The sequence below is a fragment of the Pseudomonas sp. FW305-70 genome, assembly GCF_058783925.1.
The window spans coordinates 1-91,690 of sequence record NZ_JBYSYZ010000020.1; the positions used below are offsets into that span (position 1 = coordinate 1).

Below are 91,690 nucleotides of genomic sequence, written 5' to 3' on the forward strand. Positions count from 1 at the left end.
GTCATGGTGGTGACGGCGGAGGCGGCCACGGTGGCGGCGGTGGTGGTAACAGTGGTGGTCACGGTGGCGGCAGTGGCTCCGGAGGCGGTGGTCACGGTGGTAATGGCGGAGGCGGTAACGCTGGCGGTGGCCATGGCGATGGTGGCGGTGACGGTGGCGCAGGACATGGCGGCATGGGCCGCGGCGATGCTGACCATGGTGGTGTTGCCGGAAACGCAGGCCAAGGCAATGCCCGTGGCGATAAGGCCGATAAAGCCGATAAGGCTGATAGGGCTGATAGGGCTGATAAGGCCGACAGAGCCGATAGAGCCGATAAGGCTAATAGGGCTGACAACAATGCCGCAGATGCAGCCAGGGACGCTGCCAAAAATGACGCAGATGCAGCCAGAGACGCTGCCAGAGCTGATGCAGACGCAGCCCGGGATGCTGCGAAAGCGGATGCAGATGCAACCCGAGATGCCGCCAGAGCTGCGGCGGATGCTGCCCGTGACGCTGCAAAAGCTGCAGGTGTAGCGGGTGCAGATGCAACCAGAGATGCTGCGAGGGCCGCCGCAGATGCCGCCAGGGACGCTGCCAAGGCAGACGCGGATGCTACCAGAGATGCAGCCCGGGCTGCTGCAGATGCTGCCAGGAACGACGCCAAGGCTGATGCGAACGCGGCCAGAGAGGCGGCCAAGGCCCAGAAGAGGGACGCCAGAGAGGATGTGGCGGATGCCCCTGACGCTCCAGACGCCCCGGATGCTCCGGATGCCCCAGACGCGCCGGATGTCGACGTGGTTGAGGTACAGAACTAGGCCTGCACGCTACACATGGCAGGCATACCCGTAGAAAACGTCCCGGGAATTTGAAGGACGTATCGAAAAAAAAGTCGCAAACCCTGCAGGGTTTGCGACTTTTTTTGGTTGTTCACGTAATGGCGGGGAACACCGATACCTGTAGGAGCGAGCTTGCTCGCGATGGAGGTCAACGATGATGCGGGGAGCCTGACACCCCGCGGTGCTCTCAGGTTTTTCGTCGGAACGCCGCCCGGAGCAAGCTCGCTCCTACAGATATTTCGTTATTTGTGTGCCCCGGGACTCCGTGAAGTCCCTTTTTTGCCATCGTGTTGCGCGGTCGCGCTACACCGATCAGCCGTTGCTGCGATTGGTCGCCTTGGCCTTGCTTTGAGCGACAGCGGCTTCAGCCTTCTGCTTCTGCGCAACCTGGAAGGCTTCCATCGAGACCTTGCGGGCCGACTCCATGCGATTGAATGTCTTGTCACCACCACCGGTGGCCATCGCCAGAGAAGAAGCGGTAAGCGCGGCGATGACGAAGAGAGCTTTCATGGATTTCATTTGGATATCCTCAAGTGAGAAAAGTGAGATGGGTAAATAGTTAAAAACGGAATTCATTGGCAAAGGCTGAACGGGCTTGTTCAACCTGACTTCACCAGCCAGCCAGAGCAGCGTTTCCGGTTCCCCAGGTGCGTTGCTCCATACGGCCTTCAGCGTTTTTGTTTTTCGCCCAGACGGTGAGCAGCACCATCATTCCAAAGCCACCGACGATAAGAACCGGATAGGCCGCCAGCAACTCGACCAGCGAGTATTTCCAGGCCAGCGGACGACCGACACCGAGCATGGCGGCATAAAACCAGGACACACCAGAGAGCGCGCCGGAGAACAGCGCCAGCATGCGCAGGTTGAAGGAGAGTTTGAGTATCGAACCGGCTTTCTTCAGTGCCGGCAATACAGCGCTATGCAACAGGAAACCGTTAAAGGTCAACAGCACAACGATGCCGATTTTGGCTTGCAACTTTGGATTGAGGAAATATTCCATCCCCTTGCCGGCATAATCTATTCCGACAATAGCAATGCCCGTAATCCAAAGCGCTACAAGTGCAAGCGATACGGTTTTTTGAAGGCTTTCCAGATGCGCGTCATCATGGTGACCCGACACATCCCCCTTCAGGAGTTGCTTGACCATGGCAATGTCACTGGTCAACACAAGCCCGATTGCCACGCAGCAGGCGATAAGATGGAAATATACAACGCCCAAGCGAATATATTCCGCGGCTGGCGAAGTCAGTATACCAAGTTCCATGATTACCTCTTTGTACTCTTAGTGGATCAACATGACTTCAGCACGGCTAGTTGAATTTATCCGTTGCTGACTGCAGTCAGGATCCAGCAATTTCTATTGTTTAATCTTGCGGCGTTGTGCTGCGAAGAAAAAAGCGAGTTTAGCGAATGAACTTTTTTATCATTCGGTTAGTTCCATTTTCAGGTAACAAAAAACCTCATTCGCACTGGGCGTCTATATGAGGTTTAACTTCCGCTTCTTGAGTCAGCTGAGCATCGGAGCCCGTGTGACCTGTTGCGTATTCTGAACGAAAAAAGCCGTCTCCGTTCATTTTTTGATCAATTTTGCTGACCAACGGCAGTGCCGAAACTGGTCGCATATTGCTATCACAGGAGGGCGCAGCCAGCACCATGACTGGCTTTCAGCGAGTCGGGGGGCGGATAAAAGCCCCGTCGATTTTTTCGTCTTTTTTTGCATATTCCAGGGTAAAAATCGGGGGGTATAAGCCAATCAGCCATCAAAAAAGCCCTGGTCGGGGTAAAAAACCAGTGCAATGCACTGCCATTTTTTTTTCGAAAAAAGCACATTCCGGACAGTTGATTGCGTCGGCATTAACAGGGCGGTCAGCACCGACTGGGAAGTAGTGCTGACCGGCCGGTGTTTATCTCACCGAACCAGTTCGACCTCGCTCGGGCGCCACGCTTTCGTGAAGAACGACTCAAGGGGGCTGTAGAGGCGCAGGAGCATGAACCAGCCCTTGTCCGGCATGGTTTGTATCCAGTTGCCGGCTTTGGCGTCCGCGGGTCTGGAAGGGCCGAAGTAGATGGTCATGGAACCATCCGCGTTTTCGACGGCCGCCGGTGAAGGGTAGGTTTGACTGCCGGCACGGGGGTAGCGCTGTGGTGTCTGGAGCATGGAGCGCGTCTGGTTGTCGTAGACGGTGAAGGACCAGAATTTCGCCGCAGGGATCTTGGGTGGCAGGGTCACCTTATAGGTCTTTGCGCCATCGAAGGGGTTCTTGTCGGCGTCAGTGAAACCCATGAGGTACTGCGAGCCCACGTTGGGCACGCGCATGATCATGCCCGGCGAATCCATGGTGTAGCCGTAGTAGAACGCCGTGCGCGAATCAAGCGTGCGCGCGCCAGTCGGTGGCAATGGCTTGAACAGGCCTTCCTTGGTGATCAACGGCGGCGGTGTTTCAAAATTGAAACCGCCTTGCCACAGCATGTTGGCCCACATCGAGTTCGGGTAATAGGACCAGCCGGGATACTCGGCGGCCCGCCAGTTCAGCGCTCGTCCAGCGGCGTTGCCCACGGCGGCCGCGTCGCTGAGGATCTTCTTCATCCGCTCGTCCGGAGCAAAGGGCTTGCCCTTCACGATACCAATGGCCGCCAATTGCCCCATGAGTTCCGGGCTGAACGAGGTGGCAGGTTCCAGCTGTACAAGCTTGTCGAGCATCTCGAAGTAGGAAAAATCGTTGGGCGGGATGGTGTTGAAGGATTTGCCACTGCCCTCGATGAACTTCGTTGGCGGGATCGGGGGAATGGGCTCCAAGCGGATGTTGCCTTCGAGTGCCGTGGCAATGCTGGTGCCGTGGCCACCCGGTGTGTAGGGGTAGATCTTCAGTTTGTCCTTGATCAGGTCAACGGCAGGTTTCGGGTCGTTGTTCTCCATAAAGGCGCGAACGGCGTAGAGCACATGGTTGGTCTTGGAGCGACCGACAAAGTAGCCGCCATCAGGAACAGGACCCTCGTAGTCGGGTGGCAGAACCAGGTATTTACCCCCTTCACCCCGATCGGGTCCGGGCGCGCCGATGTCGATGATCCAGCCAAACCACATGTCATTCAGCGTGCCGAGGGCCTTGGGTGGCACTTCAATCACCAACGGTCCTTTCGTCAGGTCGAGCGTTGCCACCGAGTAGATCGTATCGGCGTTGGCCGTGAGAAAGAGCGAGTTGGAGTCCATCAGCTCGGAGAAAATGACCACCGAGTTGTCTTCAGCGCCAATGCTGTGGAAGCCCTCGCGAATCGCATAGGCCGAGGCACCCGAAAAACTGTTCACGAAGGCATCGACACCCCGAGTGAACGCCAGTGTGTCATAGACATTCCGGGCGGTTTCGGCGCTTGGCGCGCCATCCTTGAATTCCAGCACGCCGATTCGGGTCTCGACACGGTCCGGCGTCTTGACGGCGGGTGGAGTGTCGGTGGCCGCCTGCGCCGAGGTCAGCACCGGCAACATCAGGGTAAAAAAGGACGTGAGTACGGCGATGGGTTTGAGAAGGTGCGCCATGGGTGTCTCCCGGGGGGAAGTTTGAAGTATTGATGACTCAAACTGAGGAAGGGCATGGCGCAAGGATTTTCGAAAGCCAGGCCAACCACAGCCTGGTTCCAGATCATCGAAGGTGTGCTGAAACTGATACGCCCGGATGACCATTGACGGAAATTGCGCACAGGTGACGGAGCAGCACGGAATGCTCGATCAGTTCTTCCAGCCGACCCAAGCATAGGTGCACATTTGCCATCGCTCCAGCCAGCGGCAACTGTTGGCCGTTTTCTGTCGGTCGACATCGGCAGCGATGGGTTGATCAGGGCTGATCGCGATAAGGACTGTTTGGAGGCTCTGCAGGCATTGCGCCTGGCACCGAGCGAACAAGGCGGACGCTCACGGGGGCCGCGATCTGACCGCAGGCAACGGCCGTACTATAATTAATGTCTGTCAATGTTTGTGTGGCGAGCGCGCCAAAACGAATCAGGTATCCATAGCGTTCACCTGACAGGCAAAGGGCAGCACAGCAAAAGGGATGGACAATACGTCTGATTACTCGAGAGAGGGTTCAGCCATGAAAATTCACTCCTTCCAGCATTACTCTCATGGTCTGGAAATGGCCGTTCACGATGCATGGATTACTGCCAAGGTGAAGTCGGCCCTGGCATTTTCCGATCCGACCCTTAGCCTGCATATCAATGTCAAAACCCATGCGGGCATAGTGGGGTTAAGTGGCCGCGTCAACACTCATAGACAGTGTGAACAGGCCATTGATCTGGCCCGTTCGGTTCATGGTGTCGCCGAAGTCGATGCCAGCGACTTGCAGACCCATGTGTTCACGCCAGGGAGTTTTCCAGAAGCGCCCAACGCCGAAGAGAACACTGAGCGCCGGCCACAATCGTCAACAAAGATGGACGACAAATGACAATGGCAACTTTGTAGGCGCCGCGCTCCCAGTCGGGAACCGGGAGCGCAGGGAAGCTGAATACCTGTGCGCCCCAGAGTGAAACGCCCATGGTTTCGTGGACATTCGCGACTGGCTGCTCAGGCTGTTTTCCGCCTGTCATCCAAGGGTCTGCATCAGGCTGCGTAATTGGAGAATTGCCTGCGCAATCGGGGAGGTTGGCAGGCGGCGCAATCGCTAGTTTAGGGCCCATCCAACCACAAGACCTCGCTATAGGAAGGCTTATGCATTACGGGCTTGCCATCTCGCACTGTTCGCCCTGCGCTTTTGAGTTGACTAAGGGAAACCTTTAGCCGGGTTGAAGTTTTCCCCCCAACGGATGCTGTTCATCTCGATATCGGCGCGGCGCCTACTGACTTACCTTGGGTAGGCAAGAGGCGTGTCGTCTTGGCTGGCTGTTGCATTGAGCCCGCCTGGCGTTTTACCCCATAACAACAATAGGCCTGACCATGCTCGAACCCATCGTTCTTTATATCCCTGATGCAATTCGCCTTCCTGCGCAAGAAGGCTCGGTGTTCGGCTGCCGGCATTTTTAACTTTTAGTTCGAATCTGCTCCTATAAATACAGTGCCCAGCACATACAGATGTGGAGAAGTTAGATGCTTCAGGTAAAACAATCTTGCCGTGGGCTTGGTGTTGCCGGCGTGTTGGGAATGATCTGTTCGCCATTGGCAGCCTATGCCGATGTTGTCGATGATAGTCACTTGAAAGTGGATACGCGTAACTTCTATTTGCACCGTAATTACACCAATAACAATGCGCCGGTTTCTGAAGTGCATAGTTGGTCTCAGGGTTTCGATGCACAGTTTACGTCCGGTTACACCGACACGGCTCTGGCGATCGGCCTTGATGTGGATGCGCAATACGCCGTGCGCCTGGATTCATCGGGCAACGACGGTTCGCTGCCTTTCAGCGTCAGTGACCAGCAGACGGCGGATGACTACAGTCGCGCCGGTGCAACCTTCAAGATGCGCTACAGCAAGACCGAGTTGAAGGTCGGTGACCTTCGCCCTCAATTGCCGGTGGCGTACGATGACACCAGTCGGCAACTGGATACGATCTATCAAGGGGCGGTGGTCGAGTCCAGGGAAGTCGATGGATTGACGATGACCGGTGGCCGGTTCTGGTCTGCCGTGACGCGGGAATCTTCCAACCACGAGAAGCTGTACAAGTTTGGCTCCACCGATAATCTCGACAGTGACGGCCTGGACTTTGGCGGCGCCACTTACGACATTACCAAGAACCTGCAAGCCAGTTATTTCTATGGCGTGTTGCACGATATTTATCAGCAGCACTATTTCGGCCTGATGCATATGGCTGACTTGGGTAATGGCTACAAACTCAAGACCGACTTGCGCTACTTCAATAACAATGAAGATGGTAGTGCCTTGAACGGTGAGATCGACAACCGTTCCTACGGTGGCTTGTTCACCTTGCTCAAAGGCGCCCACATGTTTGGCCTCAGTTACCAGCGCATGCTCGGTGACAGCGTGTTCCCGACGATGAACGGGTTTATCCCGCAACCTTATCTGGTGCACTGGTCGTCCCTGGGGTTTGTCCGCCCGGATGAAAAGTCCTGGGGCGCGCGCTACAGCTATGACTTTGCCGGGATGGGCATGCCGGGGCTGAAGCTCTACACCCGCTACATCAAGGGAACCCACTGGGACCGTGGCGCCAACCTGAGCGACAACCAGGAAAGCGAACGCTTCCTGGGGCTCAGCTACGTGGTGCAGAGCGGGGCGCTGCAAGGCCTGGGGCTGGACCTGCGCAACATCGACGTGAAACAGAAGTACGGCTACGACTACAACGAATTCCGTTTCGCCACGACCTACACCTGGAAGTTCTGGTAAGCCCGGTCCATCCGGGGTTTGACCCCATAACAATAAGAGGCCTGACCATGTTCGAACCCTTTGTCCTTTACATCTGCCCCGCAACTTCCCAGTCGGTGCGCTGTGCACCGTCATCCGGCGCGCTGCGCCCATGAGCGGATTCCAAGAGGAGCAAACACTAATGAATATCCAGGTCGATAACGCGGTCCTGCAACAGCAGAAGAAGAAAACCTACATTTACGAGTGGTACGTGGTCGGCCTGTGCATGATCGCCTACATCTTTTCATTTGTGGATCGGCAGATCCTGGCGCTGATGATCGAACCGATCAAAGCCGATCTGCAGATCAGCGACACTCAGTTCAGCTTGCTGCACGGGCTGGCCTTTTCGTTGTTCTACGCGTTCATGGGCATGCCCATCGCCTACCTGGCGGATCGCTTCTCCCGGCCGAAGATCATCGCCGTCGGCGTGGTGTTCTGGAGCCTGGCGACGGCTGCCTGCGGCATGAGCAAGAACTTCCTGCACATGTTCCTCGCCCGCATTGGCGTCGGTGTCGGCGAAGCGGCCCTGTCGCCCTCGGCCTACTCGATGTTCAGCGACATGTTCCCCAAGGAAAAACTTGGCCGCGCCGTGGGCATCTACTCGATCGGCTCGTTCGTCGGTGGTGGCCTGGCCTTCCTGGTGGGTGGCTATGTGATCGCGATGCTCAAGGACATGAACACCATCGAAGTCGCCGTTCTCGGTGCGATGAAGGCCTGGCAACTGGCGTTCTTCATTGTCGGCCTGCCCGGTATCGTGGTCGGCCTGTTGATCTGGCTTACCGTGCGCGACCCGGCGCGCAAGGGGTTGCAGGTCGATGCACAGGGTCAGGCCAAGAAGGTTGCGATGAGCGATGGCTTGCGTTTCCTCGGTCGCCACCGCGCCACCTTCACCTGCCATTACCTGGGCTTTTCGTTCTACGCCATGGCCCTGTTCTGCATGATGAGCTGGAGCCCGGCGCTGTACATCCGCAAGTTCGGCCTGTCGCCAATGGAGGCCGGCTACATGCTCGGCACCGTGCTGTTGGTGGCCAATACCGCAGGCGTGCTGTTCGGCGGATGGCTCACCGACTACCTGGCCAGGAAAGGTCATCAGGACGCCGCCATGCGCACCGGCGTCATCGGTGCCCTCGGCATGGCGGTGCCGGCCGTGCTGTTCCCGCAAGTCGATCAACTGTGGCTGTCGGTGACGCTGTTGGTGCCGGCGATGTTCTTCGCTTCGTTCCCGATGCCGGCGTCCACGGCGGCGATGCAGATCCTCGCGCCGAACCAGGTGCGCGCACAGGTCTCGGCGGTGTTCCTGTTGATCAGCAATCTGCTGGGCCTGGGCCTGGGCACCACGCTGGTGGCGCTGTTGACCGACCGCTACTTCGGATCGCCCGCGGCGGTGGGTTCGTCGATGTCGCTGGTGATCGCCGGTGCATCGGCGTTGACGGTGCTACTGCTCTGGCGTGGCTGCCGTCGTTTTCGGGAAAGCTATGCCCGGGAGTATCCGACCCGGGCCTGATTGGTCATAGTCCACGATCGGCGCCTCGGCCTCGCTCCCTTTGAAGGGCGCGGGGCCGAGGTGCTCCAGGACAGGAGAACCCGTGATGTTGAATGATGTACACCTGCTGGAACGGCACAGCCTGCTCAGCTCGGCCGATTACCGCGAGATCAAGGACAAGGTCAGCCAATACCTGTGCCCCCACAGCTTCAACGTGCTGCGTGACGAGCCCATCCACACTCGGCTCAACGGGGTGTTTTTCGGCGATTCGGCGCTGCTCGACCTGCGCTATGGCGCGCCGGTGGAGATCACCATCGGCGACATTGCCGATCAGTACCTGTTCCGCATTACCTTGCAGGGGCACTGCGAAGTGGCCCACGGGCGGCGCAGCGCGGCGATGCAGTCGGGCTACCTGAGCGTTTCCTCGCCGTTCGCGCAAAGCCGCATCGTCACCGATGGCGAGTGCCGCAACCTGATCCTGCGCGTCGACCGTGATGCCCTGGAGACACAATTGCAACGCCTGCTCGGCCGCAGCCTGCGGCAGTCGGTGATCTTTGATGTCAGCGTCGACCACCTGGGCGCGGGCGTCGTCAGCCTCTATCACACCCTGGACTACATCTGCCGGCTGTACGGCAGCGGCGTGGACGGTTCGCGTCTCGCCAGCGGCTTGTCCGAATACCTGATGCAACTGCTGCTCACACAGCTGCCGCACAACTACTCGGCGGATCTGTTGATCGACTCGCGCGCGCCGCTGCCGCACCACGTGAAAAAGGCCCGTGACTACATCGAAGAACACCTCGACGAACCGATCAGCCTGACGACCTTGAGCGAACTGTGTGGCGTCTCGGTGCGCACCCTGCAAAACGGTTTCAACCAGTTCCTTCAGCAGGCGCCGGTCGAATACATCCGTGACCGTCGCCTGGCGGTGATCCACGAATCGCTCAAACAGGGCAGGGCCGGTGAAACCGTCACCGATATCCTGTTGCGTCACGGCATCAACAGCTTCGGGCATTTCTCCAGCGCCTATCGGCAACGCTACGGCTGTCTGCCGTCGGACACCCTGCGGCGGCAGAAGCATTGAGACTCCTGCGCAATCCGTCATTCGGCTGCGCAATCGGAAGAGTCTGCGGCGGTGCGGCTCGATAGGATCGAGTCACTGACAAAAAGGAGTATCTGCATGAATATTACTGTGCTGGGTGGTGGTCACGGCTGTTACGCCGCTGCTGTCGAAATGGCTGAAAAGGGGCACCCGACCCGCCTGTGGCGTCGAGACTCCACCGCGCTCAAGGAGCTGCTGGCCATCGGCAGCCTGACCATCAAGGACTACAAGGGCACTCGCCAGTTGTCCGTCGGCCAGCAGGGCGACAAGCTGTCGTTCACCGACGACCTGGCCGAAGCCCTGGGCGACGCGCAACTGGTGATCATCCCGCTGCCGTCGACCTCCCACGAAGACCTGGCCAGACATGTTGCGCCGCACCTGCACGACGGTCAGGTGGTGTTCCTGCCACCGGGCACCTTCGGCAGTTTCGTGTTCGCCAAGGCCATGGCCGATTCGGGCAACCGGAGCAAGGTCGCCTTCGCTGAAACCGGTACGTTGCCGTATCTGGTACGCAAGCATGGCGCCAGCGACCTGGTGATCAGCGGTTACGCCACCCGCCTGCCAACCGGCGTATTCCCCAGCAACCTGTCCGAGCATGCTTTCGCGGTACTGCGCGAGGCCTACCCGAGCGTCGAGCCGATTGAAGACGCCCTGAGTGGTGCGCTGATGAACGCTGGCCCCATCATCCATCCGCCGCTGATCATGATGAACGCCGGTCCCCTGGAGCATTTCGAGGCCTGGGACATTCATAATGAAGGTACCCAACCGTCGATCCGCCGCGTGACCAACCAGCTCGATGCCGAGCGCATGGCCGTGCGCGAAGCACTGACCTACGGCGCTCCGCACTTCCCCCTGGCCGACCACTACAACACCACCGAAGGCGATGAGTGGATGTACGGTCGCGGTGCCCACGGCAAGCTGACCGACAGCGGCGACTGGCGCGAAGACATCGACCTGCAGAAGCACCGCTACATGCTCGAAGACACACGCCTGGGCCTGTCCTTCCTGGTGTCCGTCGGCCGCTGGGCCGGTGTGCCGACTCCGGTCGCGCAGGGTCTGCTGAGCATTGCCTCGGTTGTTGCTGCACGGGATCTCTACGCCGAAGGCCGCACCCTGGAAAACCTCGGTCTGGCCAAACTGAGTCGGGCGCAGATGACCGAACTGCTGACCAAGGGCTACAACTGATGAACGCCGCGCTGCCCCACGTCAGCGTGGTCGGCGCCGGCCGGATGGGCGAGGGCATTGCCCTGGCGTTTATCCATGCGGGCTTGCCGGTCACCCTCATCGATATAAAGGATCGCGCGGAGGATGAGCGACATGGCTACTTCGAGCGTGTGCGCAACAACATCCGCAGCGAATTGCAGATGCTGGTACGCCTTGGTGTGCTCGAGGGGGATCAGGCGGACATCGCGATAGCCCGGCTGACGGTGCAATCAAAATCCCGGGCCGCGGCGACACTGCCTCAGTGCGACCTGGTGTTCGAAGCGGTGCCGGAGGTCATCGCGGTCAAGCAGGAGACCTTCGCCTGGGTCAGCGAGCATGTCCCGGCGTCGACCATCATCGCCTCGACGACGTCGACGTTTCTCGTCACCGAGTTGAGCGAAATGGTCAGCACGCCTGCGCGCTTCGTGAACGCGCACTGGCTCAATCCCGCGTACCTGATGCCGCTGGTGGAAGTCAGCCGCAGCGAAGCGACCTGCCCTCAGGTCGTCGAACGGCTGCTGCAACTGCTCAAGCGGATCGGCAAGGTGCCCGTGGTGTGCAATCCGGTGGCTGGCTACATCGTGCCGCGCATTCAGGCATTGGTAATGAACGAAGCCGCACGGATGGTGGAGGAGGGCGTGGCCAGCGCAGAAGATATCGACACCGCCGTGCGCGTCGGTTTCGGGCTGCGCTTCTCGGTGCTGGGCCTGCTTGAATTCATCGACTGGGGCGGCGGCGACATTTTGTACTACGCCTCGCGCTACCTGAGTGGAGCGCTGTCACCGCGCTTCGAATCGCCACAGGTGATCGCCGACAACATGCAAAGCGGCCGCAATGGCTTGCGAGATGGCCAGGGTTTCTACGACTACCGTGACATGGACGTGGAAGCCTACAAGCAGCAGCGTCTTGGCGATTTTGTCCGCAAGCTGCAATTGTCGGGGTTGACGCCAGCGTTCGATGGCGCCTTGAAGCAGACCTGAGCCTCAGGGCCCGGATGCCGGGCCCTGACTACATGGGGTTGCAGCGGGGGCCTACGCCATATCGTAGAAGTGGCGAACAGCTCGCCGCTCGCCGCCGCTTCCTGTAGCAGGCGGACTCGAACGCGAACCGATTCCTCGGGATCGTGTTCGGAGCCGTTGTGCCAGTCGGGATGGGCTTCTGGCCGTTATCTGCTTGATGCAAAAGCCAGTTATCCCTGGCAACGCAGCCGGCCCGCGCGGCTATCGGTCCAGCAGAGGTGCCAGCAATGCACACATACCGCGCCAGTGCGAACCCTCCCAGTAAACCCGTTTGCAGGCGTCGCAGCGCAGGAAGTGCGAGTAGAGGGCGCCAACGCGTGGCGGCACCTGCGGCCGAGCCAGTTCCGGGCTGATCTCGTGCAGCGGCAGGTTGCAATGAAGGCACAAGCTGAATGGCCGTGCGCTACGCGCCAGGTCGAGGCGCTCGTACAGTTCGCGCAGCTGCAGCGACGGTTTCAGGGCATGCACATAACAGCCATGGCTGATGATCCGTCGCTTGAGCAGTTCGCGGTCGCGGGTGAGCACGATGCGTCCTTGCTGCGCAGCGATCTCGGCGATCTGGCCATCCTCGAAGCCATTGTCATAGAGGGTGTCGAAGCCGCTCATGCGCAGCAGACTGGCCAGCCCGCCAAGGTGCGCATCAGCGACGAAGCGCAGCACCCGTAAAGGTTGCGCACGAACCTTGAGCAGCGGGCTGATGTCCAGCGCCTCGAACTTTGGATACACCGCCAGCCGGTCACTGTCGAGGATCACCCGCTCGAAGCCCACCGACTCGCCGTTGAGCAGCACCAGCTCGACCTCGGTGTGCGGTACCCCGAGCGCCTCGATCATGTGCTTGACCGTCGCCCCTCGCGCGCATTCGCAAGTGAAGGATTGCCGCCGCCGTTCGGCCGGCAGGAAATCGTTGAGCTCCTCGTAGAAGCGAAAGGTTGCACTGGTCATGCTGAACAGTATGGCAGGGCTGCAGGATGAGCGAGTCCGGTCCGGAGATTTTCTCCGGCGGGTCCCAAACTACGATCGTCATCATGTTGAAATGGATGATGCCATGGAGCTTCGATGCAGGATGTACTGCTTGAAATTGATATCCACGTCAGTCGATGGGCAGCGATATGCTCAATTTCGTTCCTTTGTCCGGTGCGCTGTCGATCGTGAACTCCCCACCCAGCATGCTGATGCGTTCCTTCATGCCCACCAGCCCGAACGAGTTCAGTTTTTTGCGATCCGTCATGCCTACGCCGTTGTCCTTGATCTGCAGGTAAAGCCGGCGACCCTCCCTGGAGAGTTCGATGTGCACCTTTGTCGCTTGCGCGTGTCGGGCAATGTTCGACAGTGATTCCTGCACGATGCGGAACAGCGTCGTGGCGGATTTTTCATTCAGGTCGCAACGGAAGTTTTCGTCTTTGGCCGACATCGTGCAATCGATCGCGCTGCGCTGCCGGAACTCTTCAAGTTGCCACTCGATCGCGGCCTGCAATCCCAGGTCGAGTACGGGGGGCCGAAGATCATTGATGATACTGCGCACACTGCGGATGGCTGTATCGAGGTGATTCAGCGCATCGCTGGCCTTTTCGTTGAGCCTGGGGTGCATGGTACGGGTGCGCGCCTGCAGCATGGAGACATCGATTCGCAACGCCAGCAGACTTTGTCCCAGCTCGTCGTGGATGTCGCGAGCGATGCGCTTTCGCTCTTCTTCCTTGAGGTGCTCCTGATAGGAGGCCAGTTCACGCAGCTGCCGTTTCGATTGCTGCAATTCTTCGGCCTGCATCGTCAGTTTGCGCTGCAAGTAGAACAGGTCGACAAACACCTGGACCTTGGCGCGAAGCACTTCGGCCACAATCGGCGAGAAGATGTAATCCACGGCGCCGGACGTGTAACCGCGGAAACGCTCGGAATCGGTGTCGGCCTCCGCGGTGACGAAGATAATGGGTGTATGGGCCGACTTCGGGCGGCCGTGAATAAGTGCAGCGGTTTCAAAACCGTCCATCGCCGGCATTTTCACGTCGAGCAGTATGACGGCGAAGTCGCGCTGCAATAGCAGGCGCAGCGCCTCGCGTCCGGAAGTCGCCGTGGCGACATCGAGGCCCATGTCGGTAATCACTGCGGCGAGCGCGGTGAGCTTGGCGGGGTTGTCATCCACTAGCAACACCGATGCTGGCACGCCATCAGGCGGGGCAGGGTGCCGCACCTGGGCGCTCTCTTTGAATACCGGAGGTTGCTTCATCGATAGAGCCATCTGCGCATCAGTGACAGCAGCTGGTCGGTATCCACCGGCTTGCTGACGTAGTCCGAGGCGCCTGCCTCGATGCACTTTTCACGGTCACCCATCATCGCCTTGGCCGTCAGCGCAATCATGGGCAGGGCTTCAAATCGTTTGAAGGTACGGATCTGGCGCATGGTTTCAAAGCCATCCATCTCGGGCATCATGATGTCCATCAGCACGATGTCGGTATCGGGCTGCTGCTGCAGCAGTTCTATGGCGGTCCGGCCGTTTTCCGCCGTGGCCACCCGCATGTTGTTGCTCTCGAGCACGCTGGTCAGGGCAAAGATATTGCGCACGTCGTCGTCGACCACCAGGGCCTTTTTGCCCTCGAGGCTGTCCGACCCCTCATAGAGTTTTTCCAGCATCCTGCGCTGGGTCTGCGACAGCCTGTCGACGACCCGGTGTAGAAACAGTGCGGTTTCGTCGAGTATGCGCTCGGGAGACTGAACGGCCTTGATCACGCCCTTGCCCAGCAGTGTCCGGAAACGCTCGTGTTGCGGCTTGGTCAGTGTCTCTGCACCGTAGACGACGATCGGCAGTTCACGCCTGGCCTGGTCTTCCTGCAACGCCTCGAGCAGCTCGATGCCGGATGCGTCGGGCAGTTCGAGATGGATTGCCATGCAGTCGTAGCGTTTCTTTGCCAGTTTCTTCAAGGCTTCAGCGCCGCTGGCGGTCGTTTCGATCTTCAGGTCGGTGTTGCCGAGCAGATCGAGGAGGCGGGCGCGGTTCGCTTCGTCAGCGTCGATCAGCAGCAGGTTCCTGGTGTTGCGCCCTGCGAATGCGACGATGCCCACCAGCGCATGTTGAATCTCGTCGGCTGTGACTGGCTTGAGCAGATAGTCGTATGCGCCATAGCGCAGCCCGCGTGTGCGGTCGTCAGTGTTCGAGATGATCTGGACCGGAATGTGACGCGTGGCGAAATTTCCCTTCAACTGCTCGAGCAGCAACCAGCCATCGATGTCCGTCAGGCCCGGGTCCAGTGTGATTGCGGCGGGATTGAAGCGCTCGACCAGCTCCGGCGCATCCGCGCCACGGGTCGTGACGATCGCCCTGAATCCCTTCTGATGCGCGGCCTCGAGCAGGATGCCGGCGAATCGGGCGTCGCCCTCGAGCATCAGCAGCACCTGGTCGCCGGGTTGGACCGACTCGCGGTCGTCGAGTATCTGTGCAGAAGGGCCGGACATAAGGTCGCGCCTGACCTGGCCAGGTACTGCCTCTGTTGCGGGTTCGTCCAGCGTCTGACGCTGGGCATCCTGTGTTCGCAAGGGCACGTACAGCGCAAAAGTACTGCCCTTGCCGATCTCACCGGGGATCAGCCGCAGCTCACCGCCCAGCCGGTGTGCGAGCTCGCGGCTGATCGACAGGCCGAGGCCGGTGCCGCCGTATTTTCGTGAGGTTCCGGTATCGGCTTGCTGGAACGCCTCGAAGATCAGCTTCTGCTTGCCGGCCGATACGCCGATGCCGGTGTCGGTGACCACGAAGGCGACCACCGCATCGGCGCGATTCAGTTCGCTGTGATCCACACTCCACCCGGACACAACGGGCTCGATGCTGATCTTGACGCTGCCTTGTTCAGTGAACTTGAAGGCGTTGGACAGCAGGTTCTTGACCACCTGCAGCAGGCGCTTTTCGTCGGTCCACAAGACGGGGGGCAGGGTAGGTGCCAGTTCAATCGTGAAGGTCAGGCCGCGGCTTTCGGCGACCGGCCTGAAGGTGCGTTCGATCTGGTCGTGCAGATCGGCGAACCGCGCTTCATTGAGATCCAGTGTGACCGTACCCGACTCGATCTTGGACAGGTAGAGAATCTCGTCGATCAGCTCCAGCAGGTCTTTGCCCGCGCTGCGGATGGTCTTGGCATATTCGACCTGCCTGGGGGTGAGATTGTGTTCCGCGTTGTCGCTGAGCTGGCGGGCCAGGATCAGCAAGCTGTTCAAGGGCGTTCTGAGTTCATGGGACATGCTGGAGAGGAATTCGGACTTGTACTTCGAGGTCAGCGTCAGCTGCTCCGCCTTCTCCTCCAGCGACAGTTTGGTGATTTCGACTTCACGGTTCTTGCGCTCGACTTCGGCTTTCTGCTCCGCCAGCAGGCCGGCCTTGTCCTCCAGTTCCTCGTTGGTCTGTCTCAGTTCCTCCTGTTGCCTTTGCAGTTCGTGCGCCAGCGATTGCGACTGCTTGAGCAGTTCTTCGGTCCGCATATTGGCTTCGATCGTGTTGAGCACGATACCGATCGATTCGGCGAGCTGATCAAGGAAGGTCTGATGAATGATGCTGTAGCGCGTGAACGAAGCCATTTCGACGACGGCCTTGACCTTGTTCTCGAACAGGATCGGCAACACGATGATATTCAGCGGGGCGGCAGCACCCAGACCGGATGAAATCGCGACGTAATCGGCCGGTACATCGGTCAGCAGGATGCGCCGCTTCTCGTAGGCGCATTGCCCGACCAGGCCCTCGCCGAGCCGCCACTCATCGTTCACATTGATGTTGCCCTTGTACGCATAAGCGGACAGCAGCTTGAGTTTCGCCGGATCCGGCGGGTTCTCGTCCATCATGTAGAACACACCGTGCTGGGCGTTGATCAGCGGCGCCAGTTCAGACAGCACCATCTTGGAGACTGCCGCCAGATCGCGCTGGCCCTGCAGCAGGCGGTTGAATTTCGCCAGATTGCTCTTGAGCCAGTCCTGCTCCGCGTTTTGCCGCGTGGTTTCGCGCAGGTTGCGGATCATCTCGTTGACGTTGTCCTTGAGTTCCGCCACTTCACCCTTGGCTTCCACCTCCACGTAACGGGTCAGATCGCCCTTGGTCACGGCCGTCGCCACATCGGCAATTGCACGCACCTGGTTGGTCAGGTTGGCGGCCAGACCGTTGACGTTGTCCGTCAGGTCGCGCCAGGTGCCGGCAGCACCCGGCACGTTGGCCTGGCCCCCCAGCTTGCCCTCGACGCCCACTTCACGCGCCACCGAGGTCACCTGGTCGGAGAACAGCGCCAGCGTATCGGTCATACCGTTGATGGTGTCGGCCAGTTCGGCGATCTCGCCCTTGGCTTCCAGTGTCAGCTTCTTCTTCATGTCGCCGTTGGCGACGGCGGTCACCACTTTTGCGATGCCTCGCACCTGGCTGGTCAGGTTGGCTGCCATGAAGTTCACGTTTTCGGTCAGATCCCTCCAGGTGCCGGATACACCTTGCACCTGTGCCTGCCCCCCGAGCTTGCCTTCGGTGCCGACTTCGCGCGCCACCCGTGTCACTTCGGCGGCAAAGCTGTTGAGCTGGTCCACCATGGTGTTGATGGTGTTCTTCAGCTCCATGATTTCGCCCTTGGCTTCCACGGTGATCTTGCGCCCCAGGTTGCCTTTGGCCACTGCTGTCGTCACGTCGGCGATGTTGCGCACCTGATTGGTCAGGTTGGCCGCCATGCTGTTGACCGAGTCGGTCAAGTCTTTCCAGGTCCCACCGACGCCCGTCACCTTGGCCTGGCCGCCGAGTTTGCCGTCAGTCCCCACCTCGCGAGCCATGCGCGTCACTTCGTCGGCAAAGGTCGAGAGCTGGTCCACCATGGTGTTGATGGTTTCCTTGAGCTGGAGAATTTCACCTTTGGCTTCGGCGGTGATCTTGCGCGACAGGTCGCCGTTGGCCACCGCCGTCGTCACGTCGGCAATGTTGCGCACCTGGGTGGTCAGGTTGGCCGCCATGCCGTTGACCGAATTGGTCAAGTCCTTCCAGGTACCGGACACGCCGGTGACTTCGGCCTGTCCGCCCAGTTTGCCTTCGGTACCGACCTCCAGCGCGACGCGGGTCACCTCCGAGGCGAAGCTGGAGAGCTGGTCGACCATGGTGTTGATGGTGTTTTTCAGTTCGAGAATCTCACCCTTGGCTTCAACGGTGATTTTCTTGCCGAGGTCGCCACGCGCCACCGCCGTCGTCACCTGGGCGAGGTTGCGCACCTGGGTGGTCAGGTTGGCCGCCATGCCGTTGACCGATTCGGTCAGGTCGCGCCAGGTGCCCGAGACGCCGCGCACTTCCGCCTGGCCGCCCAACTTGCCTTCGGTACCGACTTCCAGCGCCACGCGGGTCACCTCCGCCGCGAAACTCGAGAGCTGGCCGACCATGGTGTTGATGGTGTTTTTCAGTTCGAGAATCTCACCCCGGGCTTCGACGGTAATCGTCTTGCCCAGATCGCCTTTGGCCACTGCCGTGGTCACGTAAGCGATATTGCGCATCTGGGTGGTCAGGTTGGCGGCCATGTCGTTGACGGAGTCGGTCAGGTCTTTCCAGGTGCCGGATACCCCTTTGACATTGGCCTGCCCGCCGAGAATCCCCTCAGTGCCGACTTCCCGCGCCACGCGGGTGACCTCGGAAGCGAAGGAGCCCAGGCGCGTCACCATGGTGTTGACGATCTCGGCGGATTTGAGGAACTGGCCCCGCAGTTTCAGACCGTCAAGTACCGGCGGTACCTGCTGGCTCAGATTACCCTCGGCCACCGAACCGACCACGCGAATGATCTCGTTCATCGGGCTGATGAGGTCGCTGGTGAGCGCATTGCTGGAGTTGACGATCTTTTGCCACGAGCCTTTCATCATCGGCAATTGGATTCGCTCGTCGACCTTGCCCTGCTTGCCGATCAGTTGCGCCACGCGTTCGAATTCGGTGGTGGTCTCGGCCGCCATGTCGATGATCTCGTTGAGCGTGTCGGCGATCTTGCCCGGCATGCCGGTCCAGTCTTCCGGCATACGCGTGGTGAAGTCACCTTTGCGCAACGATTTCAGCGCTGCCAGCAATGTCTTCATGTCCAATACTTCGATCGGTGTCGTCACTGTGGCCATGTCTGTGTCCAGTCAAAATGGATGCCGCGGGCAAGGCATTACCCCTTGCCGCAGGAGCCGGCTTCGCAGTGTTTACCCTGTCGAACACTGAGCGCTGGCTTACGAAATACTAGCAAGGTTGGCGCAATGCCCCGGATCCCGGGGGGAATTGTCATCTTGCAGTGCAATCCCGACCTGCTAACGTAGAACCCGGCAGCCGATGCAATGGCTTGCTGGCCACTGGCCACTGGCCGCAGGGTGGGTGTGGGAATGCATGAGCACGCGCATCTGTGTCGGCGGGGCTCGCGGGTTCAACATCATCTGTACATCGAGACACGAAACGGCCAGGGCCTTGCGGGTGCGAATGGAAAAGACAGATGACTGACCACAAAATCAGAGTCTTGCTGGTGGATGATCACAGCATTGTGCGTAGCGGTGTGCGACGCATGCTGGAGACGGCCGGCGAGATCGACGTCACGGGTGAAGCCGAGACGGCACAAGATGCCATGGCCCTGGTTCGCGAGCAGGATTTCGACGTGGCGCTGGTCGATATTCAGCTACCCGACAAGAACGGCCTCGAACTCCTCAAGCTCATGCGTGCGCACAAGCCCAGGCTCGCCGTTCTGATGTTGAGCATGCATTCGGTCGAGGCCTATGCGTTACGCGCAATCAAGCACGGCGCAGCGGGATACCTCACCAAGGATATTTGCGCAGCCACCCTGGTGGCGGCCGTTCGCAAGGTGGCCTCGGGCGGCAAGCACGTCAGTCCCGAGCTGGCGGAAAAACTGGTCAACGCGATCGGCAGAGGCGACGAGGCACCCCACGAAGCGCTCTCCGACCGGGAGCTTGAAGTACTGAAGCTCCTCGCAGCAGGCGAAAGAATTGTCCGTATCGCCCAGATTCTGCACTTGAGCCCGAGCACCGTCACGACGTACCGGGCACGCATCCTGGAAAAAACCGGGATGGACAGCAACGCGAAACTGGCCCGCTATGCACTCGAAAACGGCTTGTTAACCTAGAGTGGCTGCTTGTAGTGGAACCACTACAAGCTTTTGGCTGATATCTCCACAAAGAACTCCTGCTAACGTCGATAGCGGGGGCCGTCCCAATCAAGCATATTTACCCCTCGGAATATATTGGTCTGCTCAATGGAGTTGTCTTCGTCAACGAGTCAGAAAAGACTCCGGAATGGATATTCACAAGTTGAGCACTGAGTGCACGCTGCATTTATGTTGAATCAACGTTCAAACTGGAGGGCGTCATGATGATAGGTTATGGGTTATGCGCATTACTGTGGGGTGTGGTGCTGCTGGAGGAAATCCAACTCATGCCCCGTCAGGAATGGAAAGAAGAGGGTCTGAAAAAGGTTCTATTGCTGCGCCGGACCAGAACACAGACTGGCTACTTTATTGCGTTGATCGCGGGCGCCCTGTGCCTTTACAGCGAAATCCTGGTGGCACCGGTCGATCAGAGTATTTTCAATCCGGAGCTGATACTTGCCGTATGTGGTGTTCTTTGGGGGGCTTATCTTTCCGTAGTCTGCATGAAGGGGAAACGATAGAGGCCGCTGGATCTCGTTTAAACCAGCGTTAGCAGCACCGTTTCGGAACTGCTAACAGCGAGTTTTATTGGCTGAAGCCGAACTTCCTTGTTCAGCCTGGCTTCACCATCCAGCGAGGGCGGCGTTTCCTGGAGTCCTGAAACCTTGCTCCCTACGCGCTTCGGTGTCTCTGTCTTTTGCCCAGGCAGTGAGCAGGACCATCATCCCGAAACCGCCGACGATGAGAACCGGATAGGCTGCCAGCAACTCGACCAGCGAGTATTTCCAGGCCAGCGGACGACCGACACCGAGCATGGCGGCATAGAACCAGGACACGGCGGAGAGAGCGCCGGAGAACAGCGCCAGCATGCGCAGGCTGAAGGAGAGCTTGAGTAACGAACCGGCTTTTTTCAGCGCCGGCAATACAGCGCTATGCAACAGGAAGCCGTTAAAGGTCAGCAGCACGACGATGCCAATTTTGGCTTGCAGTTTTGGATTGAGGAAATACTCCATCCCTTTACCGGCATAATCGATCCCGACAATACCAATGCCAGTAATCCAAAGCGCTACAAGTGCAAGCGATACGGTTTTTTGAAGGCTTTCCATGTGCGCGTCATCTTGGTGACCTGACGCATCCCCCTTCAGGAGTTGCTTGACCATTGCGATGTCACTGGTCAAGACCAGCCCGATTGCCACGCAACAGGCGATAAGATGAAAATAGACAACGCCCAAACGCACATATTCCACGGTGGACGAAGAAAACATACTAAGTTCCATGGTGACCTCTTTTATTCAATAGTGAATCAACTTGGCTCTTGGCACGGCTTGATTACCGTTGCTGACTGCCATTCAGATCCAGCCATTGTTATCAATTAATCCTGGGGCAACACGCCACCAAGATAATAGTGAGTTTCGCGAATGAACTTTCAGTCATTCGAATATGTCCATTTTCAGGTAACACAAAACCTCAATCGCACTGAGTGCACAGGAGGTTCAACTTCCGCTTCTTGTTAGGGGGCGGCTAGGCCCGGAACCCGATCGAGGAGTTGATCAGGCAATGCTGGTAGGGTCGGCAGGGCTTCCACCCCATTCGAGGAAACGGATCTTGTGAATCTCGCCCTCGCTGTCTTCGTAGACCAGGGTCACCGGTACGACGCCGGTCTTGTCGGATGTATCGGTGCGCTGCAATACCCGTTTCACATCGATGTCCATACCGTAGTGGTATTCGACGGCTGAGACATGTGCACCGGGGTCTTGCAGATTGTTCTGGTCAAAGACACTGGGTGCGAGACTGGAAATCACGGCACTGACTATCGTGGCCATGCTCATAAGGCTGTACCTCCACTGAAGTTCACTTGACAAGGACTTAATGTGACACGTCATGAAAGTGAAGTTCACTTCACCGCGACGAACGCGCCCGTCAGAAAAGCCTGTAGTGGCTGCAAACTCCCTGCAATTCCCCGCGCTTGACGCCTCTCGACCATTCGTCCTAAAACCCCTGAATTTGTTGGTTAAAGTCCGTTTTTCAGGGAGGTCATAACATGTCATGACGGATTTTTATGCAGGGTGAATCAGTGCCTTCAAGCCAGTCGACCGAGTCCTTCGTGACAGGCAGCAATCGGCTATGGATTCGACCGGCGCTCACCACACTCGAGCCCGGCGGTTGATGGGGCGTCCGTCTGGCGCGCGGGCTGCAGCCATTAATTCCATTGGTTATGGAGGTGAGCAGCATTCGTTCTATTGAGCGCGGCATTGGTGGCTAATCTACGGAAGTTGAGGGGACAACCTTCAGGGCGGTGCAGCCATATGGACGAAAATCCGATCGAAACCGATTACCTGGTCATCGGTGCTGGCGCGACGGCCATGGCCTTCGTCGATACGCTACTCAAGGAAACGAATGCACGCATCGTGATGGTGGACCGACACGAACGAGCTGGCGGGCACTGGAATGATGCCTACCCCTTTGTACGGTTGCACCAGCCCTCGGCCTTCTATGGCGTCAACTCAAGGGAACTGGGTAGCGGAACGAAAGATACGACGGCACTGAACGAGGGCTTGTATGAGCTGGCCTCCGGCGCGGAGGTGGTGAGCTACTTCGATCAGGTGATGAATCAGCAGTTTCTGCCATCCGGTCGAGTCCGTTACTTCCCCATGTGCAACTACACCGGCGACCGCATTGACGACCACCGGTTTACCTCGCTCGTCAGCGGTGCAGACCATCAGGTGCGGGTGCACAAAAAGGTGGTGGACGCCACCCATGCCCAGACAGCAGTGCCCTCGACCCACCCGCCCAGGTACAGGGTGGAACCCGGCGTGCAATGCGTGCCACTGAACGACTTGCCGAAAATCCGCCACCCATACACCAGCTACGTCGTGGTGGGGGCAGGCAAGACCGGGATCGACGCTTGCCTGTGGTTGCTGCAAAACGCTGTTGCGCCCGAAAAAATCTGCTGGATCATGCCGAACGATCCGTGGTTGATCGACCGGGCCAACTTGCAACCCGGCCTCGACGGCTTCGAACGAACAATCGGCGGTCTCACGGCACAGTTCGAGGCTATCGCAGCCGCGGGCTCGATCCCGGACCTGTTCTTAAGGCTTGAGGCGACAGGTCAGCTCCTGCGCCTGGACAAGTCCGTCGAACCCACTGCTTACCGCTGCGCCACCGTCACACAGGCGGAACTGCGTGAGCTTCGACGCATCGACAACGTCGTGCGCCAGGGGAGGGTGCGCGTTATCGAGTCAACGCGCATCGTGCTCGAGCAGGACAGCATCGCCACAAGCCCACATGCTCTGCACATTGATTGCAGCGCCAGTGCCATCCCGAGACTGCCTGAAATGAAGGTGTTCGACGGCGGCAAGATCAACCTGTTGATGGTCAGCAGCTGCCAACCCGTGTTCAGCGCGGCCTTGATCGCCTATGTGGAAAGCCACCTGGTCGATCAAGCGCAAATGAACGCGCTGTGCAGGATGGTCCCGCCGCCTCACGTCCCCACGGACTGGATCAGAATCTGGGCGGTCTACCTGGGTAACCAGCTACGCTGGGGAGAGCATGAAGGTTTGGCCCGCTGGATCAAGCAGTCGCGTTTGTTCTTCATGACGGCGGTGGTCAGGGGCCTTACGGAAACCGACACCGAGAAACTCGCACAGCTGCATCGGCTCTCGGTCAGCCGACAGCAGGCTCTGGCGAGCTTGCCACGGTTGCTGGGGGCCATCGCTTGAATCGCAGGAAGCGCACATGAACGAGCCACACCTGGAACTGCTCGACATCAATGGCATCCGCATGCAGATCGCCACGCAAGGTAGCGGCCCGCTGGTCTTGCTCTGCCATGGTTTTCCGGAGCTGTGGTACTCGTGGCGCAACCAGCTCGCTGCGCTGGCGGCCGCCGGCTACAGGGCGGTAGCACCTGACATGCGCGGCTATGGCGGCACAGATGCGCCGGCCGAACCCGACGCCTACACCACGCTCCACCTGGTAGGCGACATGGTCGAGTTGGTCAACGCACTCGGCGAACAGCAAGCCGTGATCGTCGGCCATGACTGGGGCGCGCAGGTGGCCTGGAGCGCAGCAATGATGCGACCCGATCTGTTCCGCGCCGTGGTCGGCATGAGCGTTCCGTTCTCGTCGCCGGCGCGCGTGGAGCTCCTCAGCGCGCTGGCCTCGCGGGGTATCAACGACTTCTACATCCAGTATTTCCAGACGCCGGGTGTGGCCGAGGCCGAGCTGGAAAGGAACGTCGAGTCGTCGATCCGGCGCATCTACTTCAGTGGCTCGGGTGACGGGCCCGAGGGGCCGGTGTTCGGCCGGCTGCAGCCGGGCCAGGGCTTCCTGGGCGCGATGATCGAGCCCGAAACCCTGCCAGCCTGGCTAAGCCTGGAGGACATTGCCTATTACACCCGCGAATTCACCCGCAGCGGATTTCACGGCGGCTTGAACTGGTACCGCAACATGACGCGCTCATGGGCACTGCTGGCACCCTGGCGCGGTTGCAAAATCCAGCAGCCGTCGATGTTCATAGCCGGCAGCCGCGACGCCGTGCTGAAGTTTCCGAGCTCCCCGCGGCAGATCGAAGCCTTCGCGCAGACACTGCCGCAACTGCGCGGGTGTCATATCCTCGAAGGTGCCGGCCACTGGATACAGCAAGAGCGCGCGACAGAGGTCAATGAGCTGCTACTGGGCTTCCTGAAAAAACTATGAATGGATCAAGACCGGAGGGACCCATGATCAATTTCATCGCCACCGACGAGCCACCTGAAGCCGTTCGCTACATGGTCAGGGTTTACGCCTGCTTGCTGCTCGCAGGGTTTGCGCTTGTTCCGGCCTATCTGATTGGCTACCTGTACTTTTTTCAGGACCCCACGCTTTTATTCGAGAATCACCTGTTCCATATCATTGCGATCACGGCAGCCACCTTGGCAGGCCTGTTTGTTACTTACGTCACGTGGCGCTGTTATCAGTCATCGGGAGAGCCGCTGCTACGATGGATGACGCTTGGATTTCTCGGCTTTGTAGTGATCTACGCGTTGCATGGTGCGTTCACCGGGCTTGCGCACCACAATATCTGGCTCTTCCTGCTTTATGGACCGGCCTCTCGACTGGTCATGTCGGTTCTGCTGTTAGTCGCAATGCTCTCGTACCAGCGCCCACCAGATGCCGCGGACCAACGAATGACGGCCCGCCCTTGGTTGACCTGGATAGGACTGTTCCTGCTGGTTGACGTGGCAGTGGCGTACGTCGCGAATTCGCCGATCGCCGGCAATCTCGCGGTGCGCCTCTCGATGGAGGGGGGCGCCCTCGTTCTTTCCACATTGACCGTGACAATTCTCCTGCTGCGCCGTATCCGTTCGCCGCTGATGACCATTTTCATCATCTCGGTCACCGCATTCGCGCTGTCCTCCCTTGCCTTCATCCTTGCACGTCCGTGGAACCACATGTGGTGGCTCGCTCACGCGATCTTCGCCGGTGGATTCTTCATGTTGAGCTATGGGGTCGTGCAAGCGTTCCTCACCACGCGGTCGTTTTCCAGGATTTACAGCCAGGAGGAGTTGATGGTGCGTCTCGCCGAAGCGATGGCGTATGCCGAGAACGCCCTGCAGGAACTCCAGCGCACCAATCAGGAACTCGGGCATCTTGCGGCGACCGATCCACTGACAGGCGCTGATAACCGGCGTCGGTTCATGGAGCGGGTCGAGGGCGAAATCGGCCGGACCAAACGCGGTGATGCGCCGTTCTCCGTGTTGGCACTGGATCTGGATAATTTCAAGTCCATCAACGATCGCTTCGGGCATCAGGTTGGCGATGACATCCTGAAGAGTTTCGTGGAGAAATGCCTCGATTCGATCCGGCCGTATGACGGCGTAGCCCGAGTGGGCGGAGAGGAATTCATGATACTGCTACCTCAGACTTCACTTGAAGGCGCGCACGAAATCGCCGAGCGGCTGCGAAGCACCGTGGCCAATAGTTCTTTTCATGGCCTGCAGCGGTCAACCGTGGTCACGGTGAGCATCGGCGTATCGCAATCCGGTCGCGATGGCGACACCATCGAAGCCATTCTGCGTACAGCCGATCAACGCCTGTATCACGCTAAACACCAAGGCCGTAACCGTGTGGTCACTGCCTTCAAGACCAGCCTCCAACCTCTGCCCTGACCGTCGTCTTGAAGTCGCCGAAAGCGTTTGCGCCACAGTATTGACTGTCATTCGCAGGGTTCAGCCTGTTTCACCGGCATTATCCGATGACGTTTCGCCGCCCATACGACCCCGCCCACCAGCAACAGGATCGAGACCACTTCCATCAAGCCAGGCATTCGCTGGCTGAACAGAAAACCGTACACGCAGGCAAACAGCGTTTCGAACACGATCATCTGGCCGCTCAACGACGCGGGCATTCGACGCGAGCAAGCATTCCAGAGCCCATTGGCCAGCCATGAACCACAGAGCGCCAGGAACAGGCAAACCCACAGGAAAGTCGTCCAGCGGCTGCTTTCAACCTCGGAGGGCACCAGGTTCGGGAACAGCATCAAGGCCGCGATGCCGAACACGATCGCCACGATGCCCGTCACGATGCCTGTCAGCGTCGACCATTCGCTGCTGTTGAAATGGCTTTGCTTGAGATACCGGGCGTTGTGGGTGGCGTACCACGACCAGCAGGCCACGGCACTGAACCCGCAGGCCAGGCCCAGCAACCGGGAAGGCAGCGAGGTGCTCTGCGCCGGCGCGCCCGTATGTTCCAGACTGACCGATACGATGCCCAGGAATACCAGCAGCAAGGGGAGCTTGAGTCTGGTCAGGGGCAGGGACCCTGCATCGCTACGCCCCAGAAAGGTGATGGCGAGCGGCATCATGCCGTTGATAAGGGCCGCCGCGGTCACCCCGCTCAGCTGTACGGAAGCACCCAGGAGCGCGTAGTTCAGGATATTGCCGGTCAGTGACAGGCGCAGCAGCATCCAGGCATCGCCGCGGGTCAAACGTGACAGCAGGCGAGACGCGATGGGCAAGGCCACGAGGAGCGAGATCATCCCGTACAGGGCAAACCGTACGCTGCTGATCAGCACGGCATTGAATTCCGGCAGCAACGAAGGGCCGATAATCACGCCACCCCAGATGGCACCCGCCAATATCGCAAATACAACTCCACTGTTCATCATTTTGGCTCTGGCAGGCTGTTTAGCCGCATTCTAGCCATGGCAGATAAGCGCCACCTGCGATATAAAGTTGGTCACCCATTCCGCAGGGGAATGTCTCGTAGCAATCGCCAGTCCCGGAGAACCGTCATTAACCGTTATCTGCGTACCTTGCCCCCATTGGAGACCCTGATCACGTTCGAGGCCGTGGGACGACACGCCAGCTTCACGGGCGCCGCCGGCGAACTGTTTCTGACCCAGAGCGCCGTGAGCAAACAGATGCGCCAGCTTGAGGACTGCATGGGCGTCCCGCTCTTCGAGCGCAAGCCACGAGGGGTCAAGTTGACCAGCGCAGGGGATGAACTGCTGATGACGGTCAACGTGCTCCTGACCACGATGTACCAAAGCGTCACGCGCATTCGCAACGTTCATCAGTCCAACGCCGTCTCGGTGCTGGCGACCCATGCCCTGGCCCAGTTCTGGCTGTTCCCGAAGCTGATCGAATTCAACAAGGCGTACCCCGACATCGCCGTGCACGTTCACGCGATGAATGAGTTCGATGAGGCCAGCCTCAATGATTTCGACGTAGGCGTACTCTATGGTTGCGGCCAATGGCCCTCGCTGGACAGCGATTTCCTGCTGCCGGAAATCGTCTATGCCGTGGCTCATCCTTCACTGGATGTTTCGGGGGTTGAGACACTGGAGCAATTGGCGCAAGCCAACCTGGTGCAAATCGACACCTGCGCCTGGCAGTGTCTGGACTGGCATCAATGGTTCGGCCACTTTGGTATCGACTTCGTCGCGCGGGAGAAGGCCCCGGTCTTCAACCAGCTGACGTTGGCGTATCGGGCCGTTCAACAAGGCATGGGCATCGGCCTGGCCTGGTCGTTCATGGCGGATGAGGCGCTGGCCAAGGGAGAGTTGCAGCGGGTGACGCCTTTTGAATGCGTGACGGGCAATGGCGAGTTCCTGGTATCGCTCAAGCATCGCAAGCGTTCTGCCTCTGCCGAGATATTTCGCCAGTGGCTCCTGGGGTCGATGGGCGACTGATGAGCAAGGCGACTAGCGTCGGTGCCGTCATTTCCCGTTCTTGTCTCAAATTCATCATTGTTCTTTCGTAACCCGTGCTTTGCTCTTCGTCAAAGTCAGGCTCAACAGTACCGTGATCAAGATGATGCCGCCGACTGTGCTCAGCGACCATTGGATCGGCATGTGCCACCACGGCGTGACCAGCATCTTGCCGCCGATGAACACCAGTACGATGGCCAGACCATATTTGAGCAAGTGAAAGCGGTCAGCCATGTCGGCCAGTAGAAAATACAGTGCGCGCATGCCCATGATGGCGAAAATGTTGGAAGTGAACACGATGAAGGGGTCGGTGGTGACGGCGAAGATAGCCGGGATGCTGTCGACTGCGAATACCAGGTCGCTGGCCTCGATCAGTACCAGCACCAGGAACATCGGCGTCGCCCAGCGCAGGCCTTTCTGGCGCACGAAGAAGTGCTCGCCGTGAAAACCGTCGGTGATGCGAAGATGACTACGCAGCCAGCACAGCAAAGGGTTTTTTTCGAGGTCTGGCTGCTGGTTGGCGAAGATCAGCATCTTGATGCCGGTGATGACGAGGAAAGCGCCAAAGACATAGAGCAGCCAGGCAAACTCCTGCACCAGCCAGACACCGGCGAAAATCATAACGGCACGCATGAAGATGGCGCCGAGCACACCATAGAGCAGGACGCGGCGCTGCAACTCTGGCGGCACGGCGAAATAGCCGAAGATCATCACGAAAACGAACATGTTGTCGATCGACAGCGACTGCTCGATCAGGTAACCCGTCAGGAATTCGAGCGTTGTACGCTGGGCCACTTCGGCGCCGAACATGCTGCGCAGATACCACCAGAGCAGGACGGAGAAGACCAACGCCAAACTGGTCCAGGCGATGACCCAGGCCAGCGCCTCGCGTACCGAAACACGATGCGCCTTGCGACCGCCGAAGACGAAAAGATCCAGCGCCAGCATGGCGAGGACGAACCCGATGAAGGCGGCCCACATCCAGGATTGGCCGACGCTAATGGCGGTCATTTAAGTATCCAGGGTTGGTCGATACCCATGTGGCGCCGCACGGTCACCCGCCCCAGTGCGGGCGGCGCCGTGACTTGAGTTGTAGGCCAGGCGCTTGCTGAGGTAACCGTAAAAAGCCTCGGTTAGCTCGAAACCGCGGCGTTGAATGGCCATCTGCATGACTGTCTCCGCATGGCGCAGCAATGGGCTGCAAGAGGTCATGCTAACGGGCATGTTGCATCAATAAAAATCGTTTATTCGTTTTGAAATGTTCGTTTTTTACGAAGCATTTGATTCAGATGCTCAACTACCGGCCATTGCATTAGTGCTGCTCCGTGGCCAACGGGTGCTATTGCGGTTTTGATCCAAACTGCTGACTTTAGCTGCCTTGGGGCAGAAGAGGCTGAGCATCCCCGAACCCAATGATAGAATCTCGTTTTGAAAAAGGAGTTTCATCTGTGGAGGCTGGAAAAAAGAGCTGTCCCTATTGCGCGGAAGTCATCATGGCTGAAGCCATTTTATGTAAACACTGCCAATCTGACCTCAGGCAAAAAATACGAATCTCGCCCGGGTGGCCAATACCGTCAGAAAAGAAAATTGGCCGGGTCGGCAAGATCGTCGTCGGCATCACTATCGCAATCACCTTGTACCTGGCCGTCGGCTTTTATGTCAGCAACACATCGCAAGACAAGGAAAGCATGCAGGCCCGTGATGCCGCCGAACGATGCCGCGAGGAAGTAGACAACTACTCCGGCCCGGCAGTCGGGAAAAGCATAATCGCAGAGGTTTGTCGAAAGCTGGAGGACGATTTCCGCGAGAGATTGAGCCACACGCCATAAAAAAGCCGATTACGAAGCCCGCTATTGAGCGTAATGCTGTTCACTTACGGCCGACACTGAACCCGTGGCGAGGGAGCTTGCTCCCGCTTGAGTGCGTAGCACTCACAAAAAATGGCATTGTTGTCACATTTTTGGGGCCGCTACGCAGCCCAGCGGGAGCAAGCTCCCTCGCCACAAAAGTAGGTGTGCCTGAAGTACCGCGCTTAAGTGAACAGCGTTACGCTTTTGAGCGGGCTTTTTTACCTTTGGCATCTGGCCGTCTGATTCAGACCAAGCCGACAAACGACAGGATAAACAGGATGATCACGACGGCGCCAACGAGGTAGACGATATTGTTCATGACTTCACCGCTTCATTTGGGTTGAGGGAAGAAACAGGGGGTGTCTAAACAGCTGACACCCCCGTTTGCGTTTCCGTTCCGTTACCCTTGCAGCAGGAGCGATCCAGAGGTTATCGGCTTGCCGGCGCGCGACCGTGCAAAAGGTGCTGATGCTCGACGGATCTGGTCGCGACCGGGCGCCGAGCTAAAGCCTGAAAAGCACGAGCTCAATCGTCTGGCGGTATGGCTTAGTTTTTCTTCTTGAGTAATTTGTTCATGTAGTACTTGAGACTGAAACGATCTTTGGGTCTTGGCTTGTAGTGGGTTTTGTTTCTTTGCGCGGGATCGATCGCCAAGGTGCCTGCGGTGTAGTAATAAAGCGCTATAGACCGGCGAGTGATGTGTTCTGGGGTCGTTAAAGGCTCCGGGTGCCCATGATTGCTGTCTTTGTCTGTATTGAAAATGACGCAGCGATTGTAAATGGGCAAAACCTTTTTAAGACAGGTTTTCATCTTGACATCCCAAAGTTCCAGGTTGCCTCCATACTCGTCTTTCCAGTCTTCGTTCAGATAAATAATGATATTCAGTCTGCGCTCGACGTTAAGCTTCTTGTTGAGCCTGAAGTCCGAGTGCACCCCCAGGAAACCCCCGCTTTTCGTTTCATGCAAGCCGCCACCGGTGAAGTAGGGGTCAGGTATCAAGCCTTCGATGCCTGTTAACTTTTCAAGAAACTGCAACATGGGTGCCGAGTTGAAAGCATTGAAAACGGTCTTTAAAAACGGAGAGCATTCGTTGGGACTGATTTGACGTTTTCGTTGCCCTTTATAGCCGCGCTCGTAGAGCATTTCGTTGTTGGTTGGCTCGACCGGGAAGTTCGAGCAAATACTTGCAATCAGGTCTTCGTCCAGGAAGTTGTCGATGACGATGTGCGGAAATGGCGTAGCCTGAACATATTGGCTGGTCAATGACTCACCAAAGGCGCTGGCGTCGTTCTGGTCGAAATCAAGCTCCGGTGAGAGGGTGATGGGTAGTGCCTGAGTGATGACTGCCATTATTGCTCCGATAACTTGATATAACGACCTGTGGGTGACGGGCTCATACGTGTCGGCGTAGCTTAAGCCTTGCCGTCACCCTTGTTCAGGCGCTTAAGTATATTATTGTACATTTTGGTTCGTCTATGAGTCTTTCCATAGCCGCCAGTCGCTGCAACAGTACCCGCCTGGATATGATCAAGATAGCTGAAGATTTTACGTGGCGATAAAGTCTCAACGACGTAACCAAGCTGGGTCATCTGGTCTTGAAGGGTATATCCAGGAACGCGATCATCCATCGAAAAGTGCATGCCGTGCTGTTTGACGAGCTTGCAGTTCCACAATGTAAAGAAGCTCTTCAAGTAAATTTCTTTGTATGGTTTTGGTTCTCTTGAACGTAAGCCCATGGAGATTTTAAGGCGTCTGTAGTGGTGTTTGAATAGTCGTGAACTGTAGCGCCAAACCGTTCTCGCGGTGCCGCGATTTAATTGTTCTACACACCCGACGGCGACGACTTTTTTATTGTTGGCGCACTTGTTTAATATCATCGGGAAAACGTTTTTATCGAAAACAAAAGTATCGGTATGCATCAGAAGTAAATAATCGGTGTCGACTCGCTCCAAAACCATGTCGAGTGCCTTGCCGTGCGCGATATGGCCTGCTTCTGGTTCCGAAATAGATCGTTCGATTAAATTGATCCAGTCAAGTGTTCGCAAGTATTGAGTGCTTTCATCGGCCGAGTAATTGTCAACCACCCAGACCGGGACGTTCTTGTCACCCACGTGCTGGTGCAATAACTCTAAGCATATCTTGGTGATTTCCGGTGTTTTGTAATTCACGATGACGATGCTGAAGTTATTGGGGAAATCAGCCGGAGGGCTAGTACTGTTCATTGTTCGGGTGCTCAATGATATTGTATTTATAGGTGGGGGCGATTGAGTCCGTATCCGGTTTCGCGTATTTGCCCGCGCAATGTTTTTCGTCTGTAAAGCTCAATTTTCAAGTCGCTTTGTCATGCACTAAATTTAGATGGCTTACTCGCGCCTGATGGAGAGCAGTGGGTTTGGGCCTCATCGTATAAGGATCCACTCTATAGGTAAATATCCGCGAAATGGTTCGTTACATCGGGCGGTGGGTCAGATGAGCCCACCGGGTGTGTGTGGGGCTGGATTCAATCTCAAGGTAAATCGGAGCCGCGGTCCGGACAAGAAACCGCGGCGACCGATCAATCAGGCGGCGGGCAACACGCCTCTCTGTTTGGCGACATGGGTCGCCAGTGCGTCCATCAAGTCCGGGGACAGGCAGTCGTAGGGTTCCAGGCCGATCGAGCGCAAGCGCTCGCGGATCGCCTTCATTTGCCCTGGCGGTGTGCCGGTTTCGATGATGGAGGATACGAACGCCGCGAATCCCGGCGCCGCCCATCCGCTCTGTGGCGAAAGCTCGGTGTGGACGAAGTCCAGGCCATAAAATGCATGGTCCTTGTTCTCGATGCGCCCGAAGAGATGGGCGTGACACTGCTTGCAGGCGTGGCGCTGGATGGTGGCGGCTTCGTCGACAATCGCCAGTTTTTCGCCGTGGGCAATGACGCTGACCTTATCTCGAGGCACCACGGCGATGACGGCGAATATCGCGTTTTGTGGTTTCCAGCATTTGCTGCAGCCGCATGCGTGGTTATGCAGGGTTTGTGCGTCGATCCTGACCTCGACCTTGTCGGTCGCACACAGGCATTGCAGGGTGCCGCCTGTGAAATTCGCGGCGGCGGGTTGGATGCCATTGTCCAGTGCAGGGTGAAGTTGCAAGGTGCTCATGCTGGCGTCTCCGTTTCAGGGGGCAGACAAAGGTGCCTGGGGCCGTGCCCCAGACCGTTGGATCAGCGGATTTTGAAAAGGACACAGTGCATCAACGAGAGACCTCCTTCGGTGCGACCGGTGGGTTACCCAGATCAAGAATAGTCTGCGATGACGCCTTGAGCGCGGCCCGGGTGACCTCACCGCAGCCGCAAGGTTTCAAACAGCGCGCGGTCTTCTTTTTTGGCCGAGCGCGCATGGCGCCGAATGACCTGCAACAGGCACTCGGTGAAGCAGACTGCCGGGTTGCTCAGTGCACCATTGCGGCGTGTCACGATGCTCAGCTGCCGGGGCTCGAACTGCTCGGCCAACCCCAGGGATACCAGACGCCCCAGAAATGGCGGGGCTGTGCTCACGATCGAAGGCCCCCAAGTGCACATGTCGGCCCGTTCGACCATCATCTGCAAAATGGCCAGTGAATGAGCGCGCACGATTCGATTTTCGTCAATCTGCGCGCCGTGTTTCCAGAACAGTTCCTGCATCAGCCCATCGTGCCCGTCGGGCGCGTAGTTCAGCGTCCAGTTTTCTTCCAGTAGCTCGTGGATCGATCGCGCATGCTGTCGGGCGTGACCCTCGCGGACCAGCACCGAGGTCTGGTAATCGAGCAAGGTTTCGCTGGCGAATTCCTGGGTCGATTGGGTGGGATGGAGTTGGCCAATCGCGAAGTCCATGCTGCCGTCGCGCAACAGCGGTTGGGCAACGGCCATCAGACTCTCGAACAGTTCCAGCCTGATTTGTGGCATACGCTCGCGAAAAACCGACACGACTTCGGGCAGGAAGGTCAGGGCGACCCATGGGGTGATCCCGACACAGAGCCGGCCCTGGGCCTTCCCGCGCATGTGATCAAGCTCGGTCTGTGCGTGCTCCAGTTGCTTGATCACCAGCCGGGCATGAGTCAGCAGCACTTTGCCGTATTCGGTGAAGTTCAGACCGCTGGAGGTTCGGGTAAACAGCGGTAGCTGCTGGCTGGTTTCCAGTTCGCGCAGCGCTTTGGTCACCGCAGCCTGGGAAATCTCCAGCGAACGAGCGGCCGCGCGGATGCTGCCGGTTTCAGCGCTGGCAATCAGCGCCTGTAATTGATGCAGTTTCATCTGCTAACCCTGGTGACAACTCATGGTTGTCATCATAACCAAACTGCGCCTCCCCAGCCCAGCGCCAGTTCCCTAAGATCGAGCCCAACAGCGCTTTCGCTGCCGCACAGCCCTCGAAGGAGAACACTCATGAATGCCGGTTTGGTTCTGCCTGGTATTGCCGCGATGCAAGATGAAATGATCGCGATACGTCACAGCATTCACGCGCACCCTGAGCTGGGTTTTGAAGAATTCGCCACCAGTGAGCGGGTTGCCGCGTGTCTGACTCAGTGGGGCTTTGAGGTCAGCACCGGGGTGGGCAAGACCGGGGTCGTTGCCACCCTGAAAAATGGCGAGGGTCGGTCCATTGGCTTGCGCGCCGACATGGATGCGTTGCCGATCCAGGAAACCTCCGGTTTGCCTTATGCCAGCCGGATAGACGGTGTCATGCATGCCTGCGGTCACGACGGACATACCGCCATCCTGCTGGCGGCGGGTCAGTATCTGGCCCGGACACGGACATTCAATGGCACCGTGCACCTGATTTTCCAACCGGCGGAAGAGGGGCTGGGTGGTGCCAGGAAAATGCTGGAGGACGGATTGCTCGAACGGTTTCCGTGTGATGCGATCTTCGCCATGCATAACGTGCCGGGTTACCCCGTCGGGCATTTGGGTTTTTACAGCGGACCGTTCATGGCGTCTGCCGACACGGTGAACATCAAGATCATCGGCAACGGCGGCCATGGCGCGGTGCCGCACAAAGCCGTCGACCCGGTGGTGGTCGGTGCCTCGATCGTGATGGCCCTGCAAAGCATCGTCTCGCGCAACGTCAACCCGCAGGAGATGGCGATTATCACCGTGGGCTCCCTGCAAGCCGGGAGCGCCTCGAATGTCATCCCGTCCAGCGCCGACTTGAGCCTGAGCGTACGCGCCCTGACCCCCGAGGTTCGGCGGTTGCTGGAGGTCAGGATCACCGAACTGGTCAAGGGCCAGGCCGAGAGTTTCGGCGCGCGGGTCCACATCGATTACCAGCACTGTCATCCGGTGTTGATCAACGATCCCGAACAGACGGCATTTGCCCATGAGGTCGCCCGCGAGTGGCTGGGAGATGAACACCTGATCGATGACTTGCGGCCATTCACGGCCAGCGAGGACTTTGCCTTTGTCCTGGAAAAGTGCCCCGGCAGCTATCTGGTAATCGGTAATGGCGAGGGCGAAGGCGGGTGCCTGCTGCACAACCCCGGCTATGACTTCAATGACGGCTGCCTGCCGGTAGGCGCGAGCTATTGGGTCAAGTTGGTCGAACGTTTTCTGAGTTGAGACGGCGCAGTTCCACCCGTTGTGCCGGTAAAAAATCTACGGTCTGAGAGGAATAAAAATGAACAAGATGATTGCAGCCGTTTCCCTGGTGTTCCTGACGGCCTCGAGCCTGGCGGGGGCGGCCGACTGGTCCGGCAAAGTGTTGAAGCTGGGGGTGGACCCGACGTATCCACCGCTGGAGTACAAGAACCAGGATGGCACGCTGACCGGCTTCGGGGTCGACATCGCCGAAGCGTTGTGCGCCGAACTGAAAGCCCGCTGCGTCTGGGTGGAAAGCAGTTGGGACGGGATGATCCCGGCACTGCTGGCGCGCAAGTTCGATGCGGTGGCGTCTTCGATGACCATCACCCCCAAACGCCTTGAGCAGATTGCGTTTACCGACAAGGTGTCCAATGCACCGGCACGCCTGGTGGCCAAGCGTGGATCGGGATTGCAGCCGACCCTCGAATCGCTCAAGGGCAAGCGCATTGGTGTGGAGCAGGGCTCGACCCAGGAGTCCTATGCCAAAGCGGTTTGGGGTTCCAAGGGCGTGGACGTTCTTTCCTATCAGAATCAGGACCAGGTGTACGCCGACCTGGTAGTGGGGCGACTTGATGCCTCGTTGCAGGGTGCCATTCAAGCCAGTTACGGCTTCCTGAAAACGGCGGCGGGTCAGGACTATGAATTTGCCGGTGCCACTCTGGAGGCCCCGGGCTTCTTCGGCGTCGGCGATGGCCTTGGTTTGCGCAAGGGCGATGTCGCGTTGCGCGAAGACTTGAATAAAGCCCTGGCAACCATTCTCGCCAACGGTACTTACGCGCGGATCAACGACAAGTACTTCGATTTCGACGTCTACGGCGCCCGGTAACGGCGCTAGGTAAACCGTCGTCGTGACCTTGAACAGGGCGCTCGTTCGAGCGCTCTATTGCCCCCTTCACCTCACCCTAACAAGAACAAGGAGAGTGAGATGCTTCTGGAAGGTTTTGGCCCGCAGATCCTGCTGGGCACCCTGGCTACCGTCAAACTGGCGCTTTGTTCATTGCTGATCGCCGTCCTGGCCGGGCTGATCGGCGCCAGTTCCAAGTTGTCGTCCAATCGATTGTTGCGCGCACTGGCCGCAGGGTATACGACGGTGATCCGCAGCATGCCGGACCTGGTGATCATGTTGCTGCTGTTCTTCAGCCTGCAGATGTTGCTCAACCGGATAACCGACTGGCTGGGCATCACTCAGATAGACATCGACCCCTTTCTGGCCGGTGTCATGACGCTGGCGTTCATTTACGGGGCCTACTTTACCGAGACGTTTCGCGGCGCCTTCCAGGCCGTCCCAGCGGGGCAGATCGAAGCGGCGAGGGCTTACGGCATGACCCGTGGGCAAACCTTTCGCAAGGTCCTCTTTCCACATATGCTGCGCCACGCCTTGCCGGGCATCGGCAACAACTGGCAGGTGCTGATCAAGTCGACGGCCCTGGTGTCGATCATCGGCCTGACCGATGTGGTCAAGGCCACGCAGGATGCGGGCAAGGGCTCGATGCAGTTCTTTTACTTCACCCTGGTCGGCGGCTTGATTTACCTCGCCATTACCACGGTCTCCAATGGCGTGTTGCTGTGGCTTGAGCGCCGCTACTCGGTCGGCGTCAGGAAGGCTGCGCTATGACCGCCATTCTCGAAAATTACTGGCAGGCGTACCTGTGGAGTGACGGGCCGCACTTTTCCGGGCTGGTGGTGACCTTGTGGCTGCTGATTCTGGCGGTGGCGATGGGCTTTTTGCTGGCGGTACCGTTGTCGATGGCCCGCGTCAGCCGCAACCCGCTGCTGCGCCTGCCGGTCTGGTGCTACACCTACGTGTTTCGTGGCACGCCGTTGTACATCCAGCTGCTGTTCTTCTACACCGGGGTGTACAGCTTGCATGTGGTGCGGTCCCAGGACTTTCTCAACGCGTTTTTCCGTGACGGCTTCAACTGCACGGTGTTGGCGTTCGGGCTCAATACCTGTGCCTACATGACCGAGATTTTTGCCGGCGCCATCAGGGCGACCGCCCACGGTGAAGTCGAGGCCGCCAGTGCCTACGGAATGAGCCGGTTCACGCTTTATCGGCGGATCATCCTGCCGTCGGCGTTGCGCCGCGCGCTGCCGTTTTTCAGCAATGAAGTGATCCTGATGCTGCATTCCACTTCCGTGGCCTTTACCGCCACCGTGCCCGATTTGCTGAAGATCGCCCGGGATGTCAACTCGGCGACCTATGCATCCTTCACGGCCTTTGGCATTGCCGGGGTGTTGTACGCCGCCTGTGCTTTTTTCCTGATCTGGCTGTTTCGACGCGGCGAACTGCATTGGCTGGCCTACCTCAAACCGCGCACGCACTGACCCCTATCGGACTTGCTCGAATGTATAAATTGATCGTTGAAGATATCCATAAAAACTATGGCAACCATGAAGTGTTGAAAGGGGTTTCGCTCAAGGCCAGGGCGGGTGATGTGATCAGCATCATCGGCTCCTCCGGGTCCGGGAAAAGTACCTTCCTGCGTTGTATCAACTATCTTGAACAACCGTCGGCCGGGCGCATTGTCGTCAACGACGAAGAGTTGCTCACCCGCAGAAACCCGAGGGGTGAGCTGTGTGTGGTTGACCCCGGGCAGCTGCGGAGCCTGCGCAGCCGGTTGTCGATGGTGTTCCAGCACTTCAATTTGTGGAGCCACATGACCGTGCTGGAAAACATCATCGAGTGCCCGATGAGCGTGCTCGGTATCAGCCGGGCGCAGGCACTGGAGCGGGCGCGTCATTACCTTGCCAAGGTCGGGCTGCCACAAAAAGTCGAGGCCCAGTACCCGGTGCATTTGTCCGGCGGCCAGCAACAACGGGTGGCCATTGCCCGTGCGCTGGCCATGGAACCCGAGGTGATGCTGTTCGACGAACCGACCTCGGCCCTTGACCCTGAACTGGTGGGTGAGGTGCTCAAGGTCATGCAGCAACTGGCCGAAGAGGGCAGGACGATGGTGGTCGTCACTCACGAAATGGCGTTTGCCAGACAAGTGTCGAACCACGTCATGTTTCTGCATCAGGGGCGGGTGGAGGAGTCGGGAGCGCCAGGCACACTGCTGGAACAGCCGCAAAGCGAGCGGTTGCAGCAGTTCCTGGCCGGGAGTCTCAAGTAGCTGCCCGTTAATCTGCGAGAGAAAGGCACCGGCGTTCAATGGCGGGTGCCCAGGGGAGACAGACTTCACAAGGGGGATTTCTGACTGCAGTGCCGAGAGAGTATTTCGACTTTCCAGGCGTGATGGATAATTTCGAGTACTAACGTCAGCACAGCAACCGACCGGCTGCTTTTGGCCGATTTCAGCCTGTCACCAAGATACATCCATCAATCCAAAGCTGCCCTTCGCGAAAGGCAGCTAGCGGCCGATTCTGTTGAAAAAGTCGGTCTACCCAAACTGCCTGATCATTTACTCGTGAAAACGCCTTTTTCGCACGCTGCTACGTGAAATCCGAGTCCGGAAGCCTCTGCCAAAAGTAAAGATTTCAATCTCGGACGCGTACTTTTCGGATGCGCAAACCATGGTCGACTTTTTCAACACAATCGGCCGATTACTGCCGGTTAGGACGGGCAGCTATCGGCCAATGGAGGCGTCGGGCTAGCCTATTCGAAGCTACCAGTACGCTCGCGCTCTTCTTCGTCCTCACGAAGCTCTTCCGCTGCGATTCTTCGTTCGAGGCTCGCTCTAGCTGTCGCCAATACTGGCTTCAGCTCTTCCGCGTTGCCGAGATTCAGTGCGTCGAGAAGCGGAATCCGTTTCTTCAGGATTTCGGCCAAAGACCCGGACCAGCCTGAAGGCGTAAATCGCATTAAATAGCACTCGATTACAGTCTTTTTATCAGGAGCATTAGCGAGCACAGCGAGCGCGGCTTCCGAAATAACCAACTCAGAATCGTCCACAGAGTCGATATTGGCATGCTCTTCACTCGCTCGACTTCGAGTATCGAATAGCTTACAGCTCCGTGCCGCGAACACGTAACGATCAGACGGCGAGGTATTACACCAATCGATCAATACATCCACTGGGACTACGCTGAGTGCTGTCTCTTTCCGATCACTGTAAGGGCGCCCAATCACCGGCGACATCTGATGGTAGTGAGCTTCTTCACCGGGAACATAGATCGCGTCGAGCGCTCGTCGCGGCATGTGCCTGAGAAACGGCGAGATGGCGTCTTTGATGGCATCCCTATCGGAATAACTACATTCCTTCGTGCGCGCAAAGGCAACCAGACCGTTCAATACCTCCAGCGCTGCTTCGGAAGAAGCTAATCGCTTCAGCGAAAACTCCAATATGCTCTCAAGGCGGTAACCGCTATTGGTACGATCCCCAAGAACCTCTCCCCATTCGGCTGAGCCCAGAAGACTTAGGCAGGTTGCCGCCAAGGACTCCTTATACGCATCATTGTGATCTGCCGCGCAGTGGACGACCATGGAAAGGACGTCGAGAAACACGACACCACCATCAGGCAGCATTGCTATCGCAGAAAGCAACTCGCCAATCTCTGCAACAGAGAATGAGTCGGTTTGTCTGCCCATCCCGAGATAGGAGTATTGCCAGGCAGGAGTATTTCCAGCCTTGATTGATTGGAGGATTCGAGCGAAAGCCGTTTGGTTCATCGGTATGCTGCAATGCAGGTCCATGATCCACTTGACCCAAATTGCATCACTCACCGCGCTGTCGAGGAACTCCTCGGCAGAAGCGGGAGATGCGTGATGCCAGCCGTTGAGCAAGCCACGAAGGAACAAGACACCGACTGTTCCGGGCTTAGCAGTGGCGATATGTTCCTTTGCCGCATCCAGAATCCCGCTCGGGTCCGCAATCTGCTTTCCAACCCCAACCCCCAAATGAAATGCACTGGCTCCTGACTTGGTTGAGATCAATTGCGGGAGTAGCTCCAAGAGAAGGCCTTCAATGGTCACAGCAGCCTCCCCAAGCTCCTCCATAGCCAGGTTTGATCTGCGGATGCGCTCACTAGTCGTTTCAGCGCGCTGATCTGCATCATCGTCATCAAGATCTAGGTCGAATTGATTCGATTCTAGAAGTCGAGCTCGAATCATGTCGGGTATAGCCTTCGGCTTGAGAAGATTCTCCAGTTCGCGCAGCTCGTTCTGAATTGACTCATCGCATTTGCCCAAGTCAAAGCGAAGGATGCTTTTGACTCCAAACCAACCTTGAGGCCAGCTCACGACTGAAGCCAGTTCTGTTACGGCTGCACACACTTCTGGCCTCAGATTCGTGCCAACCCAAAGTCCTCTTAAGCGGCGACCCAAAATAGATCTGCAACTTTCAGCAAGGTCGGACTTCTGCTTACCAATGTCGAGTGCCATGCGGATGAATGGCATAAACCACGCCTCAACGTCTGAGGGGGATACCGGAGCCCATCCCTCGCTCCGCTTTCGAGCTCCGAAATCGAATCTGCTCACTGAGGTAAAATGGCCTGCCTCAAGCGCCGCATCGAGCGCCAACAGCCCCAACTGCTCTCGCTTGGCATCGCCGGATTCAAGCAATTTTCTGACGAACGCTGCTCTTTGATTGGGGGGGGCATTCGTACCGGATAGCACGCAGAAAAACAGAGACTTCAGAATTTCCACAATAGATTCTTGTCCCCTATTTCCCTGGGGATTTTCCGAGGCGAACCGGACAAGAATATCGGCGGCGATATCGAAATCTTCTTCTTCGAACGCGATGGCTTTCAACGTATGCGCGTATTGAGCACGCTTGCTGTTTTCGTCCGAAAGGAAGCTAGGGATATTGGCAGCCCGTCCAATCGCCGCTAGGGCGACCTTCGGAGATACAGGTGCAATGTTGTGAAAGATCTCATGGCCAATGTCATTGAGAGCCGTTAGGTCGCCAAAACGCCCGGATGGCGAGAGCCAATCCCGTATGAGCTCGGCGGCTTTTGCGCTTTCATGTAGGTAACCAAGTCGCCGCGAGAACGACCGGACAACACGGTCGGTAGCGGTATCGACAAAGATATTCACGATTTGCGATTTGGGTATCACTTCGAGTGCCTGGGCTGCGAGTCGATTGGCAATCGCGTGTGGCAAAACAGCACGCCATTTACTACGCGCCTGTACGAGACCTCTTCGCTGTAGATCAACCACTTTCCTCTGTAGGGTGATCAATGAAACGTCAGCAACAGCGGCAATTTTGTTGAGTTCTGACCCAGGGCCATCATCCTCGCCGTCGAACGAGTAGAGGATACTGGCCGCTTCCGCGCATTTGAGGAGATCTTCATTCTCGACGTTCCTCTGATGAAACAGGCGCTTGAACAGCTCGGAGTCTCGCAACCGCGCAAGTTCACCAGTCGTCGTTACCGTCGCTGCCAATGCAAACGCGACGCGAGCGTTACCGTCTGAGAATGCCGTGATGGTATCAACATCACTGATTGATAGGACCGAATAGCGCCGCTGAAGAAGCTGCCTGATTACGTCATCGGAGGAGCCTTCGAGACGGTAGCACCTCGTGGCGTCTGGTAAGTCGTCTCGAACGTCGTACTCAACAGTAACCAGGCCAATCTTGTTACCAGACGTCTTAAGCAGTTCGGTGAGCTTCTGATGAGTGTCAGCTCCGCAATTGTCCACGACGAGAACACACTGACTTCCGTCTTCAATCAGCGCTTCGAGCATCGCTGAGGGTTGAGGTGAAGGTCCATCTGAAAGGTCCGTGTACAGCACGTCATCAGCACTCAGCGCAGCCTGAATCGCCTGTACACGCGGATCGAAGAGCGCCTGTACTAATCTCGTTTTGCCGACGCCAGATAAGCCGACAATACGTACGCTTGCACCCTTCGACAGGTCGATACGCAGGCGATCAATGGTGGCCGAGACACTAATACCCTTCTCTGCGTCAGGCGTGAACACTTTGACTCGATCATCGAGCAGATATTCTGAGTCGACGGTCGTCTCCTGGTAGGCCCAACCCGAGTATGGGCGCCAACCCACAAGTGGCTTGCCTAGCTGGTGTTTGACCCAAGCTACGATCGCTGGGTGTTGCTCGACCCAGTCTGCAATCTTTCTTGCGTCATAGAAGGCAATATGCGGCGAGGAGCCGAGGCCGTTGACCGACAAGCAGTCTCTCATCGCATTAAGTCGTAAATCGAGAGCGGACTCGGAGGTGTCGTCTCGAGTCGCGGCAATGACGTAACTTCCTTTGGTCGTAGCGAGGTCGCGTATTGCTTGTCTGAGCACTCCCTTAGGCGCCATTTCCCCAGGTATCTTGCTGGGGGGGAACACTTCGGCCTTTACCTGAAAGGCTGTGTTGTCATTGGGCAGATAGCCAGATATCCCCAGTGGCGGATTTATCTCTACCCTGACGTCCACCCCTCCATCTTTTGCTCTTTGATCGCCACCCCAGGTGACGGCCGACTCGGGGCGCCCGTGCTTGCGAATCTCAGCCCGACACAATCTTGCGATCAGTGCACGCGCTTGCTCATCGTTCAGGGCTTTTATGTCCGCGGTATCTACGTGAAATAGTGTGTGCATTTTGGGGGCGTCAGGCTGACTGTAGCCTTAGCTTATAGCCTGAAGGCGCTTTTGACGCAGCAATGACTGGCGAGACGAAATAGTCGAGGGTTGGTTCCATTCGGCTAGCATGGCTGCAAACCAAACCGGGAAATCCAGAATCCTTCGGGCATTCACCTCTGGCCGGTAGGACCCTCCTCGTGGTGAGGCTTGGAGTCTTCGGTGCCACTGCTTGGCAGCCTCGATGACTGCTATTGGCCGTTTTCTGCCCGTCGCAAGAGGCAGAAAACGACTGTGGATTCAACCCATGGCTGTCAATGACGGCACAGGTCTTCAAGGCAAATCCACAACGCAATCACTTCTTCGCGGGTTTACCGCTGGCCGGAATGTGCAGGTACGACATCACGCTTTCAGTCAGCTCAGTTGCCAGTTTGACCGCTTCCTTATTGCGCGCCATCACGCCGGCGACCAGGCCTTCGATCAGGGCCAGCACGGCGATGTTGGAGCTGGTCAGCACCGGGTGGTCGCAAGGGGCAAACAGCGTGTGCTCGGCAATGCCGGTGAGCGGCGAGGCCGGTGAATCGGTGATGGCCAGCACCGATGCGCCGCGTTCATTGGCGAAGCGTGCCAGTTGCAGGGTGTCGAGGGAGTAGCGGGGCAGGGAGATCGCCAGCAACACGTCCTGATCGGTGATCGCGGCCAGGCGGTACGCGGCGTTTTCGTTGCCACCCTCCATGCTGATGGCCGTGGCGTCGGCACAGAAGGGCATCAGGGTCGACGCGGCGAGGCCGGCGAAGTAAACACTGTTGCCGAACCCCAGGATGTAGATTTTGCGTGCCGTGGTCAGGCGAGTGACGAAGGCTTCAAAGGTGTCGGCGTGGTTGTTGGTCACCGCCGTGGCCAGGTTGCTGCTGGCGCTCTGCAGTTGCTCAAGCAGGCCAAACGCGCCGCCCGGGCGATGGGCCAGTTCGTTGCGCAGTTTGTCCACCGGCGAGACCATCTGCTGCAAGGTGGCGACCAGCTCGGCCTTCATGCCGCTGTAGCCACCGAGGTCCAGCGCTTTGGCCAGGCGGTTGACGGCGGCGGGTGAGGTCAGTGTTTCGTGAGCCATCTCCTCGATGGTCAGCGTCGCGGCCTTGAGCGGGTGACGCAGGATGAAGTCCGCCACCTTGCGCAGTGACGGTGGCAGTTCGGAAACGATTTCCGTCAGTTTGCGCATGACCGGCGCGGCATAGACGGTGGTGTCTTTCGATGGGGTTGGCATATCCGGCTCAACGTTTCCTGAAGGTGAGAGAAGGGCTGTGCCTGATGCCCTGACAAGGTTGGCCGGAGTGTATCCCAAGCCTGCCTGGTCAGGGCAGCGCCGAGCAGTGGACGGGTGGCGGTCTTACTTCAGGCTCCCGGCCAGAAACTGCCGCAGGCGTTCGGACTGCGGGTTGACCAGCACCTCACGCGGGTCGCCGCGCTCTTCGACAACGCCCTTGTGCAGGAACACCAGTTGGTTGGACACCTCGCGGGCAAAGCCCATTTCGTGAGTCACCACCACCATGGTGCGGCCTTCCTGTGCCAGGTCCTGCATGACTTTGAGCACTTCGCCGACCAGTTCGGGGTCGAGGGCCGACGTCGGTTCATCGAACAGCATCACCTGCGGTTCCATCGCCAGTGCGCGGGCAATCGCCACGCGCTGCTGCTCGCCGCCGGACATGTGCGCCGGCCAGGCGTGCATGCGGTGCGCCACACCGACTTTGTTCAGGTAGTGCTCGGCCTTTTCCCGTGCCTCTTTCTTGCCTTGGCCCAGCACATGCACCGGGGCTTCCATGACGTTTTCCAGAGCGCTCATGTGCGACCAGAGGTTGAAGTGTTGAAACACCATCGACAGTTGCGAACGCATGCGCTGCAACTGCCTGGGTTCGGCCGCTTTCAGCCCGCCAAGTTTGTTGGTCACCAGCTTGAGCGGTTCGCCATTGAGCACGATATCCCCCGCATTGGGTTGCTCCAGCAGGTTGATGCAGCGCAGGAAGGTACTCTTGCCGGAGCCGCTGGAGCCGATGATGCTGATCACGTCACCGGCCTGCGCCTGCAGGGACACGCCCTTGAGCACCTGGTGGGCGCCGTAGCTTTTGTGCAGGTCCTGAACTTCAAGTTTGTACATGGTTTGAACTCTCTGGAATCAGTCGCTGAGCAAGCGACCCTGGCGAATGGGGGTGACGCCTGCCACTTTGGCCAGCCACAATCCAGGCTGGGCAAATCGCAGGCGTTCGCGGGCATAGAGAATGCCGTCGGTGCTGGCGCTTACCACGCTATGGCGGTCGGTCAGCGGGTCGATGACCTCGAACAGCGGATCGCCGACCTTGACCTGCGCGCCCAGCGGTTGCAGAAAGCTCACCACACCGGGATGGGGTGCGCAGGCGTACTGGGCGCCGGCGAATGGCATGGCCTGGCAACGGCTCGGCGGTGCCACTGGCCAGTCACCACTGATCAGGCCCTGTTCGGCGAGATAGCCAAGAATGGCCTGGGCGCTGTCGACGCATTGCTCGCGCCCGGTGTCAGCCATGCCGCGCAATTCGATGGTGGTGGCCGCGCACGCCAGGGGAATATTGGCTTCGGGAAACCGCTCGGCCAGGCGCAGCCAGGCAATGGCGCAGGCTTCGTCGAAGGCGCTGCCGCCGGCATCTTCGGCCAGCAACGTGACCTCCGCACCGAGGCGTGCGGCCAGGGACTGCAAGCGTGGCCAGTGTTGCGGCATCGCATACAGCAACATGATCGATTCGAAGTCACAGTGCAGGTCCAGCACCACATCGGCGTCACAGGCATGCTGAAGCAACAGGCGGCGCAGGCCGTCGAGTTCCGAGGCCGGTGCCGGCAGGGCTGCGAGGGCATCGCCCATGGCGCGGCGGATCAGGGCGATGTTGGCGTCGGCATCGTCTGCCAATTTGCCTTCCAGCAGCGGTGCGACGGCATCGACCAACTCCGGGAAGTCGCGATTGAAGTTTTTGCCGCTGGAGAACTCGAAGCGCCCCTGATGGGTGGCCTGGAACATCTGGGCGATACCGATCGGGTTGGCCATGGGCACCAACTCGATCACTCCGGTCAGGCGGCCTTGGGTTTCCAGTTCCAGCAGACGGCGCTTGAGTTCGACGGCGACGCGCATCCCCGGCAATTCGTCGGCATGCAATGACGCCTGGATGTAGGCCTTGCGTGCTCCACTGCCAAAGCGGAACAGCGACAGTGTGCGTTCGGTGCCCGAGGCACTCCACGGCAACAGGTATTGAATGTGCTCCATGTCAGCTCCTTAGTGCTTGCGCGGTGCCTGGTACGCCAGCCAGCGGCGCTCGGCCAGCTTGAACAGACGCACCAGAATGAAGGTCAGGGCGAGGTAGATGAGGCCAGCGGTGATAAACGCCTCGAACGGCAGGTAGAACCGTGAGCTGACAGTCCGCGCGGCCCCGGTGATGTCGACGAGGGTGACGATGGAGGCCAGGCTGGTGGTTTGCAGCATCATCAGCACTTCGTTGCTGTACTGCGGCAATGCCCGGCGCAAGGCCGACGGCATGAGAATGCGCCGGTACAGGGTCAGGCGGGACATGCCCATGGCCCTGGCGGCTTCGATCTCGCCGTGGTTGGTGGACTTCAGGCTGCCGGCCAGCAGCTCTGCGCTGTAGGCGCTGGTGTTGATCGCGAAGGCCAGGCAGGCGCAAAAGGTGGCGCTGGAGAGGTAAGGCCAGAGCACGCTTTGGCGTACCGCTTCGAACTGCGCCAGGCCGTAATAGATCAGGAACAATTGCACCAGCATCGGCGTGCCGCGAATCACGTAGGTATAGAGCCAGGCCGGGAAGTTGATCAGCGGCGATCGCGACACCCGCATCAGCGCCAGCGGAATCGCCAATACCAGGCCCAGGGCCAGGGAAATGAGCAGGACTTTGAGGGTCAACAAGGCGCCATTGAAGTACAGCGGCAGGTTTTCCCAGATCAGGTTGTAGTCGAGAATCATGGGTGGCTCCCCTCACAATTCGGCGGCTTTGATGCCGACCGAATAGTGTTTTTCCAGATAGCGCAGCACCAGCAAGGACAGGCTGGTGAGCATCAGGTACAGCGCCGCCACCGCGAGGAAGAACGTGAAGGGCTCGTGTGTGGCATCCGCTGCGTTCTTGGCTTTGAACATCATGTCCTGCAAGCCGATCACCGAGATCAGCGCGGTGGATTTGGTCAGTACCAACCAGTTGTTGGTGAACCCGGGAATGGCGAAACGAATCATCTGCGGTACCAGGATTCGCCAGAACACCTGCGCACCGCCCATGCCATAGGCCACGCCGGCCTCGGCCTGGCCTTTGGGGATCGCCATGAAGGCGCCGCGAAAGGTTTCCGAGAGGTAGGCGCCAAAAATGAAGCCCATGGTGCAGACGCCGGCGATGTAGGGGTTGATGTCGATATAGCGGGTGTAACCGAGCGCCAGGGCGAGGCGGTTCACCAGGTCCTGGCCGCCGTAGAAGATCAGCAGGATCAGCACCAGGTCTGGAATGCCGCGAATCAGGGTGGTGTAGCTTTCCCCGAGCAGGGCCAGCCATTTGAGCGGCGAGAGGCGAAAGGCCGCACCGATCAGGCCCAGGGCAATCGCCAGGGACATGGAGGTCAAGGCCAGGTTGATGGTCAGCCAGGCGCCATCGAGAATGCTCGATCCGTAGCCGTGGAGCATGATGAAGTTCCTCAAGCGAGCGCCGCGAAGCGCGCAGGACAAACCCCGGCAGACGCCTGCAGGGGGCAGCGCCGGGGTCAGGTTTCAGGTTTCAGATTTCAGGGCGCCGGCTTACTCGCCGTAGATATCGAACGCGAAGTACCTGGCCATCACTTGCTGGTACTTGCCATTGGCGCGAATGGCATCGATCGCGGCACTCAGGCGCGCAACGTTGGCACTGTCGCCTTTGCGCACGGCGATCCCGGCGCCCCGGCCAAAATATTTCGGGTCGTTGATGTCGGGCCCGGTCAATGCGAAACCCTGGCCCGCCGGTGTCTTGATGAAGCTCTCGTCGGTGTTGACGATGTCGGCGAGGGTGGCGTCCAGACGACCCGAGGCGAGGTCAAGGAAGGCTTCATTCTGCGAGGAGTAGCGCACCACGACGACGCCGGCTTTTTCCAGTTGCTCGGTGGCAAAACGATCGTAGGTCGAGGAGCGTTGCACGCCGACTTTCTTGCCCTTGAGGTCCACCAAAGGGTCATTGATCACGTTGCCGGCCTTCATCGCGAACTTGCCCGGTGTGTGGTAGTACTTTTTGCTGAAATCCACGGACTTCATGCGGTCTTCGGTGATGGACATGGACGACAGCACGGCATCGATCTTGCGCACTTTGAGCGACGGGATCATGCCGTCGAACTCCTGAATGACCCATTCGCACTTGACCTTCATTTCTTCGCACAAGGCGTTGCCGATGTCGTAGTCGAACCCGCTGACGTTGCCCTCCGGTGTCTTGAAGGAGAAGGGCGGGTAGGCGGCTTCGATACCGATACGCAGGCTGTCTTCGTCGGCATGTGCCAGAAAGCTGAAAGCGCATAGCGCCAGAGCACCTAGAAGTTCTGTCTTGTTCATATTGTTGACTCCCTGGAGGGCATTGGGGGAACGGGTGCCCGCCATCCGGGTTGGCGCGGTGGATCAGTCCTGTGATCGGCGAGGCTATAAATGACACAATAAAAATCCATATGCAAGATAACTGAAAAAAAACATATCAGCCCCGGGCGTGACAACGTGCACCAGTGGCCGGTCGGTCCCAGGCACTGGTGAGCGTTTCTGCGGGGTTTCGCAATGATTTTTCCGGGGGGCGAAAGAGCGTTTTTTTGGCGGCGCTCGTTCGGTTCACAGGCTGATCGGCAGGGGTGCCGTCGCTGCAAAGTCATCGGGCTGATGGCCAAGGCTTCGCTTGGCCATTGCATGCTTCATAAGCGCTGGAGCGTTGGTTTTTCCGGGCGTGTAAGGTCTGCGGCATCAGTTGCACGCAATGCCCCCTGCAGCGTGCTCATCACCATCTCATGCAGCAGCTTGCGGCGTGCTCCAATGCCGGCCTGGGGCTTCCCGACCCAGGCCGGCAGTTGATTGAGCAGGGAAACGATGCCGTTCATGGTCGCGCGCAGGGTGGCGCCAGCCGGTTGACCGGTGAGTTGCTCTATGGCCTCCACCAGGTGCTCCTCGTAGCGTCCGCGCAGGGTCAGGATCGAGGCCTGCTGTTCGCCGCTCAAACAATGGAAGTCGTACTCAGCCAGGCGGAAATGCGCGGCCATGCGCTCGTGGAGCCGCAGGTGCGCCTCAAGCAGGCCGTGCAGTCGCGCAGTGGGGGCGGATTTGCGCCGGGTCACCAGGCGGGCGCCATCAAGCAACGCTTCGTAGAGCTCCTCGATCAGTTCAAACAGCAGTGCCTCTTTGTTATCGATGTGGTTGTAGAGGGAGCCGGCCGTGATCCCCAGGCAAGTGGCCAGGTCGCGCATGCTGACCCGGCTGAAACCGTGCCTGGCGAACAGCTCGACCGCCTTGTGCCGCGTTTCCAGGTAGCGCGTGTTGCGCTCTTCGTCGACAGGTATGGCAAAAAGGGATCTGGAAGTCTGCATGTTGCTCATCCACCTCATACGCGAAACTGCCCCAACAGCCGATTGAGCTGACCCGCCAGTTGGCCCAGTTCCTGGCTCGCCGCGTTGGAACGGTCTGCTGCCTGGGCATTTTCGTGGGCCAGAGAGGCTGCTCGGGTCACATTCTGGTTGATGTCTTCGACCACGTGTGACTGCTCCAGCGTGGCGCTGGCGATCGAGGCGTTCAGTTCAGTGACATTGCGCAGCGCGCCGAGTACCTGGTGCAGGCTTTCAGCCGTTTGGTGGGCCTGTTCCACGGTTTGTCGGGCGGCCTGGCTGCTGGCATTGATGACATTCACCGCGGCTTCCGAGTTGCCGTGCAGGCGCTCAATCATGTCCTGGATTTGCGCAGTGGACTGCTGGGTGCGTTGTGCCAGCAGGCGCACTTCGTCGGCCACCACCGCGAAGCCGCGACCCTGTTCGCCAGCTCGCGCCGCCTCGATGGCGGCGTTCAGCGCGAGCAGGTTGGTCTGCTCGGCGATGGCGCGGATCACTTCCAGCACGCTGCCGATCTGCGTACTTTCCCGGGCCAGGCTCTGGATCACCTCGACGGCCTGGCCGATGGTATCGGACAACTGGTCGATCTGGAGCAGGCTGCTGTCGATGTTGTTCTGGCCCCGACGTGCCTGCTCTTCGGCCTGGCGAACTTCGTTGGCCGCGTGCTCGGCGTTCTTCGCCACTTCCTGCACGGCGTAGGAGACCTCATGGATGGCGGCAGCGACCAGCTCCATCTGCTGCGATTGCTGCTGGCTGTGGTTCTGGCTATCGGCAGCGATTTCACCGAGCGACTTCGAAGCCTGATCCAGGCTGTCGGCGGACTGCATGGACTGGCCGATTACGCCACGGAGCTTGTTGGTGAAAACGTTGAAATGGCCGCTCAAGTCTGTCAGTTCATCGCGCCAGCGGTTATCCAGATGACGGGTCAAATCGGCTTCGCCGCTGGCGATGTTCTCCATGGCATCGACCACCCGCGCCAGTGGCGAGGCGATGCTGCGGGCAATCAGCAGGATCAGCGCACTGAGCATCAGGGTGATCGTCAGCAATATGACGAAAGCCTGGAGCAACTGGCGGCGGAACTCGACCTGCACGTCGTCAATGTAGATGCCCGAGCCGACAATCCAGCCCCAGGGCTTGAACAGTTCGACGTAGGAAACCTTCTCCACCGGCGCGTCGGAACCCGGCTTGGGCCAGCGGTAGTGCACCAGCCCGGCGCCATCGCGTTTGGCGGTGGCGACCATTTCGTCGAACAGCGCCTTGCCGTCCGGATCGAGTGTACCGGCCATGCGCTTGCCCTCGAGCTTGGCATTGGGGTGCATGACCATGCGCGTGTCGAGGTCTTCGAGCCAGAAGTAGTCCTGGCCGTCGTAGCGCAAGTCGCGCATGACCGCGATGGCTTGTTGCTGCGCCTGCTGACGACTGAGGCCCTGGCCTTCCAGGCTTTGGAAGTGGCGCAGGATGCCGCTGGCGGTCTCGACCACGTGGCGGGTTTTCAGCGCCTTGGCCGTGTAAAGGTCGTCATGGCTCTGCTTGAGCATCAGGCCGGCGAGAATCAGCAGCATCAGGATGGATGTCAGCAAAATCAGCCACAGACGTCGGCTAATGGAAATATTGCGCAAGCCGGGCATGGGCAACTCCGCGAGAGGGAAGGCAGGTGAAAGCCGGAGGCGGCAGTCGCGTCCGGCTCGAGGGGGTCAGAGTGCGTAGTGGCTCAGTTCGCGGGCGATCAGCAGGCGCTGGACTTCGCTGGAGCCTTCGTAGATCTGGGTGATGCGCGCGTCTCGGTAGTAGCGCTCCACCGGGTAATCCTCCAGGTAGCCGTAACCGCCATGGATCTGCAGGGCGCTGGAGCACACGCGCTCGGCCATTTCCGAGGCGAACAGCTTGGCCTGGGAGGCTTCGGACAGGCACGGTTGCCCGGCGCTTTTCAGGCGCGCGGCATGCAGGACCATCAGGCGGCTGGCGTTGAGCCGGGTGTGCATGTCGGCGAGCAGGTTGGACACGCTTTGGTGTTCGATGATCGGCTTGCCGAACTGGACGCGTTCGCGGGCATAGCCCAGGGCAGCCTCGAAGGCGGCGCGGGCGATTCCCAGGGCCTGGGCGGCGATGCCGATGCGGCCGCCTTCCAGGTTCGACAGGGCAATGGCCAGGCCTTTGCCGCGTTCACCCAGCAGGTTGGCTTCGGGAATGGTGCAGTTGTTCAAGGTCACCGCGCAGGTATCGGAGGCCTTGATGCCCATCTTGTGTTCGCGTCGGTCGACCACGAACCCGGGGTTGTCAGTGGGGACCAGGAAGGCCGACAGCCCTTTCTTGCCCAGTTGCGCATCGGTGACGGCGAAGACAATGGCCAGCCTGGCTCGCTCCCCGTTGCTGACGAACTGCTTGGCACCGTTGAGAATCCACTGACCGTCGCGCAGTTCGGCACGGGTACGCAGGTTGTGCGCTTCGGAGCCGGCCTGTGGCTCGGTCAGGCAGAAGCAGCCGATCGCTTGACCACTGACCAGCAGCGGCAGCCAGCTGTCCTGTTGCGCGGGGGTGCCGTATTTCAGCAGGGGGCCGCAGCCCACCGAATTGTGGATGCTCATCAGCGCGCCGAGGGCTCCGTCACCGGCCGAGATTTCTTCAACGGCCAGGGCGTAGGCCACATAGTCGGTATAGCTGCCGCCCCAGGTGTCCGGTACGACCATGCCCAGCAGGCCCAGCTCGCCCATCTGCGCCACCACGGCGTCATCGATCCAGCCGGCCTTCTCCCAGGCCTGGGCATGCGGCGCTACTTCGCTGCGGGCGAAGTCGCGCGCCATGTCGCGGATCATGCGTTGTTCTTCGGTCAATTCGATATCGTGCATTGCAAAGTCTCCTGCCGATCAGGCGGTGCGTACGGGCTTGCCGGAGGCGCGTTCAAAGTCGTTGAAGAAGGCTTGCACCCGGGCAGGTACCAGTTCTGTCAGGGTTGGCGGGTTCCAGCGTGGGCACTTGTCCTTGTCGATGATCAGGGCGCGCACACCCTCCATCAGGTCGCCCTTGTCGAACCACTGGTAGTCCAGGTGCAACTCAAGGGCGAAGCACTCGGCCAGGCTCAGGTCACGACCACGGCGCAACAACTCGAGCGTCGTAGCCATCGCCAATGGCGAGCGGCTGTCGAGCAGCTTCACTGTCTGCTCGGCCCAGTCTTGCAGCTCGGGGCGTTGTTCGCGCTGCAGCGCGGCGCGAATGGCCGGGACATCGGGCAGGGCGAAATACGCGTCGATCGCCTGGCGACAGGCCTTGAGCTCAGAACCGGCCAGTCGCTCGGTGGCCATGTCGGCGAGCAGGTCCTGCAAGTCTTCGACGGGCGCAGCGGTCCAGTTCAGGTGGTCGAGGCAGGCATCCAGCTCGGCCAGCCGTTCGCTGGGCAGGTAGTAGTCGGCAAGGTTCGCATAGAGGGCATCGGCGGCACGCACCTGGCAGCCGGTGATGCCCAGATAGGTTCCCAGTTCACCTGGCAGGCGCGGCAGGAAATAGCTGCCACCGACATCGGGGAAAAAGCCGATGCCGACTTCCGGCATGCCCATCCGCGTGCGCTCGGTGATCACCCGCAACGAGGCGGCTTGGGCCAGGCCCATGCCGCCACCGAGGACAAAACCATCGAGCAGTGCCAGCACGGGCTTGGTGTAGCCATGCAGGTACTCGTCCAGGGCGTACTCCTCCTCGAGGAACAGCTCATGCAGGTTGTCGCCGGCCTTGTAGCTGTCGTACAGCATGCGGATATCGCCACCGGCGCAGAAGGCCTTTTCACCGGCGCCGCGAAGGGTCACGGCGACGATCTCCGGGTCCTGCTCCCACGCCCACAGGTGCCGGCAGAGCAGACGCACCATGGGCAAGTCCAGGGTGTTCAACGCGCCTGGCCGATTCAGTGTCAGGTGGCCGACACGGTTGCGTACGCTGGCCAGCACCGGGGCTTGCTGCTCGCTCATGCTCAGGCTTCCCGGCGGAACAGGTTGATGATGGCGGAGAAGTCCAGGCTGCCGTTACCTTGCAGGCTGAAGGTCTGGTACAGCTGCTGGGCTACGGCACCGAGCGCGACCGGTTGGCGCGCGTGCCTGGCCGCTTCAGTGGCCAGGCCCAGGTCCTTGAGCATCAGGTCGCTGCCAAAGCCGCCGCTGTAGCCCCGTGAGGCTGGAGCGTTTTCCAGCACGCCCGGGAACGGGTTGTTGATTTCCGAGCTCCAGCAGCGACCGGTGGAGGTATTGATCACCCCGGCCAGGACCTTGGCGTCCATGCCCAGGGCTACACCCAGGGCCATGGCTTCGGCGACGCCGACCATGGCGATGCCGAGCAGCATGTTGTTGGCGATCTTGGCCACCTGGCCGTTGCCTGCCGCGCCGCAGTGCACGATGTTCTTGCCCATCGCCGAGAGGATCGGCAAGGCCTGGTCGAACACGCTGTCCGGGCCACCGACCATAAAGGTCAGGGTGCCTGCCGCCGCACCGCCGGTGCCGCCGGATACCGGCGCGTCGAGCATCGGGTTGCCTTGGGCAAGGGCGTATTTGGCCACCTCGCGGGTGCTCAGCGGGTCGATGGTCGAACTGTCGATCAACAGCACGCCCGGGCCGATATTGGCCAGCAGGCCATCCTTGCCGCGATAGACCTGCTTCACGTGCTCGGCGGTCGGCAGCATGGTGATGATCACTTCAACTCCGGCCTTGGCCACGGCGGCGGGTGAGTCGGCGGCGCTGGCGCCGGCCTCCACCAGGGCGGCGACCGCCTGGGGGAAGGGATCGAAGACGGTCAGGCTGTGGCCGGCCTTGAGCAGGTTGCGGGCCATTGGGCCGCCCATGTTGCCGAGGCCGAGAAATCCGATATGCATGTTGGCTACCTTTTACGAGTGGGGGCAGTGGCGCAGGAAACCCTGCGCGCGCTTGTCGTCGGCCGACGCAGGGCGTCGGCCGGCAAAGGTCATTTCAGGGTGATGGTGGTGTTCACCGCGCCGCCGGTGTCGTCCTCGTCGAACCAGCGCTGGGTGATCGTCTTGGTCTGGGTGTAGAAGGTCACCACTTGCTTGCCGTAGGGACCCAGGTCGCCCAGCTTGGAGGCGCGCGAACCGGAGAAGGAGAACAGCGGGACCGGTACCGGGATTGGCACGTTGATGCCGACCTGGCCAACGTCGATCTCTTCCTGGAAGTGCCGCGCGGCAGCGCCGGAACGGGTGAACAGGGCAGTGCCGTTGCCGTTCGGGTTGGCGTTGATGATCTCGATCGCCTCGTCCAGGTTGGCGGCGTGCATGACGCACAACACCGGACCGAAGATCTCTTCGCGGTACACCGACATTTGCGCAGTGACGCCGGAGAAAATGGTCGGGCCGACGAAGTTGCCATCCTGGTAGCCCGGCACGTTCGGGTTGCGTCCATCCAGTTCGAGCCTGGCGCCTTCTTCGATGCCACTGGCGATCAGACCGTTGACGCGCTCCAGGGCGGCGCAGGAAATCACCGGGCCGATGTCGGTGCCCGGCTCGGTGCCGCCATTGATCTTGAGGGTCTTGGTTCGTTCGATCAGGTCCGGCAGCCAGGTCTGCGCTTCACCCACCAGGATCACCACTGGCAGCGCCATGCAGCGCTGGCCGGCAGCACCGAAGGAGGCGCCCAGCAGGTTGTTCAGGGTCTGTTGTTTGTTGGCATCAGGCAGGACGATGGCATGGTTTTTCGCGCCCATCATGCACTGCGCGCGCTTGCCGTTCTGGGTGGCGCGGTTGTAGACGTGGGTGCCGACCTTGGTCGAGCCGACGAAGGACACGGCCTTGATGTCCGGGTGGTCGCAGATCAGGTTCACCGCGTCGACGCCACCGTGGATGACGTTCAGCACACCTTTTGGCACACCGGCCTCCAGCGCCAGTTCCACCAGGCGCATGGTGACCAGCGGATCCTGCTCGGATGGCTTGAGGACGAAGGTGTTGCCGGTGGCAATGGCCATCGGGAACATCCACAGCGGGATCATCGCCGGGAAGTTGAACGGGGTGATACCGGCGCACACGCCCAGCGGCTGCAGCAGGGTGTAGGTGTCGACGCCGTTGGCCACGTTGTTGGCCAATTCGCCCATCTGCAAATTGCCGATGCTGGCGGCGTGCTCGACCACTTCCAGGCCGCGGAACACGTCACCTTCGGCATCCGGCAGGGTCTTGCCCTGCTCGGCGGTGAGCAGGGCGGCCAGTTCCTTGATGTTCTCGCGGATCAGCTGCTGGTACTTGAGGAACACACGGGCACGGGCACCGATCGGGGTCTTGCGCCAGGTCTTGAAGGCTTGCCTGGCGCTGGCCACGGCGGCGTTCATTTCCTCGGCGGTGGCGAAGGGCACACGGGCCAGGACTTCCTGGGTGGCCGGGTTGACCACGTCGCGCCACTGGGTGCTGCGCGATTCGACGAACTCGCCGTTGATGAGGAGCTTGACGCTGGGAACGTTGGAAGAGGTCATTTACGGGTCCTGCCTGCTTTTGTTAGGGCGAAAGAGTCCCCTCGGCGTGGTTGGCCGAGTGGTCGGGTCTGGATTCGGGGGAGGGGCCGGCATGCCGGCCCCAGAGGTCAGCCTTTGAGTTGCGGGAAGTCTTCTTCGAAGTATTCCTGCGGGCCACGTGCGTCGCCCTGGCGACGCTGCACTTCCATTTGCCGCAGTTCCACCCGGCGGATTTTTCCGGAGATGGTCTTGGGCAGCTCGCTGACAAATTCGATGCGCCGTACCCGCTTGTAGGGCGCCAGGTGCTCGCGGGCGAACGCGAGGATGCTGCCGGCCAGTTCGTGACTGCCCTGTGCGTCATGGGCCAGGATCAGATAGGCCTTGGGCACTGCCAGGCGCACCGGGTCGGGGCTTGGCACCACGGCCACTTCCATCACCGCCGGGTGCTCGATCAGCGCGCTTTCCAGCTCGAAGGGGCTGATGCGGTAGTCGGAGGCCTTGAACACATCATCGGCACGGCCGACGAAGGTGATGTAGCCCTCGTCGTCGATCTGTGCGGTGTCACCAGTGCGGTAGTAGCCGTCGCGCATCACTTCGGCGGTCTTTTCCGGGCTGTCCTCGTAGCACAGCATCAGGCCAAGCGGGCGTACGTCCAGCGGCAGGGCCACTTCGCCTTCGTTACCCGGCACGCCATCGGGATCGAGCATGGTCACCCGGTAGCCCGGCAACGGACGGCCCATGGAGCCCGGCTTGAGCCGCTGGCCAGGCGTGTTGCCGACCAGTGCGGTGGTTTCCGACTGGCCGAAGCCGTCGCGCAGCAACAGGCCCCAGGCATGCAGGATCTGCTCGATGATCTCCGGGTTGAGCGGCTCACCGGCGCCCACCAGTTCGCGCAGGCGCAGGCGCGTCTTGTAACTGGCCAGGTCTTCCTGGATCAGCATGCGCCACACGGTAGGTGGCGCGCACAGGCTGGTGACGCCGTAGCGTTCGAGCACGCCGAGCAGGGCTGGCGCGCTGAAGCGAGCAGTGTTGTGGATGAAGATGCAGGCACCGGCATTCCAGGGTGCAAAGAGGCAGCTCCAGGCGTGCTTGGCCCAGCCCGGGGACGAAATGTTCAGGTGCAGGTCGCCCGGCTGCAGGCCAATCCAGTACATGGTCGAGAGGTGGCCGACCGGGTAACTCTGGTGACTGTGCAACACCATCTTCGGCTTGGAGGTGGTGCCGGAGGTGAAGTACAGCAGCATCGGGTCGGTGGCCAGCGTGCGACCTTCTGATTCGAACTGCTCGGAATGCTCGCTGGCGGCGCTGTGCGGGGTCCAGCCGGCGGGGGACGGGCCGACGCAGATGCGGCTGCAGTCTTCACCCAGTCCGTCGAACTTGTCGACATGGGCGCTACCGACCACCAGGTGGCGAACATGGCCACGCTCGATGCGGTCGCGCAGGTCATCGGGGGTCAGCAGCGCGGTAGCGGGAATGACCACGGCGCCGATTTTGAAGGCGGCCAGCATGGTTTCCCACAGGGCGACATCGTTACCGAGCATCAGCAGGATGCGTTCGCCGCGGCGCACGCCCAGGGTACGCAGGTGATTGGCCACCTGGTTGGAGCGCGCTGCCAGTTGCTGGAAGCTGTAGCGTTGTTCGCTGCCGTCCTCTTCGACGATCCACAGGGCGTTGGCCTGGTTGCCTTCGGCCATGGCATCGAAGTAATCCAGCGCCCAGTTGAATTCGTTCAGCTGCGGCCAGCGGAAGTCACGTACGGCGGTGGCGTAGTCGGTACGGTGGGCCAGCAGGAAATCACGAGCGTCCAGGAAGGGTTGGCAGTGGTTGTTCATTGGAGGCTCCCGAGACGCGCGCGGTTACCTGAAAGTGGGGAGACGACGGCAAGCATGGATAGCTTCACGGTGGGTGCCCTATTTATTTTTATTGGGACTGACCGGGTTCATGGCCAGGTGGTTGAATCGAGTATAGGCAGGCATAAATCAAATAAGAATGCTCAAAAAATCCCGTATGTTGTGCAAAAAAGCATGGGCCTGCTGCATCGTTGAATCGACAAGGTGGGCGCTGCCCGCACCGTCAAGCGATGCAGGCCGCGCACGCCTTGTGCGGGGATTTACCAGAGCGCCAGGGTATAGCTGAGGATCAGGCGGTTTTCGTTGAGGTCGTTACCGAAGTGGGCGGTGCGCACCGTAGCGTTGCGCCACTTGAGGCCGAGGTTTTTCAGCGGGCCGCTCTGGAGCACGTAGCCGATGTCGGTGTCGCGCTCCCATTCGTGGCCGTCGGGTTTGCCGACGCCCAGGTCGATGCTGTCGCCGGACAAGTAGCGGGTCATGAAGGTCAGGCCGGGAACGCCGAGGGCCGCGAAGTTGTAGTCGTAGCGCGCCTGCCAGGAACGCTCGCCCTTGTTGGCGAAATCGTTGATTTGCACAAAGTTGACCAGGAAGGCGTCGGTGCCATTGACGTAGGCAAAGCCGGTGTCGCCGCTCATGCGTTGGTAACCGAGACCGAAGGCATGGCCGCCGAGGGCATAGGTGAACATGGCGCCGAAGGCATTGTTGTCGATGTTGCTGTTGCCATCGTCGGTGGAGCGGGCGTAGCGCAGGTCGCTCTTGAGCGTCTGGCCCGCGCCAAGCGGCAGGACGTGGACCAGACTGAACTGGTGCTGGTGATAGAAGTCGTCCAGACCGCCGTAGTTGTAGCCCGTGTTCAGCCGCTCGTTCCATTGGTAGGCCAGGCCGGCGAAATTGAAGGCGTCGCTGCGGGCCTGGCCACCGACAATGCCCTTGGCGCCGGTGGTGGTGATGGACATTTTCTCGTAGTCCGAGGAGTCGCGCTGGTTGACCCGATCCACGCGCCCCGCGTCGACGCTCAGGCCTTTGATCTCCTGAACATTCAACTGGCCACCGCGGAATGTTTGCGGCAACAGGCGCGAATCATTGGCCAGCAGCACCGGCAACTTCGGGGCCAGGGTGCCGAGCTTGAGCACGCTGTTGGACGCTTTGAACTTGGCCGTCAGGCCCAGTTCGCCATACTCGTCCTTGGCGCGCCTGGGCGGCTGGCTGTCGCGCTTGAGCAGGCCGGTGCCAGCGCGATCGGGGCTGGAATCGAGCTTGACGCCGAGCTGGCCGAGGGCATCGATACCGACGCCGATCATGCCGTCGGTATAACCGGATTCGTAGCGCAGCAGGAATCCCTGGGCCCATTCTTCTTGCTTGGACTGGGTGGCATTAGCCTGGCGGAAGTCGCGGTTGAAGTAGAAGTTACGCATCTCCAGCCTGGCCGTGCTGTCTTCCAGGAAGTCGGCATGAGCCTGTGCAGCGAGGCCGCTGCCGGCCAGGAACAGGGTGAGGGTGGTGGGTTTCATTGGATGCCTTTTGTTGTTTTTGTTGTCGACGAGCCGCTCCTGCGCCACTTGGAGTGGCGAGGGAAGGGCGCTATTGGGGGTGTCCTGCGCCGAGCGGCGCAGGGCGGGTGTAAAAAAGCGCGAAGCAAAGGAGCGGACTCGCGCTCGGGGCGAAAGCCCCGGAAAAATCAGCGTCAGTGACTGCTGGCCATGGCCGCTCCAAGGCCGGTCTGGGCACGGACGAACTGGTCGGCATAGGCAGCGCGTTCGCGGTCGGCGCGTTCGCTGCGGTCAAGCCTGGAGGCGACCACTATGACGAGGAAGGCCAGTGGCATGGAGAACAGCGCCGGCTGGTCGTAAGGGAAGAGCGCCTGGGCATGCCCCAGTACGCCGACCCACACCGACGGCGAGCCGATCACCAGGGCCAGGGCGCTGACCAGGCCGGTCAGTCCGCCGTAGAGGGCGCCACGTGTGGTCAGGCCGCCCCAGTACATGGCCATGATCAGTACCGGGAAATTCGCCGAGGCGGCGATACCGAACGTCAGGCCGACCAGGAAGGCGATGTTCTGGCCTTCGAACAGAATGCCGAGGGAAATCGCCACGATGCCCAGGCAAACGGTGGCGATGCGTGACACGCGCATTTCCTGTTTCTCGTCGGCGCAGCCCTTCTTCAACACCGAGGCATAAAGGTCATGGGAGATGGCCGAGGCACCGGCCAGGGCCAGGCCGGCCACCACCGCGAGAATGGTGGCGAACGCCACGGCAGAGAGGAAGCCGAGAAACAGGTTGCCACCCACCGCCTTCGCCAGGTGCATGGCTACCATGTTGCCGCCGCCGATCATGGCCCCGCCGAGCTTGCCATCGACGTAGTACTGCGGATCCGTGCCGACGATGACGATGGCGGTATAGCCCAGGACGCAGACCACCAGGAAGAAGAAACCGATGAACACCGTGGCGAACAACACCGATTTACGTGCCTCCTTGGCATTGGGCACCGTGAAGAAGCGCATCAGGATGTGCGGCAGGCCGGCAATGCCGAAGACCAGGCCGAGGGATAGGGACACAGCGTTGATCGGGTCGGCCAGCAAGGTGCCAGGGCCCATGATCTGCACACCGCTGGCATGCACCGCCACCGCCTGGGCCGCCAGCGTCTCGAAGCTGAAGTCGAAGCGACTCAGGGCCATCAGCACCAGGGTGGTGCCGCCCGCCAGCAGCAGGACTGCCTTGGTGATCTGTACCCATGTGGTGGCGAGCATGCCGCCAAAGATCACGTAGACCAGCATCAACAGCCCGACCACTACCACCGCCGTGCGGTAGTCGAGACCGAACAGCAGCTTGATCAGTTGGCCGGCACCGACCATCTGTACCACCAGATAGCAGCACACCACGGTCAGCGATCCGAGGGCGGCGAAACTGCGCACGCGGGTCTGATCGAGTCGGTAGGAGACGATGTCGGCGAAGGTGTAGCGTCCCAGGTTGCGCAAGCGCTCAGCCATCAGGAAGGTGACGATCGGCCAGCCGACAAAGAAGCCGATGATGTAGACGAAACCGTCGTAGCCCTTGGCGAAGACCAGGCTCGACAGGCCCAGCAGCGTGGCGGCCGACATGTAGTCACCGGCGATTGCCAGGCCATTCTGAAAGCCGGTGATACCGCCGCCGGCGCTGTAGAAATCGGCGGCGGAGCGGGTGCGCCGTGCCGCCCACCAGGTGATCAGCAGGGTGGCGAGGACGAAGACGAAAAACATGCCGATGGCGTGCAGGTTGAGCGGTTGCTTCTGCGCAATGATGGGGTCGGCATGGGCCAGCACAGGGCTGAGGGCGAGCAGGGCGGACAGGCGTTTCATGCGCGGGACTCCTGGAGGATCTGCGAGCTGAGCACGTCGAAGCGGGTGTTGGCGCTGTGCACGTACCAGGCGGTGAGTAGCCAGGACAACAGGATGATCGTCACGCCGATTGGCATGCCGAGGCTGAGGTGGCTGCCGTCATACAGCGGCAGGTGCAGCCAGGCAGGAGCGAAAGCCACCACCATGATGAAGCTGTAATAGATCGCCAGGACCGCGCCGCTCAGTGTCCAGGCCAGCAGCGCACGCTGGCGCGCGAGGCGCTGGAACTTGGGGTTGGCCCTGACCCGTGCACAGGTCTGGGTGTGGTTCGGATGGTCAGTCGTCATGGTGAGGCTCCGCTTTTTCTAGTTGTTTTTGTTGTTCGGCCTTTTGAGGGGCGTACGGGTACCCGGGCAGCGACCCGATGCGGGACGCCACCTGAATGCTGATATGCTGGAGTTATTGCCGCCTGGACGATCTTGCGAAGGAGAGTGGGCGGTGCAGGAGGGCGGCCCTGATCGGCTGCGAGGCGAGCAGAGGATCGGGCCAATGGCAGGCGAGAACCGTGGTCGCGATTGCGCTGTTGCGCAGCTGTTTGTGTCCGGCGTGCAGGCCGGCGTTTATCCATGCGCTCATGCTGTCAGCCCTCGTTATTTATTATTGGGGAGGGGACTTTCCTGGCCGGAAAACGACGCTGGCCAAGTTGGGTGAGATGCGAGTATATAAGGGCATATTTCCCATATGTATTGGCAGAAAAGCTCGATGGATATGCAAAAACGCACAACGCAGCCGCCGCTGAACTGGGACGACTTGCGTTTCTTCCTCGAAGTTGCCCGTGCTCGCACCGCCAGCGGTGCGGCCCGACGCCTGGGAGTGGACTACACCACCGTGTCGCGGCGCATCCGTGCCCTGGAGCAGTGCCTGGGCGCCCTGCTGTTCGAGAAATCGCGAACCTCAGGTTTCGTCCTGACCGTGGAAGGGCAGCGTCTGGTCAGCCACGCCGAAAGCCTGGAAAGTACGCTGCTGGTGGCTTGCGAGCAGGTTTTCGGCACCACAGGGGGGCTCTCCGGGCATCTGCGCATTGGTTGCACGGAAGCCTTCGGAACCTGTTTCATCACGGCACAGATGAGCCACTTCCTCGAGCACTACCCGAATATTTCGGCGGACATTTTGCCGGTCCCGCACTTCATCAACCTGTCACGGCGCGAGGCGGATATCGCCATCACCCTGGAGCGGCCCGAACGCGGTCCATACGTGTGCTCGCGACTGTGCGACTACCGCCTGCGCCTGTATGCGACGCCGGAGTACCTGGCCAATCATCCGTTGATCGGCTGTCGTGAAGACCTGTCCGGCCACCCGTTCGTGACCTACGTCGAAGACCTGGCCTTCAGCTTCAAGCTGCTCTACCTGAACGACCTGATGCCTGGCGCCAACTGCCGCCTGCGCAGCACCAGCGTGGTGGCCCATTACCATGCAGCCCTGGAAGGGCGGGCGCTGGCCATCCTGCCTTGCTTCCTCGCCGGCCCCGATCCCCGCCTGTGCGAAGTGCTGCCGGGGGAAGTGGAAGTCACGCGACAGTTCTGGATGTATTACAGCGAGGACTTGCGCAAGCTCAAGCGGGTCACCCTGGTAGCCGACTATCTGCGCGCTTGTGCGCAGCTGAATCGTCCGTTGTTGATGGGGGAGTCCCATACGATGCTCTACTTGCCGTCGCCCTGAGGGAATGGGAGGTGCAGCCTTGCAGGAACTGCCGCAGGCTGCGATCTTTTGATCTTGCTTTTAAACAATCAAAAGATCGCAGCCTCGTTGCACTCGACAGCTCCTGCAGGAGAATGGCGCTGATCAATGGCATGGGGGTGCCTGTCGTCATCACTGGCTGGAGCGAACGGCCCCTCCGTCAATCAACAGGTTCTGCCCGGTCAGGTAACCCGCATGGCTGCTGCAGACGAAGGCGCACAGCGCACCGAACTCCTCGGGTGAGCCGAAGCGTCTGGCAGGGATTTCGCGACGGCATTCGTCAAGGAATGCCTCACTGTCTTGCCCCATTTCGTGGGCAGCGGCGACCAGGTTGTCGCGCAGTCGATCGGTGTCGAACGAGCCCGGTTGCAGGTTGTTGATCGTCACATTGCGGCTGGCAATGTTTTCTTGCCGGGCCAGCCCCGCAATGAACCCCGTCAGGCCACTGCGCGCGCCGTTGGACAGGCCCAGGCTTTCGATCGGGGACTTCACGGCGCTCGAGGTGATGTTGATGATCCGGCCAAATCCGCGTGCCGCCATGCCGTCTACCGTTGCCTTGATCAGCTCGATAGGGGTCAGCATGTTGGCATCCAGCGCCTTGAGCCAGGCGTCGCGATTCCATTCGCGGAAATCCCCGGGAGGAGGGCCGCCGGCGTTGTTGATCAGGATATCGAAATGCTCATGGGCCATGAGCGCTGCCGCCCGACCCTCGGGCGTGGAAATGTCTCCGGCCACGGCGATGACCGTCACTTCAGGATTTATCGCCCTCAGCTGACGGGTTGTTTCATTCAGCGTGTCTTCGCCCCGTGCGGTGATTACCAGGTTCACGCCTTCGGTGACGAGTGCCTGTGCGCAGGCTTTACCCAAGCCTTTGCTGGCGGCGCAGACCAGCGCCCAACGTCCTGCAATTCCAAGATTCATGCGTGGTCCACCGCTGCAGAGAGGTTTGCCGATCGGGCACCGATGCCCATGAAGCGCCGTACCCTCTCACCTTCAGCTTCGCAGCGAATGGTCTCAGGTGCGGCATCGAGTTGAACATTGCCGTTCTCCATGAAAATCACCCGATCGGAAATCGACATGGCAAAGTCCATTTCGTGGGTCACGATCAGCATGGTCATGCCTTCCCTTGCCAGGTCGCGGATCACGTTGAGCACGTCGTTGACCAGCTCCGGATCGAGGGCCGAGGTCGGCTCGTCGAACAGCATGATCTGCGGCTCCATGGCCAGGGCCCGGGCGATCGCCACGCGCTGTTGCTGGCCGCCGGAGAGCTGGTGCGGGTACTTGTGGGCATGGGCCAGCAGGCCGACCTTGTCCAGCAGCGCATAGGCACGATGCTCGCTCAATTCGCCCGGCTGGCCGTGGTACCGCGGTGCCAGGGTGATGTTGTCGAGAATGGTGCGGTGCGGGAACAGGTTGAAGTTCTGGAACACCATGCCGATGTGCCGCACGCCTTTGCGCAGGCGCGAGCTGTTGGGTTTGTCCGAGGCTTCGATGAAGGTTTCGCCGAACAACTTGATGTCGCCGGTATCGATGCTTTCCAGGCCGTTGACCGTGCGGATCAGCGACGTCTTGCCGGAGCCCGATGGCCCGATGATCGAGACCACCTGGCCGTAATCGACACTCAGGTCGATACCCAGCAGCACCTTGTGGGTGCCATAGCTCTTCTGGATGTTGTTCAGTTGCAGGATCGGCGTTGTGTTGTTGCCTGCGGCTTTGCGCGCAATGTCGGGCAAGGCTTCGGCGCTGGCCTTGAACCTAGCGATGGTGGCCGCGTCGAGTGTGTGCGGCTTGCGGAAGTTCAGGTCCAGGTAGCGCTCCAGGCGCTGCAGGAAATAGCCGAATACGGTGACGATCAACACGTAGTAGACGCCTACCGCCGCCAGGGTTTCCATGACCAGGAAGTTGGTGGCATAGAGGCGTTGGCCGACCGTGAGGATTTCGGTCAGGGAGATGACCGAGACCAGCGAAGTCAGCTTGACCACTGTGATGTATTCATTGATCAGGGTGGGCAGCGAAATACGGAACGCCTGGGGGATCACGATCAGGCGTTGCATGCCGAGCACGCCGACCCCCAGCGCGCGCCCGGCTTCCTTCTGGCCCTTGGCCACGGAAATCAGACCGCCACGATGGATCTCCGCCATGTACGCCGCTTCAGTGACCACCAGGGCCAGCAGGCCTGCGTAGAAGGGGTTGGACAGAATCGGTCCGCTACCGGGAAACAACTGCGGCAGGTTGTAGACGAACACCACCAGCACCAGCAACGGGATGCTGCGGAAAAACCAGATGTAGACCGCTGCGGGAATGCGCAGCAAGGGCGATTGGGACAGCTTGGCGGTGGCCAGGACAAAACCCAGCAGCATGCCGATGAACCAGGCCAGGGCACTGAGCTGGATGACCGTGACGCAGGCATTCCAGAAGTCCGGCAGGGAGAACAGGGAGAAGAAATACGACCAATCGAATTGCATGGGACACCTCGATCTGCCGCCCCCGCGCAGGGACGGCAGATAACCAGACTACAAGGGCAGGTTCTTAGTTGGCGGTCGGTTCTTCCAGGCCGTATTTCTTGAGGATTGCTGCGTATTCTCCGCTCTTTTTCGTCTCCTCGAAGGCCTTTTGCACGGCCTGGTAGGTTTCGTCGTTACCTTTCTTGACGAAGATGCCCAGGGTTTGCTGATAGATCGGATGCTCGGTGGTGATCACGACCCGGCCATTGGTCTTTTCCGCGATCATCTTGGCGGCGCCGGCGATTTCAACCTGGGCCTGGATGTTCCTGGACAGCAGGGCCTGGGTCACTTCGGGCGCCGAAGGGTATTCGCTGACGGTGATGGCGCCTTTGTTGTTCGGCACGCAGTATTCGTCGGACAGCTTCCTGAATTCCTTGACCCAGGTCGTGCCCTGTTCCAGGCCCAGCTTCAGGCCGCACAGGTCTTCAGGTTTTTTCGCGTTGATCTCGCTGCCCTGGGGCACCATGACCGCGGCACCGGTGTTGGCATAGGCGATGGTCTGCGCCTGGGTCTGGCGCTCCGGCGTGATGTACATGCCGGAAATGATCGCGTCGTACTTGCCGGAGTTAAGGCCCAGGATCAGGCTCGGGAACTTGGTGTCGACGAACTCGACCTTGGCGTTCATGTGCCTGGCCAGTGCCGTTGCCAGTTCGGGGTCCGAACCCACCACATTCTTGTCCTTGTCATAGGACTCGAAAGGAGGGTAGGTGATCTCCATGCCGACCTTGAACGATTCTGCCGCGGCCATGCTCGCCGTGGCTGCGAACATGCCGGCTGCCAATACAGCCAGGCTCAAGAGGTTCATTTTATTGTTTTTCATTATTTACTGACTCCGGCGTAGGTAGGGGTTAGCTGAAAACTTCAATCAGGACGGTTGCGCCTGATTTTTCAAATGTCCGAAACTGGCGGGCTTGCGTGCCTTGCCTGGCAGTTGAACGTCCCCGTTGGCCACCCTCTGGCGCAGATACTGATAGGTCTGCAGCGCCTGGCCATACATGTGTTCGCCGATCGTGATCTGTTCATAGTCGTTGCCGGCCTGGGCGAACCCGGGCAGCGGTTTGATCTGGGTGTGGTAGTCACAGGCATAAAACAGCGGGAAGGAATAACGCTCCTCCTTCACGCTGCGTACCCGGTGCGCAGTGGCAACGAATGCGCCTGCCGTCATCACCTCCAGCATGTCGCCGATGTTGACCACGAAGGCATCGGCAATCGGTGGTGCATCGATCCATTGGCCAAGATTGTTCATCACCTCAAGGCCTGGTTTATCGGCCAGGAGGATGGTGAAGCACTCGTAATCAGTATGGGCGCCAAGACCCGGTGCGTCATGGGCGGCACCGTCGAACGGGTAGTGGATCAGGCGCAGCTTGGACGGCGGACGGGTGACCAGGCTGTCGAAATAGTTTTCTTCCAGGCCCAGGGTCAGGGCGAAGCCGCCGAACAGGCGCCGACCCAGGGCGAAGATCGCTTCATAGTAGGCCTGCACCGAGGCCTTGAAGCCTGCCAGCTGCGGCCAGTCGTTGGGCCCCAGCAATGGGGTATTGGCCAGTACCAGCGGATCATCGGCCGGGACTTCGAAACCGACGTCGAAGGCTTCCTTGTGGTCCGGCTTGCCCTTGGAGTAGACCTCTTCGCCTTCGGGCACAAAACCCTTGTGGGTCTGCGAGGTGCCGATGTAGTGGCGCATCTTGGTGTCGAGGGGCTGGTCGAAAAAGTCCTTGGCCGCCTTGCGCAGGTTGGCGATCAGTTGCGGGTCGATACCGTGGTTGGTGATATAGAGAAACCCGACTTCGCTGGCGGCGCGCCCCAATTGTTCGGCCACGGCCAGGCGGTGTTCCAGTTCAAAGCTGAACAGACCGGCGATGTTGATCACCGGGATGCTGTTGAAGTTGGCTTTGAGTGTGTCAGTGCTGGCGCTGTTGTTTTTATTGTCAGGCATGACGCATCGGCTCCCTAAGGATGGCTTGAGTGGTGGAAACGCTCGAAGTGTTTGCGCTCGGTCTGGCCCATCCACACGTTCAACGACCACAGGTCGGCGACCGGGACATTGGTGAAGGGCAGGTGATGCAGGTAGCCGTCGGCACCGAATTCCGGGGTCAGGGTGCTGACCTGGTAACCGCGGGCCTGCTGCGAGCGCCAGATGCTTTCCCAGTGCTGCTGATGGAAAGCCAGTTCTTTTGCATATTCGGGCGCCGCCGGGTGCGGAACCTGCGGCCCCTGGTCATAACCGACCCGGGCCTGGATATGGTGAACCCGTTCGATGAACGCGCTCAGGTCGTCGGCCGGATCATTCAACAGGCGCTCGCAGGTCACGACCCAATGGCTGATGTCACTGGTGAACAGCAGATCGGGCAGTTGCCGGATCAACTCCAGGGTCACCCAGGGGTTGAACAGCGAACGCGAGCGATGGGTTTCGAAACTGCAGACCTGACCGTGCTTGCGCGCCAGCTCCAGCGCCTGGCCAAAAAACTCCACCTGTTGCGCCAGGGACCAACGGTCGTTGCCCGCCAGCACGTTGACGAAGCGCGGGGAGAGTTCAGCGGCCCAGGCGAGCTTCTGGTCGAGGTCATTGATGTGGACGGCAGGCGTTGCCGACTGATCCGGCAGCACGTCGTAGGCGCTGAAGACGGTGCTGATATAGCCCAGGCGGTTGGCCCGGAGAAAGGCGCCAAACTCAGCCCGTTCGCGGGCGTCCAGGGGCAGGCGCGCTTCCATGCCATCAAAGCCCGCTTGCAGCAACTCCTCGAGCGCCTGAGCCTTGCTGGCGGTGTAACCCCACAGCGTACGGAAAATTTCCAGCTTCATCGGTGATCCTCAAAAATCCCAGGGCCTGCTGCAAAAGCACTTCGACGGCACCAGGCGGCCAAGCGATCAATGGTCGGTGGCGGCAGAGGACTTCGAAACCGGATCCCTGCGTAACCTGATGCCACTGAGCGATGCCGAGGCTGGTTCGCTGTGGAGCCGATGTTAGGCACAGGCTGCGCAGCGAAAGAATCTGAAAGTTCAAATGAATACTTCAGACTTTCATTAACCAATAGCTGGCTAATTATCACGCTTGCCAGGAGGGATTTTGTGGGGGAGTGCGTGTCTACGCTGGGTGTTGACGAGGGGTGCCTTTACTACGACATCATTTTGAAGACTGCCAAGCGACATCGGGCCGCGAGGCGATTTGAACTTGAAAGGTTTATGACGAACGACAAACCCGGCAGCGGACGAATCAGATTGGCAAACCTGGCACCGCGAATCATGCCGGCAGAACCCGGTATGAACACTTCAATATTGGCAATGCCGGTGGTGTGATGTGTGCGAACAGGCGCGGCGATTTTTTGCAGCCGCGGGGGTTGACCTTAAAGTGAGGTTTAAGGTGAGCATGCACGGACCAGCATGACTGTCGGACCCCGGATGATGTTGAAAACCTTTATTTCCTGTGCGTTGGTATTGATAGGCGGTGCATTCATGACTTTTGCAAATGCCGGGCCGGCCCCTTCCACGGTTGTTGCGCAAGATCGCCAGATACTGGTGATCATGACCAACCACGCCAGCTATCCCTCACGGACCGATAGCACGGGTTTGTGGCTGACCGAGCTGACGCATTTCACCGATGTGGTGGAAGCGGCCGGCTACACGACAGTATTTGCCAGCCCCAGGGGCGGCGCTGTGCCTCTGGACGAGCGTAGCCTCGGCTGGCTTTACATGGACAAGGCTGCCCGTGAGCATTTGCAGTCCCCTGCCTTTCGCGCTCGCCTGCAGAACACGATACCCATCGCCGATGTCGATCCGTCCCGGTTCAGCGTCATCTACTTCACGGGAGGCCACGGTGTCATGTGGGATTTCCCCAATAACCCCGACCTGCGGCGTGTCGCCGAAACCATCTACAACCAGGGCGGCATCGTATCGGCGGTCTGTCATGGTGTCGCGGGACTCCTGGATCTGAAGGATGAACAAGGCCAGTTGATCATCAAGGGCAGAAACATCACCGGTTTCTCTGACCGCGAGGAGCTGTTCTCGGGCATGAAGAGTCAGGTGCCCTTCTTCCTTGAGAACCGGTTGGTTAGCCAGGGTGCGCGTTACCGCAAGGGTTGGCTGCCGTTCACGTCATTTGCCATCACCGATGGGCGGCTGGTGACCGGCCAGAACCCTCAATCGCCGAAGGCCGTGGCTGAAGCCGTGATGGCCGTGCTCGCCGCCGGCAACGTAGCTCGCTGATCCATCAAGTACACCCCATCACCTGGAGAAAGACCGATTGAAACTCGCAAGCGCCGTTTTAACAGCATTACTGTTCAACACTTTTGCCAACGCTGCGTTGGCGGGGACGCCTGAGATGCCCAGCCCGACCGACACAAGCACAATCGATATCGCAGGCCACCAGGTGCCCGTCGTCAAGGGCGGCCTGTACGACCGTTTTCGCTCCAACCCTCCGTTGTCGGTGATTGCAGCAGAAGTACCGGGCGTTGATCTGAGCTGGTTCAAGGGATTGGAGAAAAATAAGGTCGACATTGGCTTTGAGTCGTACTCGCCAAACTTTTACTACCAGAACAGTCGCGTAACGGCTGTTTATACGGCGGACCTGGATCGGCTCCGGGCACTGATGCCGCCCGAAGTACTGGCCACCGTGCAGCCGCTGCAAGTCTGGCCAGGTCGCGGCTTGATCGCGTTCACCGCGTACACCTATGAGCACTGCGATAACGATGCCTACAACGAGGTGGCCGTGTCGATCATCACCAACAAACCTGGCAAAGCCAATCTGGGGCCGTTCACGCTGATTGGCCAGTCGATGTCTGGCGATTTCTGGGGTTATGTGCTCAAGCTGCCGGTGAATACCGAGCTGGCGAGGGTGCGTGGTGTCGTCGGTTACAACCTGCCGAAATGGCTGACCGGCATTGACCGCAAAGAGGATGCGCAATCGGTGGTGTATGAGATTACCGACAGCCAGACCGGCAAACCGGACGTGTCCTTCAAAGCGAAGAAGCTCGACGACCTGTCCCGCGATGTCGATATCGTCACCAGCAGTTTCACCAATCTCGATCACCAGGGCCAACTGGCCTATGGGTACGCTGTTTCCCGTCAGCTCAGCCATGGCTCCAGCCGGGACACGGATTCGGCCACCCTCACGCTGGGCGACGGCAGTCTGTCGAACTACCTCCGCTCCCTGAAGCTGGGGAAAATGATGAAGTACGAATATGTGCCTGAGTTCCAGAGCGCGCTCTATGCGCCAAAACCACTTGCCACCCTGGTTGGCGAGCGCTGAAACCTGTTGCGCCTGTCAGGCCCCGGAAGCCTGACGGGCTGTTTTTTTCCTGGAAGACGCTGCATCACGGCGGCCTGAAGTGGCTGTCACGCCCTCATCGCGCAGACGATGCAACAGCAATTGCGCATTGTCCGCACACGCCATGCCCTCGGGCTTGCCCTCGATGCCCTTGATGACCAGCAGAAGTTGCGCCTTGTTCTGGGCCAACCGCTGCTGCAGGACTTCGATTTCCTCAACCTTTTGCTTGAGGCCACTGAGCAACTCTTCGTGCTGCCAACCACTCGCATTCATCGGCATCAATTGGCGGATTTCTTCCAATGAAAAGCCCGCCGACTGCGCGCCAGTGATGATCTCCAGAACCCACTGGGTGTCAGGCGCATAATCGCGATAGCCATTGGCTTTACGCTCGACCGATTTGATCAGACCACTCGCCTCATAAAAGCGAATGCGTGACGGCGCCAACCCGCTGATTTTCGCCAGTTCGCCTATTCTCATATTCCACCTCAAAAAATCCATTGACCTTAAAGTCGACTTTAAACCTAAAGTCTTCGGGCGGCCAAGCGGCTCGGGTGCAATGGGTGGCTCAGCCGTCATGGAGCTCTGGGGGAGGGGGGGGGCAAACGGAAACCGATCCAGAAACACGCCCTTTGAACCGCCTATTGGATGGGCTGCACTTTGTTCATTCAGGGCCTTGATCGAAACAGGATTCGGTTCAGGCCTTCACTTCATTCAGGAGATGCGAACATGGGGTATGTCACTACGCGAGACGGTGTCGAGATCTTTTACAAAGACTGGGGGCCGCGCGATGCCCAGGTCATCTTTTTCCATCATGGATGGCCACTGAGCGCGGACGATTGGGACGCGCAAATGCTCTTTTTCCTGGCCAACGGCTACCGGGTTGTTGCACACGACCGACGTGGTCACGGGCGCTCCAGTCAGGTCTGGGACGGACACGACATGGATCACTATGCTGACGACGTCGCGGCCGTGGTTGATCACCTCGGCGTACAAGGCGCAGTCCATGTCGGCCACTCCACCGGCGGGGGTGAAGTCGTTCACTACATCGCGCGCCACGGCGAAGACCGAGTGTCGAAGGCCGCCATCATCAGTGCCGTCCCACCGCTGATGGTCCAGACTCCGAGTAATCCTGGCGGCCTGCCCAAGTCAGTTTTCGACGACTTGCAGGCACAACTGAAGGCCAGCCGCGCACAGTTCTACCACGACGTTCCAGCGGGACCTTTTTACGGTTACAACCGCCCAGGTGCAAAATCGTCTGAGGGCATCATCTGGAACTGGTGGCGGCAAGGCATGATGGGTTGTGCAAAGGCACACTATGACGGGATCGTGGCTTTTTCTCAGACCGACTTCACCGAAGATTTGAAGAGCATCAAGATCCCCGTTCTGGTGATGCATGGTGATGATGACCAGATCGTGCCTTATGAAAATTCCGGGGTTCTGTCAGCAAAACTTCTGCAAAACAGTACGCTGAAAATTTACCCGGGCTTCCCGCATGGAATGCCTACAACCAACGCCGATACGATTAACGCCGATCTGCTGGCATTCGTGCGGAGCTAAACAATGGAGGGCGGGTAAACATCCCGCCCTTAACCTCTTCAAGGCCTGCAATTCACAAGTTCGGCATGCGCTGCGGGCAAGATGAAGGCTTAGTCAACCATTACCTCGTCCAGTGCCTGCTTGAGGGTGCTGACCGTGCGCTCGATATTGTGCAGCTTTTCGAGTCCGAACAGACCGATGCGGAAGGTCTGGAAGTCGGCCGGCTCGTCGCATTGCAACGGCACGCCGGCGGCGATCTGCAGGCCGTGGTTGGCAAATTTCTTGCCGCTCTTGATGTCGGCATCATCGGTGTAGCTCACCACTACGCCAGGGGCCTGAAAGCCGGCTGCAGCCACGCTTTTGAAACCTTTGCCGGTCAACATTGCGCGCACCCGATCGCCCAGCGCCTGTTGTTCGCCGCGGACCTTGTCGAAACCGTAGGCTTGCGTCTCTTTCATCACCTCGTTAAATCGCGCGAGGGAATCGCTGGGCATGGTCGCATGGTAGGCATGTCCGCCCTGTTCGTAGGCCTGCATGATCTGAAGCCACTTTTTCAGGTCGCAGGCGAAGCTGCTGCTTTGCGTCTGTTCGATGCGCTCGAGGGCCAGGGAACTGAACATCACCAGGGCGCAGCAAGGGGAGGCGCTCCAGCCTTTCTGCGGTGCGCTGATCAGCAGGTCGACTGCGCATTTGTGCATATCAACCCAAATGGTGCCTGAGGCGATGCAGTCCAGCACGAACAGGCCACCCACCGCATGCACGGCGTCGCCGACGGCCCGCAGGTACTCGTCGGGCAGGATAATCCCTGATGAGGTTTCAACGTGGGGGGCGAAGACAATCTGCGGCCTCGAAGCCGCAATGGCTGCCAGCACTTCGTCCAGAGGGGGTGGGGCGTAGGCAGCCTGGCGAGCAGTGTCGACCGGTCGGGCTTTGAGCACCGTGGTGGCCGCCGGGATGTTGCCCATCTCAAGGATCTGGCTCCAGCGATAACTGAACCAGCCGTTGCGTATCACCAGGCATTGCTGGTCGGTGGCGAACTGTCGCGCCACCGCTTCCATGCCGAATGTACCGCTGCCCGGGACCACCGCAACAGCCTGGGCGTTGTAGACCTGTTTCAGGGTCCTGGAAATGTTCTTCATCACACCTTGAAATGACTGCGACATGTGGTTGAGCGAGCGGTCGGTGTAGACCACTGAATACTCGACCAGCCCCTCGGGATCGATACTGGGATAGAGCTTTGACATAAGGTGACTCCTTTGGCAGAGATCTCAGTGGTATCGACCCTGCCCTAAGCCTTGGCAAATGACAAGATTGCCCGGGTTTGAATGGCGACTTCTGTCGAGCGGTTGGCATCATCAGGTCGATTGCTGGGCGTAGCAATGCTCGCAGGTGAATGTGGGAGCGAGCCTGCTCGCGATGGCATCGCCTCGATTTTCCGGTTTGTCCCAAATTTGTCTTGGCATTTGCCGGCGTTTTTTCGCTTTTCAAGCTTGCTGAAACGTTTCATCAAGTCTATAAAAACGGCACAACTCCAAGAAAGGCTGCTGCCATGACCCCGCTCAAACTCTTTGTTGCCCTCAGCGCACTGTCCGCTGCGTCCCACGCCATGGCCTGGGATTACGTTCTGCTCGACACCGACAAGGCCGCCCGGAACTGGCAGATCACCAGTCAGCAACTCGGCATAAAAACCGACAAACCCTTCAGCGTTACCCTGCGCACCTTGCACGGCGGTCGGCAGGAGGGCGTCAGCATCGTCGACATCGATAACGGCACGATGAAACTTTCGGTAGTGCCGACTCGCGGAATGAACGTCCTGCAAGCCTCGGTCGGCGATGTGCGCATGGGCTGGGATTCACCGGTCAAGGAAGTGGTCAATCCATCCTTCATCGAACTCAACGGTCGTGGTGGCCTGGGCTGGCTGGAAGGTTTCAACGAACTGGTCACTCGCTGCGGCTACGAATGGGTCGGCCACCCCGGCATCGACAACGGCGAACTGCTGACCCTGCACGGTCGCGCCGCCAATATCCCCGCGAACAAAGTCACCCTGCACATCGATGAAAAACCGCCGTACGCCATCACCCTGCGCGGCGAGCTGAAAGAGCAGGCGTTCAAGAAAGTCGACTTCTCCGTCGCGACTGAACTGGTCACCGAACCCGGCAGCGTAGTGTTCGCCCTCAACGACACCCTGACCAATAACGGCGACTATCCGAAGGAATACCAGGCGCTGTACCACAGCAACTTCAGCACCCCGTTCCTGGAACAGGGCGCCCGGTTCGCCGCGCCGGTGAAACAGGTGTCGCCGTTCAACGACAAGGCCAAGGGCGATCTGCCTGACTGGCAAACGTACCGCGCACCGACCAGGGACTACGACGAAACGGTTTACAACGTGGTGCCTTATGCCGATGCCAAGGGCGATACATTGACCGTGTTGCATAACAAGGCCGGCAGCCTGGGCGTTTCGGTCGGCTTCAACACTCAGACACTGCCCGTGTTTTCCCTATGGAAAAACACCGACACCCAAGGCCAGGGCTATGTCACGGGGCTGGAGCCGGGGACAAGTTTTTCCTACAACCGCCGTTATCAACGGCCACTGAACCTGGTACCGACAATTGGGCCCAAGGAACACAAGCAGTTCCGCATCAGCTACAGCTTGTTGGCGGATAAGGCGGCTGTGGACAAGGCCTTGCAGCAGGTGAGCGAGATTCAGGGCGGGCGGGAGACTGAGGTGCGGCAGACGCCGTTGGTTGATCTGACCAAGGGCTGACACCGGCTAGAGCATTGCGACTCGCTGATCGCACCCGCATGTTGCTGTTTGCCAGCTCTCGACTCATGGCTGTCAATCACCCAAGGCGCTACGCTCGCAGGCACGCGCCTTCAAGTTTCAAGTACAGACGATGCCGATATGAAACATCTACTTGATCGTTTACGTGGCTGGGCCAGAAAGCTCAAACAGCAAACGATGGTCCTCTGGTTTTGCTTTCAGCATCCGCAAACACCCTGGTTACCCAAATGGATTTCGGTTTTTGTCGTCGCGTATGCACTGAGTCCAATCGACCTCATTCCCGATTTCATTCCTGTGCTTGGGTATCTGGACGATGTGATTATTTTGCCGCTTGGCATTGTGCTCGCTATTCGCTTGATGCCTGCACAGGTGCTCGAAGATTGTCGGATCAAAGCGAGTGAGTGGGAGAAAAGCCACAGGAAGCGGCCAGTGAACAGATTTGCTGCGGTGATCGTTGTAGTGGTCTGGCTCGTTGCTGCGGGCAGTCTGGCAGCTGGCTTGCTGTGAGTTGAAGTTGTTGCTCAACCCATGTGTCAGTGCTGATTCTTTTTTTTGAACTCGGGCTGAAAGCACTTATCCAAAAAAATATGTGGGAATGTTTCCCGCGCAACGATGCCAACTGGCTCTGAGGGATCGTGCGTATACCGCAGTAGCTCATCAATGTTGCAGATTGATGGCCGTGCCGGTTGGCCGGCTGCTCCAATGGGCGGCCGGGAACTCACTGGACATTGCGTTCGATACGGAGATGAGTTCGCAACTCCATGCGGAGGTGCATCATGCTGCTCAAGAAATGTTTATTGGCTCTGGCAATCGGTGGAGTCCTGTCGGCATCGACTGTCCTGGTGCCCGATTACATCGGTAGTTTCTCCAGCGTGTATGCCAAGGATGGCGGCAGCGGTGGAGGCGGTGGTGGTGGCGGTCACGGTGGCGGTAACGGCGGTGGTGGCCACGGTGGTGGTGACGGCGGTCACGGTGCCGGTGGCCATGGAGGAGAGGGTGGCGATCATGGCGATCATGGGGCTGCTGGCCATGACGGTGACGGTCATGGAGGCCCGGGACGCGGCGACGCTGACCATGGTGGTGTAGCCGGGAACAAAGGCCCGGGCAACGCCCATGACAACGACGCGGACGACGCTGATCATGATGCTGACAACGATGCCGCCGATGCAGCCAGGGACGCTGCCAAGGCTGATGCCAATGCAGCCCGTGACGCGGCCAGAGCGACTGCTGATGCCGCTCGTGATGCGGCAAAAGCGACTGCAGATGCTGCCCGGGACGCCGCCAGGGCTGAAGCAGATGCCGCCCGGGATGCTGCAAAAGCGGCTGGCGTAGCGGACGATGACGCAGACGCCGCCAGAGACGCTGCCCGTGCCGCTGCGGATGCAGCTCGGGACGCCGCCAAGGCCGAAGCAGATGCCGCCAGGGATGCTGCCCGGGCTACCGCGGATGCCGCGAGGGACGCCGCCAAAGCCGAGGCGAAGGCAGCCAGAGAGGCCGCCAAAGTTGAGGCGAAGGACGTCAGAGAGGATATGGCGGACGCCCCGGACGAACCGGATCTCGATGCGATGGAGGTAGAGAACTGAGCCTGCACGTTCGGCAATGACCACGGCAGGCCTACCGTAGAAAACGTCCCGGGAGCTTGAGGGACGTATCGGCAAAGAGTCGCAAGCCCTGAAACGTCATGGGGTTTGCGACTTTTTTTCGGCTGTCGAGCCAGATCTCTATCGTCAGATCGACCGCTGATTCACGCGCTGAGTCAGCTCTTGCGCGGACTCTTTGCGTTCCGAGTAGCGGTCAACCAGGTCGGGGCGATCCCGTAGCAGCAGGGTAAATTTCACCAGTTCCTCCATGACGTCTACCACCCTGTCGTACAGCGATGAGGGTTTCATGCGATTGGCGTCGTCAAACTCCAGAAAAGCCTTTGGCACTGAAGATTGATTGGGGATGGTGAACATGCGCATCCAGCGTCCCAGCACACGAAGCTGATTCACCACATTGAAGGACTGGGAGCCGCCGCAGACTTGCATGACCGCAAGGGTTTTACCCTGGGTTGGGCGAATGGCCCCCAACGCCAACGGCACCCAGTCGATTTGCGCCTTGAACACCGCAGACATGGAACCGTGGCGCTCTGGCGAGCACCAGACCTGTCCTTCAGACCACTGCATCAGTTCGAGCAGCTCCTGGACTTTCGGGTGGTCGGAGGGCGCGTCGTCCGGTAGCGGCAGGCCGGATGGATTGAAGATCCGCGTCTCGGCACCGAAGTGTTCGAGCAACCGGGCTGCTTCCTCGACCAGCAGGCGACTGAACGACCGCGCACGAGTCGAGCCGTATAACAACAGGATGCGCGGCTTGTGCTGGTCGTTGCGTCCATGGGCGATGGGGTGGGTCAGTGCCGTGTCGAGATTGGGCAGGGAATGGGTCATAAGGGCTCCGGTCAAAGCGTGCCGATGCGCTCGAGTTCGCGCTTCAATGCATCGCGGTCAAGTTGTGCAAAAGGCAGTTCGAGGAATGCCCGGCAGCGCGTTTCGATGCGCGCCAGGGTTGAGTGGAACGCCGCTGCTATCCGTGCTTCATCCCCCGTTATGTCCGAGGGATCTTCCAGGCCCCAATGGGCTTTCAGTGCCGGTCCGAAGTACACCGGGCATGCCTCGCCGGCAGCCTTGTCGCAGACCGTGATGACGATGTCCGGCGGGTTGGCTTCGAAAGCCTCGTTGCCTTTGCTGCTCAAGCCGTCGATGGCAATGCCGGCCTCTTGCAAGGTGCTCAGGCTGCGGGGCAGCACCTGTCCCTTGGGGAAACTGCCGGCGCTGATTGCCTCAAAGCCTTCCGGCGCGAGATGGTTGAACATGGCTTCGGACAGGATGCTGCGACAGCTGTTGGCGGTACACATAAACAGAACGCGCATGGTGACTCCTCTTTGCGGTCGCACAGGGCTATACGCTCAGGCGCAAGGCCAGGGCAGACAAGGTGATGAGCAGAATCGGCAGGGTCAGGACCACGCCGACCTTGAAGTAGTAACCCCAGGTAATGCGGATGCCCTTGCGCTCCAGAACATGCAGCCAGAGCAGGGTGGCCAGGCTGCCGATGGGGGTGATCTTGGGGCCCAGGTCAGAGCCGATGACATTGGCGTAGATCATGGCTTCACGCACTACGCCTGTGGCGTCACTGGCTTGAATCGACAGCGCGCCCACCAGCACCGTGGGCATGTTGTTCATGCCCGATGACAGCAAGGCCGTGAGCAGGCCGGTGCCCAATGCGGCGCCCCAGATGCCGAACTCGGCCATGCGGTTCAGGGCCATTGTCATGTAGGTGGTCAGTCCGGCGTTTTTCAGCCCGTACACCACCAGGTACATGCCCAGGGAAAAGATCACGACCTGCCAGGGCGCTTCACGCAGCACCCGGCGGGTGGAAATCACATGCCCGCGCGCCGCCACGGCGAACAGCAGCGCGGCACAGACCGCTGCGATGGCGCTGACCGGAATGCCCAGGGGCTCCAGGGCAAACAGCCCGACCAACAACAGGGCCAGAACGATCCAGCCGACGCGGAAGGTGAGGGGATCACGCACGGCGCGTCGCGGATCCATCACGTCATCGAGCGCGTAGTGCCGGGGAATGTCACGGCGGAAAAACCAGTACAGCACCACGAGGGTGGTCGCCACGGCAACGAAGTTGACCGGCACCATGATGGCGGCGTATTCGCTGAACCCCAGGTCGAAGTAGTCCGCCGAAACGATGTTGACGAGGTTGGACACCACCAGGGGCAGGCTCGCCGTGTCGGCGATAAAGCCGGCCGCCATGACGAACGCCAGGGTGGACGCCGGCGAAAAACGCAGTGCGAGCAGGATTGAAACAACGATGGGGGTCAGGATCAGGGCGGCACCGTCATTGGCAAACAACGCGGAGACGCCGGCCCCCAGCAGTATCGTGAAGACGAACAGGCGTCGCCCGTCACCCTTGGCCCAGCGTGCCACATGCAAGGCGGCCCACTGGAAGAACCCGGCCTCATCGAGCAACAGACTGATGATGATCAGCGAGATGAAGGTCGCGGTGGCGTTCCAGACAATGGCCCACACCAGCGGAATATCGTGCAGCGTCACGACGCCTGCCAGCAGGGCCAGAACCGCGCCCAGGGAGGCGCTCCAACCGACGCCCAGGCCCTTGGGTTGCCAGATGACCAACACCATGGTGAGCAGGAAAATGGAAAACGCAGTCAGCATGTGGAATCTCGACGGTTGAAGGGTCAGCAGCAGGCGGCAGTGTTGAGAGGGCGGTCGCCCATGGCGTTCAGGCGAGTGCTGTTGTCCTCGAGCCAGTCGGCGTTGGCTGCCAGCGTGGTCTGCAGAACATCACGCACCCACGTGGGCAGATCAGGGTTGAGCCGGTAATACACCCATTGCCCCTGGCGGCGGTCCAGAAGCAGGCCGCATCCGCGAAGTTGGGCAAGATGGCGGGAAATTTTCGGCTGGCTATCGTCCAGGGCACAGACCAGCTCACACACGCATAACTCGCCTTCACGGGCGATGAGCAAAGTGGCCCGGGCGCGGGTTTCGTCGGACAGGCATTTGAATACGGCGGCAGGGTTGAGCATTGGCAGGGCTCTGTACATATGGTCATACGAATATACGTTTATCCATATGTTTCGTGCAAGCCGCTCGGACTCAGGAAGGGCAGGGTTGTTCAGGTATGCGATAGACTTGCGCTGTTTCGACACAAGGCAAAGGAGACGCACTGAATGGAATCGTTTAGCGTTCGCGAGCTGAAAACCACTGACGTTGAAGCTTTACTGGCGTTCGAAATCCGCAACCGTGAATGGTTCGAATCGCATATCGATGCACGCGAACCTGCGTTTTATTCGTTGCGCGGTGTCGCCGATCATATCGATAGCTATCTGTCGGGTTTGGCCAGCGGTGCCTGGCACCCGTTTGTCGTCGAGGACTCAAGCCAGGCAATCGTTGGTCGAGCCAATCTCAAAAGCATCGACCTGGCGATGGGGTCTGCCGAAGTGGGCTATCGGATCGATCAGCGCGTGTGCGGGCAGGGGCTGGCAACACTGGCGCTGAGGCATCTGATCGAGCAGGCACGGATGCGCTGGGGACTTGCGCAACTGGTGGCCTATGCCTTCAAGGAAAACCTGGGCTCCAGAAAGGTACTGGAGCGGTGCGGATTCAGGCTTGAGCAACCTTGCCGTGACAACAGCCCGGGCAGCGAAGAGCGATTCGTCCTGTCGTTTCAATAGTTCTGCCAGCCCGCAGCAGGTTGCTGCGGGCTACTCCTGATCCTGATCTGCCGCCACCTCCTGCCAGCTGTCATCCGGGTCAAAGCGTTTCATCGCCAACGCCAGTTTTTCACCTTCGGGCCCCAGGTCTTTTTCGAACACCTGGCCTTCGTGACTGATCATGAAGCTCATCACCCCGGTGACGTTGTACTTCGCCGGCCAGGCGATCAGGGCAAAGCCGCGGCTCATCTTGTCACCGATGAGGTAACTGTAGGCACCACCCGGTGCCGAAGGCCCTTGGCCATGAAGGATGCGGAAGCGGTAGCCATGCCATTCTTCGTCGGCAATGGCTTTGCCGAACGAAGGCCCCAGCGGGCTGATCTGGCCGCTATCGTCTTGCGCCCAATAGAGTCCGTCGTGCTTGCCGGGGGTGCTGAAGATTTTCTGCGCATATTCGAGTGCGCCATCACCGTCCCGATCGACTGACGCATAGTCCATCTGGGCGTCGTGATAGGCCAGCACCGATTGGACCGCGTCGAGTTCATTGCGGCCGATCTGGCGTGCGCGGATCTCGGCACTGCCAGCCTTCAAGTCGAAGCGCCAGCCGCTCGCCACTTTTACCAAGGGGATCGGCAGTGTCCAATTCTCGGGGCCGACCGCCAGGATGCCCTTGCGGTCGCCGCTTTTTTCAATGTGGTGTTGCTCGCGGTACTGCTGCAAAAACGCATCGACGTCTTTGCGCTGCACCCCTTCACGCGGGATGTAATTGTGCCAGTCACTACCGAGCAGTTCCGTCAGGCGTGCCTGGTCGGCGTGTTCCGTACCCAGCGCCTGGACCAAGGCTTCTGCGGCCTTTTCCGGGGTTGGAAAGGCCTGCTGCGCCGTCGCCATGCACGACCACAACAAGCCGGCAGCTACCGCAAGGACAGGAGGCAGCACGCCCGTGAGTCCTTTCACTCGAGGATGTTTTTTCAACGACGGCCCCCCCTTTGACGCGCTGGTGGATTGGACGGCCGACTGACCTGGTGACCGGCCGAACGGGCGGCACTGGGGCGATGGGCGGATGCCTGGCTGGCCCGGCCACGATTGGCCTGGACGTTGGCCTGGGACGGTGAGCGTGCGCCGGCGAACGCATTGTTGCGGGCACTGCCGGCACTGGCGGCGGGCCGTTTGTTCGGTGCTTGCCGCGTCTGCGCGGCGCCTTCTCTGCGCTGATTCAACTGGGCGGTCTGGTTTCTGGGTTCCTGGCGGGCCTGGGGCCTCGGCTGCTGATTTTCCCGGGTATTTCTGGCGGTACCCTGGCCTCTGTCAGCCGCCTTGGGCCTGTCCGCACCGCCTTGTAACCGATTGCCGTCCGCGGCTGCTGACTGGAGTTTGCGCGTTTGATCACGGGCTTCGCGGTTGCTGGTGGCAGGTCGTTCGATACCGTGCCTGTCCATTGAACTGCGGGCATTTTCACGGGCCTGGGCGCGCTGGGCAGTGTCCCCGCGATAGGCTTCACGCTGACTGGCACCGTTGAGTTGGCGGCCGTATTGCGCGCGGCTCGCATTGTCTCGATAGGGCACGCCATTGCGGTGCACCGGGTTGTGCTGCCATTTGTTGTTGGTGATCCGGTTGTTGGCGTTGATGTTGTTGTAGCGATTGACGTCGATGTCGACGTCGTTATTGCCCCAGTCACATTCACCCCACAACGATCCAATGATCGCCACGCCGGCGCCAAACGCGAGCCCGGCCATCAGGGCCTGGCCAGGGTAATAGGCCGGTGGCGGTGGATAGTACGCGGGCGGCGAGGCCGGGTAGGGCCATGTGCCGTAGGTAGTTGTCGGGTTATACGTGGGGACGTACACCACCTGCGGATCGGCAGGCTGGATGATGATGGTGGAGCTGCTGGCCGGCGGCGGTTCCGCAGCAGGCGCTGGAGCCGGTGCCGGTGCCGGTGCCGCATTCGTGGTTGCAGGTGCTGGCGCCGCGACATTCTGGATCGTCACGTTCTGATACTGGTTGCTCTGCAGATTGCCGGCTGCCTGTGCCTGGCGACGCAAGCGTTGCGCGCTTTGCATGACATCGTCGGGCTGCGCCAGGAAGGCATCACCCAGGCGTTGCACCCAGACGGGGTCCTGCCCCAGCGTTGCCAGAACCTGCGGGAAAGCGACCAGCGCTTGCACGCTCGGATCCCAGGGCTGGTTCGCCACCTGTTTGACCGCGTCGTCACCCTTGGCGTCCGGATGCGCTTTGGACCAGCTGACGGCCTCGCCGACTTCCCCGGGGTAGGTGGTGGCCATCAGCACCTGTGCAAACAGAGGGTCCGGGTAAAGCGCAATGGGCGCCAGCATCTGATCCAGCTGTTCCTGGTTAAACACCGGATCCTTGGCCACCGGGGCGACGGGCGCCGCATCGGCCGCGCTTGTCGGTGAGGGGGCTGCGGCGGGTGCCGGAACCGGGGCCGGTGCGGCTGCGGTCTCATCCGCACCCAGTGCCAGGCTGGAAGATCCGCTCAATAACAGTACGGCCGACAACGCGTAAAGCAATGGAATGTGCATTGCACCCCCCATGTGGTCAGGCAGGCTTGAAATGAGTGGATCAATCCCCGGCAGGTGAAAGCCGACTCTGCAAGCCACAGAGCTGTACCTCGACACCGCTCCCTAAGGGTAGCAGCTCATTTGAAGGAGACAGGCTGGCTTTGAAACGCTGTGATCCAGGTCCTGATTCTGATCAGTGTGCGCTGGCATCGCTTTCGTGTTCTTCGGCAAATGCCATGAACACGTCCAGATCCAGCACATCCAGCTTGATCCGGGAAATGAACGCCGAGAAGGCCAGGTTGGCCGCCAGCAGACGCAGATCAGAGGCCCAGGCCGGAAGGTAGGTCGGTTCCTTGAGCCAGCCGGACTCGAACAGTGGCGCCTGGCGTACCGTGTCCGCCAGGCTGAGGCGCCCTGCAAACAAATGCCCGATCAGTTCCGGCCGGTTATCGCGGATTGCAATGCGCAGCAGGGTGTGGACGCCCAGCAGCCCGGTCAGGTAAGCGGCATCCTTGGTAAAGGCTGAACCGCCCCGCAGATCGGCGCCGCGGAACACCCGTTGGGTTGAGCGGAAGGATTCCTCTTGCGTCTGCCCGGCAGCCAGAAAGCCTTCGAATACCTGGATGAAGTCGGCGCCCTCCAGCGCCTGCTGGACGGCCAGCACGCGCAGGGCCAGGCGACGCAGACGGTTGATGTCCATGCTGCCGGTGAACAGTTCGGCCAGGGTGGCAATGCCCTCCTGGGTCTGGGTTGTGCGGGGCGCTCCCAGGCCCAGGCTTGTGAGGTTGGGCTGCCGCGCGCCGTTCTGTGCGGTGGCGACATGCACGAAGGCCTCGTGTTGCAACAGCTGATGCTTGTCCAGCTCCGTGAACAGCGCAGTGGCCCGCAGGCGAATGCGGCTCGATCCGGCGATGGCCTTGGCGGCCAGGTTCGGATCGAGCACCACCGTGACCTGTCCGACGCCGAAGAAACGGTCCAGTTCCGGTTGAATCCAGGCGGCGAACACTTTGGCCGGGATCTCGGCGGGGCAGGGTGGAATGCGTGCACCCCCCAACAGGGCGTCGGTGGTCTGGAGGAAGAATCGGGCCGCGTCGAGCATGCTCAGTTGCAGGCGCGAATAATGGAAATCCGGACGCCGGTACAGCGCTGACGAGTATTGGGTAAAGGCGGGAGTACCCACGGCCCCCAGCATATGCCCGGCCGTGGCATAGCTACGGGCGGTCAGGGCCAGGTGGTTCCCGGCCGGATGTCCCACATCGCAATGGCTGATAAAGGTTTCCAGGGCGGCAATGTCGGCGCTGTGGTCGCGGGGCTGCAACTTGACATTGGGCAGCGTGGCACGCCCGCTGCGCCATTTCGCCAGGAAGTCCTGCTCGACGCCATCGGGCCAGGACAGCGCATCGAGCACGCGGATCTTGCGGGTCAGGCCGGGCAGGGCGGCATCGAGTTCGGACAGGGCAGCGGCGCTCATGGATAGCTCCTTGAGGGACGAGGTGACGTTACAAAAGCTTAGTTGTCGCGCGCGGTTGCGTGTTGAGCCGTACGGGCAAAGTCGATGAAGGCCTTGAGCGCTGCGGGCACATGACGGCGACTGGGGTAATACAGATGCAGGCCCGGATAAAAGGGGCACCAATCGGCCAGCACCTGGATCAGGCGGCCATCGGCCAGGTACGCGGTGACCATGTCCTCGAACACGTAGGCCAGACCCACACCCTGCAGTGCCGGGCCGATCATCAGGCTGACATCGCCGAGCGTGAGCGGGCCGCTGACGTCGATTTCCTGGGTGATCGCGCCGCGTTCGAATTCCCAGCGGTACATCGAGCCGCTGGGGAAGCGGTGGCGGATGCACGGGATGCCATGCAAGTCCTCGGGTTTCTGGGGGGCGGTATGTCGCTCGAAGAATGCCGGCGAGCCCACGACCACCGAGCGCATGTTCGGCCCGACAGGCCGCGAGACCATGTCGGCTTCCAGACGGTTGCCGAAACGTACCCCCGCATCAAAACCGCCAGCCACCACGTCGACCAAGGCGTCGCTTTCGACGATCTCAAGGCGGATATCCGGATACTCCTTGAGGAACTGGCTGACGATCGGCAAGAGCACCAACTCACACGCCTGTCGGCCTGCTGTTATGCGCAGGTTCCCTGAGGGCTTGTCGCGAAAGCTATTAAGGTCTTCCAGGGCATCATCGATGTCTCGGAAGGCCGGTTTCAGCCGTGCGAAAAGTCGCTCCCCGGCGTCAGTCAACGCCACGCTGCGTGTTGTGCGATTGAACAGGCGTACGCCCAGGCGATTTTCCAGCGCTCGCAATGAGTGACTGAGTGCCGAGGGCGTCAGACCCAGTTCGACCGCTGCCCGGCTGAAGTTCAGGTGCCGGGCGATGCACAGGAAGATCGACAGGTCGGCGGTGGAGGGGGATTTCATTTGTGAATACCTTTCACAAAGTCATGCAAAATTGCTGGGATTATCACATCAGTAGCACAGCCATAAAGTGGCATCAACTCATCGAGAAGGCCCGGCAACAACGCTCGGGTCGCAGGCAGGAGGAGTTGAAATGCGTACCTGGTTCATTACTGGCGCTTCCCGTGGTTTTGGCACCCTCATCGCAGAACACGCCCTGCGTGCCGGCGACGCCGTGATTGCCACCGCTCGTCAGCCACAAGACATCACTGCTCGCTTGGGCGATCACCCGAATCTGCTCGCCGTGCGGCTGGACGTCACCCGCGAGGAAGAGGCACATCAGGCGGTCGCCGAAGGCATCAAGCGTTTCGGGCGCATTGACGTGCTGATCAACAATGCCGGCTTCGGCGTGCTGGGCGCGGTGGAAGAGACCAGCGCCAGCGAAACCCAACGCCTGTTTGCCACCAACGTGTTCGGCGTGCTCAACGTCACCCGCGCGGTACTGCCGCACATGCGACGTCAGCGTAGCGGTCATGTGATCAATATCTCGTCGATCGGTGGATATCAGGCCTACATGGGCTGGGGCGTCTACGGTTCCACCAAGTTTGCGGTGGAGGGCATTACCGAAGCGCTGCACCAAGAGCTGGCGCCGCTGGGCATCCATGCGACGGTTGTCGAACCCGGGTTCTTCCGCACCGACTTCCTGGACGAGCAGTCGCTGATCAAGACCGCCCTGGAACTGCCGGACTACGAGGAAACCGTCGGCAAGATGCGCCAGTTTGCCGAAGGCGCCAACCATGCGCAGCTTGGGGATCCGGTGAAGTTTGCCGAAGCGATGCTCGCGCTGGTCAACGCCCCGAAACCGCCACAACGCCTGGCGTTGGGCAGCGACACTGTTGCACGCATCGAGGCGAAAAACCGCTTAGTGGAGGCGGAACTGACCGAGTGGAAAGCGTTGGCGCTGTCCACCGACTTCAAGGTCTGACGCGTACAGGGGCCGTGTGGAGGTTCAAAGCCTGTCCAACGCGGCCTCAGAGCAGGCTCCACGACACCCCGACGTACATCGCCATGCCCTCGCCGGGGGTGGAGCGTGCCGCGTCCAGCCCTTTGTCGTCGTAGCCCGGCGTGACCGTGGCGGCATAGTGCTTGTCGGTCAGGTTGCGCAGGTCCAGCCAGGTCTGCCAGTCGCCCTTGGGCGCGTTGTAGCCCAGAGTCGCGCCGAATAGGGCATAGGGATCGGCGTAGTAGCTGTTGGCGTAATCGACCGCCACCTTGGACACCCATTGGGTGTTGACCGCGGCGAAGAAGCCTTGTGGCCAGTCGTAGCGCAGTTCGCCCTGGTAATAGTGCATCGGCAGGCCCGGCAGGCGGTTGTCGCCGAAGCGGTCATCGTCGCGGTAGTGGAAGTCACTGAAGGTGTAGCTCTGGCGCAGGCTCAACTGGCCGCCATCGCCCGGCGACCAGAGCGGGCTCAGCAGGCTGGCTTCGACGCCCTGGTGCACGGTGGGGCTGGCGTTGAGCTCGTACGGCGTGGTGGCGTTGGCGTCCGGCAACACCGAGAGCAGTTCATGGTGCACCTGGGCGTAGTACCAGGCCAGGCTCCACTGGCCCAGGGTGCTGTCACCGCGACCACCGATTTCCAGGGTGGTGGCGGTCTGGTTTTGCAGCTTGACCGGATCGCGCTGGGCGCCTGTGGCGGGGCCGCTGCCGGCGGGGAAGCGAACGTTGGAGCTATAGATCAGCGACCAGGGGTGCGGCGCCTCGACCGAGCGACTGAGATTGCCGAACAGTTGCAGGTCAGGTGTCAGCTGGTAGCGCAAGCCCACGCGCGGGGCATAGTCCCAGTCGTGCAGGCTGGTCTTGCCGCCTTCCTGCGGATAGGTGACGTCGCTTTCACGGCGGGTGTAAATGGCGGCCAGGCCGGTGGTCAGCCACAGGTCGTCGGCGATCTCCAGGTCGTTGCCGACATGCAGGACCGTGTCCGAGCCCTGGTAGGTGAAGTTGCGCATCAGCGTGCCCGGCGCATAACCGGCGGTGTTGCCGGTGGGGATGCGCACGAACTCGCTGGCGCCGGCGTTGGGCAGGTGTTTGGTCACCCGCAGGCCCAGGGTGCTCTGGCTTTGCAGACCCCAGAGCGTGTCGCGCCGCTTGTAGTCGAACGTGCCGCTGACGTCGGTGTACGCCACCTTCAGGCGGTTGGGCCCTTCACGCAAGTCCATGGGGTAGTCGTGGTAGACCAGGCCGGTCTGGATGCTCGAATCGTCATCGAGGTACCAAGTGGTCTTGTTGCCGATAAAGGTGCTGCCGGGCTCGTCGCGGCGATCGTCCCGCGCCACGTAGGCGGGGTTGGCCGCCCGTGGATCGTGCTCGATGGAATGCTTGGTCACGCGTCCCGCGAGGTCGTTGTCGGTCTGGCGGTGGCGCAGGTAGAAGCGCGTTTCCAGGTTCGGGTTGAAGCGATAACCGAAGTTGGCGATCACGCCCTGGCTCTCGCTGGCCGTGTGGTCCTGGTAGCCGTCGGCGTTTGCGTCGGTCATGGCCACGTAGTAATCGAAGTCACCCAGCACCTGTCCGGAGCTGACCTGACGCTGCTGATAACCGTGACTGCCCGTTGCGTAGCGTACCTGCAACTTCGGCGCGTTGTAGCCGGTATGACTGACGTAATCGATGGCTCCGCCCAGGGCCAGGGCACCGCGGTCGAAACCGTTGGCGCCGCGCAGCACTTCCACATGGTCGAGCCACAGCGGTTCCAGCAGTTCATAGGGCGTGCCGCCAGGGCCGGTCAGCGGCAGACCGTCGAGCATGGCGTACAACCCCGAGGCATGGGCACCCGGCGCACGGTTGATGCCCGATCCGCGTATCGAGATCTTCACCCCCTCATTGCCTGCCGACTGGGCATAGATCCCGGGCTGATAAGCCAGCACATCCTGGTTACTCGCCACACGGCCCTGCAGCGGACGGCGCATGTCGACCACATTGGTACCGCCGGGTACCTGGGCCAGCCGGGCCCTGGCGTCCTCGATCCCCTGGTCTTCGTCACTCTGGTCCTCGGCCCCGATCAGCACTTGCCCCAGTTCAAGGCCCTGCGCCTGGGTCATGGCCGGACAAACAAGGGCCAGGCCCAGCAGCGCGGCGGGCAAGGAATTAGGCGAGGGCATTGGGGAAACTCCAGACGTACAGGGAACGGACAATGAACAGTGCGACGCAAGAATGAACGAAGGGAACACATGGCAATTTGGTTTTTTGCCCACCGGATATTTCCAGTGGCGTTAAGGTCACTGCAACGCCCGGGTCCGGGTCAGGCTGAGCAATACGTTCAGATGGCGGGACAGTCTCAGGCGATGTAGCCGCCGATGCCATCCCAAAGCAGCTTCACGGCGGTGACCACCAGCAAGCCGTAACAGGCGCGGTACATCTGGCGTTGATCCAGTCTGGCGTGCAGGCGCCAGCCAAGCCAGACACCGCTGGGAACGGCGAGCAGGCAAATGAGCATCAGGCTCAGCACGTTTCCAGTGGGCTTGGCCAGCAGCAGCCAGGGCACCGCCTTGAGGAGATTGCCCACGGTGAAGAACAGGCTGGTGGTGCCGGCATAGAGCTGCTTGCTCAGACCCAGCGGCAACAGGTACATCGCCAAGGGTGGTCCACCTGAATGCGCGACCATGGTCGTGATGCCCGAGGTGACGCCCGCGGCCACCGCCTTGGGCGATGAGCGCGGGCGTACGCGGACTTCTCCACCGGCCTTGAACCAGAGACCGACAAAAATAAGTGTGATCGCTGCCATCACGATGGCGACCGCGCGGTGGTCCATCACGCGAAAGAGCCAATAGCCGACGCCAATGCCGACGACCAGGCCGGGTACCAGCAAACCAAGGTCCGGTTTTGACCAGGTGGACGGCTTCCAGTAGCGCAGGCCGAACAAGTCCATGGCGATGAACAGCGGCGCGAGCAGTCCGCCGGCAGTGATCGGGTCCATCACCAGCGACAGCAGCGGAATGCCGACAATGGCAAAGCCGCCACCGAACGCGCCTTTCATGAAGCAGATCAGAAAGACGCCGGCGAAGGTGACAAGGAGTGTGGTGGCGGTCAGTTCCAGTTCCAAGGGGCGGTCTCCTTGCCGTTGTTGGTTGAAAATGGGGATTTCATTCCGGGTGGCCGGGTATCCATAATGTCGACCACGACCTGCATCACAGAAAGTGCCAGTTTTGAGGTTTTTCCATGGGCCAGTTTTCAGATGGGCCGGATGCATCCTTGCGCGGTGCGCAGCGCCGTATCTATGCCAGGCTGCGGGCGCAGATCGAAGAGGGCACGCTCGCAGCGGGTACGAAGCTGATGTCGACCAGGGCACTGGCGGCCGAGCTCGGCGTGTCGCGAACCACGGTGACGGCGGCGTACGAGCAACTGGCGGCCGAGGGTTTTGTCGCGACAACGGCGGGTAAAGCTGCCACGGTCGCGAGCATGATCAGTCCCTCGTCCGGGCACGCCAGGGGGAACGCGGTGCGGCACAAAGCGCTGCCACCTGCGCTTTCCCTGTATGGGCAGCGTGTTGCCGACCTGAAGCCCTACGGCATGGCATCGCCGGGTGCGCGCATCGATTTCCGCTACGGTTCGGTCGCATCAAGGGACTTTCCGGCCCTGGGCTGGCAGCGCGCCTATCGTGCCGAACTGGTCAAGCGCCAGCCGAGCCTTGCGTACGGGCAGCCCGAAGGGGAGGCGCGTTTGCGCAGCGCCCTGCAAGGCTATCTGCAACGGGCACGAGGCCTGACGTGCGATGCGGAGCAAATCCTCGTGGTGCATGGCTCGCAGCAGGGACTTGACCTGTGTGCCCGGCTTTTGTTGAACCCCGGCGATGGGTTCGTCTTCGAGGAACCGGGTTACCGCATGGCCAGATATTGCTTTGAGGCCGTGGGCGCCGTGGCGCTGCCCCTGTCCGTCGACACCTTTGGACTCAATACCGGCGCCCTGCCGGAAGATGATCGCGTGCGCCTGGCCTATGTGACGCCGTCGCACCAGTTTCCCATGGGGGCGGTGCTGCCTGTCGCGCGTCGCCTGGAACTGCTGGGGTGGGCGAGTCGACACCGCGCGTGGATCATTGAGGACGATTACGGCGGTGAGTTTCGTTACGGTCAGCGACCCATCGACGCGCTGCAATCGATGGACGCACAAGCCCGCGTCATTTATGTCGGGACCTTCTCCAAGGCACTTTCACCGCAGCTCAGGTTGGGCTATCTGGTGCTGCCTCGGGAGTTGGTGCATGTGTTCCGTGAAGCCAAGCGGCTGACCGATCGTCACTCACCGCGCTGGGAGCAAAACGTGCTCGCCTCGTTGATCGAGAGTGGCACCTATGAGCGCCACGTACGCCGCCTGCGCCGGGAGAATGAGCTACGGCGAAGGGCGTTGCTGGAGGCTGTCGAGCAACATCTGGCGGGACACGGGCAACTGGTCGGCATGGCGGCGGGCCTGCATGGCGTACTGCTGTTATCGGCACTGCGCGCTCAGGATGAGCCCAGGCTGCAGGCGCTGGCGCTCGAACGCGGGATTGGCGTATATCCGCTCTCGCCGCTGTTTGCCAAACCCTCGTGCGCAGAGCATGAGCGACCCGCAGGACTCATTCTGGGTTATGCCGGCCTGACACCGCAGCAGGTTCATGACGGGGTCCGCATTCTTGCTGCCGTGATTCGGGACGTCGAGGAGAAAAGCTGACTCATGCCTGCACATATTCGCCTGGCGGTACCCGATGATGCACCGTTGCTGCCCGCTGTTGAGCGTTGCGCCGCTCAGGCATTCCGTTCGATCGATGAGCTGGGTTGGCTGGCGGACGCTGCCACCATGACAGTCGATCGTCACAGGCAGTTGATCGCGTTATCGACTTGCTGGGTGGTTGTCGATACGCAAGCTCGGCCCATGGGTTTCTTGAGTGCAGAACGCCACGGCAGCGATCTTCATATCCATGAACTGTCGGTCAAACAGTCCGTGCAGGGGCAGGGCTGGGGACGAAGGTTGGTTGAAACGGCGATGGAATATGCACGGTTGAATCAGCTGGCTTGTGTCACGTTGACGACCTTCACACAGGTGCCGTGGAACGCGCCCTTTTACCGGCGGCTGGGGTTTGAAGTCACTGCTGGGGCAACGCTGGGCAAGCGCCTTGCAGACATCCTGGCACAAGAGTACGGCTGCGGTTTTGAGCCTGGTAGCCGGTGCGCCATGTTGTGGCGGGTACCCCAGGTTCCGTAGCCGGCATCAAACCGGACCCGCCGGGAGGGCGGGTTTGAAGGGGGATCTTCTTCACACATCCCCGGAAAACTGTAGGAGCCAGCCTGCTGGCGATGGACTCAAATGCGCCGCGTTTATCCGGTTAACACGCGTTATCGTTAACGACCATCGCTGGCAAGCCAGCTCCCACAGGGGA

The 91,690-nt window shown here is 60.0% G+C and carries 78 protein-coding genes and 1 pseudogene; 30 read left to right on the forward strand and 49 right to left on the reverse strand.

Translation table 11 applies throughout. The annotated features are described in order from the left end of the window. Positions 1–513, forward strand: a 513-nt coding sequence (locus AC3WN7_RS16350) for a hypothetical protein (protein ID WP_158247836.1), incomplete at its 5' end; no start/stop codon positions are given. A gap of 614 nt (positions 514–1,127) precedes the next feature. Here AC3WN7_RS16350 and AC3WN7_RS16355 read toward each other — a convergent pair. From AC3WN7_RS16355 to AC3WN7_RS16365, 3 genes are all read right to left on the reverse strand, one after another. Further along, positions 1,128–1,334 carry a co-regulatory protein PtrA N-terminal domain-containing protein gene (locus AC3WN7_RS16355; RefSeq protein WP_095967122.1) on the reverse strand — a complete coding sequence of 69 codons (207 nt, stop codon included), beginning with the start codon at positions 1,332–1,334 and terminating at the stop codon, positions 1,128–1,130. Between the two features lie 91 nt (positions 1,335–1,425). Beyond that, a complete protein-coding gene (locus AC3WN7_RS16360; RefSeq protein ID WP_095967121.1) occupies positions 1,426–2,079 on the reverse strand; it encodes a hypothetical protein in 654 nt (217 codons plus the stop codon). Between the two features lie 645 nt (positions 2,080–2,724). Beyond that, on the reverse strand, positions 2,725–4,347 hold the full coding sequence (locus tag AC3WN7_RS16365) for a DUF1254 domain-containing protein (RefSeq protein WP_095967120.1): 1,623 nt from the start codon (positions 4,345–4,347) through the stop codon (positions 2,725–2,727). A 550-nt stretch (positions 4,348–4,897) separates the two neighbouring features. Between AC3WN7_RS16365 and AC3WN7_RS16370 the strand changes: the two genes are divergently transcribed. From AC3WN7_RS16370 to AC3WN7_RS16395, 6 genes are all read left to right on the forward strand, one after another. After that, positions 4,898–5,248, forward strand: a complete 351-nt coding sequence (locus AC3WN7_RS16370; protein ID WP_095967118.1) for a BON domain-containing protein — start codon at positions 4,898–4,900, stop codon at positions 5,246–5,248. Between the two features lie 638 nt (positions 5,249–5,886). Continuing rightward, a complete protein-coding gene (locus tag AC3WN7_RS16375) occupies positions 5,887–7,137 on the forward strand; it encodes an OprD family outer membrane porin (protein ID WP_102674316.1) in 1,251 nt (416 codons plus the stop codon). Between the two features lie 160 nt (positions 7,138–7,297). Continuing rightward, on the forward strand, positions 7,298–8,659 hold the full coding sequence (locus tag AC3WN7_RS16380) for a spinster family MFS transporter (RefSeq protein ID WP_102674315.1): 1,362 nt from the start codon (positions 7,298–7,300) through the stop codon (positions 8,657–8,659). Between the two features lie 85 nt (positions 8,660–8,744). Continuing rightward, positions 8,745–9,719, forward strand: a complete 975-nt coding sequence (locus tag AC3WN7_RS16385; protein ID WP_095967115.1) for an AraC family transcriptional regulator — start codon at positions 8,745–8,747, stop codon at positions 9,717–9,719. A 96-nt stretch (positions 9,720–9,815) separates the two neighbouring features. Next, positions 9,816–10,922, forward strand: coding sequence for an NAD/NADP-dependent octopine/nopaline dehydrogenase family protein (locus tag AC3WN7_RS16390; protein WP_102674314.1), 1,107 nt, complete (start codon positions 9,816–9,818; stop codon positions 10,920–10,922). Next, positions 10,922–11,920, forward strand: coding sequence for a 3-hydroxybutyryl-CoA dehydrogenase (locus AC3WN7_RS16395; RefSeq protein WP_102674313.1), 999 nt, complete (start codon positions 10,922–10,924; stop codon positions 11,918–11,920). The genes AC3WN7_RS16390 and AC3WN7_RS16395 overlap by 1 nt, the downstream gene beginning before the upstream one ends. 65 nt (positions 11,921–11,985) lie before the next feature. Here the strand turns inward: AC3WN7_RS16395 and AC3WN7_RS16400 are convergent. From AC3WN7_RS16400 to AC3WN7_RS16415, 4 genes and pseudogenes are all read right to left on the reverse strand, one after another. Continuing rightward, positions 11,986–12,093, reverse strand: a pseudogene (locus AC3WN7_RS16400) (MBL fold metallo-hydrolase); the annotation flags it as partial. A 67-nt stretch (positions 12,094–12,160) separates the two neighbouring features. Next, positions 12,161–12,901 carry a Mut7-C RNAse domain-containing protein gene (locus AC3WN7_RS16405; RefSeq protein ID WP_102674312.1) on the reverse strand — a complete coding sequence of 247 codons (741 nt, stop codon included), beginning with the start codon at positions 12,899–12,901 and terminating at the stop codon, positions 12,161–12,163. 148 nt (positions 12,902–13,049) lie between these two features. Then, on the reverse strand, positions 13,050–14,180 hold the full coding sequence (locus AC3WN7_RS16410; protein ID WP_102674311.1) for an ATP-binding response regulator: 1,131 nt from the start codon (positions 14,178–14,180) through the stop codon (positions 13,050–13,052). Then, a complete protein-coding gene (locus AC3WN7_RS16415; RefSeq protein ID WP_102674310.1) occupies positions 14,177–19,039 on the reverse strand; it encodes a response regulator in 4,863 nt (1,620 codons plus the stop codon). The genes AC3WN7_RS16410 and AC3WN7_RS16415 overlap by 4 nt, the downstream gene beginning before the upstream one ends. 356 nt (positions 19,040–19,395) lie before the next feature. On the opposite strand from AC3WN7_RS16415, the gene AC3WN7_RS16420 reads away from it, so the two are divergent. After that, positions 19,396–20,037 carry a response regulator gene (locus AC3WN7_RS16420; RefSeq protein ID WP_102674309.1) on the forward strand — a complete coding sequence of 214 codons (642 nt, stop codon included), beginning with the start codon at positions 19,396–19,398 and terminating at the stop codon, positions 20,035–20,037. Positions 20,038–20,279: 242 nt separating this feature from the next. Beyond that, positions 20,280–20,579 carry a hypothetical protein gene (locus tag AC3WN7_RS16425; RefSeq protein WP_102674308.1) on the forward strand — a complete coding sequence of 100 codons (300 nt, stop codon included), beginning with the start codon at positions 20,280–20,282 and terminating at the stop codon, positions 20,577–20,579. Between the two features lie 102 nt (positions 20,580–20,681). On the opposite strand, the gene AC3WN7_RS16430 is transcribed toward AC3WN7_RS16425, so the two are convergent. Both AC3WN7_RS16430 and AC3WN7_RS16435 read right to left on the reverse strand, forming a co-directional pair. After that, positions 20,682–21,335, reverse strand: coding sequence for a hypothetical protein (locus tag AC3WN7_RS16430; RefSeq protein WP_095967107.1), 654 nt, complete (start codon positions 21,333–21,335; stop codon positions 20,682–20,684). A 273-nt stretch (positions 21,336–21,608) separates the two neighbouring features. Further along, positions 21,609–21,887, reverse strand: coding sequence for a DUF2790 domain-containing protein (locus AC3WN7_RS16435; RefSeq protein ID WP_095967106.1), 279 nt, complete (start codon positions 21,885–21,887; stop codon positions 21,609–21,611). A 477-nt stretch (positions 21,888–22,364) separates the two neighbouring features. Here AC3WN7_RS16435 and AC3WN7_RS16440 point away from each other — a divergent pair, with 477 nt between their 5' ends. The 3 genes from AC3WN7_RS16440 to AC3WN7_RS16450 are packed head-to-tail and all read left to right on the forward strand — an operon-like array spanning position 22,365 to position 26,204. After that, positions 22,365–23,777 carry an FAD/NAD(P)-binding protein gene (locus AC3WN7_RS16440; RefSeq protein ID WP_102674307.1) on the forward strand — a complete coding sequence of 471 codons (1,413 nt, stop codon included), beginning with the start codon at positions 22,365–22,367 and terminating at the stop codon, positions 23,775–23,777. 16 nt (positions 23,778–23,793) lie between these two features. Beyond that, entirely contained in the window at positions 23,794–24,753 is a 960-nt protein-coding gene (locus AC3WN7_RS16445; protein WP_102674306.1) for an alpha/beta fold hydrolase, read from the forward strand. A 23-nt stretch (positions 24,754–24,776) separates the two neighbouring features. After that, positions 24,777–26,204 carry a GGDEF domain-containing protein gene (locus AC3WN7_RS16450; protein ID WP_102674305.1) on the forward strand — a complete coding sequence of 476 codons (1,428 nt, stop codon included), beginning with the start codon at positions 24,777–24,779 and terminating at the stop codon, positions 26,202–26,204. A 47-nt stretch (positions 26,205–26,251) separates the two neighbouring features. Here AC3WN7_RS16450 and AC3WN7_RS16455 read toward each other — a convergent pair whose 3' ends face one another. Further along, positions 26,252–27,202, reverse strand: coding sequence for a DMT family transporter (locus AC3WN7_RS16455; RefSeq protein WP_102674304.1), 951 nt, complete (start codon positions 27,200–27,202; stop codon positions 26,252–26,254). Between the two features lie 90 nt (positions 27,203–27,292). Between AC3WN7_RS16455 and AC3WN7_RS16460 the strand changes: the two genes are divergently transcribed. Beyond that, positions 27,293–28,228 (forward strand): LysR substrate-binding domain-containing protein, encoded by a 936-nt coding sequence (locus AC3WN7_RS16460; RefSeq protein ID WP_095966946.1) that lies wholly within the window; start codon positions 27,293–27,295, stop codon positions 28,226–28,228. Positions 28,229–28,282: 54 nt separating this feature from the next. Here AC3WN7_RS16460 and AC3WN7_RS16465 read toward each other — a convergent pair whose 3' ends face one another. Further along, positions 28,283–29,257, reverse strand: coding sequence for a TerC family protein (locus AC3WN7_RS16465; protein WP_102674303.1), 975 nt, complete (start codon positions 29,255–29,257; stop codon positions 28,283–28,285). 482 nt (positions 29,258–29,739) lie between these two features. Between AC3WN7_RS16465 and AC3WN7_RS16470 the strand changes: the two genes are divergently transcribed. Beyond that, entirely contained in the window at positions 29,740–30,075 is a 336-nt protein-coding gene (locus AC3WN7_RS16470; RefSeq protein WP_219735702.1) for a hypothetical protein, read from the forward strand. A 567-nt stretch (positions 30,076–30,642) separates the two neighbouring features. Here the strand turns inward: AC3WN7_RS16470 and AC3WN7_RS16475 are convergent. The 4 genes from AC3WN7_RS16475 to AC3WN7_RS16490 form a co-directional block, all read right to left on the reverse strand. Continuing rightward, positions 30,643–31,446: a 2OG-Fe(II) oxygenase gene (locus AC3WN7_RS16475; protein WP_095966943.1), complete on the reverse strand. Its 804-nt coding sequence runs from the start codon at positions 31,444–31,446 to the stop codon at positions 30,643–30,645. Between the two features lie 62 nt (positions 31,447–31,508). Continuing rightward, complete coding sequence (locus AC3WN7_RS16480; RefSeq protein WP_102674301.1) at positions 31,509–32,318, reverse strand: glycosyltransferase family 2 protein; 810 nt, start codon at positions 32,316–32,318, stop codon at positions 31,509–31,511. 336 nt (positions 32,319–32,654) lie between these two features. Beyond that, entirely contained in the window at positions 32,655–33,233 is a 579-nt protein-coding gene (gene gfa, locus AC3WN7_RS16485; protein ID WP_095966941.1) for an S-(hydroxymethyl)glutathione synthase, read from the reverse strand. Positions 33,234–33,412: 179 nt separating this feature from the next. Beyond that, on the reverse strand, positions 33,413–34,363 hold the full coding sequence (locus AC3WN7_RS16490; protein ID WP_095966940.1) for a LysR substrate-binding domain-containing protein: 951 nt from the start codon (positions 34,361–34,363) through the stop codon (positions 33,413–33,415). A gap of 129 nt (positions 34,364–34,492) precedes the next feature. Between AC3WN7_RS16490 and AC3WN7_RS16495 the strand changes: the two genes are divergently transcribed. From AC3WN7_RS16495 to AC3WN7_RS16515, 5 genes are all read left to right on the forward strand, one after another. Beyond that, positions 34,493–35,662 carry a M20 aminoacylase family protein gene (locus AC3WN7_RS16495; protein ID WP_095966939.1) on the forward strand — a complete coding sequence of 390 codons (1,170 nt, stop codon included), beginning with the start codon at positions 34,493–34,495 and terminating at the stop codon, positions 35,660–35,662. A gap of 58 nt (positions 35,663–35,720) precedes the next feature. After that, on the forward strand, positions 35,721–36,509 hold the full coding sequence (locus AC3WN7_RS16500) for an ABC transporter substrate-binding protein (RefSeq protein ID WP_102674300.1): 789 nt from the start codon (positions 35,721–35,723) through the stop codon (positions 36,507–36,509). A gap of 99 nt (positions 36,510–36,608) precedes the next feature. Beyond that, complete coding sequence (locus AC3WN7_RS16505) at positions 36,609–37,298, forward strand: ABC transporter permease (protein WP_102674299.1); 690 nt, start codon at positions 36,609–36,611, stop codon at positions 37,296–37,298. Then, positions 37,295–38,008 carry an ABC transporter permease gene (locus tag AC3WN7_RS16510; RefSeq protein ID WP_007978207.1) on the forward strand — a complete coding sequence of 238 codons (714 nt, stop codon included), beginning with the start codon at positions 37,295–37,297 and terminating at the stop codon, positions 38,006–38,008. Before AC3WN7_RS16505 ends, AC3WN7_RS16510 begins: the two co-directional genes overlap by 4 nt. 20 nt (positions 38,009–38,028) lie before the next feature. Continuing rightward, on the forward strand, positions 38,029–38,796 hold the full coding sequence (locus AC3WN7_RS16515) for an ABC transporter ATP-binding protein (RefSeq protein ID WP_095966935.1): 768 nt from the start codon (positions 38,029–38,031) through the stop codon (positions 38,794–38,796). Between the two features lie 482 nt (positions 38,797–39,278). On the opposite strand, the gene AC3WN7_RS16520 is transcribed toward AC3WN7_RS16515, so the two are convergent. The 17 genes from AC3WN7_RS16520 to AC3WN7_RS16600 all read right to left on the reverse strand — a co-directional run bounded on the left by AC3WN7_RS16520 (position 39,279) and on the right by AC3WN7_RS16600 (position 61,678). Next, entirely contained in the window at positions 39,279–43,160 is a 3,882-nt protein-coding gene (locus AC3WN7_RS16520) for a hypothetical protein (protein ID WP_102674298.1), read from the reverse strand. A 334-nt stretch (positions 43,161–43,494) separates the two neighbouring features. Beyond that, a complete protein-coding gene (locus AC3WN7_RS16525) occupies positions 43,495–44,403 on the reverse strand; it encodes a MurR/RpiR family transcriptional regulator (RefSeq protein WP_102674297.1) in 909 nt (302 codons plus the stop codon). Between the two features lie 123 nt (positions 44,404–44,526). Then, positions 44,527–45,291 (reverse strand): ABC transporter ATP-binding protein, encoded by a 765-nt coding sequence (locus AC3WN7_RS16530; protein ID WP_102674296.1) that lies wholly within the window; start codon positions 45,289–45,291, stop codon positions 44,527–44,529. Positions 45,292–45,309: 18 nt separating this feature from the next. Then, positions 45,310–46,422 (reverse strand): succinylglutamate desuccinylase/aspartoacylase family protein, encoded by a 1,113-nt coding sequence (locus AC3WN7_RS16535; protein WP_102674295.1) that lies wholly within the window; start codon positions 46,420–46,422, stop codon positions 45,310–45,312. Between the two features lie 9 nt (positions 46,423–46,431). Further along, positions 46,432–47,130: an ABC transporter permease gene (locus tag AC3WN7_RS16540; RefSeq protein WP_015094766.1), complete on the reverse strand. Its 699-nt coding sequence runs from the start codon at positions 47,128–47,130 to the stop codon at positions 46,432–46,434. Between the two features lie 12 nt (positions 47,131–47,142). Then, on the reverse strand, positions 47,143–47,832 hold the full coding sequence (locus AC3WN7_RS16545) for an ABC transporter permease (RefSeq protein ID WP_007978261.1): 690 nt from the start codon (positions 47,830–47,832) through the stop codon (positions 47,143–47,145). Between the two features lie 111 nt (positions 47,833–47,943). Beyond that, positions 47,944–48,720 (reverse strand): ABC transporter substrate-binding protein, encoded by a 777-nt coding sequence (locus AC3WN7_RS16550; RefSeq protein WP_102674294.1) that lies wholly within the window; start codon positions 48,718–48,720, stop codon positions 47,944–47,946. Positions 48,721–49,064: 344 nt separating this feature from the next. After that, positions 49,065–49,748, reverse strand: a complete 684-nt coding sequence (locus AC3WN7_RS16555) for a TetR/AcrR family transcriptional regulator (protein ID WP_102674293.1) — start codon at positions 49,746–49,748, stop codon at positions 49,065–49,067. Continuing rightward, positions 49,745–51,373 carry a methyl-accepting chemotaxis protein gene (locus AC3WN7_RS16560; RefSeq protein ID WP_102674292.1) on the reverse strand — a complete coding sequence of 543 codons (1,629 nt, stop codon included), beginning with the start codon at positions 51,371–51,373 and terminating at the stop codon, positions 49,745–49,747. Before AC3WN7_RS16560 ends, AC3WN7_RS16555 begins: the two co-directional genes overlap by 4 nt. Positions 51,374–51,439: 66 nt before the next feature. Then, positions 51,440–52,591 (reverse strand): acyl-CoA dehydrogenase family protein, encoded by a 1,152-nt coding sequence (locus tag AC3WN7_RS16565; RefSeq protein ID WP_102674291.1) that lies wholly within the window; start codon positions 52,589–52,591, stop codon positions 51,440–51,442. 18 nt (positions 52,592–52,609) lie between these two features. After that, complete coding sequence (locus AC3WN7_RS16570; RefSeq protein ID WP_102674290.1) at positions 52,610–53,698, reverse strand: enoyl-CoA hydratase/isomerase family protein; 1,089 nt, start codon at positions 53,696–53,698, stop codon at positions 52,610–52,612. A 2-nt stretch (positions 53,699–53,700) separates the two neighbouring features. Beyond that, complete coding sequence (mmsB, locus tag AC3WN7_RS16575; protein ID WP_102674289.1) at positions 53,701–54,591, reverse strand: 3-hydroxyisobutyrate dehydrogenase; 891 nt, start codon at positions 54,589–54,591, stop codon at positions 53,701–53,703. Between the two features lie 89 nt (positions 54,592–54,680). Further along, positions 54,681–56,189: a CoA-acylating methylmalonate-semialdehyde dehydrogenase gene (locus AC3WN7_RS16580; RefSeq protein ID WP_102674288.1), complete on the reverse strand. Its 1,509-nt coding sequence runs from the start codon at positions 56,187–56,189 to the stop codon at positions 54,681–54,683. 107 nt (positions 56,190–56,296) lie between these two features. After that, the gene (locus AC3WN7_RS16585) at positions 56,297–58,000 is read right to left on the reverse strand and encodes an AMP-binding protein (protein ID WP_095966915.1); all 1,704 of its coding nucleotides are present in this window, start codon (positions 57,998–58,000) and stop codon (positions 56,297–56,299) included. 278 nt (positions 58,001–58,278) lie between these two features. After that, positions 58,279–59,529: an OprD family porin gene (locus AC3WN7_RS16590; protein ID WP_102674318.1), complete on the reverse strand. Its 1,251-nt coding sequence runs from the start codon at positions 59,527–59,529 to the stop codon at positions 58,279–58,281. 173 nt (positions 59,530–59,702) lie between these two features. Beyond that, positions 59,703–61,352 carry a cation acetate symporter gene (locus tag AC3WN7_RS16595; RefSeq protein ID WP_102674287.1) on the reverse strand — a complete coding sequence of 550 codons (1,650 nt, stop codon included), beginning with the start codon at positions 61,350–61,352 and terminating at the stop codon, positions 59,703–59,705. Beyond that, a complete protein-coding gene (locus AC3WN7_RS16600; protein WP_095966912.1) occupies positions 61,349–61,678 on the reverse strand; it encodes a DUF485 domain-containing protein in 330 nt (109 codons plus the stop codon). Before AC3WN7_RS16600 ends, AC3WN7_RS16595 begins: the two co-directional genes overlap by 4 nt. Positions 61,679–62,072: 394 nt before the next feature. Between AC3WN7_RS16600 and AC3WN7_RS16605 the strand changes: the two genes are divergently transcribed. Further along, positions 62,073–63,050 carry a LysR family transcriptional regulator gene (locus tag AC3WN7_RS16605; protein ID WP_015094778.1) on the forward strand — a complete coding sequence of 326 codons (978 nt, stop codon included), beginning with the start codon at positions 62,073–62,075 and terminating at the stop codon, positions 63,048–63,050. Between the two features lie 150 nt (positions 63,051–63,200). On the opposite strand, the gene AC3WN7_RS16610 is transcribed toward AC3WN7_RS16605, so the two are convergent. The 5 genes from AC3WN7_RS16610 to AC3WN7_RS16630 all read right to left on the reverse strand — a co-directional run bounded on the left by AC3WN7_RS16610 (position 63,201) and on the right by AC3WN7_RS16630 (position 68,374). Next, positions 63,201–63,989 carry an SDR family oxidoreductase gene (locus AC3WN7_RS16610; RefSeq protein ID WP_102674286.1) on the reverse strand — a complete coding sequence of 263 codons (789 nt, stop codon included), beginning with the start codon at positions 63,987–63,989 and terminating at the stop codon, positions 63,201–63,203. After that, on the reverse strand, positions 63,986–65,533 hold the full coding sequence (locus tag AC3WN7_RS16615) for an amino acid ABC transporter permease/ATP-binding protein (protein ID WP_095966910.1): 1,548 nt from the start codon (positions 65,531–65,533) through the stop codon (positions 63,986–63,988). Before AC3WN7_RS16615 ends, AC3WN7_RS16610 begins: the two co-directional genes overlap by 4 nt. A 64-nt stretch (positions 65,534–65,597) precedes the next feature. Beyond that, on the reverse strand, positions 65,598–66,392 hold the full coding sequence (locus AC3WN7_RS16620) for an ABC transporter substrate-binding protein (protein ID WP_102674285.1): 795 nt from the start codon (positions 66,390–66,392) through the stop codon (positions 65,598–65,600). A 45-nt stretch (positions 66,393–66,437) separates the two neighbouring features. Then, on the reverse strand, positions 66,438–67,508 hold the full coding sequence (locus AC3WN7_RS16625) for an isopenicillin N synthase family dioxygenase (protein WP_102674284.1): 1,071 nt from the start codon (positions 67,506–67,508) through the stop codon (positions 66,438–66,440). Between the two features lie 14 nt (positions 67,509–67,522). Then, the gene (locus tag AC3WN7_RS16630; RefSeq protein WP_102674283.1) at positions 67,523–68,374 is read right to left on the reverse strand and encodes a sugar phosphate isomerase/epimerase family protein; all 852 of its coding nucleotides are present in this window, start codon (positions 68,372–68,374) and stop codon (positions 67,523–67,525) included. Positions 68,375–68,971: 597 nt separating this feature from the next. Between AC3WN7_RS16630 and AC3WN7_RS16635 the strand changes: the two genes are divergently transcribed. After that, positions 68,972–69,775: a type 1 glutamine amidotransferase domain-containing protein gene (locus tag AC3WN7_RS16635; protein ID WP_102674282.1), complete on the forward strand. Its 804-nt coding sequence runs from the start codon at positions 68,972–68,974 to the stop codon at positions 69,773–69,775. Between the two features lie 37 nt (positions 69,776–69,812). Further along, positions 69,813–70,817: an acetoacetate decarboxylase (ADC) gene (locus AC3WN7_RS16640; protein ID WP_102674281.1), complete on the forward strand. Its 1,005-nt coding sequence runs from the start codon at positions 69,813–69,815 to the stop codon at positions 70,815–70,817. A 15-nt stretch (positions 70,818–70,832) separates the two neighbouring features. Here the strand turns inward: AC3WN7_RS16640 and AC3WN7_RS16645 are convergent, their stop codons facing one another. Next, positions 70,833–71,312, reverse strand: a complete 480-nt coding sequence (locus AC3WN7_RS16645) for a MerR family transcriptional regulator (RefSeq protein WP_102674280.1) — start codon at positions 71,310–71,312, stop codon at positions 70,833–70,835. 249 nt (positions 71,313–71,561) lie between these two features. On the opposite strand from AC3WN7_RS16645, the gene AC3WN7_RS16650 reads away from it, so the two are divergent. After that, on the forward strand, positions 71,562–72,392 hold the full coding sequence (locus AC3WN7_RS16650) for an alpha/beta fold hydrolase (RefSeq protein WP_095966903.1): 831 nt from the start codon (positions 71,562–71,564) through the stop codon (positions 72,390–72,392). Between the two features lie 89 nt (positions 72,393–72,481). On the opposite strand, the gene AC3WN7_RS16655 is transcribed toward AC3WN7_RS16650, so the two are convergent. Continuing rightward, the gene (locus tag AC3WN7_RS16655; RefSeq protein WP_102674279.1) at positions 72,482–73,615 is read right to left on the reverse strand and encodes a pyridoxal-phosphate-dependent aminotransferase family protein; all 1,134 of its coding nucleotides are present in this window, start codon (positions 73,613–73,615) and stop codon (positions 72,482–72,484) included. 305 nt (positions 73,616–73,920) lie between these two features. Between AC3WN7_RS16655 and AC3WN7_RS16660 the strand changes: the two genes are divergently transcribed. From AC3WN7_RS16660 to AC3WN7_RS16670, 3 genes are all read left to right on the forward strand, one after another. Then, positions 73,921–75,135 carry an aldose 1-epimerase family protein gene (locus tag AC3WN7_RS16660; protein WP_102674278.1) on the forward strand — a complete coding sequence of 405 codons (1,215 nt, stop codon included), beginning with the start codon at positions 73,921–73,923 and terminating at the stop codon, positions 75,133–75,135. Between the two features lie 138 nt (positions 75,136–75,273). Beyond that, positions 75,274–75,660: a YkvA family protein gene (locus tag AC3WN7_RS16665; protein WP_102674277.1), complete on the forward strand. Its 387-nt coding sequence runs from the start codon at positions 75,274–75,276 to the stop codon at positions 75,658–75,660. A 269-nt stretch (positions 75,661–75,929) separates the two neighbouring features. Next, a complete protein-coding gene (locus AC3WN7_RS16670; RefSeq protein ID WP_102674276.1) occupies positions 75,930–76,736 on the forward strand; it encodes a hypothetical protein in 807 nt (268 codons plus the stop codon). Positions 76,737–76,880: 144 nt separating this feature from the next. On the opposite strand, the gene arsH is transcribed toward AC3WN7_RS16670, so the two are convergent. Genes arsH through AC3WN7_RS16690 form a run of 4 tightly spaced genes read right to left on the reverse strand, consistent with a single transcriptional unit; the run spans position 76,881 to position 79,741 of the window. Next, on the reverse strand, positions 76,881–77,576 hold the full coding sequence (gene arsH, locus AC3WN7_RS16675) for an arsenical resistance protein ArsH (protein WP_095966898.1): 696 nt from the start codon (positions 77,574–77,576) through the stop codon (positions 76,881–76,883). Between the two features lie 11 nt (positions 77,577–77,587). Further along, positions 77,588–78,058, reverse strand: a complete 471-nt coding sequence (locus AC3WN7_RS16680; RefSeq protein ID WP_102674275.1) for an arsenate reductase ArsC — start codon at positions 78,056–78,058, stop codon at positions 77,588–77,590. Between the two features lie 28 nt (positions 78,059–78,086). Next, positions 78,087–79,370: an arsenic transporter gene (locus tag AC3WN7_RS16685; RefSeq protein WP_095966896.1), complete on the reverse strand. Its 1,284-nt coding sequence runs from the start codon at positions 79,368–79,370 to the stop codon at positions 78,087–78,089. Positions 79,371–79,393: 23 nt separating this feature from the next. Further along, a complete protein-coding gene (locus tag AC3WN7_RS16690) occupies positions 79,394–79,741 on the reverse strand; it encodes a metalloregulator ArsR/SmtB family transcription factor (protein WP_102674274.1) in 348 nt (115 codons plus the stop codon). A gap of 144 nt (positions 79,742–79,885) precedes the next feature. Here AC3WN7_RS16690 and AC3WN7_RS16695 point away from each other — a divergent pair, with 144 nt between their 5' ends. Beyond that, a complete protein-coding gene (locus AC3WN7_RS16695; protein WP_102674273.1) occupies positions 79,886–80,389 on the forward strand; it encodes a GNAT family N-acetyltransferase in 504 nt (167 codons plus the stop codon). Between the two features lie 30 nt (positions 80,390–80,419). Here the strand turns inward: AC3WN7_RS16695 and AC3WN7_RS16700 are convergent, their stop codons facing one another. From AC3WN7_RS16700 to AC3WN7_RS16715, 4 genes are all read right to left on the reverse strand, one after another. Next, on the reverse strand, positions 80,420–81,259 hold the full coding sequence (locus AC3WN7_RS16700) for a DUF2950 domain-containing protein (RefSeq protein WP_095966893.1): 840 nt from the start codon (positions 81,257–81,259) through the stop codon (positions 80,420–80,422). 80 nt (positions 81,260–81,339) lie between these two features. Continuing rightward, complete coding sequence (locus AC3WN7_RS16705; protein ID WP_102674272.1) at positions 81,340–82,908, reverse strand: DUF3300 domain-containing protein; 1,569 nt, start codon at positions 82,906–82,908, stop codon at positions 81,340–81,342. A gap of 172 nt (positions 82,909–83,080) precedes the next feature. Continuing rightward, on the reverse strand, positions 83,081–84,358 hold the full coding sequence (locus tag AC3WN7_RS16710; protein ID WP_102674271.1) for a tyrosine/phenylalanine carboxypeptidase domain-containing protein: 1,278 nt from the start codon (positions 84,356–84,358) through the stop codon (positions 83,081–83,083). Between the two features lie 38 nt (positions 84,359–84,396). Continuing rightward, positions 84,397–85,308, reverse strand: a complete 912-nt coding sequence (locus AC3WN7_RS16715) for a LysR family transcriptional regulator (RefSeq protein WP_102674270.1) — start codon at positions 85,306–85,308, stop codon at positions 84,397–84,399. Between the two features lie 130 nt (positions 85,309–85,438). Here AC3WN7_RS16715 and AC3WN7_RS16720 point away from each other — a divergent pair, with 130 nt between their 5' ends. Next, positions 85,439–86,269: an oxidoreductase gene (locus tag AC3WN7_RS16720; RefSeq protein ID WP_102674269.1), complete on the forward strand. Its 831-nt coding sequence runs from the start codon at positions 85,439–85,441 to the stop codon at positions 86,267–86,269. A gap of 46 nt (positions 86,270–86,315) precedes the next feature. Here the strand turns inward: AC3WN7_RS16720 and AC3WN7_RS16725 are convergent, their stop codons facing one another. Both AC3WN7_RS16725 and AC3WN7_RS16730 read right to left on the reverse strand, forming a co-directional pair. Next, a complete protein-coding gene (locus AC3WN7_RS16725) occupies positions 86,316–88,442 on the reverse strand; it encodes a TonB-dependent receptor family protein (RefSeq protein WP_095966888.1) in 2,127 nt (708 codons plus the stop codon). A gap of 176 nt (positions 88,443–88,618) precedes the next feature. Continuing rightward, positions 88,619–89,383: a sulfite exporter TauE/SafE family protein gene (locus tag AC3WN7_RS16730; protein ID WP_095966887.1), complete on the reverse strand. Its 765-nt coding sequence runs from the start codon at positions 89,381–89,383 to the stop codon at positions 88,619–88,621. Between the two features lie 116 nt (positions 89,384–89,499). Between AC3WN7_RS16730 and pdxR the strand changes: the two genes are divergently transcribed. Together pdxR and AC3WN7_RS16740 are read left to right on the forward strand one after the other, a co-directional pair. Then, the gene (gene pdxR, locus AC3WN7_RS16735) at positions 89,500–90,984 is read left to right on the forward strand and encodes a MocR-like pyridoxine biosynthesis transcription factor PdxR (protein ID WP_095966886.1); all 1,485 of its coding nucleotides are present in this window, start codon (positions 89,500–89,502) and stop codon (positions 90,982–90,984) included. Between the two features lie 3 nt (positions 90,985–90,987). Beyond that, complete coding sequence (locus AC3WN7_RS16740) at positions 90,988–91,515, forward strand: GNAT family N-acetyltransferase (RefSeq protein ID WP_095966885.1); 528 nt, start codon at positions 90,988–90,990, stop codon at positions 91,513–91,515. Positions 91,516–91,690 lie beyond the last annotated feature (175 nt).

Coding starts and splice junctions, on each gene's coding strand:
- AC3WN7_RS16610 (WP_102674286.1), bottom strand. CDS start 63,989: ATGAATCTTGGAATTGCAGGACGTTGGGCGCTGGTCTGCGCCGCCAGC.
- AC3WN7_RS16585 (WP_095966915.1), bottom strand. CDS start 58,000: ATGAACAACCACTGCCAACCCTTCCTGGACGCTCGTGATTTCCTGCTG.
- AC3WN7_RS16430 (WP_095967107.1), bottom strand. CDS start 21,335: ATGGAACTTAGTATGTTTTCTTCGTCCACCGTGGAATATGTGCGTTTG.
- AC3WN7_RS16580 (WP_102674288.1), bottom strand. CDS start 56,189: ATGACCTCTTCCAACGTTCCCAGCGTCAAGCTCCTCATCAACGGCGAG.
- AC3WN7_RS16630 (WP_102674283.1), bottom strand. CDS start 68,374: ATGAAGCTGGAAATTTTCCGTACGCTGTGGGGTTACACCGCCAGCAAG.
- AC3WN7_RS16695 (WP_102674273.1), top strand. CDS start 79,886: ATGGAATCGTTTAGCGTTCGCGAGCTGAAAACCACTGACGTTGAAGCT.
- AC3WN7_RS16705 (WP_102674272.1), bottom strand. CDS start 82,908: ATGCACATTCCATTGCTTTACGCGTTGTCGGCCGTACTGTTATTGAGC.
- AC3WN7_RS16525 (WP_102674297.1), bottom strand. CDS start 44,403: ATGCCAACCCCATCGAAAGACACCACCGTCTATGCCGCGCCGGTCATG.
- AC3WN7_RS16360 (WP_095967121.1), bottom strand. CDS start 2,079: ATGGAACTTGGTATACTGACTTCGCCAGCCGCGGAATATATTCGCTTG.
- AC3WN7_RS16700 (WP_095966893.1), bottom strand. CDS start 81,259: ATGGCGACGGCGCAGCAGGCCTTTCCAACCCCGGAAAAGGCCGCAGAA.
- AC3WN7_RS16495 (WP_095966939.1), top strand. CDS start 34,493: ATGAATGCCGGTTTGGTTCTGCCTGGTATTGCCGCGATGCAAGATGAA.
- AC3WN7_RS16535 (WP_102674295.1), bottom strand. CDS start 46,422: ATGGAGCACATTCAATACCTGTTGCCGTGGAGTGCCTCGGGCACCGAA.
- AC3WN7_RS16665 (WP_102674277.1), top strand. CDS start 75,274: ATGAAACATCTACTTGATCGTTTACGTGGCTGGGCCAGAAAGCTCAAA.
- AC3WN7_RS16370 (WP_095967118.1), top strand. CDS start 4,898: ATGAAAATTCACTCCTTCCAGCATTACTCTCATGGTCTGGAAATGGCC.
- pdxR (WP_095966886.1), top strand. CDS start 89,500: ATGGGCCAGTTTTCAGATGGGCCGGATGCATCCTTGCGCGGTGCGCAG.
- AC3WN7_RS16500 (WP_102674300.1), top strand. CDS start 35,721: ATGAACAAGATGATTGCAGCCGTTTCCCTGGTGTTCCTGACGGCCTCG.
- AC3WN7_RS16620 (WP_102674285.1), bottom strand. CDS start 66,392: ATGAAAAACAATAAAATGAACCTCTTGAGCCTGGCTGTATTGGCAGCC.
- AC3WN7_RS16520 (WP_102674298.1), bottom strand. CDS start 43,160: ATGCACACACTATTTCACGTAGATACCGCGGACATAAAAGCCCTGAAC.
- AC3WN7_RS16590 (WP_102674318.1), bottom strand. CDS start 59,529: ATGAAACCCACCACCCTCACCCTGTTCCTGGCCGGCAGCGGCCTCGCT.
- AC3WN7_RS16395 (WP_102674313.1), top strand. CDS start 10,922: ATGAACGCCGCGCTGCCCCACGTCAGCGTGGTCGGCGCCGGCCGGATG.
- AC3WN7_RS16625 (WP_102674284.1), bottom strand. CDS start 67,508: ATGCCTGACAATAAAAACAACAGCGCCAGCACTGACACACTCAAAGCC.
- AC3WN7_RS16410 (WP_102674311.1), bottom strand. CDS start 14,180: ATGAAGCAACCTCCGGTATTCAAAGAGAGCGCCCAGGTGCGGCACCCT.
- AC3WN7_RS16680 (WP_102674275.1), bottom strand. CDS start 78,058: ATGCGCGTTCTGTTTATGTGTACCGCCAACAGCTGTCGCAGCATCCTG.
- AC3WN7_RS16355 (WP_095967122.1), bottom strand. CDS start 1,334: ATGAAATCCATGAAAGCTCTCTTCGTCATCGCCGCGCTTACCGCTTCT.
- AC3WN7_RS16650 (WP_095966903.1), top strand. CDS start 71,562: ATGGGGTATGTCACTACGCGAGACGGTGTCGAGATCTTTTACAAAGAC.
- AC3WN7_RS16635 (WP_102674282.1), top strand. CDS start 68,972: ATGATGTTGAAAACCTTTATTTCCTGTGCGTTGGTATTGATAGGCGGT.
- AC3WN7_RS16560 (WP_102674292.1), bottom strand. CDS start 51,373: ATGCCCGGCTTGCGCAATATTTCCATTAGCCGACGTCTGTGGCTGATT.
- AC3WN7_RS16465 (WP_102674303.1), bottom strand. CDS start 29,257: ATGACCGCCATTAGCGTCGGCCAATCCTGGATGTGGGCCGCCTTCATC.
- gfa (WP_095966941.1), bottom strand. CDS start 33,233: ATGAGCACCTTGCAACTTCACCCTGCACTGGACAATGGCATCCAACCC.
- AC3WN7_RS16475 (WP_095966943.1), bottom strand. CDS start 31,446: ATGGCAGTCATCACTCAGGCACTACCCATCACCCTCTCACCGGAGCTT.
- AC3WN7_RS16595 (WP_102674287.1), bottom strand. CDS start 61,352: ATGAAACGCCTGTCCGCCCTGCTCGCCCTCAGCCCTGTGCTGGCCCAT.
- AC3WN7_RS16570 (WP_102674290.1), bottom strand. CDS start 53,698: ATGAGCGAGCAGCAAGCCCCGGTGCTGGCCAGCGTACGCAACCGTGTC.
- AC3WN7_RS16615 (WP_095966910.1), bottom strand. CDS start 65,533: ATGCAATTCGATTGGTCGTATTTCTTCTCCCTGTTCTCCCTGCCGGAC.
- AC3WN7_RS16600 (WP_095966912.1), bottom strand. CDS start 61,678: ATGACGACTGACCATCCGAACCACACCCAGACCTGTGCACGGGTCAGG.
- AC3WN7_RS16420 (WP_102674309.1), top strand. CDS start 19,396: ATGACTGACCACAAAATCAGAGTCTTGCTGGTGGATGATCACAGCATT.
- AC3WN7_RS16655 (WP_102674279.1), bottom strand. CDS start 73,615: ATGTCAAAGCTCTATCCCAGTATCGATCCCGAGGGGCTGGTCGAGTAT.
- AC3WN7_RS16690 (WP_102674274.1), bottom strand. CDS start 79,741: ATGCTCAACCCTGCCGCCGTATTCAAATGCCTGTCCGACGAAACCCGC.
- arsH (WP_095966898.1), bottom strand. CDS start 77,576: ATGACCCATTCCCTGCCCAATCTCGACACGGCACTGACCCACCCCATC.
- AC3WN7_RS16725 (WP_095966888.1), bottom strand. CDS start 88,442: ATGCCCTCGCCTAATTCCTTGCCCGCCGCGCTGCTGGGCCTGGCCCTT.
- AC3WN7_RS16530 (WP_102674296.1), bottom strand. CDS start 45,291: ATGTACAAACTTGAAGTTCAGGACCTGCACAAAAGCTACGGCGCCCAC.
- AC3WN7_RS16510 (WP_007978207.1), top strand. CDS start 37,295: ATGACCGCCATTCTCGAAAATTACTGGCAGGCGTACCTGTGGAGTGAC.
- mmsB (WP_102674289.1), bottom strand. CDS start 54,591: ATGCATATCGGATTTCTCGGCCTCGGCAACATGGGCGGCCCAATGGCC.
- AC3WN7_RS16445 (WP_102674306.1), top strand. CDS start 23,794: ATGAACGAGCCACACCTGGAACTGCTCGACATCAATGGCATCCGCATG.
- AC3WN7_RS16740 (WP_095966885.1), top strand. CDS start 90,988: ATGCCTGCACATATTCGCCTGGCGGTACCCGATGATGCACCGTTGCTG.
- AC3WN7_RS16660 (WP_102674278.1), top strand. CDS start 73,921: ATGACCCCGCTCAAACTCTTTGTTGCCCTCAGCGCACTGTCCGCTGCG.
- AC3WN7_RS16385 (WP_095967115.1), top strand. CDS start 8,745: ATGTTGAATGATGTACACCTGCTGGAACGGCACAGCCTGCTCAGCTCG.
- AC3WN7_RS16425 (WP_102674308.1), top strand. CDS start 20,280: ATGATGATAGGTTATGGGTTATGCGCATTACTGTGGGGTGTGGTGCTG.
- AC3WN7_RS16390 (WP_102674314.1), top strand. CDS start 9,816: ATGAATATTACTGTGCTGGGTGGTGGTCACGGCTGTTACGCCGCTGCT.
- AC3WN7_RS16685 (WP_095966896.1), bottom strand. CDS start 79,370: ATGCTGACTGCGTTTTCCATTTTCCTGCTCACCATGGTGTTGGTCATC.
- AC3WN7_RS16440 (WP_102674307.1), top strand. CDS start 22,365: ATGGACGAAAATCCGATCGAAACCGATTACCTGGTCATCGGTGCTGGC.
- AC3WN7_RS16715 (WP_102674270.1), bottom strand. CDS start 85,308: ATGAAATCCCCCTCCACCGCCGACCTGTCGATCTTCCTGTGCATCGCC.
- AC3WN7_RS16415 (WP_102674310.1), bottom strand. CDS start 19,039: ATGGCCACAGTGACGACACCGATCGAAGTATTGGACATGAAGACATTG.
- AC3WN7_RS16460 (WP_095966946.1), top strand. CDS start 27,293: ATGTCTCGTAGCAATCGCCAGTCCCGGAGAACCGTCATTAACCGTTAT.
- AC3WN7_RS16515 (WP_095966935.1), top strand. CDS start 38,029: ATGTATAAATTGATCGTTGAAGATATCCATAAAAACTATGGCAACCAT.
- AC3WN7_RS16450 (WP_102674305.1), top strand. CDS start 24,777: ATGATCAATTTCATCGCCACCGACGAGCCACCTGAAGCCGTTCGCTAC.
- AC3WN7_RS16540 (WP_015094766.1), bottom strand. CDS start 47,130: ATGATTCTCGACTACAACCTGATCTGGGAAAACCTGCCGCTGTACTTC.
- AC3WN7_RS16490 (WP_095966940.1), bottom strand. CDS start 34,363: ATGAAACTGCATCAATTACAGGCGCTGATTGCCAGCGCTGAAACCGGC.
- AC3WN7_RS16365 (WP_095967120.1), bottom strand. CDS start 4,347: ATGGCGCACCTTCTCAAACCCATCGCCGTACTCACGTCCTTTTTTACC.
- AC3WN7_RS16565 (WP_102674291.1), bottom strand. CDS start 52,591: ATGCACGATATCGAATTGACCGAAGAACAACGCATGATCCGCGACATG.
- AC3WN7_RS16375 (WP_102674316.1), top strand. CDS start 5,887: ATGCTTCAGGTAAAACAATCTTGCCGTGGGCTTGGTGTTGCCGGCGTG.
- AC3WN7_RS16555 (WP_102674293.1), bottom strand. CDS start 49,748: ATGAGGTGGATGAGCAACATGCAGACTTCCAGATCCCTTTTTGCCATA.
- AC3WN7_RS16550 (WP_102674294.1), bottom strand. CDS start 48,720: ATGAACAAGACAGAACTTCTAGGTGCTCTGGCGCTATGCGCTTTCAGC.
- AC3WN7_RS16645 (WP_102674280.1), bottom strand. CDS start 71,312: ATGAGAATAGGCGAACTGGCGAAAATCAGCGGGTTGGCGCCGTCACGC.
- AC3WN7_RS16505 (WP_102674299.1), top strand. CDS start 36,609: ATGCTTCTGGAAGGTTTTGGCCCGCAGATCCTGCTGGGCACCCTGGCT.
- AC3WN7_RS16605 (WP_015094778.1), top strand. CDS start 62,073: ATGTATTGGCAGAAAAGCTCGATGGATATGCAAAAACGCACAACGCAG.
- AC3WN7_RS16720 (WP_102674269.1), top strand. CDS start 85,439: ATGCGTACCTGGTTCATTACTGGCGCTTCCCGTGGTTTTGGCACCCTC.
- AC3WN7_RS16480 (WP_102674301.1), bottom strand. CDS start 32,318: ATGAACAGTACTAGCCCTCCGGCTGATTTCCCCAATAACTTCAGCATC.
- AC3WN7_RS16405 (WP_102674312.1), bottom strand. CDS start 12,901: ATGACCAGTGCAACCTTTCGCTTCTACGAGGAGCTCAACGATTTCCTG.
- AC3WN7_RS16470 (WP_219735702.1), top strand. CDS start 29,740: ATGGCTGAAGCCATTTTATGTAAACACTGCCAATCTGACCTCAGGCAA.
- AC3WN7_RS16710 (WP_102674271.1), bottom strand. CDS start 84,358: ATGAGCGCCGCTGCCCTGTCCGAACTCGATGCCGCCCTGCCCGGCCTG.
- AC3WN7_RS16380 (WP_102674315.1), top strand. CDS start 7,298: ATGAATATCCAGGTCGATAACGCGGTCCTGCAACAGCAGAAGAAGAAA.
- AC3WN7_RS16670 (WP_102674276.1), top strand. CDS start 75,930: ATGCTGCTCAAGAAATGTTTATTGGCTCTGGCAATCGGTGGAGTCCTG.
- AC3WN7_RS16435 (WP_095967106.1), bottom strand. CDS start 21,887: ATGAGCATGGCCACGATAGTCAGTGCCGTGATTTCCAGTCTCGCACCC.
- AC3WN7_RS16545 (WP_007978261.1), bottom strand. CDS start 47,832: ATGCTCCACGGCTACGGATCGAGCATTCTCGATGGCGCCTGGCTGACC.
- AC3WN7_RS16455 (WP_102674304.1), bottom strand. CDS start 27,202: ATGATGAACAGTGGAGTTGTATTTGCGATATTGGCGGGTGCCATCTGG.